Below are 113,489 nucleotides of genomic sequence, written 5' to 3'. Positions count from 1 at the left end.
CTTCGTAGATGGCGGTGCCGTGGATCAGGCAGCGCTGGGAAAAACGTCGATAACGGGCCGCGAGGTCTGGATCGCTGTCCAGCAGGTGCTCCAGGTCCCGGTGCAGGAAACGATAGCTCCACATCGCCGACAGCAGTTCCTGCAGATAGAAACGCTTGTCTTCCACTGTGGCAGCCCGGCCCTGGGGCGGGCGCAGGAAGCTGTCCACCAGGTTTTCGTATTCACTGAACAGCACGGCGATGATCGCCTGCTTGTTGGGGAAGTGGTAGTACAGGTTGCCCGGGGACATGTCCATGTGGGCAGCGATATGGTTGGTGCTGACGCTGCGCTCGCCCTGCTGGTTGAACAGCTCGAGGCTGTTTTGAACGATGCGCTCGCTGGTTTTCATTCGTGGGGCCATGGCTTGGGCTTTACTTCGACGAAGGCATTGATCGGCATCTTACGATCTATCGTCTTCGGGACAAACCCATCGCAGCACCGGATGTCATTTGACTTTTTAGAGCATAAACTCTAAAAACACTCACTCCCATAATAATCAGGGCCTGCCAATGCCTGCCGACATCGCTTATCTGCACGAATCCCAACAGAACCTGGATGAGCTGCGGTCGCTCTTCGAGGCACAGCGTCGGGCCTACGTCGCCCATCCGTTGCCTCCGGCAGCCCAGCGCCGACAGTGGCTCAAGGCGCTGCGTGAGGTATTGAGCGACGAACGACAAGCCTTGATCGAAGCCATCAGCCAGGATTTCAGTCACCGCAGCGCCGATGAAACGCTACTGGCCGAGCTGATGCCGAGCCTGCATGGCATCCACTACGCCAGCCGACACCTGCCGGGATGGATGAAACCGTCAAGGCGCAAGGTAGGCATGGCTTTCCAGCCAGCTTCGGCCAAAGTGGTCTACCAGCCGCTGGGCGTGGTCGGGGTCATCGTGCCTTGGAACTATCCGTTGTTCCTGGCCATCGGACCGTTGGTCGGGGCGTTGTCGGCGGGCAATCGGGTAATGCTCAAGCTCAGCGAATCGACCCCGGCCACCGGATTGCTGCTCAAGCAGCTGCTGGCCCGTATCTTTCCCGAGGACCTGGTTTGCGTCGTGTTGGGCGAGGCCGACGTTGGTGTGGCCTTTTCCAGGTTGCCCTTCGACCACCTGCTGTTCACCGGCGCCACCAGTATCGGCAGGCACGTGATGCGGGCCGCGGCGGAGAACCTGACCCCCGTCACCCTGGAACTCGGCGGAAAATCACCGGCCATCGTGTCCACCGACGTGCCCCTGAAGGACGCCGCCGAGCGTATAGCTTTCGGCAAGATGCTCAACGCCGGGCAAACCTGTGTTGCGCCAGACTACGTACTGGTCCCGCAAAATCGAGTCGGCGGATTCGTCGAAGCGTATCGCGAAGCGGTTCGCGGGTTTTATCCGACACTGGCAGACAACCCGGACTACACCGCAATCATCAACGAACGACAACTGGCGCGGCTCAATGGCTACATCAGCGATGCCACGAGCAAGGGCGGGTTGCTGATCGAGCTGTTCGACCAGGGCCAGGGGCGACGCATGCCCCATAGCCTGTTGCTCAACGTCAGTGACGACATGACGGTCATGCAGGACGAAATCTTCGGCCCGCTGCTGCCTATCGTGCCGTATGAGACGCTTGACCAGGCACTTGCCTACGTCAACCAGCGCCCTCGCCCTTTGGCGCTCTACTATTTCGGCTACAACAAGGCCGAACACAAGCGCGTGCTCGACGAAACCCATTCCGGTGGCGTCTGCCTGAACGACACGCTGTTGCATGTGGCCCAGGATGACCTGCCATTCGGTGGCATCGGCCCCTCGGGAATGGGGCATTACCACGGGCACGAAGGTTTCCTGACGTTCAGCAAGGCCAAGGGCGTGCTGACCAAGCAGCGCTTCAACGCCGCAAAACTGATCTACCCGCCTTATGGCAAGCCGCTTCAGAAACTGATCCAGAAGCTGTTTGTCCGTTGACAGCGCCTTGCCGGATAAAAACAACAATGAACCCAAGCCTGACCGATACACCCGCGCTGTCCCGGCGCGGCCTGCTGAAATTCAGCCTCGGTGCCAGTCTCTTCCTGAGCACCGTCAGCCTGGGCGCGTGTTCACCCGGCCACCCAGGAAACGGCCTGGCGGCGCTGCGCGACAGCGACCTGCCGTTTCTGCGCGCGGTGATTCCGGTCATGCTGGAGGGCGCCGTGAGCGTCGAGGCGCTCCCGGCCGCCACGACCGCCACCCTGCAAAGCCTGGACACCGGCCTGGCTCATCTTTCCCCGGCCACGCTCAGGCTCGCCCGTCAGCTGTTCGACGTGCTTACGCTGGGCATTACCCGAGGGCCGCTGACCGGTGTCTGGGGTGAGTGGGAAAACGCCAGCGCCGATGAAATCCGACACTTTCTCCAGCGGTGGGAAAACAGTTCGCTGGACCTCCTGCGCCAAGGCCATTGTTCGTTGCTGCAAATGGTGATGATGGCGTGGTACAGCCGGGCCGAGGCCTGGGCGAACTGTGGCTATCCGGGCCCTCCCGCTGTCTGAAGCCACTCGCAGGCCGCGCCACGGGGACCTTCATCGCAGTTTCATGACAACAAGAGAGAGCCCGACATGCCCGTACCCGATCCTTTTCGCGAAGGCCTTGCCCGTGGCTGGACCACCTACAACGGTGCCGAACTGACCCAGGACCTGACCCTGGACGCCGACGTGGCAATCATCGGCAGCGGCGCCGGGGGCGCCACCACCGCGGAAATCCTCAGCGCCGCGGGCTACAAGGTCCTGTTGATCGAGGAAGGCCCGCTCAAGACCAGTAACGACTTCAAGCTGCTCGAAGACCAGGCCTACACCAGCCTGTACCAGGAAGGCCTCGGACGGATGAGCAAGGACGGCGCCATCACCATCCTCCAAGGCCGGGCGGTGGGCGGCACGACACTGATCAACTGGACTTCCTGCTTCCGCACACCGGACCAGACGCTGGAACACTGGGCCTCGGAGCACGACGTCAAGGGGCATGGTCCCGCCGACATGGCCCCATGGTTCGAACGCATGGAGCAGCGCCTGGGCGTGGCGCCGTGGCTGATGCCGCCCAATGCCAACAACGACGTGATTCGCAAGGGCTGTGAACGGCTGGGGTACAGCTGGCACGTGATCCCGCGCAATGTGCGTGGCTGCTGGAACCTGGGTTATTGCGGCATGGGCTGCCCCACCAACGCCAAGCAGTCGATGCTGGTGACCAGCATTCCGGCCGCCCTGGACCAGGGTGGCGCGCTGCTTTACCTGGCGCGGGCCGAACGCCTGACCCTGCGCAACGATACGGTCATCGATCTGCAATGCGTGGCGATGGATGAGCGGTGCGTGGCTCCGACCGGACGGCGCATCACGGTCAAGGCGCGACACTACGTACTGGCCGGCGGCGCGATCAACAGCCCGGCCTTGCTGCTGCGCTCCGATGCGCCGGACCCCCACGAGCGCCTGGGCAAGCGTACCTTCCTGCACCTGGTGAATATGTCGGCCGGCCAGTTCGATGAGGTCATCAACCCGTTCTACGGAGCACCGCAATCGATTTACTCGGATCACTTCCAATGGCAGGACGGCGTCATTGGCAAAATGTCCTACAAACTCGAAGTCCCACCCCTGCACCCCGCCCTTGCCGCCACGTTGCTGGGCGGCTACGGCCCGGAGAATGCCCGGCACATGGCCCAACTGCCCTACACCCACGCGATGCTGGCGTTGCTACGGGACGGTTTTCACCCGGACAGCCCCGGCGGCAGCGTGGAATTGCGCGGCGACGGCACGCCAGTACTCGACTATCCGGTATCCGCCTACACCTGGGATGGCTTGCGCCGGGCTTTCCACAGCATGGCCGAGATTCAGTTCGCCGGCGGCGCCCGGGCGGTCATGCCGATGCACGGCGATGCCCGCTATGTGAAGACCCTGGCCGAAGCCCGGACGCTGATCGACGGCCTGGACCTTGCCCTGTTCCGTACGCGCCTGGGCAGCGCCCATGTCATGGGCGGCTGCGCCATGGGGGAGGACCCGAAAACCGCCGTCACCGACAGCCTCGGTCGTCATCACCAACTGAGCAACCTGTCGGTCCACGATGGCTCCCTGTTTCCCACCAGTATCGGTGCCAACCCACAATTGTCGGTGTACGGGCTGACGGCGAAACTGGCGAATTCCCTGGCCGAACGCCTGAAAAACCCATGAAGATCCGGATTATTCGCGACGTCTATAGTGCTGTCTTATCCTACAGGCGACTTGGCCGACCGAGTCGGCTGCGATACCATCCGACTCCCCAACGGACTCCCGCCAGGACGACGCGATGAACCGAGTGTTGTACCCAGGTACCTTCGACCCGATTACCAAGGGCCATGGCGATCTGGTCGAACGCGCCTCGCGCCTGTTCGACCATGTGATCATTGCCGTCGCCGCCAGCCCGAAGAAAAACCCGCTGTTCTCCCTGGAGCAACGCGTGGAGCTGGCCCGCGAGGTGACCCGGCATCTGCCCAACGTGGAAGTGGTCGGTTTCTCGACGCTGCTGGCGCAATTTGCCAAGGAAAAGAATGCCAACGTGTTCCTGCGTGGCCTGCGGGCCGTCTCGGATTTCGAATACGAATTCCAGCTGGCCAACATGAACCGTCAGCTGGCACCTGACGTGGAAAGTCTTTTCCTGACACCCTCGGAGCGCTACTCCTTCATTTCATCGACCCTGGTGCGGGAAATCGCAGCCCTGGGCGGCGATATCAGCAAGTTCGTCCACCCGGTCGTGGCCGATGCGCTGACCGAGCGCTTCAAGAAGTAAGCCCCTGGCTGCGACTCGCCTCGCAGCCTCGCCTTGGGTGACAGTGCAGTCCATCGCGGCCGCGTGCACTGAGCTCGTCAATGCGGCACAATTGCGCACATCCGTTTTCAGATGCCCGGGCCCAGCGCCCCGGCAGGAGCTTGCATGTCCCTGATCATCACCGACGATTGCATCAACTGCGACGTCTGCGAACCCGAATGCCCGAATGAGGCCATCTCCCAAGGCGAAGAGATCTACGTCATCGATCCGAACCTGTGCACCCAATGCGTCGGCCATTACGACGAGCCCCAGTGCCAGCAGGTCTGCCCGGTGGATTGCATCCCGCTGGACGAAGCCCATCCGGAAACCGAAGAACAGTTGATGGCCAAGTACCGCAGGATCACCGGCAAGGCTTGAGCTGGAGGCTCGTAGCATCCGTGCCCGAGCAGGCTCACGCCCACAGGGCGCCAGCCGCGCCTGGCGACAAGGCCATCAGCCACGGCGCGGCAACCCGGTCGCGCCTCAGTCCTGACTCTCGAACCCCTCCCCGACACAGCCCAGGCAGCGCACGAACGTGGCTTTCGCCGGGTCTACCACCAATGCCTTTCCTGCATCGCCAACCCCACCGCCCAGCGCGGTAAAGGGCAACGACACCACGAATGCCCCGGCGCCGATCACTGTGGCGGCGAGCAACAGCGGGCGAGCGATCAGCAAGTCGCCGATCATGGCGTAGGCGGGCGGGTTCTGGATGGTGTAGCGCGGATCACCGCTGCCGGTGTTCGCCAGGGCAGGCAAACCGACACTCAGCAGCAACGCAAGAACGACGGGGCGAAGCAGATTCATGGGGGCGGTCCTTCGGCTAGCCAATATGACTACTGACTATAGACCCTGGGGACGGATCATCTCTGACAGCGCGGGCACCAGACACTCGCACGCTGCCCCAGGCGGATTTCCCTCAGCCCGGTTCCACAGACCTTGCACAGCTCCCCACCCCGGCCGTACACGAACAGTTCCTGCTGGAAATAGCCGGGCTGGCCATCGCCACCGATGAAGTCACGCAGCGTGGTACCGCCGCGTTCGATGGCATGGGCGAGGATGCGTTTGATCTCGATCGCCAGTTTCAGATAACGCGCCCGGGAGATGCCCCCGGCCTCTCGACGCGGGTCGATCCCGGCGGCGAACAGCGCTTCGGTCGCATAGATATTGCCCACGCCCACCACCACGGCGTTGTCCATGATGAACGGCTTGACTGCCATGGAGCGCCCACGGGAGAGCTGGAACAGGCGCTCACCGTCGAAGAGATCGGTCAACGGTTCCGGCCCGAGGCGAATCAGCAGTTCATGGTTGAGCGGGTCGAGGCTCCACAGCATCGCGCCGAAACGCCGAGGATCGGTGTAGCGCAAGGCCAGGCCGGACTCCAGTTCGATATCCACATGCTCGTGCCTGGCGGCAGGCATGCCCACTTCCACCAGACGCAGATTGCCGGACATGCCCAGATGGCTGATCAACGTGCCCACCTCGGCATTGATCAGCAGGTACTTGGCGCGCCGCTCCACCTGCACGATCCGCTGGCCCGAGAGCCGCACATCCAGATCTTCCGGAATCGGCCAGCGCAGGCGACGATCGCGCACGATCACGCGGCTGACCCGCTGCCCTTCCAGGTGCGGGGCAATTCCGCGGCGGGTGGTTTCGACTTCGGGCAGTTCTGGCATGGATTTCTCGAATGGACGATGGTACGGCGCTATCGGGCCTCAGCGGGTGGCAAGATCGCGGATTTCCTGCTTCTGGGTCTGGAAATCGTATTCCGACAGGCCGATGTAATCGAGCACCAGATCACCGACACAGGCCCATTCGTGGTCCTCGGCCTGGTTACCCAGTACCCGATAGGAAGCGCAGATGTGCTCGGCCATTTTCAGGATCGCCAGCAGGTTCTTCAACTGACTGTTGTTGCGCGAGGATTCATCGCTGAAGATCGCCAGGGCGTTGTGGTGGTTGGCAATGGCCTGGCTGACATGGTCCGGCAGGCGCCAGGACTTGGACGTGTAGTAACCGACCACCGCGTGATTGGTATTGAACAGGCGGTTTTCAGTGTCCACCACCCGGCATTCGGCACTGGCGCTGGCATACGCCTGCTCCAGCACACTCATGTAGTTGGGGAACTGCTTGAGCATCAGCGGCACGCCGCAATCATGGAACAGGCCCAGGGCATAGGCCTCGTCGCCATTCTCCAGGCCGACACGCTTGGCCAGGGTCAGGCAGGTCATCGCCACGTCCTGGGCCGTATCCCAGAATCGGTTGAGGGTGACGATGGTATCGTCGTGCAGTTCGCCCTTGATCGACTGCGCATTGATCAGGTTGATGATCGAGCGGCTGCCCAGCAGGTTCACGGCGCGCTGGATCGAGGTGATCTTGTTGCGCAGGCCGTAATACGGCGAATTGACGATTTTCAGCAAGGCTCCCGACAGGCCGGGGTCCTGGGAGATCAGTTTGGCGATGGTCTCCAGATCCGGGTCAGGCATGTACTGCTCCATCTGCAGATCCACCATGATCTGCGGTTGGGGCGGGACGCTGATGCCTTGCAGGGATTGTTGGATCTGTTCGGCGGAAAGCTCTTTGGACATGGCTGCACACACTCTGGGACAGGCGAGGATTCTACCCCTTCAGGACGGGCTCGACACACCGCCGGGGTCGATCGACGAAACTTTCATTCAGATATAGGCCTAGGTCGGCAGCCAACCCATTCAGCTTGAGGAGTTTTTTACACCACGGCTCGCGGGCCCCGTCCATTATCCGGGCAAGGCGCGCCCACCAGGCGCCCCGCGTTTCATCGCCCACCTGGCCCGCCGCTCGCTCCGACACGGTATACTCCCGCTCTTTTTTCCGGAGCGACGTCATGTCCCTGCCCAGCCTGCGCCTCAAAGCCAATGCCGACCGCCGCCTGCGCGCCGGTCATCTGTGGGTCTACAGTAACGAAATCGACGTGGCCGCCACCCCGCTGCACGGTTTCAAGGCCGGCGACCAGGCAATCCTCGAAGCCGCCGGTGGCAAGCCGCTGGGCGTGGTCGCGCTGAGCCCGAACAACCTCATCTGCGCCCGGCTGCTGTCCCGCGACGCGAAGCTGCCGCTGGACAAATCCCTGCTGGTACACCGTCTGAACGTGGCGCTGTCGCTGCGTGAACGACTGTTCGACAAACCGTTCTATCGCCTGGTCTATGGCGATTCCGACCTGTTGCCAGGCCTGGTGGTCGACCGCTTCGGCGACATCCTGGTGGTGCAGATCGCATCTGCCACCATGGAAGCCCATAAGGACGATGTGATCGCCGCCCTGACCCAGGTGCTCAAGCCCAGCGGCATCCTGTTCAAGAACGATTCCGCCGCCCGCGATGCCGAAGGGCTGGAACGCTATGTCGAAACCGTGTTCGGCCTGGTGCCGGAATGGGTCGCCCTGGAAGAGAACGGCGTGAAGTTCGAAGCGCCGGTCATGGAAGGCCAGAAGACCGGCTGGTTCTACGATCACCGCATGAACCGTGCACGCCTGGCACCCTATGCCAAAGGCAAGCGCGTGCTCGACCTGTTCAGCTACATTGGCGGCTGGGGCGTGCAAGCCGCGGCATTCGGCGCCAGCGAAGTGTTTTGCGTGGACGCTTCGAGCTTTGCCCTCGACGGTGTCGAACGCAACGCAGCGTTGAATGGCTTCGCTGAAAAGCTGACCTGCATCGAAGGCGACGTGTTCGAAGCCCTCAAGGAGCTCAAGGCCAGCGAAGAACGTTTCGACGTGATCGTCGCCGACCCTCCGGCGTTCATCAAACGCAAGAAAGACCTGAAGAACGGCGAAGGCGCCTATCGTCGCCTCAACGAACAGGCCATGCGCCTGCTGACCAAGGACGGCATCCTGGTCAGTGCCTCGTGCTCGATGCACCTGCCCGAAGATGACCTGCAGAACATCCTGTTGACCAGTGCCCGTCATCTGGATCGCAACATCCAGTTGCTTGAACGCGGCGGCCAGGGACCCGACCACCCGGTGCATCCGGCCATTGCCGAAACCCGCTACATCAAGAGCATCATCTGCCGGCTGCTGCCTAACAGCTGAGTTCCCCCGGCGCGGTCGGCGCTTCGGCCCGCATTGGTTAAATAAAAATCGCAGCCTTGGGCTGCGATTTTTATTTGCATGTCTGAAAAGTTACCTCATACCGAAGTTAATAACGACACAGTTAAATTCTGTATGAACTCTCCCACATTATTACTGGAGCTTTCCTACTCAATCTCCGCTTGCCAAGCATTCATTAAAAACTATGATTGAACAGTCACTTCAAAAGTGACCTGCACTAGAAAACACAACTTGTTCAAACACACTTATTCAAAACAAAGGAGCTGTATCATGAAAGCAATCAATCTGGAAGCTGACAAAATCGCAAACCTGGCCGGCCTGGTTGTTCCAAAAGCCGCCACCAAGTAAGTAAGAAGTAACCAGGGCCGGGGAATGCCGGCACCCCGGCCCTGCCCTGGCTCGTCACACCAGCGGAACCCACCCTCATGCATATAAATCCGTGCCTGTTCATACTTGCCCGCCCGCCGCATCAGGTCGTTTGGAACTACGAGCGCCATACCCAGTTCGAACTGGAACTTCGCTACTCGACACGATTGGCGCAACTTATACAAGACCCATCCACGTTTGATATCAATTATCCCATTGACGCCGACCTGCTGGACGCAGAAATCCTTATCAAGGAAGCAAGAACCCCCATCAAATGGGAATGGGATGAGCTATCCAGAATATTTCATATCGGCACCAAGAACATTCCGTGCGCCGATATCCCCCAAGATGTAAATGAGTGGGCAGCTTTGTATCTGCAACACTGCAACGAGGTGCTCGCTTCACCCATGCCCTCAGCCAGGATCAGCAACCCTCAAGCCGACCGGATCGCCCTGGCCCGCCCCCTGCTCACCGACTTGCAGGACGCTTCGCTGATCCAAACCCTGGTCGGCCGCAGCACGTCCCGTTCATTTCGCGACCAGCCCATCTCGATCGAGCAGGTCAGCACACTGCTTTACCTGTCCCTGGGCTACCTGAACGAACGCCGGGACATCCATGGGGCAGCCGACCCCGAATCACTGGGCGCAAGACGCAGCAGCCCGTCAGGCGGCGGCCTGAATGCCTGCGAAGGTTATCTTTACGTACGCGACGTGACAGGCCTCGCGCCAGGCCTCTACGCCTATCTTCCGGACGAACATGCCCTGAGCCTGACCGCCTCCCTGCCGGAGGCTCCCCTGGGTCGGCTGCTGTGCGGCCAGCATTTCATCAACCCTTTGCCGTTCGGGCTGTTCATCACCTCACGCTTCGACAAGCTCTGGTGGAAATACGCACACTCCCGCGCCTACCGCATGGCATTCGTCGAAACGGGCCACGTTTCCCAGACATTCCTGATGGTCGCCACGGCGCTCGGCCTCGATACCTGGTTGACCGGCGCGTTGAGCGATCGTGAGGTCGAACGGTTGCTGGGGCTTGAGGACTCCTGTGAGCAACCGCTGTTTTTTGTCGGCTGCGGCCATGGCGACGGGCAGGTGCATTGCAAAGAGCTGACAGCCCTGATCGAACGCCAGGACGCTGTGTCATGACCAACATTTCCTTTGGGCAGTCGCCCCGCTACACCCTTGGCGATTGGGACAACAAGGCCGCAGTGCGTACCCGCAGGGACCACTATCGATTGCCCGACGACCTGGAGCAGCAGCTTTCCAGCCGGGACTGGTTTCCACCGGCCTTCATCCCCTATGTCGAACATCCGCTGGTCCGCCAGGCAGGCCGCGCCGTTGCCCAGCGCCTGGCTGCCAACCACCTCCTGTATTTCCTCGACTACACCACGATGCTCGAACACCGGGTCGTCAATCGCTCGGTAGAAACCATCATCCATGGCGAACTGGCCGTACCGATCCCCCGAAGAATGAAAACCGCGGCCCTGCAGCTCTACACCGATGAGGGCTACCACGCGCTTTTTTCCAACGAAGTGGCCGAGCAGATCGCGAACCTCTATGGCATCGACGACCGCCAGCCGCCCAGGCGCATCAACCGTTTGCTGAGCACGATCGACGCCGCTTCGCCGATGGATCGCCCCCTGGCCTGGCTGCTGCTGGGGTTCGTTTCCGAAACCATCATTGCCCGGGAACTGCTCGCCATCACCCGCAACACCCTGGTCTGCACGGTGTACCGGATGCTCAGGAACCACCTCGAGGACGAGGCACGGCACAGTCGCTACTTCAGCGAGGTGTTCCAGTACCTGTGGTCCGTCCTCGATTCCACGCAGCGCGACCTCGCCGCCGGGATGCTGCTGCATATCATCGGGCTCTATTTCGAGCCCGATGACTCCTGGCTGCTGCGCAGCCTCGCCAGTGTCGGCTTCGATAACCAAAGCTCGCGCCAGATCGTTTCCGGCCTACTGCTGCCAGGCGCCCACGCCCGGCGTGTCCGTTGCGGTGCGGTGTCGACATTCGCGGCCATGAGCGACGCGGGCTTCTTCGACAACGGCCATTACCGGCAGCTGTTCAGCCAGGCGGGGTTTATCGATGGTTGACGCCAGGTCCCCACGCCACACCCGCAAGCCAGCCACTGTGGCTCTATTGCTCACACTGACCCTGCTGGGCGTGTTTCCCATCGATGTGGTACTGCCCTCGTTCCCTGCGCTGTCGGAGCACTTCCAGCGTTCGTCCTCGGACATCGCCCTGTCCGTCAGCCTGTTCGCGGTGGGCATCGCCCTCTCGCAACTGCTGGTGGGTCCTCTCTCCGACGCCCTGGGCCGAAAGGCCCTGTTGCTGGTTGGCATCACGGTCGCGGCCATTGGCGCAACCGGGTGCGTCATCGCTGACGACTACGGGCTCTTTCTGTTTTCCCGAGTCGTCCAGGCATTGGGGTGCGGTTGTTTCGTCCTCTCCCAGGCCTTGATCCAGGATCTCTTTACCGGGCAGGAACAGCAACGATTGCGCATATTCCTGGTGACCTGCGGCGGTGTCTTCATTTCCGTATCCCCGCTGGCTGGCACCGGGTTGCAAGCCTGGATGGGCTGGCAGGGCAGCTTCCTGGTGTTCATCGCCCTGGCAATAGCGGTATTTACAGGCGCTTGCCTTTTGCTGCCGTCTTCTGCGGCAACCTCCCATCCGCAGCGCCTGAGCTTTATCAGCGCCTATCGAAAGGTCTGCGGCGACTTCAGCTTCATGGCCTATTGGCTGACTTCTGCGTTGGCCTTTTCCTGCCACTTTTCCTTCATCGTCATCTCGCCACTGGTCTTCATCGACCAATTGGGGCTGTCACCCGAGGCGTTTTCACTGGCCCTGCTGGGCTACGGGCTGGCCTATATCGGCGGCGGAGCGCTGGCGACGGTATTGAGCAACCGAATCGACTCCCAGACGCAAATCTTCACTGGCCTGGGCCTGATCCTGACGGCAGGGGTGATGATGCTCGGGCTCTCCAGCCACCTGGGCCTGTCGATCACCACCCTCTTGCTGCCCATGATCGTCTGCACTGCCGGAACCACCATTGCCCGGGCGGCGGCCCACACCCGGGCGATGAACCGGTTTCCCGAGCAGGCAGGTACGTCGGCCTCGGCCGGCAGCGTGTTGATCTTCGTCGTCGGCGGACTGACCAGTGCCGTGATCAGCCTCACCCCGCTGGGCCTGCAAACCACCCTGGCCCTGTGCCTGGTACTGCTCAGCCTCCTGGGGCTGGCACTCAATGGGCTGATCCGGCATCGCCACAGGGGGTTGCTGACCGGTTGAATGCCGCCAGTCGTCATCCCGGGCGCCACATTGGCGTCCAATCGGCGCTTTGCGTCATTTCATCCTGACGCCAGCGGTGTAGAATCGGGGCATTCATCGCCATTCATCCCCGGCGGGTTTATGAGCTCAAGCTGAGGCAAGCAGTGATCCTGCAAAGTCATCGGCCGCTTCCGGACACACAGCCACTCCCGAGTGTTCCAGACGTCAACAGAAGCTCACTTCCCATTGATACCTGATTAGTACTGATTAGCCGCCCGGAGTGCTCCATGCCCGAATACCGCTCGAAAACATCCACCCATGGCCGCAACATGGCCGGCGCCCGCGCTCTGTGGCGCGCCACGGGGATGAAGGATGACGACTTCAAGAAGCCGATCATCGCCATTGCCAACTCCTTCACCCAGTTCGTCCCCGGTCACGTTCACCTCAAGGACCTGGGCCAACTGGTCGCCCGCGAAATCGAACGCGCCGGTGGCGTCGCCAAGGAATTCAATACCATCGCGGTGGATGACGGCATCGCCATGGGCCACGACGGCATGCTCTATTCGCTGCCGAGCCGCGAGATCATCGCCGACTCCGTCGAATACATGGTCAATGCTCACTGCGCCGACGCCATCGTGTGCATTTCCAACTGTGACAAGATCACCCCCGGCATGCTCATGGCTGCGCTGCGCCTGAATATCCCGGTCATCTTCGTGTCCGGCGGTCCGATGGAAGCCGGCAAGACCAAACTGGCCAGCCACGGCCTGGACCTGGTTGACGCCATGGTGATCGCCGCCGACTCCAGCGCCTCTGACGAGAAGGTCGCCGAGTACGAGCGCAGCGCCTGTCCCACCTGCGGTTCGTGCTCCGGCATGTTCACCGCCAACTCCATGAACTGCCTGACCGAGGCCCTGGGCCTGGCCTTGCCGGGCAACGGCTCGACCCTTGCCACCCACAGCGATCGCGAACAGCTGTTCCTGCAGGCGGGTCGCACCATCGTCGAGCTGTGCAAGCGTTACTACTCCGACAACGACGAATCGGTATTGCCTCGCAACATCGCCAACTTCAAGGCGTTCGAGAACGCCATGACCCTGGACATCGCCATGGGCGGTTCCACCAACACCATCCTGCACCTGCTGGCCGCCGCCCAGGAAGCCGAGGTCGATTTCGACCTGCGCGACATCGATCGCCTGTCCCGCAACGTGCCGCAACTGTGCAAGGTCGCGCCGAACATCCAGAAGTACCACATGGAAGACGTGCACCGTGCCGGCGGGATCATCAGCATCCTGGGCTCCCTGGCCCGTGGCGGCCTGTTGCACACCGACCTGCCGACCGTGCACAGCAAGACCATGGCCGAAGCCATCGCCAAATGGGACATCACCCAGACCGACGACGAAGCCGTGCACCATTTCTTCAAGGCCGGCCCGGCAGGCATTCCGACCCAGACGGCATTCAGCCAGTCGACCCGTTGGGAAACCCTGGACGACGACCGCGAAAACGGGTGCATCCGCAGCGTCGAGCACGCTTACTCCAAGGAAGGTGGCCTGGCGGTACTCTATGGCAACATCGCCCTGGACGGCTGCGTGGTGAAAACCGCTGGCGTCGACGAGTCGATCCATGTCTTCGAAGGCAACGCGAAGATCTTCGAGAGCCAGGACAGCGCCGTGCGCGGGATCCTCGCTGACGAGGTGAAGGCCGGCGACATCGTGATCATTCGCTACGAAGGTCCGAAAGGCGGTCCGGGCATGCAGGAAATGCTCTACCCCACCTCCTACCTGAAATCCAAAGGTCTGGGCAAGGCCTGTGCCCTGCTGACCGATGGCCGTTTTTCCGGCGGCACTTCGGGCCTATCCATCGGCCACGCCTCGCCGGAAGCCGCCGCAGGCGGTGCCATTGGCCTGGTACGGGACGGCGACAAGATCCTGATCGATATTCCGAACCGCTCGATCAACCTGTTGATCAGCGACGAAGAACTGGCCGAACGCCGCGTCGAGCAGGACAAGAAAGGCTGGAAACCGGTGGAGCTGCGTCCCCGCAAGGTGACCACTGCGCTCAAGGCCTATGCCCTGCTCGCCACCAGCGCCGACAAGGGCGCGGTGCGCAACAAGGCGATGCTCGACGGGCTGTAAGCATCCCTCGTGCAACAAGAATGCCCCGCCAGGTGCGGGGCATTTTTTTGTCTGGTATTGCGTGATAAAACGGTTATCAACTGTGGGAGCGAACCCGCTCGCTCCCACAGTCGCGTGGCGGTTTACCTGGCCTTACTGGATATCTTCCGGCTTGACGATCACCCAGTTCTTGTCCGCCGTGACCGGCAGGCCTTCCTTGGCCTGGGCGGCAGCGTGCTTGGCCATCATGCCGTTTATCTGGGTCATGTACTTGTCCTTGCGATTGACCCACAGGTGAATCCCCCCCTTGGCCACGTCCACGTCATGGAACAGCATGTAGCCGTCGCTGCTGGGGGTATCACCGGCTACCAGCACCGGCTTCTTCCATTCGTCGATGTACGTCAGGATTGCCGCGTGCTTGCCGGCCATCCAGGTCGCTGGGGTCCACAGATAGGGCGTGTACTCCAGGCCGAGGTTGGCCTTTTCGTCATACTTGCCGGCGGTGATCTGCTTGCGCGCGGTGGTCAATTCGCCGGTCTTGCGGTCCTTGAGCAAGGTGGTCACGCCGATGACGTTCTGCGGCTTGAGGTTGTAGCCGTATTTGGGATCGGAGGCGACCATGCGCACCAGCTCTTCCGACGCCGCGGTCATGACATAGACCTCGATGCCGTTTTCCATCAGCTTCTGGTAGAGCTCGGTCTGGCCGGTGAAGATCTTTGGCGGGTTGACGTTGTAGTTGACCACCTTGTCGCCGTCGTAATACGTCGTCGGGACGGGCTTGCCGGAGGCCATGAGCTCGTCGACGTAGCCCTTGAGTTCCTTGAGGGTGAAGCCGGAAAACACCTGGGCGACCCACGGATAGCAAACCATGTCGTCCACTTCGCACAGGCGGTAGTAGTAACTGAACAGGCTTTCCTTGTGATCGGCCGTGTCCTTGAATGGCATCAGCTTCAGGGAGGGATCCAGGGTTTCCCGGGTGATGAGGCCCTTGTTTTCCATGAACGGCAACAACGACTCTTCAAGGTCATAGCGGTAACTGGTGTTGTCCATGTCGAACACCGCGTAATTACCCTTGTTGGCGTTGGCCGCGATCATCGCGTCCAGTGCCTTGGCCTGTTCCGCCGGCCAGTGTTTGAGTTCGGTGGCGAGTACCTGGCCGGCGAGACCAAGACCCAAGGCGACAGCGAGAAAACGAGGTGCGAGCTTCATCGGCATTTCTCCTGGTTCAAAGAGCTCGACGCTAACAAATGCCGATGACAACCCTCGTCTCCCCGCGACCGCTTGCATCTTGATAACGCCAGCGGCATACCTGCAAACGCCACGTCCTTATTCCATAAACGACATACCACATGCTTTTTTAGTATTAATTCTTTAGTTATCAGGCTGTTAGGCTCCTCGGTTCACAGTCTGGCCCAGGCTCTGTTCGAGAAGTCTTGAGACGAAGATCAGGCAAGGCGAAAACAGCCGAGCAAGCGCAGTGCATTGGAATACATGAGCATCGCGAGGCAGTTTTCAACGCCGCATGGATGAGTATCAAGGCCTTCGTACAGAGCGTAGGCGACTGCACAAGTCTTATCGGAGTCTCCTGATGAATCTTCCACTGATCCTCAATCTGCTGGTGTTTCTCGCCTTGCTGTTCGGCCTTGCGCAAACCCGCCACGGCAGCTGGAGCCTGGCCAGGAAAGTGCTGCTGGCCCTGGCGCTGGGCGTCGCGTTCGGTGTCGCCCTGCATACCGTCTACGGCGCCGGCAACCCGGTGCTCAAAGCGTCCATCGCCTGGTTCGACCTGGTGGGCAATGGCTATGTACAGTTGTTGCAGATGATCGTGATCCCGCTGGTCTTCGCCTCGATCCTGAGCGCCGTGGCCCGCCTGCATGACGCCTCGTCCCTGGGCAAGATCAGCTTCCTGGCCATCGGCACGCTGCTGTTCACCACCGCCATCGCCGCCCTGATCGGCATCGGCCTGACCAACCTGTTCGGCCTCACCGCCGAAGGCCTGGTGGCCGGCACCCAGGAGCTGGCGCGACTGCAGGTGATCCAGAGCGACTACGCCGGCAAGGTCGCCGACCTGAACATTCCGCAACTGTTGCTCTCTTTCGTCCCACAGAATCCTTTCGCCGACCTGGCCCGGGCCAAGCCGACCTCGATCATCAGCGTGGTGATTTTCGCGGCGTTCCTGGGCATCGCGGCGCTGCAATTGTTCAAGGATGACGCGGACAAGGGCCAGAAGGTGATCAACGCCATCGACACCCTGCAAAGCTGGGTGACGCGCCTGGTACGCCTGGTGATGAAGCTGACCCCTTACGGTGTGCTGGCCTTGATGACCAAGGTCGTGGCCGGTTCCAACCTGCAGGACATCATCAAGCTTGGCAGTTTCGTGGTGGTGTCTTACCTGGGGCTGGGCCTGATGTTCGTGGTACATGGCCTGCTGGTGTCCGCCGCCGGGATCAACCCGTTGCGCTTTTTCCGCAAGATCTGGCCGGTGCTGACCTTCGCCTTCACCAGCCGCTCCAGCGCCGCGACCATTCCCTTGAGTATCGAGGTCCAGACCAGCCGTCTCGGCATTCCGCGCGCCATTGCCAGCTTCAGCGCCTCGTTCGGCGCCACCATCGGACAGAACGGCTGCGCCGGCCTCTATCCGGCCATGTTGGCGGTGATGGTCGCTCCAACCGTGGGTATCGATCCGTTGGACCCGGTCTGGATCGCAACCTTGGTGGCGGTCGTCACCCTGAGCTCGGCCGGAGTCGCCGGCGTGGGTGGCGGCGCGACGTTCGCCGCATTGATCGTGCTACCGGCCATGGGCCTGCCGGTCTCGTTGGTGGCGTTGCTGATTTCCGTCGAACCGCTGATCGACATGGGGCGCACGGCATTGAACGTCAGCGGTTCGATCACCGCCGGAGCACTCACCAGCCAGGTGATGCAGCAGACCGACAAGGCAGTGCTGGGTGCCGAGGAGCATGGGGAGTTGGTGCAGGCTTGATTGGCGGCGCCTGGTAGATCGCCTTCGCGAATGAGTCCGCTTGCACAGCTGACCGAGCTGTATCAGCGCAAACCGGTCGACTGCGGCAGCGGGCTCGCTCGCGAAGCTTTTTGCCTTAGAGCTTTTCCCATACCTCGAAGCTGTAGGCCGGCTTGTCCCCTTGCGCCGGGTTCGGCTGGTTGGAGACCAACCGCCACTGGCTTGAATCGAACTCCGGAAACCAGGCGTCTCCCTCCGGGCTCAACGCCACGCGGGTCAGGTACAGGCGATCGGCCTGCGCCAGGGCCTGGGTGTACAGTTGCGCACCGCCGATCAGCATCAGTTCGTCGGCGCCCTGCTCCAGGGCCCACGCCTCGGCCCGCGCCACCGCAGCTTCAAGCGAGGAGAAAACTTGCGCCCCCTCCAGCTCCAGGCCCGGCTGGCGGCTGACCACGATGTTCAGCCGTCCCGGCAGCGGTCGACCGAGGGAATCCCAGGTCTTGCGGCCCATGATGATCGGCTTGCCCAAGGTGGTGGCCTTGAAGTATTTGAAGTCCCCTGGCAAGTGCCAGGGCATGCTGTTGTCGATGCCGATCACACGGTTTTCACCGAGGGCTGCGATCAGGCTTAAAGGAAGAGTTTTTTTCATGTAGGCGAGGATACCAGAGGCTCGACGTACCCCGACAGGCGCCACAGCAGTTATGCTCATCCCTCATTTACGACGGAAGTGCCCGTGTCTGAGCCCCTGACTGAACTGCAGAAAATCTGGTTGACCGAGACGGTACGCCTGCGTGAGGAGCACGCCGGCCCGCTCGAAGACCAGGAAGCCAATCGCCTGGCCCGTGCGGCGGGTGGCGATCTATCGACCCGTATCCACCACCGCGCCCACCGCCTGGCCGCACGCGACGGCCTCACCGAAGCCTTGCGCCATTGGCTGCAAGGCGCCCGCCTGGCCCTGATCGTGCTGGCGACAGTCGCCGTCATCAGCGGCGCGGGCCTGGGTTTTGCCGCCCTTGGCGATGGCCGCATGCCCGTCAATGTGTTCTGGGCCCTGGGCAGCCTGCTGGGACTGAATTTGATCCTGCTCGTCGGCTGGGCCCTGGGCTTGCTGTTCGCCGGGGAACAAGGCGCCGCGCTGGGACGCCTGTGGCTGTGGCTCAGTGAAAAACTCGCCCGCGACGCCAAGGCCGCCCAACTGGCGCCGGCCCTGCTGCTGTTGCTGCAACGCCAGCGGCTCAACCGCTGGGCCCTCGGTGTCCTGGTCAACGGCTTGTGGCTGCTGGCGATGGTCAGCGCGCTGGTTGTCGTCTTGATGCTCATGGCGACCCGACGCTATGGCTTCGTATGGGAAACCACCCTGCTTGGCGCCGAAACCTTCGTCGTCCTGACCCAGGCCCTTGGCGCCCTGCCTGCCATGGTGGGGTTCGATGTACCGGCCGAAGCGATGATACGCGCCAGCGGCGATGGCGCCCTGAACCTCGAAAGCGCTCGCCAGGCCTGGGCCGCCTGGCTGGTGGGCGTGACCCTGGTCTATGGCGTGATGCCGCGCCTGTGCCTGGCGCTGCTGTGCCTGTGGCGCTGGCGGCGTGGCCGCAGCACGCTGCGCCTGGACCTGAACCTGCCGGGCTATGCCCAACTGCGCGAACGACTCATGCCCAGCAGCGAACGCCTGGGGGTCAATGATGCCGCCCCCGCGCAGTTGCATCGCATCGAGGGGACGTCCGGCGCCCCGGAAAGCGATGGCGCCTTGCTGGTGGCAATCGAACTGGACGACCGCCCATGGCCACCGAAGCTGCCGGACACGGTGAAGAACGCCGGTATCCTCGACAGCCGTGAATCGCGGCACAAGCTCCTCGAACAACTGTCGCGCTTTCCCCCGGCACGCCTGGCGATTGCCTGCGACCCACGGCGCTCGCCGGATCGTGGCAGCCTGGCCTTGATCGCCGAACTGGCCCGCAGCGCCAGCGCCACCCGCGTCTGGCTGATGCAGGCACCACCCGGTGAAGCGCTGGATGCCCAGCGCCTGGGCGATTGGCGCGATGCGCTGCGACAACTGCAATTGCCGTTCGCCGACTGCATCCCCCTCAACTGGCTGGAGACCGGCCATGACTGAGCCTATGAAGCCATTGAAGCTGGCCGTGGTCGGCCACACCAATGTCGGCAAGACGTCCCTGCTGCGTACCCTGACCCGGGACGTCGGCTTCGGCGAGGTGTCCCACCGTCCCAGCACGACCCGGCACGTCGAAGGTGCGCGCCTGTCGGTGGACGGCGAAGCCCTCCTGGAACTGTACGACACACCGGGCCTGGAGGATGCCATCGCCCTGCTCGATTACCTCGAACGACTGGAGCGCCCCGGCGAGCGCCTGGACGGACCGGCGCGGCTGGCGCGCTTCCTGGACGCCAGCGAGGCGCGCCAGCGGTTCGAACAGGAGGCCAAAGTACTGCGGCAGCTGCTCGCCAGCGATGCCGGGCTCTACGTGATCGATGCCCGGGAGCCGGTGCTGACCAAGTATCGCGATGAACTGGCGGTCCTCGCCAGTTGCGGCAAGCCCCTGCTGCCGGTACTGAACTTCGTCAGCAGTGCCCAGCATCGCGAACCCGACTGGCGCGAAGCACTGGCGCGGCTGGGGCTGCATGCCCTGGTACGCTTCGACAGCGTCGCCCCGCCCGAGGACGGCGAGCGCCGCCTGTACGAGAGTCTTGCCCTGTTGCTGGAAAGTGCTCGTGGTCAGTTGGAACGCTTGATCGCCGACCAGCAGGCTCAACGCCTGGCCCGCCAGCGGAGCGCCGCGCGCTTGATCGCCGAGTTGCTGATCGATTGCGCGGCGTGCCGGCGCAGCGTGGCCAGCGACGCCGAGCTGGAACACCAGGCCATCAGCGAATTGCGCAACGCGGTGCGTCAACGTGAACAGCGCTGTGTCGAAGCCCTGCTCGCACTCTACGCCTTCCGCCCGCAGGATGCCGCCGCCGGCGACCTGCCGCTGCTCGACGGGCGCTGGGGCGATGATCTGTTCAACCCCGAAACCCTCAAGCAATTGGGCGTACGGGTCGGAGGCGGGATCGCCGCGGGGGCGGCGGCCGGTGCCGGTGTGGATTTGCTGGTGGGCGGCCTGACCCTGGGCGCCGCCGCCCTGGCCGGGGCCATCGCCGGAGGCGCCCTGCAAACCGCCCGCAGCTACGGCAACCGATTGATGGGCAAGCTCAAGGGTCAGCGGGAACTGACGGTGGACGACAACGTGCTACGCCTGTTGGCCCTGCGCCAGAGGCAACTGCTGCTGGCCCTCAACCAACGCGGCCATGCGGCGCTGGACAGCATCCGCATCGACACGCCCCAGGACAAAGGCTGGCGCGAAGGCAAGCTGCCCGAAGCCCTGGCCAAGGCTCGTGCCTATCCGCACTGGTCATCCCTCAATCCACGACCCCGGCTGAGCCAGGCCGAACGCCAGGAACAGATCGAACAACTGGCCGAGGAGCTCTAGGCTCTGTCTGAAAAGCCTTGATATTCGTTCATGCTGCGTTGGAAACCGGCTCGTGCGCGAGCCCGATCGGAATGTTCATTACTTCAAGTGGAGGGCGACCCCAGCCGTTCCTCGTCGGTTTCGCCTCGCCTGGCCTTCGTCCCTAGACTCGCAGAGCCCAGGTATCCGCTCACCACCAAAAGCAGCGCTGTGGTCAGTCGTCGACCAATGCCTCGAGCGCCAAGGCCGCTTCAGGCAATTGCAGCTCACTGAAAACCTGCACCCCATGGCGCTTGAGCAAGGCCGCCGTCACGCCTTCACCCGTGACCTTCACACCGCTGAACGTCCCGTCATAGGTCAGCCGGTTACCACACGATGGGCTGTTGGCCTTGAGCACGGCGATGCGGATGCCATGTTCCCGCACCCGCTCCAGCGCCTGGTACGCACCAGACAGGAATTGCACACTCACGTCTTCACCTTCCGTGGTGATCACCACTGCCTGCCCGTCGAGAACCTGCTCTCCCTGGCCGCCGGGAATCTCCGCCGCCGCCCGGGGCGTCGGCAAGCCGCCGGCGACTTCCGGACACAGCGGCACGACACGGCCTTCATCCAGCCACTGCTGGAGCTGATCGAACGGCCCGCTGGCGCCGCCGTCATAGCGCACGCGGTGTCCGAGCAGGCAACGGCTGACGAGGATCCTGTGCATGTCAGAAAAGCTCGTTGCCGCGGCGTCGGAACCAGCCGGTCAAGGACAGGCGATCCCGGGTGGCCGGCAGGACTTCATGGGGAACGTTCCCCGACAGGAACACCACCAGGCAACCACCGGCGGGCACTACGTCATGTTCGACGCCGTCATCCAGGTACATGCGCAACTGCCCCCCCTGGTCTGGCAGCCAGGCGTCATTGAGATAGAGCACCGCCGACACCGTGCGCCGATCATCGTCGCGGAATCGGTCGACGTGCTTGAGGTAGAACGCACCGGGTGGGTACAGGGCGAAATGGCTTTCGAAGTCTTCAAGCCCCAGGAACAAGCCACGGTTCAGGGCCTCGCGCAGGCTGTCCATCCATTCCAGGTAACGATCGCAGGCCTCGGCCTGGCCGGGCTCGATCCATTGGATGCGATCCCCCCGGATACCTTCCTGGATCTGCGAAGACGGCCCGCGCCCGACCGCGGCTGGTGCCAGTTCGCCTTCGATGGCGCGCTGCCGGCATTCCGCCGCCAGGGCACGGGTCAGCGCGTCCGGCAGGAAGACGTTCTGCTGCGACCAGCCACGCTCGGCCAGGTCGTCGACGATACGTAACAGCGAGGGGTGATCAAAAGGTATCTGCATGGCGCGCATAGTATGCCTGCCCACGTAAAACCGACAGCGCCACGCAGCGGGTTTGCGGGGCGGTTTGCAGATGGCACCGCCGTACGAACTTGATACGAATTCTCGACAAGTTCCCGCACCCCACGGAGAATAGTCGGCTGCTGACAGGAGTCCCTATGCGCCGTTTGCTTTTCTCACTGTTGATGTTCTGCGTTTTGCCCGCCTGGGCAGACAGCTACGACCAGTTGTACAAGGTCGCCGGCTGGCCGGAACAGCGGGCGCATTTCAACGATGCCTTGAATGCCGCGCAGCAGCGCTATCAAAGCAGCTTGCCGCCAGCGGTGTTCCAGGCGCTGGTCAACAACAGCAATCAACGCTTCGCTCCCCAGGCCATGGACCAGCGGGCCGAAGCGCAACTGCGCAAGCATCTCAACGACCCCGTCCCGGCCCTGGACTTCTTCCAGTCACCCCTGGGCCGCAAGGTGGTGGCCGCCGAGCTGCTGGCCACCCGTCGCGACCAGTTGGCAAAGAACGCCAAGGGCCTGCCCAAGATGCAGGCCAGCGACAACCGCCTGCTGATCATCGGCCACCTGGCCCAGGCCCTGCCCGCCCGTGAGGCCGGTGCCGAAGTCAGCCTGGCGATCGCCGGCGTGGCGGCCGACAGCCTGAGCTCGATGATTCCCGGCCTGCTGGGCGCCGGCCAGGCCCAGGGCATGCTGAACGGCCAGCGCCAGCGGCTCATGGAACAGATCGGCGCGGACCTGAACAACACGCTGTTGTATGTCTACCGTGACCTGTCGGATACCGAACTGGAAGAATTCGCCACCTTCGCCGAGTCGGCCGAGGGCCAGGCCTATTACCAGGCGGCTTTGGCGGCGGTCCGGGCAGGCTTGGCCGTAGGGCAGAATCTCGGGCAATAGCTTCGCGATGCGTTGACTGGCGCTATCGCCTGGTCACCGCCGATTCCGGCTCATCCGCTTGTTCAGGAACCCGAACATCTCCTGCCGCAACGCCAGGGACTCGTTCGCCAGGTGATGGCGTCCCTCGGGCAACATCATCACCTGCGGTCGATCGAACTTGCTGCACAGCACCTGCAGGTTATGTTTCCAATCCACCGTCATGTCCGCCTGGCCCTGCACGATCAGAGGCCGGCGCGGGCTGTTCGGCGCCGCCTCGATGCGTTTGATCCATTGTGCCAACGCTCCGACCCATGCGGTCGGCAGGCGTAACGGCTGCAAGGGGTCGGCTTGCAGGAAGGGCAGGAAATCAGGATCGGTGGAATTTTCGCTGAAGCGTCGGGCGATGCCGGTCACGAAAGGCTTGAGCAAGTAGTAGCTCAGGCGCGACCACCCCCAGGCCCGCGGCCGCACCAGGGGCGACAGCAGGATCACCTGGCCCTGGGCCGGACTGTCCGCGCCCTGGTTGAGCACATGATCCACCACGATGGCACCGCCGGTGCTCTGTCCGCACAGGTGCCAGGGTTGCGGCAGGCCCAGGGTCGCGGCCTCGGCCAGCAGCCCTTGCAGCGTAGCCTGGTATTCGGCGAAATCGCCGATGCTGGCGCGCTCTCCGCTGGACAGTCCGTGGCCCGGCAGGTCACAGGCAATCACCGCGAATCCCTGCGCCAGCGCCCATTCGATCAAGTGCCGGTACAGCCCCATGTGATCGTAGTAACCATGGAACACGAACAAGGTCGCCACGGCTTTCTCCGGCCACCAGACCTGCCCGACCAACTCATACCCATCGATCCGGAAACGCCCCAGCCCTTTGCGCACCTCGCGCTGGGGAAAGTCCAGCCCATAGAAACGCTGGTAGGCCCGGGCCTGTTCCGACAGTGGCTGCCACTGGGCCATGGATTGCAGGCTGGCACGCAGGTTATCGGGGTCGAAAGTGGCAGGCATTGATATTCCCAGGCGAAAGCGAAAACGGACTTTATGGTCTGCGATATTCATCTGTCGCGGCAGGCGTGGCAAGCTACGCGGCTCCAGAGGATCGACTCCATGCGCCCGTCCCACCGCACGACCTTGCTTGCCAGCCTGCTTGCCCTCGGGTGCGCCGCCGTATTGTGGTTCGCCTACGACTGGTTCCAGGGCCGTTACCTGCGGGCTTTCAGCCAACACACCGCGGTGTTTTCCGGCGACCCCTTGCGCTTGCCCGCCGACCTTGCCGGTCCTGGCCCGATCCGCCTGGTGCACTTCTGGGATCCGGCTTGCCCCTGCAACGTCGGCAACCAGCAACACCTCGCCGAACTGATCGATAGATATGCATCGCAAGGCGTCGAGTTCTACGCGGTACAAAAAACCGCGACCCAAGGCCAACTGCCGGCCACGCTGGGCAGCCTCAAACCCCTTGCGGCCTTGCCGGGCTCGGGCCGGATTCCCGCCAGCCCGGCGGTGGCGATCTGGGACCGCAACGGTGCGCTGGCCTATTTCGGCCCCTACAGCGAAGGCCTGACCTGCAATTCGAGCAACAGCTTCATCGAACCGATCCTCGAGGCATTGAGCGTCGGCCGGGCGGTCAACGCGACCCATACCCTGGCAGTGGGCTGTTATTGCCCATGGGGCCAGGAGGCATCGGCCACCAGTCGGTAAATCCCTCCGAGGGACGATGCGCAGGCACGCGGCGCCATGTTAAACAGGGAATGAACAGCGCGGTCATGGAACCGCTGTCAACGGCATAAGGAAGCACCATGAAACGCAGTCTCATCGCACTCCTGTCACTGGTGGTCACCGCCATCATCGTTGCCGGTGGCTACCTCTACAGCAAGCAACCGACCCGCCAGGGCATGGTGCAGTTGCAGGGGCTGCAAGGCTCGGTCACCGTACGCTACGACGAACGCGGCGTACCACACATTCGTGCCGGCAACGAAACCGATCTCTACCGCGCCCTCGGTTATGTCCATGCCCAGGACCGGCTGTTCCAGATGGAAATCATGCGCCGCCTCGCCCGGGGTGAACTCGCCGAGGTACTGGGACCGAAATTGCTCGACACCGATAAACTGATGCGCAGCCTGCGCATCCGCGAGCGCGCCGCCACTTACGTGACGGAACAGGATCCGCAATCCCCCGCCTGGGTCGCCATGCAGGCCTACCTGGACGGGATCAACCACTACCAGGACACCCATACCCGACCGGTGGAGTTCGATGTGCTGGGCATCCCCAAGCGCCCTTTCACCGCCGAAGACACCGTGAGCATCACCGGCTACATGGCCTACAGCTTTGCCGCCGCCTTTCGCACCGAACCCTTGCTGACCTACGTGCGCGACCAGCTCGGTGCCCGGTACCTGGACATTTTCGACCTCGACTGGCAGCCCAAGGGCGCCCTGGAGGAACGTCGCCAGCCCGGCCTGCCCCTGGCCGACGGTGACTGGAAAGACCTCAACGCCCTGGCGCGCCTGACCGAGCAGGCCATGGCCGAGAACGGCCTGCCGCAGTTCGAAGGCAGCAACGCCTGGGCGGTCTCGGGCAGCCGTACCCAAAGCGGCAAGCCTTTGCTGGCGGGCGATCCGCACATCCGCTTTTCGGCACCGTCGGTATGGTACGAAGCGCACCTTTCGGCACCGGGCTTCGAACTCTACGGGCATTACCAGGCCCTGATGCCGTTCGCCACGCTGGGCATGAACCAGGATTTCGGCTGGAGCGTGACCATGTTCCAGAACGATGACCTGGACCTGGTCGCCGAGAAGACCAACCCGGACAACCCGGAACAGGTCTGGTACCGCGACGGATGGGTGGACATGACCCGCAGCGAACAGCAGATCGCGGTCAAGGGCCAGGCCCCGGTGACGCTGGTGTTGCGCCAGTCGCCCCATGGCCCGATCGTCAACGACGCCCTTGGCGCCAATGCCGGCAAGACGCCGATTGCCATGTGGTGGGGGTTCCTGGAAAGCCGCAACCCCATCCTCGAGGCGTTCTACCGGCTCAACCGCGCCGATACATTGGCCAAGGCACGAGACGCATCGTCCAGGATTCATGCCCCCGGGCTGAATATCGTCTGGGCCAGCGCCCAGGGAGACATCGGCTGGTGGGCCGCGGCACAGTTGCCCAAGAGGCCGGCGGGCGCGAAACCTGGCTTCATGCTCGATGGCAGCAGCCCGGAGGCGGAGAAGGACGGTTTCTACCCGTTCAGTGACAACCCGCAAGAAGAAAATCCTGCCCGAGGCTATATCGTCTCGGCGAATTTCCAGCCGGTATCCCCCAGCGGCATCGAGATCCCGGGCTACTACAACCTCGCCGACCGCGGCCAGCAGCTCAACCTGCAGCTGGGCGACAAACAGGCCAAGTGGGACATCGAAACCACCCGTAAGCTGCAACTGGGCACGACGACCGCCTATGGCCCGCGCCTGCTGGCACCCTTGCTGCCAGTGCTGCGAGACGTGATCAGCGACCCGCAGGAACGCAAATGGGTGGAGCAGCTGGCCCAATGGCAAGGCGATTACCCGCTGGACTCCATCAGCGCCACGCTGTTCAACCAGTTCCTGTTCAACCTGGCCGACGCCGCGCTGCACGACGAGCTGGGAGACAGTTTCTTCGAAACCGCGCTCTCGACCCGGGTCATTGACGCCGCACTGCCTCGCCTGGCCGCGACAAAGGATTCGCCATGGTGGGACGACCGCACCACCCTGGGTACGGAGACCCGTGCCGACGTGGTGAAAATAGCCTGGGGCAAGAGCCTGGCGCACCTGAAGGCCACCCTGGGCGACGATGCCACGCAGTGGCGCTGGGGCAAGGCCCATACCCTGACCCACGGGCATCCGCTGGGCCTGCAAAAGCCCCTGGACCGGATCTTCAACATCGGCCCGTTCGCCGCCCCCGGCACCCATGAAGTGCCCAACAATCTCTCGGCCAAGATAGGCCCGGCTCCCTGGCCTGTGACCTACGGACCTTCCACGCGACGCATCATCGATTTCGCCGACCCGGCCCACAGCGTCACCATCAACCCCGTCGGCCAGAGTGGCGTGCCGTTCGACAAGTATTACGCGGACCAGGCCGAGGCCTACATCGAGGGGCTGTATCACCAGGCGCACCTGGCCGAAGAAGAAGTGCTGGCCAATACCCGGGACACCCTCAAGCTGCTACCGGCCGGCACGGCACGCTGAACGGGCGAGGCGTCGTCTTTTTTCGGTGCCAGCGGGCCCGATCGTGATTATTGGTCAAGACTACACAAGGTTTTCCCGCCCCCATGGAGTCAATGCAATGTTCAACAACTGGTCCGAACTGCTGCCCACCATCAAGAGTGCCTTCGGTGCCCTGGGCAAGAGCAACCCGAAAATGGTCAAGGCCTACATGGCCCTGGATGAGGCCTCGGCCGAAAACAATGTGCTCGATGCCAAGACCCGGGAGCTGATTTCCATCGCGGTGGCGATCACGACTCGCTGCGACGGCTGCATCGGCGTGCACACCGACGCCGCCATCAAGGCCGGCGCCACCCGCGAGGAAATTGCCGCCACCCTGGCAACTGCGGTATCGCTGAATGCCGGCGCGGCCTACATTTACTCTCTGCGGGCGCTGGAGGCCCATGACGCGCTGAAGAAATGAGCGGCGATAACTGACACCTTCGCTCGCGAGCAAGCTCGCCCCCACAATGGGATCTGCGCTCGGCTGCGGACTTGTAGGCGATCCCAGAAAACATGGGAGCGAGCTTGCTCGCGATAGCGGACTGACATTCAACCTTTTCGTCGACTGTCACACCACTTTCGCGAGCAAGCCCGCTCCCACGGTGACGCGGCGTCCGGTTAGACCGGTGCGGCCTCGGGCCGGCGTACCTGCGGCTGTTTCCAGGAGTCGGCGGCGCTTTCCTCGATGGCTTGCTGGATGGCCCGCCGGCGGTTTTCCTCGGCCCGGCGGCTGAAGTACCAGACCAGGAACGTCACCAGCGACACCGCCAGCAGGATCAGGCTCGCCACGGCGTTGATCTCCGGCTTCACACCCAGGCGCACCGCCGAGAACACCTCCATGGGCAAGGTCGTGGAACCTGGACCCGACACGAAGCTCGCCAGCACCAGGTCATCCAGGGACAGCGCGAACGACATCATGCCCCCCGCCGCCAGCGATGGCGCGATCATCGGGATGGTGATCAGGATGAACACCTTCCATGGCCGCGCGCCAAGGTCCATGGCAGCCTCCTCGATGGAAAGATCCAGCTCACGCAAGCGCGAGGAGACCACCACCGCCACATAGGCCGCACAGAAGGTCGTGTGGGCGATCCAGATCGTGACGATGCCACGCTCCTGGGGCCAGCCGATCATCTGGGCCATGGCCACGAACAGCAGTAGCAAGGACAGGCCGGTGATCACTTCCGGCATCACCAGCGGCGCGGTGACCAGGCCACCGAACAGCGTACGCCCCTTGAACCGGGTGATGCGGGTCAACACGAAGGCGGCCAGCGTGCCCAGGGCCACCGCGGCGACCGCCGTATAGCAGGCGATTTCCAGGGAGCGCAGCACCGACCCCATCAACTGGGTGTTGTCCAGCAGGCCGACATACCATTTGATCGACCAGCCGCCCCACACCGTCACCAGCTTCGAGGCGTTGAACGAGAAGATCACCAGGATCACCATCGGTGCGTAGATGAACAGCAATCCCAGCACCAGCATCAGGCTCGAAAAACGAAAGCGCTTCATTCCTTGCCCTCCATTTCCTTGGCCTGACTGCGGTTGAACAGGATGATGGGCACGATCAGGATCGCCAGCATCACCACCGCCAGGGCGGATGCCACCGGCCAGTCACGGTTGTTGAAGAATTCCTGCCACAGCACTTTGCCGATCATCAGGGTCTCGGGGCCGCCCAGCAGTTCCGGGATCACGAATTCCCCCACCACCGGGATGAACACCAGCATGCAGCCGGCGATGATGCCGTTCTTGGACAGCGGCACGGTGATCTTCCAGAAGCTGTTGAAGGTACTCGATCCCAGGTCGGAGGCGGCCTCCAGCAGGCTGGGGTCATGTTTGACCAGGTTGGCGTACAACGGCAGGATCATGAACGGCAGGTACGAATAGACGACACCGATGTACACCGCCAGGTTGGTGTTGAGGATCTGCAAGGGTTCGCTGATCAAGCCCATGCTCATCAGGAAGCCGTTGAGCAGGCCGTTGTTGCTGAGGATGCCCATCCACGCGTAGACGCGGATCAGGATCGCGGTCCAGGTCGGCATCATGATCAGCAGCACCAGCACCGTCTGCGTCTCTTTGCGGGCGTTGGCAATGCCATAGGCCATCGGATAACCGATCAGCAGGCACAGGACCGTACTGATCAGGGCCATCTTCAGCGAGCCCAGGTACGCGGCGATATACAGCTCGTCCTCGCTGAGCATCGCGTAGTTGGCCAGGTTGAGCAGTATCTGCAGCTTCTGGTCGACGTAGCTGTAGATCTCGGTGTAAGGCGGAATCGCCACGTCGGCTTCAGCGAAACTGATCTTCAGGACGATGAAGAACGGCAGCATGAAGAACAGGAACAGCCAGATGAAGGGCACCCCGATGACCAGTTGCCGGCCACCGGGCGTTATTCGGGCGAGTCGACGCTTGAGTTTGCGCATGTTCATGAGCGAAGCACCACGCCGCTGTCATCCTCCCACCAGACGAACACCTGGTCGCCCCAGGTCGGCCGCTGGCCACGGCGCTCGGCGTTCGCCACGAAGGACTGCACCAGCTTGCCGCTCGGCAACTCGACGTAGAACACCGAATGGCCACCCAGGTAGGCGATGTCATGGACCTTGCCGCTGGACCAGTTGTGCTCGCAGGTCGGCTGTTCGGCGGTCACCAGCAGCTTTTCCGGGCGGATGGCGTAGGTCACGGACTTGTCCTGAACCGAGGTGCTGATGCCGTGGCCCACGTAGATGTTGCGGTCCAGATCCTTGCAGGTCAGCACCGCATGTCCCTCGGCGTCGTCCACCACTTCGGTCTCGAAGATGTTGACGTTGCCGATGAACTCGCAGACCAGCCGGCTGGTCGGGGTCTCGTAGATGTCGATCGGGCTGCCGATCTGGGCGATCCAGCCCAGGTGCATGATCGCGATCCGTTCGGCCATGGTCATGGCCTCTTCCTGGTCGTGGGTCACCATGACGCAGGTCACGCCGACCCGCTCGATGATCTCCACGAGCTCGAGCTGCATCTGCGAACGCAGCTTCTTGTCCAGGGCCCCCATCGGTTCGTCGAGCAACAGCAGCTTGGGCCGCTTGGCCAGGGAACGGGCCAGGGCCACGCGTTGGCGCTGGCCACCGGAAAGCTGGTGGGGCTTGCGCTTGGCGTACTGGCTCATCTGCACCAGCTTGAGCATTTCCGCCACGCGGGCTTCGATCTCCGCCTTGGGAATCCTGTCCTGCTGCAGGCCGAACGCAATATTCTGCGCCACGGTCATGTGGGGAAACAGCGCATAGGACTGGAACATCATGTTGATCGGCCGCTCGTAGGGCGGCATGTCGGTGATATCCACACCATCGAGGAAAATACGCCCTTCCGTGGGCCGCTCGAATCCTGCGAGCATGCGCAGCAAGGTGGATTTGCCCGATCCCGAGCCGCCGAGCAAGGCGAAGATCTCGCCTTTCTTGATTTCCAGGGACACATCGTCCACGGCAATCGTCTCGTCGAACTTCTTCGTGACCCGGTCGATCTTGACCAGCACCTGCTTGGGTGTCTGGTCGCCCTCGAGGGCTTTCTTATAGGCGCCGGAGGCAACTGCCATTTACGAAACTCCCACAGAATTTGCAGTTCGCCCCTCACGGGCGAACCTTTAAGTTAGAGCGTTTGACGCTATTTACCCGACTTGACCTTGGTCCAGCTGCGGGTCATGAGTCGTTGGATCTTGGGCGGCAACTCGGAGTTGACGTAGAGCTTGTCGACGACTGCCTGCGGTGGGTAGACCGCCTCGTCGGTACGCACTTGCTGGTCCATCAGTTCGCCAGCCTTGGGGTTGGGGTTGGCATAACCGACGTAATCGCTGACCTTGGCGATCACCTCGGGCTGGAGCAGGAAATTGATGAATGCATGGGCCTGCTTGACATTGGTGGCGTCACGCGGGATCGCCAGCATATCGAACCAGAGGTTGCCGCCTTCCTTGGGGATCACATAGGCGATTTCGACGCCCTTGCCGGCTTCGCTGGCACGTTCGCGAGCCTGGAAAATGTCCCCGGAGAAACCGGCTGCCACGCAGATCTCGCCGTTGGCCAGATCGGAGATGTACTTGGAGGAATTGAAGTAGGTCACGTAGGGCCGGATCTTGAGGAGCTGGGCCTCGGCCTTCTTGTAGTCTTCCGGGTTTTCGCTGTTGGGGTCCAGGCCCAGGTAGTTCAGCATCGCCGGAATCATCTCGTCACCGGAGTCGAGGAACGAGACGCCACAACTGGACAGTTTCTTGATGTTCTCCGGCTCGAACAGCACGGCCCAGGAATCGATCTTCTCGACGCCCAGCACAGCCTTGATCTTCTCGACGTTGTAGCCGATGCCGTTGGTGCCCCACAGGTAGGGGACGGCGTACTGGTTGCCCGGGTCGTTGCGCTCCAGGCGCTTGAGCAGCGACGGGTCGAGGTTGGCGTAGTTGGGCAGTTGTGCCTTGTCGAGCTTCTGGAACGCCCCGGCCTTGATCTGCTTGCCCAGGAAGTGGTTGGACGGCACGACCACGTCATAGCCGGTACGGCCGGCAAGCAACTTGCCTTCCAGGGTTTCGTTGGAATCGAACACGTCGTACACCGGCTTGATCCCGGTGGTTTTTTCGAAATCCGCCAGGGTGGATTCGCCGATGTAGTCCGACCAGTTATAAATATGCACGGTGGAAGCCGCCTGGACACTGACCGCGAGTGTCAGGCCGGCACCGACCAGCAAGGCGTTGCGTAACAAAGAAAAGACTGGCACGTGGAGGTCCTCTAAATAGTTGGGCCCAAGTTGCCCCCCGTTACCGGCCGCGATAGGCCCTGCAACAAAACCGGCGCGCAACTTACCCTCGATAAACCGATCCAGCAAAACTTTTAGTTATTTAATTGCTCCTGTTGCCGGGCGTCGCGAGGACGGCGACAACAGGAGGGTGCCTCAGGCCGGCTTATTTACCGGATTTGATCTTGGTCCAGCTGCGGGTCAGGATCCGCTGGGTGGCTGGCGGCAAGTCGCTGATCGCATACAGATGGGCTTTCACTTCATCCGACGGATAGATGTTCGGATCACCGGAGATTTCCTTGTCCACCAACGGCGTCGCGGCCTTGTTGCCGTTCGGGAAACGGACGTTGTCGGTGATCTCGGCCATGATTTCCGGCTTCATCAGGAAGTCCATGTACTTGTAGGCGGCCTCGACGTTTTCGGCGTCCTTGGGAATGGCGACCATGTCGTAGAACGAACCGGCGCCTTCCTTGGGAATGCTGTAGGCCACCTTGACCTTGCCACCCGCTTCGGCGGCACGGGACTTGGACTGCTCGATATCGCCCGAGTAACCCACGGCCACGCAGATGTTGCCGTTGGCCAGGTCGGAGATGTACTTGGACGAGTGGAAGTAACCGATCGAAGGACGAATCTTGAGGAACAGCGCCTCGGCTTCAGCCAGTTGTTTCTTGTCCTGGGTGTCGGTCGGGTAGCCCAGGTAGTGCAAGGCCACCGGGATCATCTCGGTCGGCGAATCGAGGAAGCTCACCCCGCAACTCTTGAGCTTGGCGATATTTTCCGGCTTGAGCAGGACATCCCAGGAATCGATCTTGTCGATACCCAGTGCCGCCTTGACCTTCTCGGGGTTGTAGCCGATGCCGATGGTGCCCCACATGTAAGGGAAAGCGTACTGGTTGCCCTTGTCGCTGGCATCACCCACCGCCTTGAGCAGGTCGGTGTCGAGATTCTTCCAGTTCGGCAACTTGGACTTGTCCAGCGGCTGATAGACGCCCGCCTTGATCTGCTTGGCCAGGAAGTTGTTCGACGGCACCACGATGTCATAGCCGGACTTGCCGGCCAGCAGCTTGGCTTCCAGGGTTTCATTGCTGTCGAATACGTCGTAGACCACCTTGATCCCCGACTCTTTCTCGAACTTGGCGATCGTGTCCGGGGCGATGTAGTCGGACCAGTTATAGACGTGCAGCACTTTGTCGTCCGCCTGGACGGCACCCGCCATCGCGCCCATCAGAGACATGGCGAGGAGGGTCTTGCCAGCTATCTTCATACCTAATGCCTTCATGGATGATGCTCCAGTTATTCTTTTAAGCCACAGTTCAGTAGCCGGCTCGCGGGCAACTTGAACAGGCGGTAGTCTGGCAAGTTACAGGGCAGGCTTTCAACACAAACCCAGCCTTTTCAAACCGGGGGAGGCCCTTCAAGGCGCCTCCCTCAGAGCCTAGCACTTAGGCCCTGTACGATAAGTGCTTGCGCAACGACCATGCTGCGTTGAAAACAGGCTCGCAATGCTCAATGACGACCCGTCAACTGCGCTTGCTCGCGTGTTTTCGCCTTGCCTGATCGCCGCTCGGCGCCTTTTCGTACAAACCCTAGCCTTGCAACACACCGAGGGTCAGGTCCAGGCAGTGTCGTGCCTTGGTCACCAATTCATCGATCTCGGCCTTGCTGATCACCAGTGGCGGCGCAATGATCATGGTGTCTCCCACCGCGCGCATGATCAGGCCGTTATCGAAGCAGAACTGCCGGCAGATCATGCCCGCACCCTTGCCTTCATAACGCTGGCGCGTGGCCTTGTCCCGGACCAGTTCGATCGCCCCCAGCAAACCGACGCCACGCACTTCACCCACCAGCGGATGATCGTTCAGTTCCCGCAAGCGCTTCTGCAAATAAGGTGCCGTTTCGTCGTGGACACGCTCGACGATCTTCTCTTCGCGCAGGATGCGGATGTTTTCCAGGGCCACTGCCGCAGCCACCGGGTGACCGGAATAGGTGAACCCGTGGTTGAAGTCGCCGCCCTCGTTGAGCACCGCGACCACGTCGTCGCGTACGATCAGGCCGCCCATGGGGATGTATCCGGAGGTCAGACCCTTGGCGATGGTCATCATGTGGGGTTTCAACCCGTAATGATCGGTACCGAACCACTCACCGGTGCGGCCGAAGCCACAGATCACTTCGTCGGCCACGAACAGGATGTCGTACTTGGCGAGGATTTCCTTCATGCGCGGCCAGTAGGTGTCCGGCGGCACGATCACCCCGCCCGCGCCCTGGATCGGCTCGGCAATGAATGCACCGACATTGTCGACGCCAATCTCCAGGATCTTCTCTTCCAGCTGGTTGGCTGCCCATACACCGAACTCTTCGGGGCTCATGTCGCCGCCTTCGCCGAACCAGTATGGCTGGGCGATATGGGTGATGCCCGGGATCGGCAGGTCGCCCTGCTCATGCATATAGGTCATGCCACCCAGGCTCGCGCCGGCCACGGTCGAGCCGTGATAGCCGTTCTTGCGACTGATGATGACCTTCTTGTTCGGCTGGCCCTTGATCGCCCAGTAGTGGCGGACCATGCGCAACATGGTGTCGTTGCCTTCCGAGCCGGAACCGGTGAAGAACACATGGCTCATGCCGGGCGGGGCGACGTCGGCGATGGCCTTGGACAGTTCCAGCGCCGGTGGATGGGCCGTCTGGAAAAACAGGTTGTAGTACGGCAACTCACGCATCTGCTGGCTGGCGGCTTCGGCCAGCTCATCACGGCCGTAGCCGACCGCCACGCACCAGAGGCCGGCCATGCCGTCGAGGATCTTGTTGCCTTCGCTGTCCCAAAGGTAGACGCCCTTGGCACGGGTGATGATGCGCGGCCCTTTCTGCTTGAGCTGCTTGAAGTCGCTGAATGGCGCCAGGTGGTGCTCGCTGCTCAAGGCTTGCCATTGGAGGGTCTGCGGATTGTTGCGGGTCATGCGAATTCTCCTTGTATCGGTTGGGGCGAAGCGGCCTGGACCGCCCCGCCCGGCGCATCAGACGGCAAAGAGCAGGAATTCCCGCTCCCACGAACTGATGACGCGCTTGAAGTTTTCATGCTCGGCCCGCTTGACCGCGACGTAGCCTGTGATGAATTTCTTACCCAGGTACTTCTCGATGGTGGTGCTGTTTTCCATGCGCTCGAGGGCGTCCTCGATGGTCAGCGGCAGGCGCAGGTTGCGGCGCTCATAACCACGGCCCACCACCGGTGCGCTCGGCTTGAGGCCTTCGACCATGCCGATGAAGCCACACAGCAGGCTGGCGGCGATGGCCAGGTACGGGTTGGCGTCGGCACCCGGCAGGCGGTTTTCCACCCGACGGTTCTGCGGCCCGGCATCCGGCACCCGCAGGCCGACGGTACGGTTCTCCTCGCCCCATTCGACGTTCACTGGCGCCGATGTATCCGGCAGGAAGCGGCGGAACGAGTTGACGTTGGGCGCGAACAGCGGCAACAGCTCGGGGATCAGCTTTTGCAGCCCGCCGATGTGGTGCAGGAACAGCTCGCTCATCGTCCCGTCTTCATTGGAGAAGACGTTCTTGCCGGTTTCCTTGTCGATGATGCTCTGGTGCAGGTGCATCGCACTGCCCGGTTCGCCGGTCATGGGCTTGGCCATGAAGGTCGCGGCCACATCGTGCTTGAGCGCGGCTTCACGCATGGTGCGCTTGAACACCAGGATCTGGTCGGCCAGGGACAAGGCATCGCCATGACGGAAATTGATTTCCATCTGCGCCGTGCCGTCCTCATGGATCAGGGTGTCGAGGTCCAGCTCCTGCAACTCGCACCAGTCGTAGACATCTTCGAACAGTGGGTCGAATTCGTTGGCCGCTTCAATGGAGAAAGACTGGCGACCGGTTTCCGGGCGGCCTGAGCGACCGATGGGCGGCTGCAACGGGAAGTCCGGATCGTCGCTGCGCTTGGTCAGGTAGAACTCCATTTCCGGTGCGACGATGGGCTGCCATCCCTTGTCGGCGTAGAGCTTGAGCACCTTTTTCAGCACGTTGCGCGGCGACAGCTCGATGGGGTTGCCCTGCTTGTCATAGGCGTCGTGGATCACCTGGGCGGTGGGCTCGATGGCCCAGGGCACCAGGAATACAGCGTTTTCGTCCGGACGGCACACCATGTCGATGTCGGCCGGATCCAGCAGTTCGTAATAGATGTCGTCTTCGACATAGTCGCCCGTAACGGTCTGGAGCAGAACGCTCTCGGGCAGGCGCATGCCTTTTTCGGCAATGAACTTGTTGGTCGGCGAAATCTTGCCCCGGGTGATACCGGTCAGGTCGCCAATCATGCATTCGACTTCTGTGATCTTATGGTCTTTCAACCAATCGGTGAGCTGGTCGAGGTTGTTACTCATAAATGCCTCTAGGCGTGATTTTCCTGGCTGCCAAGGCTAGCCAGGGGTTGTTTGACGCATCGGCGTCGCGTTGTGTTGCCCCTGCCCGACAAATGCCCGGGAAAAGGTTCTACATTGAAAGGAGAGCTGCTAAAGAGAGTTTCGTCCAGAGCGTCCAGAATATTGGACGAAGATGACGGCTGACGCACCAGGGATGAAGTCGACATGGGCAGGCGCTCGGTGGCCGTCGTCATGGCCTGGGGACACGCCTCGCCACTGATGCGACGAGCATGCCAACCGATCTGCTGGGACAGGTGGTGACGCCGTTGGTACGGCAGGCGAGACATGAAGCACCCCGGTATTATTGCTGTTATGGGTTTGAATCGAGCTTAGCCTTGTTCATTTTTTTACACAACACCCCCGTAAAAAATACAACACGGCCCGCTCAAGCCTGCGGGCGCCAAGCCCCTTGAAGGGGAAAAAACGCCCCAAACTGCTCCAAAAAAGCCCCTCAAGTGCTTTTTTAGGGCAAAAAAGGCCCTGCTTGACTTCGGCATGCCGTTCGGGTTGACTGGGTTTCAAAGAGATCAATGATTGATATTTTTAACAACAAAGGTGTTGCATCATGTCGGTACCCCCGCGTGCCGTTCAGCTTAACGAAGCGAACGCGTTCCTTAAGGAACATCCTGAGGTTCTGTACGTTGACCTTCTGATTGCGGATATGAATGGTGTGGTGCGCGGCAAGCGCATCGAACGCACCAGCCTCCACAAGGTTTACGAGAAAGGCATCAACCTGCCGGCCTCCCTGTTTGCCCTGGATATCAATGGTTCGACGGTGGAAAGCACCGGCCTGGGCCTGGACATCGGCGATGCCGACCGCATCTGCTATCCAATCCCTGGCACCCTCTCCAACGAACCCTGGCAGAAGCGCCCTACCGCGCAGCTGCTGATGACCATGCACGAGCTCGAAGGCGAGCCTTTCTTCGCCGACCCTCGCGAAGTCCTGCGCCAGGTCGTGACCAAGTTCGATGAACTGGGCCTGACCATCTGCGCAGCGTTCGAGCTGGAGTTCTACCTGATCGACCAGGAGAACGTGAATGGCCGTCCACAGCCGCCCCGCTCGCCCATTTCCGGCAAACGCCCGCATTCGACCCAGGTCTACCTGATCGACGACCTCGACGAATACGTCGACTGCCTCCAGGACATCCTGGAAGGTGCCAAGGAGCAAGGCATCCCCGCCGACGCCATCGTCAAGGAAAGTGCCCCGGCGCAGTTCGAAGTGAACCTGCACCACGTGGCCGACCCGATGAAGGCCTGCGACTACGCCGTCCTGCTCAAGCGCCTGATCAAGAACATCGCCTACGACCATGAAATGGACACCACCTTCATGGCCAAGCCCTATCCGGGCCAGGCAGGCAACGGCCTGCATGTTCACATCTCGATCCTGGACAAAGATGGCAAGAATATCTTTGCCAGCGAGGATCCCGAGCAGAACGCCGCGCTGCGTCACGCGATCGGCGGTGTGCTCGAGACCCTGCCCGCGCAGATGGCTTTCCTCTGCCCCAACGTCAACTCCTATCGTCGTTTCGGCGCACAGTTCTACGTGCCGAACTCGCCGACCTGGGGCCTGGACAACCGCACCGTGGCCCTGCGCGTCCCCACCGGTTCGGCCGATGCCGTGCGCCTGGAACACCGCGTCGCCGGCGCCGATGCCAACCCGTACCTGCTGATGGCCTCCGTGCTGGCGGGAGTGCACCACGGCCTGGTCAACAAGATCGAGCCCGGTGCGCCGGTGGAAGGCAACAGTTACGAGCAGAACGAACAGAGCCTGCCGAACAACCTGCGCGATGCCCTGCGGGAACTGGACGACAGCGAAGTCATGGCCAAGTACATCGACCCGAAGTACATCGATATCTTCGTGGCCTGCAAGGAGAGTGAGCTGGAAGAGTTCGAACATTCCATCTCCGACCTCGAGTACAACTGGTACCTGCATACCGTCTAAGCGATTGCTGCAACGAACAACGCCGCAGGCCTTCGAGGCTGCGGCGTTTTTTTATGCCTATCGCGAGCAGGCTCGCTCCCACAGGATATTTGAACGCCCCCCCATTCTTGAGCCCGACGAAGATCCATGTGGGAGCGGGCCTGCTCGCGATGACGGCCTGGCAGACAATACAAATCCCTGCTCGTACAATGCCCGGCAGCCCCGCAGGAGAGTCCCATGACGCGCATTGCCACCCCTCGCAAACCCCGCGCACGCAGCCAGGCCCGGATCGATTCGATCCTCGATGCCGCCCGCACGCTGCTGGCGGCCGAAGGCGTGGCCAGCCTTTCGATCTACAGCGTCGCCGAGCGCGCGGGCATTCCGCCCTCCTCCGTGTATCACTTCTTTGCCAGCGTTCCGGCCCTGCTCGAAGCATTGACCGCGGACGTCCATGCCGCCTTCCGCGCCTGCCTGCTAGCGCCGATCGATCACGGTTCGCTGAATCATTGGCGCGAATTGTCACGACTGGTGGAGCAGCGCATGTTGACGATCTATGGCCAGGATGCCGCCGCTCGCCAATTGATCCTGGCCCAGCACGGGCTGACCGAAGTCACCCAGGCCGACCGCCAGCACGACCTGGAACTGAGCGACCTGATGCACAAACTCTTCGCCCGCCACTTCGAACTGCCGGCGCTGCCTGGTGATGTCGACGTATTCGCCCTCGCCATGGAACTGGGCGACCGTGTCTATGCCCGCTCGGTGCAGTTGCACGGCCAGATCACCCCTCGCATGGCCGAGGAAGGCATGCGGGTGTTCGATGCGTACCTGGGATTGTACCTGCCACCCTATTTGCCCAAGCGTGAAGTCGCCTGATGTGCCGATCAGCTCTTCATGCGATGGGCCCCTATGGCGGCGGCCAACGCCAACTCGACACTTCTCAAAAGGCTTGCGGAGTGCTCGCCGAGCTCAGCTCCCCAGTTGATCACTTCATCCATGGCATCGGTCGCCTGCTCAAGCGTCAAGCCAAAGTGTGCGCAGTGACTCAGCACGTCCAATAACTGAAAAGCCCCGAAGGGCTCTCGCCGTCCGGGGCTGCGGGCAAGGCATCGCTCACAACTTGGCGATAGACACCTCGGTGGATTTGACGAAGGCGATCACTTCGCTGCCGATGGCCAGCTCCAACTCCCTCACCGAGCGCGTAGTGATCACCGACGTGACGATGCCGGAAGCGGTCTGTACGTCGATTTCCGACAGTACGTCGCCCTCCACGATTTCCTTGATGACGCCTTTGAACTGGTTACGTACGTTGATGGCTTTGATAGTCATAGTGTCGATTCCTTCTGGATGAGGCTATTGAGCCCAACGCAATTGCGTGGGCAAGGGTGAAACAGGTTCGGGTTCCGGCGGTTGGCCGGGCAAGGACAGCACACGATTGAGCACCTGGGCTTCCAGGGCTGCCAGACGATGGGAGCCGCGAGCCCGTGGTCGTGGCAGGTCGACGGGCAGGTCGAGGCCAATTCGACCGTCTTCTATCAGGATCACCCGGTCGGCGACGGCCACGGCTTCGCTGACGTCATGGGTAACCAGCAACACGGTGAAACCATGTTGCTGCCACAGACGCTCGATCAGTTGTTGCATCTCGATGCGGGTCAGGGCATCGAGCGCTCCCAGGGGTTCGTCGAGCAGTAACAGGCGCGGTTGATGAATCAGCGCCCGGGCCAAGGCCACCCGTTGTTTCTGCCCGCCGGACAGCGCCGCCGGCCACTCCTGCGCCCGGTCGGCCAGGCCGACGGCTTCCAAGGCCTGTAGCGCCTGGGCTCGCCAGTGGCCTTTCAAGCCCAGGCCGACGTTGTCGATGACTCTTTTCCAGGGCAGCAATCGCGCCTCCTGGAACATCAGGCGCGTGTCCTGTTGCGCCGCGCTCAACGGCGCCGAACCGGCCAGCAACTGACCGTCCGAAGGCTGATCGAGGCCGGCCAGCAGGCGCAGCAAGGTGCTTTTTCCGCAACCGCTGCGCCCCACTACCGCCACGAACTGCCCGGCCGGGATGTGCAGGTCGAGGTCTTGCAGTACCTGTCGCGAACCGAAGGTCTTCTGCAATTGGCGCACGACCAGAGGAATGCCGCGCAACAGGCGTGGAGGTTGTTGAGCGCTCATGCGGCACCTGCGCTGCGTGCCTGATAGGCCGGATGCCAGCGCAACCAGACCCGTTCAAGCCCACAAGCCGCCAGGTCGGCCAGCTTGCCGAGCACGGCGTACAAAAGGATCGCCAGCACCACCACATCGGTTTGCAGGAACTCCCGGGCATTCATGGCCAGGTAACCGATGCCGGCGTTGGCGGAAATGGTTTCCGCCACGATCAGTGTCAGCCACATGAAGCCCAGCGCGAAGCGCACGCCCACCAGGATAGAGGGCAATGCACCCGGCAGGATCACCTGGCGAAACAGGCTGAACCCGGACACCCCGTAGCTGCGGGACATCTCCACCAACGCCGGATCGACGTTGCGGATCCCGTGGTAAGTATTGAGGTAGATCGGAAATAGCGTGCCCAGCGCCACCAGGAAAATCTTCGCCGACTCATCGATGCCGAACCACAGGATCACCAGGGGAATCAACGCCAGGTGGGGCACGTTTCGCAGCATCTGCACCGAGCTGTCCAGCAGGCGCTCGCCCCATTTCGACAGGCCGGTGATGAAACCCAGGGCCAGGCCGATGCCGCCACCGATCAGGAAACCCAGCGCCGCTCGCCAGCCACTGATTGCCAGGTGAGTCCAGATTTCGCCGCTGCGCACCAACTGCGCTCCGGCTTCGATCACTGCCACCGGGGCCGGCAGGATCCGCGTGGATAACCAGCCCGCCGATACCGACAGCTGCCACACCACCAGCAACAACAGCGGCACCGCCCACGGCGCCAGGTTGTGGATAAGTTTCTTCATGGCCGCCTCAACTCTGGGAAGCGGCTTTAGGCAGGATATCGTTGGCGACCATCTCACCGAACGGGCTTACGTACCCCTGGCTCTGCGGCAACGGCGCATGCTCCACATCCAGATGAGGGAAAAGCAACTCCGCCACGCGGTAGGACTCTTCCAGATGCGGGTAGCCGGAGAAGATAAAGGTGTCGATCCCCAACTCGGCGTATTCCTTGACCCGCGCAGCGACGGTCGGGCCATCGCCCACCAGTGCCGTCCCGGCTCCGCCCCGAACCAGGCCGACACCGGCCCATAGATTCGGGCTGACCTCCAATTTGTCGCGCCGTCCACCGTGCAGCGCAGCCATGCGTTGCTGGCCCACCGAATCGAAGCGCGCCAGGGAGGCCTGGGCACGGGCGATGGTGTCGTCGTCCAGATGGGAGATCAATCGGTCGGCCGCCTGCCAGGCTTCGGCATTGGTTTCTCGCACGATCACATGCAGGCGAATGCCGAAGCGCACCGTGCGCCCGAGCCTGGCCGCCTTGACCCGGACCTGTTCGATCTTTTCCGCCACGGCCGCTGGCGGCTCGCCCCACGTCAGCACCATGTCCACCTGCTCGGCGGCCAGGTCCTGGGCGGCTTCCGAGGAGCCGCCGAAATACAGCGGCGGGCGTGGTTGCTGGATCGGCGGATAAAGCAGCTTGGCACCCTTCACGCTGATGTGCTCGCCGTCGTAGTCCACCGTCTCGCCTTCCAGCACGCGGCGCCAGATACGGGTGAACTCCACCGACGCCTGGTAGCGTGCCTCGTGGTCCAGGAACAGGCCGTCGCCGGCCAGTTCGTCCGGGTCGCCACCGGTTACCAGGTTGAACAGCGCCCTCCCCCCAGACAAGCGATCCAGGGTCGCGGCCTGACGCGCCGCCACCGTCGGGGAAATGATCCCTGGGCGCAGCGCCACGAGGAATTTCAGGCGCTGGGTCACGGGAATCAGCGAAGCGGCCACCAACCAGGAATCTTCGCAGGAGCGCCCGGTGGGGATCAGCACCCCACCGAACCCCAGCCGATCCGCCGCCTGGGCAATCTGCTGCAGGTAACCGTGATCGACGGCGCGAGCGCCTTCGGCGGTGCCAAGGTAATGGCCGTCGCCGTGGGTAGGCAGGAACCAGAAAATATTGAGGCTCATGGAGTGGTCTCCCTGGGGGTCGAATTTACTGCGCGTTCGCAACGGCCGCCGGTGGCGTCCAGATCACGTCCTTGATGCTCAGCGGCTTGGGTATCAACTTGAGCTGATAGAAGCTGTCGGCGATCTTCTGTTGCGCCGCGATCACTTGCGGTGTGAGGAACAGCGCTCCGTAGCCCTGGCGCTTCACCGACGTCAGGGTGATGTCGGCGGGCAGGCCAAGCAGTGGCGATACCTGTCGTGTCACGTCCTCAGGATTGGCCCTGGACCATTCGCCCACGGCGCGCACTTCTTCCACCAGGGTCGTGATGACCTGGGGATGCTTTTGCGCGTAGGGTCGGGTGGCGAGATAGAACTGGTGATTGTCGACGATGCCCTTGCCGTCACGCAGGGTCCGGGCCTGCAACTGTTGTTCGGCGGCGGCCTGGTAAGGGTCCCAGATCACCCAGGCATCGACACTGCCACGTTCGAACGCCGCGCGGGCGTCAGCCGGGGGCAGGAACACGGTCTGGATGTCGGAATACTTGAGGCCAGCGTCCTCCAGCGCGCGCACCAGCAGGTAATGCACGTTGGAGCCCTTGTTCAGGGCGACCTTCTTGCCCTTGAGGTCCTGCACCGACTGGATGGGCGAGCCCTTGGGCACCAGGATCGCCTCGCTGCCGGGCGCTGGCGGTTCATAGGCGACATAGAGCAGATCGGCACCCGCCGCCTGGGCGAACACCGGTGGGGTTTCCCCCGTGACACCGAAATCGATGGAGCCGACGTTCAGGCCTTCGAGCAACTGCGGGCCACCGGGAAACTCGGTCCACTGCACGTCCACGCCTTGGGCGGCGAGACGTTTTTCCAGCGAGCCCTTGGCCTTGAGCAGCACCAGCGTGCCGTACTTCTGATAACCGATCCGCAGGGTCTCGGCTTGGGCCTGGGTGATGGCGCCGAAGGACACAGCCGCAGCAAACAGAGCGACCAGCCCGCGACGCAAAATGACAGAGCGCATGGCGCCTCTCCTTTTTTGCTATGGGGTTTTGGCTGCACCTGCTTGGCCGTTGGCGGCTGAGTAAGGTGAAGTGAATCAGGGTGTATCGGGTTCAAATGCTCCAGCGAGCACTCAACAAACGTTCGTTCAACAGGCCTGGATCCAGCGGCTTGGGTCGACGAGCCATGGCGCTGAGAAACTGCTCGAGCGCTTCGTCCAGGCGCTGCTGCAAGGCGGGCGTCAGCTGGGCCTGGGCAGAGCCTTCGCCGTAGGCGATCTGACTGTCTTCGGCAAAGATGCCCTGGAGCATTTCCTGGGCCTTGAGCGCCGAAAGCACGGGCTTGAGGGCGTAGTCCACGGCCAACATGTGGGCAATGCTGCCGCCCGTGGCCATGGGCAATACCACCTTGTGGCTCAAGGCACGTTCGGGGAGCAAGTCCAGCACGGTTTTCAACGCGCCGGAAAAGGAAGCCTTGTACACCGGCGTGGCAATCAACAAACCGTCGGCGTTTTCGATTCGCTGGAGCAGGTCGACCACCTTGGGACTGTCGAAACGGGCATGGAGCAGGTCTTCGGCGGGAAAATCACGCACCTGATAGCTCGCCACTTCCACACCTTGCTGCTGCAACCAGCGCTGCGACCGCTCCAGCAATACCCCGGAACGGGAACGCTGACTGGGACTGCCACCGAGTGAGACGACAAACATGCCAACATCCTTAAACGTCCTGTGCGATTCGCGATGGGCGATCTCGCGTTTAGGCCCCCACCATAACAGCGGATTTTTATATCTTTAAATCATATTTATTCATTTGGTTATTCGATCAAGAAATATAAAATTGTTTTTTCCAGGCCATAAAAAAAAGGCCGTCGGAACGGCCAAAACCCTTGGTACACAAGCCTTGATCATTCCCACGCGCTGCGCGCAAGCGCCTCAACGGACGCTCCGCGTTCGGCTGCCGGACTGTCCTTGGCTGCCACGCGGAGCGTGGGAACGATCGTTGAATGGCTACCTGTTGGGCTGCGGTGTCATGCGCAGGTAAGGCTTCACCGCGCGATAGCCCTTGGGGAAGCGGTGCTTGAGCTCCTCCTCGTCCTTGAGCGACGGCACGATCACCACTTCATCGCCGTCCTGCCAGTTGGCCGGGGTAGCGACCTTGTAGTTATCGGTCAGTTGCAAGGAATCGATCACCCGCAGGATCTCGTTGAAATTGCGCCCGGTGCTGGCCGGGTAGGTGATGGTCAGGCGGATCTTCTTGTTCGGGTCGATCACGAACAGCGAACGCACGGTCAAGGTATCGCTGGCATTGGGATGGATAAGGTCGTACAGGTCGGAGACCTTGCGGTCGGCATCGGCCAGGATGGGAAAATCGACGATGGCGTTCTGAGTTTCGTTGATGTCCTCGATCCATTTGTGATGCGAGTCCACCGGGTCTACCGACAGGGCGATGGCCTTGACGCCGCGCTTGGCGAATTCATCCTTGAGCTTGGCGGTCAAACCCAGTTCGGTGGTGCACACGGGGGTGAAATCCGCCGGGTGAGAAAACAGCACACCCCAGCTAGTGCCAAGCCATTCGTGGAAGCGAATCCTGCCGGCGCTGGAATCCTGTTCGAAATCGGGGGCGATGTCGCCGAGTCTGAGGCTCATGGTGCGGCTCCTGATGGTTTTTTGTGAGCCCAACTGTGCACCGCTTTTCACTGCTTTAAAAAGAATGAATACCCATTTGGTTAGATCCTTAGTGAATATAAAAAACTGTTCACTGGTGCCGTGGCGCATAGCGGGCCAAGATCGTTCCCGAGGTTCGAGAAGGCCTCGAGTTGCTGAAAAGAGGAGAAGGTTTCGGGAAAGGCTACAGGGGTGGGCCTGACCCGAAAACGTAAAAGCCCCGCCGGGCATGTTGCCGGGCGGGGCTTTTTTTGCGCTACGTCTTACATGAAGTTGTAAGTGTAGTTGAAGATCAGACGGGTCTGGTCCTGACTGTCGCCTGCACCGCTGCTGCGGTAGGTACCCTGGCGCAGGGTAGTGCCGAAGCCTTTCAACGCGCCTTGCTGGATTACGTAATCCACACGCATGTCGCGTTCCCACTCGGAGTAGTCGCTTCCACCCGTGGCGGATTTGACATCGTCACCACGCAGATAGGCGACCGAGGCTTTCAGGCCTGGAACGCCCAAGGAAGCGAAGTCGTAGGAGTACTGACCGAAGGTAGTATTTTCACCGGCACGGACAAACCCGTTGATCATGCTGTCGGTGAACAGGTAGAAGCTCGCACCACCAGCCCCTTCAGGACGACCGTTGCCATCGACCACGTTGCCCTGGTTCAGGTAGACGAAGCCACCGTCATCACCGACTTGCTGGTGACCCAACAGGAACGCGCTGCCGCCGAGGGTGTAAGTGAACATGGCGCTCCAGGTCTTGTTATCGACCTCGCCCGGCGTCTTGGCATAGCCACCGTTGTTGTTGAAGCGGTAGCCAGCATCGCCGTTACGGCCGTCGGAGCTGCTGTCGAAATAACGCAGGTCAGTCTTGAACGATTGGCCTTCGCTGATCGGGAATACGTGTACGGCGCCCAGGAAGTGCTGCTTGTAATAGTCTTGCAGGTTGGCGTAGTAGTACTGCAGGGTCAGGTCTTTGGTGACCTTCCAGTCGGCGCCGGCAAAACGGAACTGGTTGCTGTCCTCGGTACCGCCCGCCACTGCCAGACCGGTGCTGTTGCTCGATGCACGGCCAGTGGCATGTTCCAGCTGACCTGCGTTGAAGGTCACATTGTCGATTTCCTTGGAGGTGATGGTGCCACCTTCGAAGGTCTGTGGCAGCAAACGGCTGTCGTTGGCCACCAGGATCGGCAGGTTAGGCTGCAGGGCACCACCCAGGTGAGCCTCGGTCTTGGAGAAGAGCGCCTTCACGTTACCCGACAGACGGCTCCACTCGTGGACCGCCGAACCATCGGTGTCGCTTGGCATATAGGAGCCAGCGTTACGCCCCCGTCCCCCATCGAGACGAATCCCCACCAGCGCCTGAGCATCGATACCGAAACCGACGACACCTTGCGTGAAACCAGACTTGTAGTCGAACTTGAGGCCAGTCCCTGTTTCGCGCAGGTCCTCGCTGCCCGTTTCATGGTTATCGTTATTGAAGTACAGAGTACGAGAACTGACGGACGCCTTGCTGTCCTCGATAAAACCGGCGGCGCCTGCCTGCTGCGCCAATACCCCAACGGCCACAGCCAGGGCCAAGGTGGACTTCTTCATGTATCGCTCCTCTCGTTTTCTAATTCTTGTGTGTCTTTGGTCCCGGGTCGCACGCCCGGAATCCGCGGATGCGCGATTAGCGCCAGACCGTGACCGGCAAGTCAACCGCAACCCTTTCGGACTACGACCATGGTCTAACCCCGCGACACCGGCCCGAAGAATAATGGATTCTCTATAAATCCAAAAAGAATTGTTTCATTAGTTTTCAGCTCGTTTCGACATATGATTGCCATCAAAGCGTCATCATGCCGATGGCATGGCGTATCGGCGACGTTTGGGATAACTGAATAGTGCTTCGTCGGGCTTTTGCGAGGTCAGCCGAATCCAGGCACAGGGATTGAACCTGTGAGCTTCGAATGGCTTGGGTTCGCAGGACAGATGTTCGCGCATGCCACGATCTTGAGGCTTTCCAGACTAGACGCTCATTGTCTGAAATCAAGAAGAACGCGGCAGCGCGACGATTGGCAGCAACGGCCTACAGGGCTTTTTCGAAGATCTTCGAATTGCGTTGATAGTTGTACAACGATGCCCGTGCCGCCGGCAGGCGTTCCACGCTGCTGGGCTCGAAGCCACGCTCGCGGAACCAGTGGGCAGTCCGGGTCGTCAGTACGAACAGCGTCTTGAGCCCTTGGGCGCGAGCGCGGGCTTCGATCCGCTCCAGCAGTTCGTCGCCGCGCCCGCCATGGCGGTATTCCGGGTTCACCGCCAGGCAGGCCAGTTCCCCGGCATCCGAGTCGGCGATCTGGTAGAGCGCCGCGCAGGCGATGATCATGCCTTCGCGCTCGACCACGCTGAACTGCTCGATTTCGCGTTCCAGCACCTCACGAGAGCGACGCACCAGGATCCCCTGTTCTTCCAACGGGCTGATCAATTCCAGCAGGCCGCCGACGTCTTCGATGGCCGCTTCACGCACCACTTCGAATTGTTCCTGGGCCACCAGCGTGCCGCTGCCGTCGCGGGTGAACAGTTCGGCCAGCAGCGCACCGTCCTCGGCGTAACTGACGATATGACTGCGCGCCACACCGCCACGGCAGGCCTGGGCCGCCGCATCCAGCAGCTCGGCCTGGTAGTCGCTCCCCAGGCGTTGCATATGGGCCGGGACCTGTTGCGGACGCAACTCGCGCACCAGTTTGCCGTCCTCGCCGATCAAGCCTTGCTCGGAGCCGAACAGCAGCAACTTGTCGGCGGCCAGGTCGATGGCCGCGCGAGTGGCGACATCTTCGCAGGCGAGGTTGAAGATCTCCCCGGTGGGGGAATAGCCCAACGGCGACAGCAACACGATGGAGCGCTCGTCCAGCAAGCGGTTGATGCCCTTGCGGTCGACCCGACGCACTTCTCCGGTGTGGTGGTAATCGACCCCCTCCAGCACGCCGATGGGCCGTGCGGTGACCAGGTTGCCGCTGGCGACACGCAGCCGCGAACCCTGCATGGGCGACGAAGCCATGTCCATGGACAGGCGCGCCTCGATGGCGATGCGCAACTGGCCGACCGCATCGATCACGCACTCGAGAGTCGCGGCATCGGTGATACGCATGCCGCGGTGGTAATGGGGGGTCAGGCCGCGGGCGGCGAGGCGAGTCTCGATCTGCGGGCGCGAGCCATGCACCAGTACCAGGCGCACGCCGAGGCTGTGCAGCAGCACCAGGTCATGGACGATGTTGCCGAAGTTGGGGTGTTCCACACCGTCGCCGGGCAGCATGACGATGAAGGTGCAATCGCGGTGGGCATTGATGTACGGCGAAGCGTGGCGAAGCCAATTGACGTATTCGGGCATGAACCTGGACCTGTAACAAATAACAGCCAAAAAAGGACGAAACAGAACGCACAGCAGGCTGGTGGTTATCGTCGGAACAGGCTTGGCGACACGCGCGCTCTCCTCATGAATACGGGCCCGGACAGGGGCAATTTAACCGGCCGCGGCAGGTGACAGGCAGTAATGCCCGATCAACTGTCGCAACACGTGTACGGTAGGTTGCAGGCGTGACATTTCAAGGTATTCGCCGGGTTGATGGGCACAGGCGATATCGCCGGGGCCCAGGACCAGGGTTTCGCAACCGAGGCGCTGAAGATAAGGCGCTTCGGTGCCGAACGCCACTGCTTCGGCACGATGGCCGGTGAGCCGTTCTGCCACCCGCACCAGTTCCGCATCCTCGGCCTGCTCGAAAGGGGGGACCTCGGGAAACAGCGGGGCGTAGTCGATCCTGACCTTGTGCCGTTCGGCGATGGGGTCGAGCTTCTGCCGGATAGCCGCCCTCAGGCTCTGTGGGTCCATGCCCGGCAAGGGTCGCAGGTCGAACTCCATGGAGCACTGGCCACAGATCCGGTTGGGGTTGTCGCCACCATGGATGCAGCCGAAATTCAGGGTCGGCTGTGGCACCGTGAATTGCGGGTTACGAAACTCTCGTTGCCATCGCAGGCGCAGGCCACGCAGTTCCCCCATGGCGTCGTGCATGGCTTCGAGGGCGCTGTGGCCCAGGCTCGGGTCGGAGGAATGGCCGCTGCGGCCAAGAATATCGATGCGCTCCATCATCACCCCTTTGTGCAGGCGAATCGGCTTGAGGCCGGTCGGCTCACCAATCACCGCTGCCCGCCCCAGTGGGCGACCGGCTTCGGCCAGGGCCCGGGCGCCGGCCATGGAGCTTTCTTCGTCGCATGTGGCGAGAATCAGCAACGGCTGCTTGAACGGCTGGTCCAGCAGCGGCTTGACCGCTTCGATCACCAGGGCGAAAAAGCCCTTCATGTCGCAACTGCCCAGCCCGACCCAACGGCCATCGACTTCGGTGAGCCTGAGCGGGTCGGTCTGCCACAACGCTTCGTCGAACGGTACCGTGTCGCTATGCCCGGCCAATACCAGCCCACCGGGGCCACTGCCGAAACTTGCCAGCAGGTTGAACTTGCCGGGGCTCACTTGCTGGATGTCGCAGCTGAAGCCCAGGTCGCCGAGCCAATCCGCCAGCAGTTCGATCACCGCAGCGTTGGACTGGTCCAGCCCGGGCTGGGTACAGCTGACCGAGGGGGCGGCGATCAGGGCAGCGAACTGATCTTTCATGGACGGCAAAGGCATCGCTGGCTCCGGGCATGCAAATTGACGTTCATCATAGAACCATCCGGCGCCAGGAAGAAACCGTCGCGGCACGTAGGACCAATGACTCCTGTACACTGCACGACCTTGGCAGCCATACCTTCCCGGCTGCGCACCCGATTCCTGGATTTTCCGGCCATGCAGAAAGAAACCGAAATCAAACTCCGCGTCAGCCGCGAGACCCTGGCAGCCCTGCGCGAGCATCCGCTGCTGAAAAAACGCAACAAGAGCGGCTGGGAACGCCGCGAACTGATGAATCAGTATTTCGACACCCCCGAGCGCGACCTGGCGCGAGCCAAGGTGGCCCTGCGCCTGCGTCGCGACGGCGAAGAGGTAATCCAGACCCTCAAGACCCGTGGCCAGAGCGTCGCCGGTCTGTCCGAGCGCAACGAGTACGATTGGCACCTGCCCAAGGCCAAGCTCGATCTGAAGAAACTCGATGGCGAATGCTGGCCCGAGGCCCTGGCCGAACTGGACAAGAAGACCCTCAAGGCCATCTTCACCACCGATTTCGTACGTGAACGCGCCGAAATCGCCTGGGGTCGCGGCAAAGGCAAGGTGGTCATCGAAGCCGCGCTGGACCTGGGCCATGTCGTGGTCGGCAAGCAGAAGGAAGAAATCTGCGAACTGGAGCTGGAACTGCGTGAAGGCGAACCCGCCGCGCTGCTGGAACTGGCCGCCGAACTGGCCGAAACCCTGCCCCTGATGCCGTGCGACATCAGCAAGGCCGAGCGCGGCTATCGCCTGCATGATGCGAACAGCTACGCCCTGAGCCTGCCGGCGCCACAACTGACCGCCGAAATGCCCCTGGACGACGCCTTCGCCGCGCTGGGCTGGCATTTGCTGGGCAGCAGCCAGCGTCTGGCCGAGCAGTACCGCTTCAATGGTCACTGGCGCCTGCTGCAGGACTGGGTGGAAAACCTCGCCGAACTGCGTGCCTTGCTCAGCAGCCTCGGCCAGGCCGCGCCACGCCAGTCGACCCATGACCTGCGCGTCGCCCTGGATGCCTTGCTCGAAGACTGGCGCCCGTTGGTCCAGGCAGGCCTGGACGACGAAGACGTGCGCAAGGCAGCGCCAGAGCAGTTCCTCGAGGAACTCCAGGATCCACGCTGGGGCCTGTTCTCCCTCAAGGCCTCGCGCTGGCTGCTGGCCCGCAGCTGGGCCGCCGAGCGCAACACCCGTGGCAACCGCCAGGGGGCGGCGCAACTGAGCAGTTGGCTGCCACGCCTGTTGGGTGAGGAGTCGACGTCGCTGCAACTGCAACGCTACCAGCAGCAGCCGGAAGACCTGGCCGAGCAATTGCCGCGCATCGAGCGCATCCAGGTCTGGCTGCACCACGCCCGCCAGGTACTGGACATTCCGGAAATGGACCGTCTCTATGGCGAGTTGAACAAACTGGCGCAACTGGCCAACGAACCGATCACCGATCAAGCCCTCGATGCGCGCAAGCAGCAGGCCATCGCGGTCTACCAGAACCGGGCCTGGAAAACGCTGTTGCGGCTATAACCTGGGTAACTGCGGCGCCTTTCACATCGCCATCGCGAGCAAGCTCGCCTCCACGGCCGATCTTCGCCGATTTGCGTTCGCCGAAGATCCCTGTGGGAACCAACTTGCTCGCAACGGGGCCAGCCCATCCTCCAGGGAAATCAGCGCACCACCGGCAAACTCGTCGTGGACTTGATTTCCGAAAGCGCCACGATGGAGTTCACTTCCTGGATCCCCGGCACCAGCGACAGCTTTTCGAAAAAGAATCGCTCGTAAGCTTCTATGTCCGCCGTGACAATGCGCAGCAGGAAGTCCACCGAGCCCATCAGTACGTAGCACTCCAGCACCTCGGGGAAGCCGCGAATCGCCTCGGTGAACTCGGTAAAATTTGAACGACCGTGGGCGTTGAGCTTTATCTCGGCGAAGATCTGCGTATTCAGGCCGATTTTCTTGCGATCGAGCAATGTCACCTGCCCCCGAATGATCCCCTCTTCCTTCATCCGCTGAATCCGGCGCCAGCATGGCGACTGGGACAAGCCCACCTGCTCGGCGATCTGCGCGCTGGACAGCGAAGCATCCTCCTGCAGCAGTGCCAGTATCCTGCGATCATAGGCATCCAGCTCGCCGTGCATGAATCCACCTTAAAATCCAATATATGAGACTTGAATCATTCGTTTAATGGCTGAAGTCACCCATATTAGATAAGAAATACCCCGCCACGCATGTAAATATTTCTCCCGCCTTTCTGGAGATAGAACATGCCTTCTTTCGACGCCGTCATCGCCGCGCCATCTCGTACCGACGCCTGGCACCACGCCAATGCCCATTGCCGCGCGTGGTACCGGTTGCTGGCCGAAGCCGAGGCCGATGTGTTGTGTCGCGCCCTGAACCTGTTCGCACTGCAAGGCCTGACACCGCAACAGGTCCATGTCGAATGCGAGGATGATCTGCTGAGCATGGAGGTCTTGATGGATGGACTGAGCTGGCACCGTGCCCAGGTCATCGCGGAAAAATTGCGCAACCTGATCAGCGTGTGCTCGGTGGACCTGCAAAACATCGACGAAACATGGGTCGAACCGGTCCAGGCCAGCGGCTGAAGAACGCCGGAGCAGGAAATTGAAACGCATTGGTCGAATAGTGGCCCAACGGTGCATGGGGTCGGGACTATCCTTTTGCAGACCGGGAAGGCGCCGAAGCGTCTACATCGCGGCTTTGCTGAATTTGTCCAATAGGAAACCCGCATGTCCACCAAACACGCCACTCAGGACCGCTGGCTGGACCTCAACGATCTGCTGCGCCAACTGGTCGCCCAGGGCTTCATCAGCCAGGACTCGGCCGAGACCGCGCTCAACGCCCGGCGGCGCCACGGTGCCAATGCCCAGTTGCATCCGCTGGAGTTCATCGCCAACCAGCACCTGGACGACCTGAGCCGCCCAGGCAAGCGACTCGACCTGGAAAGCCTGACCCTGTGGCTGTCCCAGCAGGCCGGCCAACCCTACCTGCGCATCGACCCGCTGAAGATCAACGTCGCGGCCGTCACGCCCCTGATGTCCTACGCCTTCGCCCAGCGCCACAAGATCCTGGCGGTGGCGGTCGATCGCGACGCGGTCACCGTCGCCAGCGCCCAGCCGTACGTCAGGAGCTGGGAATCGGACCTGACCCACGTCCTCAAGCTGCCGATCAAGCGAGTGGTGGCCAACCCCGTGGATATCCAGCGCCTGAGCGTGGAGTTCTACCGCCTCGCCAAATCGGTCAGCGGTGCCAGCACGACCGACCAGCAACCGAGCAACCTGAGCAACTTCGAGCAACTGCTCAACCTTGGCGCCAGCGACCAGGAGCCGGACGCCAACGACGCGCACATCGTCAATATCGTCGACTGGCTGTTCCAGTACGCCTTCCAGCAACGTGCCAGCGATATCCACATCGAACCACGTCGCGAACAGGGGACGGTGCGGTTTCGCATCGACGGGGTGCTGCACACCGTCTACCAGTTCCCGCCGCAGGTGACGATGGCGATCATCAGTCGCCTCAAGAACCTGGGGCGAATGAACGTCGCGGAAAAGCGCAAGCCTCAGGACGGCCGGGTCAAGACCAAGACCCCGGACGGCGGCGAGGTGGAATTGCGCCTGTCGACACTGCCCACGGCCTTCGGCGAAAAGATGGTCATGCGGATCTTCGACCCGGAAGTGCTGCTCAAGGACTTCGACCAGCTCGGCTTTTCCGCCGATGACCTGCGGCGCTGGCAGGACATGACCCGCCAGCCCAACGGCATCGTCCTGGTGACCGGCCCCACCGGGTCCGGCAAGACCACCACCCTCTACACCACCCTCAAGAAGCTGGCGACACCTGAGGTGAATCTCTGCACCATCGAGGATCCGATCGAAATGGTCGAGGCCTCCTTCAACCAGATGCAGGTGCAGCACAACATCGACCTGAGCTTCGCCGCCGGAGTCCGGGCGCTGATGCGCCAGGACCCGGACATCATCATGATCGGCGAGATCCGCGACCTGGAAACCGCCGAGATGGCGATCCAGGCCGCGCTCACCGGACACCTCGTGCTCTCGACGTTGCACACCAACGACGCCCCCAGCGCCATCAGCCGCCTGCTGGAACTCGGCGTGCCCCATTACCTCATCAAGGCCACGGTACTGGGGGTCATGGCCCAGCGCCTGGTGCGCACGTTGTGTCCCCATTGCAAGGCCCCCCTGGCCCTGGACGAGGACGACTGGCAAACCCTGACGCGCCCCTGGCAAGCCCCGCTGCCCAGCAACGCCCAGCAGGCCGTCGGCTGCCTGGAGTGTCGCGACACCGGCTATCGCGGGCGCGCCGGGGTGTATGAAATTCTTCAATTGAGCGACAGCATCAAGGGGCTCATCCACGCCGACACCGACCTGCTGGCGGTGCGTCGCCAGGCCTTCAAAGAAGGTATGCGCAGCTTGCGACTGTCCGGCGCCCAGAAGGTCGCCGCCGGGCTGACGACCGTGGAGGAAGTGCTCCGGGTGACGCCGCAAAGCGAACAGAAATGAGTTCGGCGATACCTGACCAGGCAGTCACGGAACTGAATCGAGGCGCAGGTAATCCAAAGTCATAGTTAACCCTGTGGAGTCACCTATCATGCGTCTCAAACTTGCTGTCGCGACCCTGGCCTTGCTGTCTCTTCCTGTTGGCTCGGCGATGGCCGACACGTTTTGGCGTAACGTCATTTCATCCGGTGCGACCACCGGTTCCACCTACCTGACGTTCAAGGACAACAAGCTGATCGTCGCCGCCCAGGACGACGCCGGCAGCTTCGTCGCCAGTGACGGCAACATCCGCGGCCCATACCTGGAAGCGGCCATGCAGAAAGTCCGTGCCGACAACCCTGGCCTGCAGGCCAGCGACATGGAACTGGCCAACGCGATCCTGGCGAAAAACGCCATCGCCCAGGACTGATTCAACGCCAAAAAAAAGCCGCTCGATCGAGCGGCTTTTTTTTGGGCTGAGAAAAGTCGATGTCAACATCGACCATCCTGTGGGCGCGGTTATTCGCCGATAGCGGCTTTGTAACCCGCCGCATCCAGTAATTTGCCCAGGTCGGCATCTGCATCGGAAGGCTTGATCTTGAAGATCCACGATTCGTAGGGCGTATTGTTCAGCGCTTCCGGCTCGTCACCCAGGGCTTCGTTGACTGCAACGACTTCACCCGACACGGGCGAATAGATGTCCGAAGCTGCCTTCACCGATTCCACCACCCCTGCCGCATCACCGGCCGCCAATTCTTTGCCAAGCTCCGGCAGCTCGATGAACACGACATCACCCAGTGCCTCCTGAGCGTGATCGGAAATACCCACGGTGACGCTACCGTCAGCCTCCAGGCGCGCCCACTCGTGACTTTCGGCAAAACGCAGTTCGGCAGGGATGTCGCTCATATTCTGTGTCCTCTAGAGAAGTGTCAGCGGCCAATGGCCAGCAAAAGGTTAGATCAGGGTTTTGCCATGGCGGACGAAGGTCGGCTTGACCACCCGTACCGGGTACCACTTACCGCGAATTTCCACCTCGGCACGGTCGGCGGTGGCCATCGGAACGCGTGCCAGGGCGATTGACTTGCTAAGCGTAGGAGAAAAACTACCACTGGTGATCTCCCCTTCGCCAACATCGGCGATGCGTACCACCTGATGGGCACGCAGGACGCCGCGTTCCTCCAGCACCAGGCCGACCAGTTTATGCTGCACGCCTGCGGCCAGCTCGGCTTCCAGCGCCGCGCGCCCGATGAACTGACGGCTCGCCGGCTCCCAGGCAATGCTCCAGGCCATGTTCGAGGCCAGCGGGGAAATGTCCTGGTGAATGTCCTGACCGTAGAGGTTCATGCCGGCCTCCAGGCGCAGGGTGTCCCGGGCGCCGAGGCCTATGGGAGAAATACCGGCGCCCACCAGGTCGTTGAAGAAACTTGGCGCTTCGTGGGCAGGCAGGACAATTTCCAGGCCATCCTCACCGGTGTAGCCGGTGCGGGCGATGAACCAGTCACCGTCGGCGCGCCCTTCGAAAGGCTTGAGCTGCTGGATCAACTGGCCACGTGATTGAGTGACCAGCTCGGCAATCTTGTGCCGGGCCTGGGGCCCCTGGATCGCCAGCATCGCCAGCTCGGGACGTTCGCGCAATTGCACGTCATATCCGCCGAGCTGCGCCTGCATCCAGGCCAGGTCCTGGTCGCGGGTCGAGGCATTGAAGACCAGACGGTAACTGTCCTCGATCCGATAGATGATCATGTCGTCGACGATGCCGCCGCGTTCGTTGAGCATGGCGCTGTAGAGGGCACGCCCCGTTTGCTGCAAGCGGTCCACGTCGTTGGCGAGCAGGCGTTGCAGCCAGGCCTTGGCCTGGGGACCGTCGACATCGATCACGGTCATGTGGGATACGTCGAACACCCCGCAGTCGCGACGCACCTGATGGTGCTCCTCGACTTGCGAACCGTAATGCAAGGGCATATCCCAACCGCCAAAATCGACCATCTTCGCGCCAAGGGCGAGATGAAGGTCATACAGAGGCGTACGCTGTCCCATGGGTTTCTCCTTCCGGGCTTGGCGAAGATGCGGACGGGCACTGCACAGCGCGAACGCCGAAGAGTATTTTCAGCCGCTCTCAGTTACCCGGTCTGACAGACAGACCGCACCGAATGCCGCGCATTGTAGCCGCATGACAGTAGACTGGCACCTGCGACCGCTAGGCTCTGTTTGAAAAGTCTTGAGACTAAGGTCAGGCAGGGCGAAAACCGGCGAGGAACGGCCGGGGTCGCGCTCGACTTTACTGGAGTAAATGAGCATTGCGATCGGACTCGCGCACGAGCCGGCGTTTTCAACGCAGCATGAACGAGTATCAAGGCTTTTCAGACAGGGCCTAGCGTGCCGAACGACGTATCAATCCGATGACCGGCAACAGCCCCACCAGCACCAGGGTCAACGCCGGCAAAGCGGCCCGCGCCCACTCCCCCTCGCTGGTCATCTCGAAGATCCGCACCGCCAGCGTGTCCCAGCCGAACGGGCGCATCAGCAGGGTCGCGGGCATTTCCTTGAGGACATCCACGAACACCAGCAACGCCGCACTCAAGGTGCCGGGCAGCAGCAAGGGCAGATACACTTTGAAAAACAGTCTTGGGCCACTGACCCCAAGACTGCGTGCAGCTTCGGGCAGTGAAGGACGGATTCGTCCCAGGCTGCTTTCCAGCGGGCCGTATGCCACCGCCAGGAAGCGCACCAGGTACGCCAGCAACAGGGCCGACAGGCTGCCCAGCAACAACGGCTGGCCCGCACCGCCAAGCAGGGTCGACAACGGTATGACCAGCTCCCGATCCAGGTAGCTGAACGCAAGCATGATCGACACTGCCAGTACCGAACCCGGCAAGGCGTACCCCAGGTTCGCCAGGCCCACGCCGGCCCGGATCGTACGGGTTGGCGCCAGGCGGCGGGCGAAAGCCAGCAGCAGCGCCACACACACGGTGACCAGTGCCGCCAGGCTACCCAGGTAAAGTGTGTGGAGGATCAACCCGGCATAGCGCTCATCCAGGTCGAAGCGCCCCCGCTGCCAGAACCACACCACCAGTTGCAGTACTGGAATGATGAAAGCACAGGCGAACACCAGCAGGCACCAGCCACTGGCCGCCACGGCCTTGACTCCCCGCAGGTGGTACAGAGCCTTGACCCTGGGCCGCTCGTTGCTGGCCCGCTGGGCACCCCGGGCGCGACGTTCGCCGTAAAGCACCAGCATCACCGCCAGCAACAGCAGGCTGGCTAATTGCGCCGCACTGGAGAGGCTGAAGAAGCCGTACCAGGTCTTGTAGATGGCGGTGGTGAACGTGTCGAAGTTGAACACCGACACCGCGCCGAAATCCGCCAGTGTCTCCATCAACGCCAGTGCCACGCCGGCTCCGATGGCTGGCCGGGCCATCGGCAGCGCCACTCTCCAGAAGGCCTGCCAGGGCGATTGGCCCAGCACCCGGGCCGCCTCCATCAAGCCCTTGCCCTGGGCCAGGAACGCGCTTCGCGCCAGCAGATATACATAGGGATAGAACACCAGCACCAGCACCAGGATCACCCCGCCGGTGGAGCGCACCCGAGGCAGGCGCAGGCCACTGCCGAACCCTTCGCGCAGCAAGGTCTGCACCGGGCCGGCAAAATCCAGCAGGCCGACGAAAACAAAGGCCAACACATAGGCAGGGATCGCGAATGGCAACATCAACGCCCAGTCGAGCCAACGTCGGCCGGGAAATTCGCAGAGGCTGGTGAGCCAGGCAAGGCTGACCCCCAGCAAGGTGACACCCACCCCCACACCGATGATCAACGTCAACGTGTTGCCCAGCAGACGTGGCATCTGGGTGTCCCAGAGATGGGACCAGATCTGCCAGTCAATGCTCTGCCAGGAAAGCAGCAGGACACTCAGGGGCAGCAGGACCAACGCGGCGATGACGAAGACCAGGGGGTACCAGCGGCGTTGGACAGGGTGGGTCAAGGGGGATTCTCGTTCAAATGACTGTGCCCACGTTTTGCGTGGGCACTTATTCTATGACGCAGCCATTCAGCCGCACAGGACATGTGGTGATGAGGGGGCGCCTTCGGTTGGCTTTCCAGGCATGCGTCGCGATGTGCCTCTCCAAGCGGCGCTCGTATCCGGATCGCTTCGCCCCGCAGGAATCGACTCCCTCGTCACAGAGCCTGGCCGGTGATCAGTTCCAGCCAGCGCGGTCCATCATGCGAATGGCTTCGGCCTGACGCTTGCCCGCCACTTCCACCGGCAGGGTGTCTGCCTTGAACGGGCCCCAGGCAGCCACTTCCTTGGACGGCTGCACGTTCGGGTTGGCCGGGAATTCCTGGTTGATGTCGGCAAAGATGCTCTGGGCTTCGGGCGTGGTCATCCACTCCACCAGCTTCTTCGCCGCCTCCGGATGCGGCGCGTACTTGGTCAGGCCGATACCCGAGAGGTTGATGTGCACCCCACGGTCTGCCTGGTTGGGCCAGAACAGTTTCACCTTCAAGTCCGGTTTCTGCTGGTGCAGGCGACCGAAGTAGTAGGTGTTGACGATGCCGACATCGCACTGCCCGGCATTGATGGCCTCCAGCAACGCGGTATCGTCGGAGAACACATCCGTGGACAGGTTGCGGACCCAGCCCTTGAGGATCTGCTCGGTTTTTTCGGCACCGTGGGTTTCGATCAGGGTGGCGGTCAGGGACTGGTTGTAGACCTTCTTCGAGGTGCGCAGGCACAGGCGGCCTTCCCACTCATCGCCTGCCAGGGCTTCATACGTAGTCAGCTCGCCGGGTTTGACCCGCTCGGTGGAATAGGCAATGGTCCGCGCCCGCAGGCTCAAGCCTGTCCAGGCATGGGAAGACGCGCGGTACTGGGGCGGGATGTTGGCATCGATCACGGGGGAGGTGAACGGCTGGAGGATGCCCATCTGCTCGGCCTGCCAGAGGTTGCCGGCATCGACGGTCAGCAGCAGGTCGGCAGTGGCGTTTTCGCCTTCGGCCTTGATGCGTTGCATCAACGGCGCTTCCTTGTCGGTGATGAACTTCACCGGGACGCCGGTCTTCTTGGTGTACGCATCGAAGACCGGCTTGATCAGTTCATCGATACGCGAGGAGTAGACCACCACCTCATCGGCGGCCTGGACGGCCGTGGTGCCGAGCAGGGTCAGGGCGAGGGCGGACAGCAGGCGCTTGGATGCCAACATGGTAGCGGTCTCTCGATTATGAACGAGCGCAAATGATAAGGACTCACATTTGGCGTCACAATCGAACCTTGGGCCAAGACGTTTCCAAATGTTGCACGTCGGGGCAACAGCGTTCAGGCCTTGGCCAGGTCCGGCAAGTCCCCGGTCAATCCCAGCGCCTCGCGTACGAACAACGCCTTGGCCTCGGGCAACCGGTCCACCAGCCGCAGCCCGGTGTTGCGCAACCAGCGCACCGGCAACGGATCGGCCTGGAACAACCGTTCGAAACCTTCCATCGCCGCCATCAACGCCAGGTTATGGGGCATGCGCCGACGTTCGTAGCGACTCAGCACCTTGACGTCCGCCAGCCGCTCGCCCCGCCCGCTCGCCTGGAGCAACACTTCGGCCAGCACCGCCGCATCGAGGAACCCCAGGTTGACCCCTTGGCCCGCCAGGGGGTGAATGGTGTGGGCCGCATCGCCGATCAGCGCCAGGCCTTCGGCCACGTAGCGCTTGGCGTGCCGTTGACGCAACGGTACGCACAGGCGTGGGTCGGCCTCGATGACCTGGCCGAGCTGGCCTTCGAAGGCCCGCTCCAGCTCGCCGCAGAAAGTGCCGTCATCGAGGGCCATCAAACGCTGCGCTTCGCCGGGCGTGGTGGACCAGACGATCGAGCACCAGTCGTGTCGACCATCGCGCTCCAGGGGCAGGAACGCCAATGGCCCGTTATCGGTGAACCGCTGCCATGCCGTCATCCGATGCGGCCGGGCGCTGCGCACGCTGGTGACGATGGCGTGATGCAGATAATCCCACTCGCGCGTGGCTACCCCCGTCAGCCGGCGCACCGCGGAGTTCGCGCCGTCGGCGGCGATCACCAGGGGGGCCCGCAGGGTACGGCCATCGGCCAGGGTCAGCAGCCATTCGTCACCGGAGCGGCGCATCTGCTCCAGCCGTGCGTTGGCCAGCAGGCCCAGGTCGCAGTCGTGCAGCCGGTCCAGCAACGCATCCTGCACCACACGGTTTTCCACGATGTGCCCCAGTACGTCGGCATGCAGGCTGGCAGCCGAGAAATGGATCTGTCCGGTACCGCTACCGTCCCAGACGTGCATATCGGTATACGGGCTGGCACGCCGTGCGGCGATCCCCCCCCAGACGCCCAGACGCTCCAGGATCCGCTGGCTGGCCGCCGACAAGGCACTGACCCGGGGTTCGAACGGGGCCTGGGAGTCGAAGGGTTTGACACTCATCGGGCTGCCATCGACCAGCAACACTTGCAGGCCACTGCCTTGCAAGGCCAGCGCCAGGGCGCTGCCGACCATACCGGCGCCGACAATCAGCAGATCTGCACGCAATTCCATGCTTCAAGCCTGTGCTGCGGGCGACATCAGCCGCCCTTGGAAAGATTGATCGGGCCTGGTGCCCATGGCATCGCTCATACATCGCTCCAGACATCGGGCCGCGTTCCCAGGCCCATGGCCTGGCGGGCGAACCAGCGCTTGGCCCCAGGCAAGAGGTCGAGGCCCAGCAGGCCCAGGTTACGCCCCAGGGAAACCAGCGGCAGGCTGCTGCTGAACAGGCGAGTCACCTGGTCGGAGAACCCGACCGTCAGGTTCTGATCCAGCCGCTGGCGTTCGCGATAGGCTTGCAACACGGCGAAGTCCCCTGGCGGGGTGTCACTGTCGAGCAAGGCGTCCGCCAAGGCCTGGGCATCGCGCAAGGACAGGTTGAACCCCTGCCCGGCGATCGGATGCAGGCTATGGGCAGCATTGCCCAGGATCGCCAGGTGCGGGCGCACCTGCTCTTCGGCCTCCACCAGCGCCAACGGATACAGATGGCGCGCGCCTACCTGCTTGAGGATGCCCAGTCGATACCCGAACACGCCCTGCAGTTCCTCCAGGAAACTGCGCTCGTCGAGGGCCGCCAGACGTTGCGCGTCCATACCCTGGCGGGTCCAGACCAGTGCGCAGCGGTTCTCCGGCAACGGCAGCAGGGCCATCGGCCCCTCGTCGGTGAAACGTTCGAAGGCCATGCCGTTATGGGCTTCGCCAGGGGTGATATTGGCAATCAACGCGCTCTGGTCATAAGGACGGTGCCGCACGCCTACGCCCAACTGCTCCCGCAGATTGGAACGGCCGCCGTCTGCCAACACCGCCAGGTCGCATTCCAGGGTGGTTTCATCATCCAGGGTCAGGCGGTAGCCGCCTGCCAGGGGCTCCATCCGAATGACCTGCGCCGGGCACCGCCAGCTCACTACGTCCCTGTCCAGGCCCTGCCACAGGCACTGGCCGAGCCAGGCGTTTTCCACCACGTAGCCCAGGGCGGGCACGCCCTCTTCCATGGCCGACAGCCGCGCCGTGGAAAACCGCCCGCGATCGGACACGTGGATCTGCTTGATGGGTTCGGCGCGACGGGAAACCTCCTGCCAGAGACCGAGGCGCTGGTAGATCTGCCGGGAACCGAACGACAGCGCCGAGGAGCGGGCATCGTAGCTCGGCTGCCAGGCGTCGCCGGGGGCGAAAGGCTCGATCAGGGTGATCGTCCAGCCCCGGGCCTTGGCACCGGCCTGCAGGGCCAGGGCCAGGCTCGCGCCGACCAGGCCTCCGCCGATGATTGCCAGATTGACCCGGCTCATGCCGCTTGCGTCCGCGCGGCGGCCATCAGGGCCTCGATTTCGGCTACTGTCTTCGGTACATCCCTGGTCAGGATTTCACAGCCGTTCTTGGTCACTACCACGTCGTCCTCGATGCGCACGCCAATGCCGCGCCATTTTTTCGCTACGCTGCGGTTGCCGGGCGCGATGTAGATGCCCGGCTCCACGGTCAATGTCATGCCGACTTCCAGCACCCGCCACTCGCCACCGACCCGGTATTCACCCACGTCGTGCACGTCCATGCCCAGCCAATGGCCGGCACGGTGCATATAGAACGTGCGATAGGCTTCGCTGGCGATCAACTCGTCCACGTCCCCCTCCAGCAACCCCAGGCGCACCAGCCCTTCGGTAATGACCCGCACGGTCGCTTCATGGGCCTGGTTCCAGTGCTTGTCTGGCGCGATCTCGGCGAACGCGGCTTCCTGGGCGGCCAGCACCAGCTCGTAGATCGCCTTCTGCTCGGGCGAGAACCGGCCGTTGACCGGCCACGTCCGCGTGATGTCACTGGCGTAGCAGTCGATTTCACAACCGGCGTCGATCAACACCAGGTCGCCATCCTTGAGCAGCGCATCGTTCTGCTGGTAGTGCAGGATGCAACCATTGCGACCCGCCGCGACGATCGAGCCATAGGCCGTCATCTTCGCCCCGCCCTTGCGGAACTCATAATCCAGTTCGGCTTCCAGGCTGTATTCGTACAGCCCCGGACGCGCTGCCTGCATCGCCCGCACATGCGCACGGGCGGAAATCCGGGCTGCCTCGCGCATGACCTTTACTTCCGCCGCCGATTTATACAGGCGCATGTCATGCAGCAGATGATCCAGGGCAACGAATTCGTTCGGCGGCTGGGCGCCGAGGTTGGCCTTGGAGCGAATCACGTTGATCCACTCCATCAGGTGCCGGTCGAATTCGGGATTGCTGCCCATGGCCGAATAGACCCGGTCGCGGCCTTCTATCAGCCCCGGCAGGATGTCGTCGATGTCGGTGATGGGAAACGCGTCGTCGGCGCCGTAGTCACGGATCGCGCCCTCCTGGCCGGCTCGCAGGCCATCCCACAACTCACGCTCGGCGTTGCGCTCGCGGCAGAACAGGATGTATTCGCCATGGACCCGGCCCGGCATCAGCACGATCACCGCCTGAGGCTCGGGGAACCCGCTGAGGTACTGGAAATCGCTGTCCTGGCGATAGACATGCTCGACGTCGCGATTGCGGATCGCCACGGCGGCCGCGGGCAGGATGGCGATGCTGTTGGGTTCCATCTGCGCCATCAGGGCCTTGCGGCGACGGCTGTATTCCGATTTCGGGATATGGATCATGGGCAGACGGCTTTCCCTTTCCAGCAATCAGTGCAAGGACGGCTTGGCGGCCGGCTCGGCGGTTTTCCGGGTCTCGGTGAACAGCAACAGGGGCGCGACCCGCAGGTATTCCATCACTTCCATGTAATCGCTTTCGCCGTCATCGGACTCTTCCAGGGCATCCTGGACTTGGGAAATCGCCGCCAGGTCCTGCAGCACTTCGTTCGCCTCGGCGCTCAGCGCATAGGCGCGGCGAGTCAGGCCGAAGCCGGCAAGGAAACCCTGGCACCACTGGCCCAGCGCGGCAGCGCGTTCGGCCAGCGGCGCATCGTCGGTGGGCAGCAGCAGGACGACAGTCATGTCATCGCTGGTCAACTCACCCTTGACCATCTCCTGCAGGCCGATGAGAGCATTGCGGACGTTGTCCGCCGGCTCGCCTTCCAGCAGCTCGGCGGCGTCGGCCAGCCAACCCTCGGCGTCGAAGCCGGCACCGGCGCAGCTGCGGCCGAGCAACAGGCCATGCAGTTCGGCAGGCGATACGGGGTGGCCGCTGGTGCTCAGCAGGGTGGCGAAAGCTTGATACGGGGAATTCTGAATGGGCATGGGCAGCTAGGCGCCAGACGGCGCTATGTCTAGAATGGAGGCCTTGTATCCTACATCGACAGACTCGCCAAGACCATTAAAGGCTGTGCGACCCACATCCCCCATCAGACAGTGGATCACAATGGAAGACACCGACCTGCAAGCGCTGATGGCCAGACTCGAGCTGCTAATTGACCGGGTCGAGCAACTTAAGCGTCAAAACGGACTCCTATTAGCTCAGGAAAAGACCTGGCGCGAGGAACGCGCGCACCTCATTGAAAAAAACGAAATCGCCCGGCGTAAGGTCGAATCGATGATTTCGCGCCTCAAGGCCCTGGAGCAAGACTCATGAGTTCAAGCAATAGCGTTACCGTGCAGATCCTCGACAAAGAGTATTCGATCATCTGCCCCCAGGAAGAGCGCAACAACCTGGTGAGCGCCGCCCGCTACCTGGACGGCAAGATGCGCGAGATCCGCAGCAGCGGCAAAGTCATCGGTGCCGACCGCATCGCCGTGATGGCCGCCTTGAACATCACCCACGACCTCTTGCATCGCCAGGATACGCCCGAGGTACAGATCAGCGGCTCGACCCGCGAACAGGTCCGCGACCTGCTCGAACGGGTGGATCTGGTACTGGCCACCGATCCGGACGTCAGCAAGGGCTGATTCGCGAGACAGCCTGAGGTATACTCGCCTCACTCCCTGGGGTGCTTGCCAGTTGGTGATGTCCCTGAGCCGATACGCACAACCACGGGGGTTGCACGTTGGGGCCGGTGTGCATGTCCGCTTGACGGAAAGCCTTAACGCCTCCTGCAACTTCCACCTTGAACTCTCGGGTTCAAGGGCTAAGCCGACAGCGGTTCATCCGGGGAGCCTGAATCTTCAGACAATGCCAGTCATCAAGACTGGCATTGTTGTGTCTGGCATCGGCATTTCTGGTGGCATCGTTTACGGTTACGCTGTGCGTCCATGAACCATTCCAAGCACCGACCATGACCGAACCCGCGCTACTGCCTCGTCCACAACTGCGACGCCTGCTGCGCCAGGCCCGCCGCGCCCTGACACCGGCCCAGCAACGCGAAGCCGCCCGCGGCCTCTATCGGCAACTGGCCCAGCACCCCTTGTTTCGCCGTGCCAGGCATATCGCCCTGTACCTGCCCAACGACGGCGAGATCGACCCGCGCCTGCTGCTGCGCGCCGCCCAGCGTCGAGGCAAGGCCACCTACCTGCCGGTGCTTAGCCCGTGGCCTCGCACCAAGATGGTTTTTCAACGCATCCGCCCCGGCGAGAAACTGCGCCCCAACCGTTTTCGCATCCTTGAACCCCATGTCAGCATCGCCCGGCAACGCAAGGTCTGGGCATTGGACCTGGTGCTGTTGCCACTGGTGGGATTCGACGATGTGGGAGGCCGGCTGGGCATGGGGGGTGGATTCTACGACCGAAGCCTGGCCTATCTGGCGCGGCGCAAGCAATGGCGAAAGCCGACGTTGCTGGGCCTGGCTCATGAATGTCAGAAGGTCGAAAGGCTGGCGCAGGCGAGTTGGGACGTACCGCTGCAAGGAACGGTCAGTGACAGGCGCTGGTATATCGCGCAATAGACGCCGCATTGGACAGCGGCGTCCGAAAGGCAGGTTCAGCGTTTAAGCGACGGCGCGGGCTGGGTGATATCCATCGGCGCTTCGGTCTTGCTGGCCCAAAGACTCTGGGCGTAACCCGTGGTCACGACACCCAGGCCGAACAGAATGACCAGAATCCACAACAAATCCGGTTTGCGTTTCATCGATTGCCCCCCTCAAGGCATATCACACACGATGACAGCAGCGGTTTTCTTATTGGCCGTGCAGCAGCGTCAAGCTTGGAAGGCCGGCATTTTGCGGCAACCTGAACCGACACGCAAACACTGGCGTCAACCGACTGTCGGTTTGTCATAAAATCGTAGAACTTTTTTCAAACCCTGTCTCCAGGAGTAGAAACCATGGCCCATTGGCTGATGAAATCCGAGCCCGACGAACTGTCCATCCGAGGCCTGGAGCAGCTCGGCCAGGCACGCTGGGATGGCGTGCGCAATTACCAGGCACGCAACTTCCTGCGGGCCATGGCCCAGGGCGACACCTTTTTCTTTTACCACTCCAGCTGCCCCGAACCCGGAATCGCCGGTATCGGAAAAATCGTCAAGGCCGCCTATCCCGACCCTACGGCCCTGGAACCCGATAGCCCTTACTTCGACCCGAAGGCCGGTCCGGACAAGAACCCCTGGAGCGCGCTGGACGTGGGCCATGTCGAGACATTCCCCCGCGTTCTGAAGCTGGACTTGCTCAAGCAGCAGAGCGCCCTGGCCGAGATGCCACTGGTGCACAAAGGCTCGCGCCTGTCGGTCATGCCGGTGACGCCCGAGCAGTGGGCAGCGATCATAGCGCTGCGCTGACAGGCCATGAGTTGATGGATATCAAGCTCGACCCAGGGTTGTGCAGCTAGACTGCAGCGCTACAGCCGCAGGATGCCGGACATGTCGACGCCCCCTCACCTCTCTCGCTTTTTTGTCGTCGCCCTGATGGCAGTGTTGCTGGCCGCCGGTGGATTCGGCTATTGGAAATCCCGGCAGGATCGCCTGCCGGAGGGTCTGAGCGTGGGCAACGGTCGCCTCGAGGCCACCGAAGTCCAGATCGCCAGCAAAACCCCGGGCCGGCTGGCGCAAGTCCATGTCGATGAAGGCGACCATGTGGTCAAGGGCCAGTTGCTGGCGCGCATGGACACCCGGACCCTCGAGGCCCAGCGCAACCAGGCCGAGGCCGAAGTGACGCGGGCCCGGGAGAACCTGGCGGCCACCGAGGCCAACGTGCAACTGCGACACAGCGAGCAACTGCTCGCCCACCAGGAGCTCAAGCGAACCCAGGAACTGTTCAAGCGCGGCTACGCCAGCGAACAGACCATCGACCAGCAGCAAGCCCGCTTCGATACCGCCAACGCCGCCGTCAACGCGGCCCGGGCCCAGGTATCGGCGGCCGTCGCCGCCATCGGTGCGAGCCTGGCCCAGGTCGCCCAACTGACCAGCGAAATAGACGACAGCAGCCTGCGCGCGCCCATCGACGGCGTGATCCAGCTGCGCCTGGCCGAACCCGGCGAAGTGTTGGGCGCAGGCGGACGGGTGCTGCTGATGATCGATCCGAACGACCAGTACATGAACCTTTATCTGCCGGCGTCGGTGGCCGGCAAGCTGACCGTGGGGGACGAGGCGCGGCTGTTGCTCGACGCCCTGCCCGAGCGACCGCTGCCGGCGACGGTCAGCTTCGTGGCGGCCAAATCCCAATTCACTCCCAAGGAAGTCGAAACCCGCGACGAACGCCAGAAACTGGTATTCCGCGTCAAGATACGCCTGACCCGGCCCGGCGAAGCTCCCCAGGCCAAGCCCGGCATGCCCGGCGCCGGCTACGTGCGCACGGCCCCCGTCGATTGGCCGGCCAACCTGCAATGAACGCCAGCGGCGGCGAGCTGGCACTGCACGCTTCTGGCCTCGAGCACCGCTACGGCCCGCATGTCGCCCTGAGCGACATCGCCTTCAGCCTGCCCGCCGGCACCCGTTGCGGCCTGATCGGCCCGGACGGGGCAGGCAAGTCGAGCCTGCTGGGGCTGATTGCCGGCGTGAAGAAGCTCCAGCAGGGTCGGTTGGAGGTACTGGGCGCCTCGATCGAGGATCGGCGCCATCGCAACACCCTCTATCGTCGCATCGCCTTCATGCCTCAAGGGCTGGGAGGCAATCTTTACCCGGACTTGTCGATACGCGAGAACGTCCGGTTCTTCGGCACGCTGTTCGGGTTATCCCGGGGCGAGTGCGAACAGCGCATGGGCAAACTGCTGCTGGCGACCGATCTGCAGGGCTTTGCCGACCGCCCGGCGGGCAAGCTGTCCGGCGGCATGAAACAGAAACTGGGCCTGTGTTGCGCGCTGATCCACGAACCGGACCTGCTGATTCTCGACGAACCCACCACTGGCGTGGATCCGCTGTCCCGGCGCCGCTTCTGGGAACTGGTAGAGGATGTACGCCGACAACGGCCGCAACTGACCCTGCTGGTCGCCACGGCCTATATGGAAGAGGCCGAGCAGTTCGAGCACTGCCTGATGCTCGACAACGGTCGCTTGCTGGCCGAGGGATTGAGCAAGGAATTGGCGGCGGTCACACCCACCGGCAAGCTCGACTCGGCGTTTACCCATTTCCAGGGCGACAGCAGTCGCGACACCGAGCCGTTGGCGATTCCGCCCAGGAACAGCGACACCGCCGACATCGCCATCGAGGCCCACGACCTGACCTTGCGCTTCGGCGACTTCACGGCAGTCGACAAGGTCAGCTTCGCGATTGGACGCGGGGAGATCTTCGGCTTCCTGGGCTCCAACGGTTGCGGCAAGACCACCACCATGAAAGTGCTGACCGGGCTCATGCCCGCCAGCGAAGGCAGCGCCCGGCTGCTGGGCAACCCGGTCGATGCCAGGGACCTCGCCACCCGCAAACGGGTAGGTTTCATGTCTCAGAGCTTTTCACTGTATGGCGAATTGAGCGTGCGCCAGAATCTGGCCCTGCACGCCAGGCTGTTCGACCTGCCCAAGGCCGAAAGTGGCAGCCGCATCGAAGAACTGATCGAGCGCTTCAAGCTGCGGGACCACGCCGACCAGCCTTCCGGCGCCCTGCCCCTGGGCCTGCGCCAACGCTTGTCACTGGCGGTGGCGGTGCTGCACCGTCCGGAAGTCCTGATCCTGGACGAACCGACATCAGGCGTCGACCCGGCGGCGCGGGACGATTTCTGGCGATTGCTGATCGAGCTGTCTCGCGAACAAGGCGTGACGATTTTCCTCTCCACGCACTTCATGAACGAAGCCCAGCGTTGCGACCGCATTTCGCTGATGCACGCCGGCAAGGTGTTGGCCTGCGATACGCCGCAAGCCCTGCAGGCACAGTTCAACGGCCAGACCTTGGAGGCCGCGTTCGTCACTTGTCTGGAGCAGGCCCAGGGTCAGACCCAGTCAGGCACTCCCCCGGTAACCCTCGACAGCAGCGAGGCCCCGCGGGACCGGCATGGCCTGAGCCTCGGTCGGCTGCTGGCCGTCGCCAGCCGGGAGGGCAAGGAACTGCTGCGGGACAAGGTCCGCATGGCATTCGCCTTGCTCGGGGCGCTGTTCATGATGGTGATCTTCGGCTACGGCATTTCCCTGGATGTGGAAAAACTCGCATTCGCCGTGTTCGACCAGGATCAGAGCCCGCAGAGCCGCGCCTACCTGGAAGCTTTTCGCAGCTCACGCTACTTCGAGGAGCAACCGGCCATCCGGGACGCCGCTGAGCTGCATCGACGCCTGCAACGCTCGGAAATCAAGCTGGCCCTGGAGATCCCGCCCGGCTTCGGACGTGACCTGTATGCCGGCCGGCAGCCCACCGTCGGCGCCTGGCTGGACGGAGGCATGCCGTTTCGCGCCGAAACCAGCCGTAACTACGTCCAGGCCGTGCATCAAGCCAATCTCGAGCAGTTGGCCGAACAGAGCAGCCCGGCGCTGAACCCACAGGCCGGGGCGAAGCTGCAGACCCGGTTTCGCTACAACCAGGACGTGGTCAGCGTGAATGCCATTGGCCCAGGGGTCATGGCGCTGATCCTGGCCTTCATCCCGGCCATGTTGACAGCGCTGGGCATCGTCCGGGAAAAGGAGCTCGGTTCGATTACCAACTTCTACGCCACACCACTGACCCGCCTGGAGTTCCTCCTGGGCAAACAGGCGCCCTATCTGGTTGTCAGCCTGATCAACCTGGCCTTGCTGACGGCGATGAATCGCTGGTTGTTCGGCGTGCCGTTCAAGGGCAGTGGCCTGGCACTGGCATTGGGCGGCCTGCTCTACGTGCTGGCGACTACCAGCATGGGGTTGCTGATCTCGGCATTCACCCGCACCCAGATCGCGGCGATCCTCGGCACCATGATCATCACCAGCCTGCCGACCATCCAGTTCTCCGGGCTGATCGTGCCGCGCTCGTCCCTGGAAGGCTCCGCGGCGCTGATGGGCCAGTTGTTTCCCGCTGGCTACTTCCTGGACATTGCTGTCGGCACCTTCACCAAGGCCCTGGACCTGCGCCAGCTGTGGCCGCAATGCCTGGCCTTGTGCGGCTTCTTCCTGGGATTCACCGGGCTGAGCCTGCTCATGCTGAAGAAGCAGGAGGCCTGATGCATACGCTTTCACACATCTGGCGCCTCGGACTCAAGGAATTGACCAGCCTGAGATATGACTCGGTCCTGCTGCTGTTCCTGGTCTACGCCTTCACCGTGGCCATCTACATGCCGGCCGCAGGTTCAGTCATCGGCGTTCACAACGCCAGCGTGGCGGTGGTGGATGAGGACCAGAGCCACCTCTCCCGCCAACTGGCCCAGGCGCTGCAGCCACCAGAGTTCCAGACACCGGTGGCGCTACCCTATGGGGAGCTGGACAAGGTCATGGACAGTGGCCGCTACACGTTTGTCATCGACGTGCCCGCCAATTTCCAGACCGACCTGCTGGCCGGCCGCGAGCCGGCGCTGCAACTGAACGTCGATGCCACGGCCATGAGCCAGGCCTTCATGGGGGCCGGCTACATCGGGCGGATTTTCCAGCAGGAATTGATGAGCTACAGCGGCCAGGCGCAAGCGGCTGAGCGAACGCCCGTGAAACTGGCCACCCGGTCACTGTTCAACCCCAACCTGGAAGGCGGCTGGTTCCTGGCCGTGATCCAGATCGTCAATAACATCACGATCCTGGCCATCATCCTGACGGGCACTGCGCTGCTGCGCGAACGCGAGCACGGAACCCTCGATCACCTGCTGGTGCTGCCATTGACGGCGCTGGAGATCATGCTGGCGAAAATCTGCAGCAATATGCTGGTGGTGGTCCTGTGTACGTGGATCTCACTGGAAGTCGTCGTCAAGTTCGCGCTGGGGGTGCCCCTCGCCGGCTCCCTGCCACTCTTCCTGGCAGTGACTGCCCTCTACCTGTTCGCCAGCACCGCGCTGGGTATTTTTCTGGCCACCCTGGCTCGCTCCACGCCACAGTTCGGGCTGCTGTCGATTCCCGTCATTATTCCGATGCTGCTGCTGTCCGGCGGCAGTACGCCGCTGGACAGCATGCCGCAATGGCTGCAGTGGGTGATGCAGGGCTCGCCGTCCACCCATTTCGTCAGCCTGGGGGCGGCGATCCTGTTCCGTGACGCTGGCGTCGATGTGGTGTGGCCGGACCTGCTGGCGCTGGCGGCCATCGGGCTGCTGTTCTTCGCGATCGCGCTGGGGCGGTTCCGCAAGAGCCTGGCCTCTTGATGCGGCCTTGAGCCACGCGCGCGATTCTCGGCGCGTGCCTCGAGGCTGCGATGCAGCGACCTACTGGATGATCAGGTTGTTGAAGAGCAGGTCATCCACCATCGGCTTGCCTGTCTCGTCGTTCATGACCTGCTGGGTCTGCTTCAACGCTTCCTGACGCAACTTTTCCTTGGCTTCAAGGTTGTTCATCGTCTCGCTGGTCTGCTGGGCGAACAGCGCAACCAGCTGGTTACGGATCAGCGGCTCGTTGGCCTTCACCGCCGCCGCCGCGGCATCGCCCGTGACGCGCAGGGCCACGTCGGCCTTGTAGACCTTGAGCTTCGCCGTACCGTCCAGGCCATAGTTGCCCACGAAAGGCGGGCTAAGGGTGATGTAACTGACCTTCGGCGCCTCGCCTTCCTTGGCCTCCTTGGCCTCTTCGGCCGTCGCCATCACAGGCAGCGACAGGGCCAGCATCAACATGATCCACGCTTTCACATTCGACTCCTCATCCGGTTTGCGGCCCAGCATACCGCCCCGCCGCTCAAGCACAAGCTTATGGCCGGCTATCAGGGCAGGGCATGCTCGTTGACCCATTGACTCTCACACCTACACTTATCGGCCAACACTCCCAAAGGAATAGCCCTGATGAAAGCCGTGCTGTGCAAAGAATTCGGCCCCGCCGAATCGCTGGTGCTGGAAGAAGTCGCCAGCCCTGTCGCGAAAAAGAACGAAGTGTTGCTGGATGTGCATGCCGCCGGGGTGAATTTCCCTGACACGCTGATCATCGAGGGCAAGTATCAGTTCAAGCCTCCCTTCCCTTTCTCCCCCGGCGGCGAAGCGGCGGGAGTCATCCGTGAAGTGGGCGAAAAGGTCAGCCACTTGAAAGTCGGCGACCGGGTCATGGCGCTGACCGGCTGGGGCAGCTTTGCCGAACAGGTCGCGGTGCCGGGCTATAACGTCCTGCCCATTCCATCGTCCATGGACTTCAACACCGCCGCGGCATTCAGCATGACCTACGGCACCTCGATGCACGCCCTCAAGCAGCGAGCCAACCTGCAACCCGGCGAAACCCTGCTGGTGCTGGGCGCCTCCGGCGGTGTCGGCCTGGCCGCGGTGGAGATCGGCAAGGCCATGGGCGCCCGGGTGATTGCCGCCGCCAGCAGCGCGGAAAAACTCGCTGTGCCCAAGGCCGCGGGCGCCGACGAATTGATCGACTACAGCGAAACGAGCCTGAAGGATGAAATCAAGCGCCTCACCGACGGCCAGGGCGCCGATGTGATCTACGACCCGGTGGGTGGGGACCTGTTCGACCAGGCCATTCGCGCCATCGCCTGGAATGGCCGACTGCTGGTGGTGGGGTTCGCCAGCGGTCGCATCCCCGAGTTGCCGGTGAACCTGGCGTTGCTCAAGGGCGCCGCCGTGGTAGGGGTGTTCTGGGGCTCCTTCGCCCAGCGCCAGCCCCAGGACAACGCCGCCAACTTCCAGCAGCTGTTCGGCTGGTTCGCCGAAGGCAAGCTCAAGCCGCTGGTTTCCCAGGTGTACCCCCTGAGCCAGGCCGCCCAGGCCATCAATGACCTGGGCCAGCGAAAGGCCGTTGGCAAGGTGGTCGTGCAAGTGCGTTGAATGCACCAGGGCGGTCCTGGCCGGATTTGCGCAGGCCGCCCTGGACGAGCTTTTTCCCCTCCCCCCTTCCTCAAGCAGCTTTGCGGCGTGATATCGGATCACGCCTAAACGGTCTGCGCCGACATCTCCTACAACGCCATCTGTTTATATCTGAGCGACATGTTCATTTAAGAACATTCGTTGCGGGAAGTTTTTGCTATTTAAGCGATGAGAAGCAATGCTATTTTCGGTAACGAAACTGTAACATTCGCATCCGCAGTCATAACAAGAATCTGGAGCCCTTGAATGTTTGCTTTCTTTCGTCCCGCCACTCATCAGGCACCTCTGCCTGAAGAAAAAATAGACAGCACCTACCGACGCCTTCGCTGGCAGATCTTCGCTGGCATCTTCATTGGCTACGCCGGCTACTACCTGCTGCGCAAGAACTTTTCCCTGGCCATGCCGTACCTGATCGACGAAGGTTATACCCGCGGGCAGCTGGGCGTGGCCATGTCGGCCATCGCCATTGCCTATGGATTATCCAAGTTCCTCATGGGCCTGGTGTCCGACCGTTCCAACCCACGCTACTTCCTGCCATTCGGCCTGCTGGTCTCTGCGGGGGTGATGTTTATTTTCGGTTTCGCACCTTGGGCGACGTCCAGCGTGACCATGATGTTCATCCTGCTGTTCATCAACGGCTGGGCCCAGGGCATGGGGTGGCCGCCCAGTGGCCGGACCATGGTGCACTGGTGGTCCCAGAAGGAACGCGGTGGCGTGGTGTCGGTGTGGAACGTTGCGCATAACGTCGGCGGCGGTCTGATCGGTCCACTGTTCCTGCTGGGAATGGGCTGGTTCAATGACTGGCACGCTGCGTTCTATGTCCCGGCGGCCGTAGCGCTGATGGTTGCGCTGTTCGCCTTCGCGACCATGCGCGACACCCCGCAATCGGTGGGCCTGCCGCCCATCGAGAAATACAAGGACGATTACCCGGAAGGTTACGACGCCAGCCACGAGAACGAATTCAGCACCAAGGAAATCTTCGTCAAGTACGTGCTGCGCAACAAGATGCTGTGGTACATCGCCTTGGCCAACGTGTTCGTCTACCTGCTGCGCTACGGTGTGCTGGACTGGGCGCCCACCTACCTCAAGGAAGCCAAGGGTTTCACGGTGGACAAGAGCTCCTGGGCGTATTTCTTCTACGAGTGGGCAGGTATTCCGGGCACGCTGCTGTGCGGCTGGATGTCGGACAAGATCTTCCGTGGCAACCGTGGCCTGACAGGCATGGTGTTCATGGCGCTGGTGACCGTGGCGACGCTGGTGTACTGGCTGAACCCGGCGGGCAACCCGACCGTCGACATGATCGCCCTGGTATCCATTGGCTTCCTGATCTATGGCCCGGTCATGCTGATCGGCCTGCAGGCGCTGGAGCTGGCACCAAAGAAAGCCGCTGGCACCGCTGCCGGCTTCACCGGTCTGTTTGGCTACTTGGGCGGCTCGGTCGCGGCCAGTGCCGCCATGGGCTATACCGTGGACCATTTCGGCTGGAACGGCGGTTTTGTCCTGCTGGTGGGCGCCTGCCTGCTGGCAATGGCCTTCCTCGCGCCCACCCTGGGGCACAAGCAAGTCGCCAGTCAGAGCCGAGAAGTGACGGCCTGATCGCGCACTGACCCGCAGCGCTTGAGCCGCGCCTCCAGATTCCGGTCTGGCATGGCGTGGCTACGCAGGGCCTGGATGGTCTGCTCGACGTAATCGCGGGTCGTGCCATAACGCCCACACGCACTTTCGAACACCTGGTTCAGCACATGGTCCGGCACGTTGCCGGCATAGCTGGGCAGGTGTCGCTCCAGTACGAATCCCAGCGCCTGCACCCGGTTGCCATTTTCGAGGCGGCAACTGAGCCAGTGGGGCCGATACGACGGGAAGGGCATCTCGCGCTGCCATAAGGCAAACAGCGAGTCCTCGAGGTTCTCTTGCGGCAACCGATAAGCGAAACCGCTGCACGAACCGCCGCGGTCCAGCCCGAACACCAGCCCCGGCAACTCCGGCGTGCCACGGTGTTCATGGGACCATAGATACAGGCCGCGATGATAACCATGGACTCGCCCGCGCACCCGCTCCACCGCTGTGCACTCCGGCCGCCAGATCAACGAACCGTAGGCGAACAACCAGACCGGGCCACCTTGGTGCAGGCGCATGGTCGATTGCATCGAAGCGAGCAATTGCTCGCCAGTCAGCTGTGGCCCCAGGTCGAGCCGCGGTGGGTACGGGACACAGGGGATGGCGGATTCGATAGCGGTCATGGCCGGTAGCGGTTGGCTCCTCGCGGGTTGGAAGTGGACCGTCGCGCGTCAGGGGGCTGACGTCTGAGCGAAGCGACGCAAATTGAATGCCATGAATGATGGGGCGATGGCATATACCTTAACGGCATCTGGCTCATGAGCTAAATATCGAATGGGCATATGTGCAGATATATATCTTTGGAGAGGGGCTGCCGGGCTAGGCAGCAGCTCCTGAAAGCAGTCAACCCGGTAGGCCGGCTTAATGCGGGGGTCTTGTAAGGGGGGCTGCTGCGCAGCCCAACGGGGATAAATCCCTTCGCAACAGGATCAATCCCCTCACCACAAAAGCAGATCCTGGGTCTGGATCAATGCGTGCTACTCAAGCCCGCGGCGCATAGGCGAACACATCGGCGCGCATTTGGTGGGCGTCCATTCCGGCTTCGACCAGTGCATCGAGAGTGGCGTAGATCATGGCCGGCGAACCGCTGGCGTAGACATGCACACCGCAGAGATCGTCAATGTCCTGGCACACCGCTTCGTGGAGCATCCCACAGCGTCCTTCCCAGCCACACACGTCGCTGACGACTTTGTGCAGGAACAGATTCGCAAGCTTCTTCCACTCGTCCCAATGCTCGATTTCGTAGAAATCCTCCGGACGGCGCACGCCCCAGTACAGATGGACCGGGTGGTTGAAACCTGCTGCGCGGCAATGCTCGATCAGGCTGTGCATCTGCGCCATGCCGGTCCCGGCGGCAATCAGCACCAGCGGACCCTCCGGCAATTCGGACAAGTGAGTGTCGCCAAACGGCATTTCGACGCGCACGCTGGGGTTGCGACGCAACTGCTCAAGCAGCATTCGCGCACTGTTTTCACGCACCAGCACGTGCAGTTGCAGGTCTCGTCCGGAATGCGGCGCCGAAGCCAGGGAGAAAGCCGACTTCTCACCGTTCTCCCGTTCGATCATCAGGTATTGCCCGGCGTGATAACGCGGCGGCTTGCCCGCTGGCGCACGCAGGTTGACCCGCCAGACATCGCCGCCCACCTCGACGCACTCGACCACCTGGCAGGCCAGGTTGCGCACCGGCAACTCCCCCGGCGCCAGCACCCCATCCCATAGCACCACGCAATCTTCCAGGGGCTCGGCGATGCAGGTGAAAATCTCACCGTGATCGCGCACTTCGCCAGCCTGCTGGACGCGGCCTTCCACCAGCAGCGCACCACAGACATGGCAATTGCCGTTGCGGCAGCTTTGCGGGCATTCATAGCCCAGGCGCCGCGCACCATCGAGAATCCGCTCGGCGGGCTGTATCTCAAGTATCGCGCCGGAAGGCTGCAGGGTTACACGCATCAATCTATTCCTAACTGATTCCAGATGGCATCGATCCGTTGGGTAACGGCTTCATCCTTGACGATAACCCGGCCCCACTCACGAGTGGTTTCACCGGGCCATTTATGCGTGGCATCGAGCCCCATCTTCGACCCCAGGCCGGACACTGGCGAGGCGAAGTCGAGGTAGTCGATGGGCGTGTTGTCGATCATCACCGTATCGCGCTTGGGATCCATGCGCGTGGTGATGGCCCAGATCACGTCGCTCCAGTCCCGTGCATTGATATCGTCGTCAGTGACGATAACGAACTTGGTGTACATGAACTGTCGTAGAAACGACCATACCCCCAGCATCACCCGCTTGGCATGCCCTGGATACGACTTCTTCATGGTCACCACGGCCATCCGATACGAGCAACCTTCCGGCGGCAGGTAGAAATCGGTGATTTCCGGAAACTGCTTCTGCAGGATCGGCACGAACACTTCGTTCAGCGCCACGCCGAGGATCGCCGGCTCATCCGGTGGACGTCCCGTGTAGGTGCTGTGGTAGATCGGTTTGGTCCGGTGAGTGATGCGCTCGACGGTGAACACCGGGAAGCTGTCGACTTCGTTGTAATAGCCGGTGTGATCGCCATATGGTCCTTCGTCCGCCATTTCACCGGGGTGGATCACGCCTTCGAGGATGATCTCGGCGGTGGCCGGGACTTGCAGGTCGTTGCCGCGGCATTTCACCAGTTCGGTACGATTGCCCCGCAGCAGGCCGGCGAAGGCATATTCGGAGAGGCTGTCCGGCACGGGCGTGACAGCACCGAGGATGGTCGCCGGGTCCGCCCCCAGGGCCACCGAGACCGGGAATGGCTGGCCGGGGTGTTTCTCGCACCACTCGCGATAGTCCAGCGCACCGCCGCGGTGGCTCAGCCAGCGCATGATGACCTTGTTGCGACCAATCACCTGCTGGCGGTAGATGCCCAGGTTCTGGCGCTCCTTGTTCGGCCCCTTGGTAACCGTCAGGCCCCAGGTGATCAAGGGTCCCACGTCGCCCGGCCAACAGGTCTGCACCGGCAGCATGGCCAGGTCGACATCGTCGCCCTCGATCATAACTTCCTGGCAGATCGCGTCCTTGACGACTTTCGGTGCCATGGAAATGATCTTGCGGAAGATCGGCAGCTTGGACCAGGCATCCTTCAGCCCCTTCGGCGGCTCGGGCTCCTTGAGAAACGCCAGCAGCTTGCCGATTTCCCGCAACTCGCTGACGGCCTCGGCCCCCATGCCCAGGGCCACTCGCTCCGGTGTGCCGAACAGGTTGCCCAGGACCGGGATGTCAAAGCCCGTCGGGTTTTCGAACAACAGCGCCGGGCCTTTGGCTCGCAGGGTGCGGTCGCAGACCTCGGTCATTTCGAGCACGGGAGACACCGGCACCTGGATGCGCTTGAGTTCACCGCGCTGTTCCAGACCGCTGATAAAGTCGCGCAGATCGCGATACTGCATGCAAAAGCCTCATGGTGGCCGTGGCGTTCGGGGGCCCGAGTTTAACGCCGCCCGTTCGGAATAGTGAATGCACAGATAGCAAAAAGCCGGGTTTCCCCGGCTTCTACTGCCTGTCCTGCCCGATTTACTTGCGTTTCATCGACAGGAAGAACTCATCGTTGGTCTTGGTGGTTTTCAGCTTGTCCACCAGGAACTCGATCGCTGCCACTTCATCCATCGGATGCAGCAGCTTGCGCAGGATCCACATGCGCTGCAGCTCGTCGTCGGCCGTCAGCAACTCTTCGCGGCGGGTGCCGGAACGGTTGATGTTGATGGCCGGGAAGACACGCTTCTCGGCGATACGACGGTCCAGGGGCAGCTCCATGTTGCCGGTACCCTTGAACTCCTCGTAGATCACTTCGTCCATCTTCGAGCCGGTTTCAACCAGCGCGGTGGCGATGATGGTCAGCGAGCCGCCTTCCTCGATGTTCCGTGCGGCACCGAAGAAGCGCTTGGGCTTTTCCAGGGCGTGGGCATCGACACCACCGGTCAGCACCTTGCCGGAGCTCGGGATCACGGTGTTGTAGGCACGGGCCAGGCGGGTGATGGAGTCCAGCAGGATCACCACGTCCTTCTTGTGTTCGACCAGGCGCTTGGCCTTCTCGATCACCATTTCGGCTACCTGCACGTGGCGGGTCGGCGGCTCGTCGAAGGTCGAGGCGACCACTTCGCCGCGCACGGTGCGCTGCATCTCGGTCACTTCTTCAGGACGCTCGTCGATCAGCAGCACGATCAGATGAACTTCAGGATTGTTACGGGCGATGTTGGCCGCGATGTTCTGCAGCATGATCGTCTTGCCCGCTTTCGGCGGCGCCACGATCAGGCCACGCTGGCCCTTGCCGATAGGGGCGCACAGGTCGATGACACGACCGGTGAGGTCTTCGGTGGAGCCGTTGCCGGCCTCCATCTTCATGCGCACCGTCGGGAACAGCGGGGTCAGGTTTTCGAACAGGATCTTGTTCTTCGCGTTTTCCGGACGATCGAAGTTGATCGTGTCGACCTTGAGCAGTGCGAAGTAACGCTCGCCTTCCTTGGGAGGGCGAATCTTGCCAACGATGGTGTCGCCGGTGCGCAAGTTGAAGCGACGGATCTGGCTCGGCGAGACGTAGATATCGTCCGGGCCGGCAAGGTAGGAAGCGTCCGCGGAACGGAGAAAGCCGAAGCCGTCCTGGAGAATCTCCAGCACGCCATCACCGGAGATTTCCTCGCCGCTCTTCGCGTGCTTCTTGAGCAGGGAGAAAATCACGTCCTGCTTGCGCGAACGGGCCATATTTTCTATGCCCATCTGTTCGGCCAATTCGAGCAGTTCGGTAATCGGCTTTTGCTTGAGTTCAGTCAGATTCATATAGGAATGACGTAATCATTTATGGAGGGGAAATTAAGCTTTTGGCTTAATGAGGCCGCGCCGCGGAGAAGGCGACAGGATCGCGTACTTATTCGAAAGGAGAGCGTCGGCGACGGCTTGCAGGGGGCACTGGAGAAACCAGTGCGGGGCCGAATGTAACACCTGGATTTACGAGCGTCTAGCCCCGGGGAACGAAAAAGCCCCGCGATTGGCGGGGCTTTTACAACGGCATTCAGCGCTTAGAGGTTGGCGTCGATGAAAGCCGCCAATTGCGACTTCGACAGTGCGCCGACCTTGGTGGCCTCGACGTTGCCGTTCTTGAACAGCATCAGGGTCGGGATACCACGCACGCCGTGCTTGGCCGGAGTTTCCTGGTTTTCATCGATGTTCAGCTTGGCAACGGTCAGCTTGTCCTTGTAGGTCTCGGCAATTTCGTCCAGGACCGGCGCGATCATCTTGCACGGACCGCACCACTCAGCCCAATAGTCGACCAGCACTGCGCCTTCGGCCTTGAGTACATCAGCTTCGAAGCTAGCGTCGCTAACGTGTTTGATCAGATCGCTGCTCATGGAAATCTCCGGGGTCATCAGCAAAAAAACGTGGCCCATCATAACGGCCCTTCCCGGGTTCAGGAAGCCGCAGTTGATTGAGTCTCGCTATGACGAGGCATGCAACCGTGTATCGCCCGGCTCACGAAGCGGCGGGTGCCACAAAGGCGATTCCAGTGCGCAGCGCAGCGTTACGTACATGTTCCTGCATGGCTTTTTGCGCGGGGCCCGATGCACGGCGGGCCAGGGCGCGCAGGATCTTGCGATGCTCCTGCCAGGTTTCCATCGCCCGCTCGGCCCGGATGAACGGTAGCTTCTGGCTCTCCAGGAAGATCTCGGCGCTGGCGGTAAGGATGCTCAGCATCGCCTGGTTGCCGCTGGCCAGCAGGATTCGTCGATGGAACTCGAAATCCAGCCGCGCCGCCGCGTCGAAATGCCCGGACTTCAATTCGCGGCGCATGGCCTCCACATTGTCCTCCAGCACATCGAGCTCGCCAGGGGTCAGCGTCACCGCCGCTATCCCGGCCGCGAAGCCTTCCAGTGCATAACGCAACTGGAAGATATCCATGGGCGAAGCCTGGGCCGCGAACGGCCAGCCCGGCGTCGACTCGTTGCGCGAAACCTCCACCAGCGATTGCACGAACACCCCTTTGCCCGGTTGCACGCTGATCATGCCCAGGGCGCTCAGTGATGAAAGTGCCTCGCGCAGCGACGCCCGGCTCACTCCCAGCTGCATGGCCAGGTCGCGCTGCGACGGCAGCGCATCGCCCGGCCCGATGCCCTGTTCGGCAATCAGTTTGCGGATGGCTTGCAACGCCACTTCAGGAACGGCGCGAGAGATGGAATTCATGTTTTTTTTCGACGAACCGGGCCAAGGAGCGGCTAGTTGTAAAACTATTCGTCGTGCCCGGCAAGTCGTGCCCCGCCGGGGTTCGGCGGCCAACACCAACGCTCGATAACGGTGCAAAACCCGGCGCAACTGTTCAGACCAGTAAGACCGCGCGCCGCCTGTAAAACCGTGGCTTTGGCACCTCATGAATCGCTTTGGCACGGCCCGTGCTCTGTTGAAACCCAGAAATCACCTCATCGATTCCGGAGACTCGCCATGATCCAGCGTTGCAGCGCCCTGCTCACTGCCCTGTTTGCCAGCCTGATGCTCTGTCAGCTGCCCGCCCACGCTGATGGCCTGGAAGACGTGGTCAAGCGCGGCACCCTCAAAGTCGCGGTTCCCCAGGACTTTCCGCCATTCGGCTCGGTAGGTCCGGACATGAAGCCCCGCGGCCTGGACATCGATACGGCGCAACTGCTGGCCGACCAGCTCAAGGTCAAGCTCGAACTGACGCCGGTCAACAGCACCAACCGCATTCCTTTCCTGACCACCGGCAAGGTCGACCTGGTGATCTCCAGCCTGGGCAAGAACCCGGAACGGGAAAAGGTCATCGACTTCTCCAGCGCCTACGCGCCGTTCTACCTGGCTGTGTTCGGCCCGCCCGAAGCCGCCATCAATGGCCTGGAAGACCTCAAGGGCAAGACCGTCAGCGTCACCCGTGGCGCCATCGAAGACATCGAGCTGTCCAAGGTCGCGCCTGAAGGCACCACCATCAAACGCTTCGAAGACAACAATTCCACCATCGCCGCCTACCTGGCCGGCCAGGTGGACCTGATCGCCAGCGGCAACGTGGTGATGGTCGCCATCAGCGAACGCAATCCCAAGCGTGTCCCGGCGCTGAAAGTGAAACTCAAGGATTCGCCGGTATATGTCGGCGTGAACAAGAACGAACCCGCGCTGCTGGCCAAGGTGAACCAGATCCTGGCCACCGCCAAGACCGACGGCAGCCTGGAGAAGAATTCCCAGACCTGGCTCAAACAGCCGCTGCCGGCCGATCTCTGATCGTCGCTTGAGAGGCTGAGCATGGCTTATCAGTTCGATTTTCTGCCGGTGGTGCAAAACACCGAGCTGCTGCTGCGCGGTGCGCTATTCACCCTGGAACTGACGGCCATCGGCACGCTGCTCGGGGTTGGCCTGGGCATCGTCGGGGCCGTGGTGCGGGCCTGGAACATTCGTCCATTCTCGGCGTTCTTCGGTGTGTACGTGGAATTGATCCGCAACACGCCGTTCCTGGTGCAGTTGTTTTTCATCTTCTTCGGCTTGCCGTCCCTGGGCCTGCAGATTTCCGAATGGCAGGCGGCAGTACTGGCGATGGTGATCAACCTCGGCGCCTACTCCACCGAGATCATCCGCGCCGGTATCCAGGCCATTCCGCGGGGCCAGCTGGAAGCGGCCGCAGCCCTGGCGATGAGCCGCTTCGAAGCCTTCCGCCACGTGGTGCTGCTGCCAGCATTGGGCAAGGTCTGGCCGGCCCTGAGCAGCCAGATCATCATCGTGATGCTCGGCTCGGCGGTCTGTTCGCAGATCGCCACCGAAGAGTTGAGCTTTGCCGCCAACTTCATTCAGTCGCGCAACTTCCGCGCGTTCGAAACCTATGCACTGACTACGCTCATCTACTTGTGCATGGCGCTGTTGATCCGCCAGTTCCTCAACTGGGTGGGCCGCCGCTGCCTGTACAAAAGCAGCACCGGGAGCCGCCCATGAGCGATTTCACTTTCTGGGACGTGGTGCGCAACCTGCTCACCGGCCTGCAATGGACCCTGGCGCTGTCGCTGGTGGCGTTTATCGGCGGCGGCGTGATCGGCTTGCTGGTGATGGTGCTGCGCATCTCCAAAAACGCCCTGCCCCTCAACATCGCCCGCATCTACATCGAGTTGTTCCAGGGCACCCCGCTGCTGATGCAGCTGTTCCTGGTGTTCTTCGGCGTAGCCCTGGCCGGGGTGGAGATTTCTCCCTGGATGGCCGCGGCCATTGCCCTGACGCTGTTCACCAGTGCTTATCTGGCAGAGATCTGGCGCGGCTGTGTCGAGGCCATCCCCAACGGTCAATGGGAAGCGTCCTCGAGCCTGGCACTGAACCGGCTGGAGCAGTTGCGCTACGTGATCCTGCCCCAGGCCCTGCGCATCGCCGTGGCGCCGACCGTGGGTTTCTCGGTGCAAGTGATCAAGGGCACGGCGGTCACCTCGATCATTGGCTTCACCGAACTGACCAAGACCGGCGGCATGCTCGCCAACGCCACGTTCGAGCCCTTCATGGTGTATGGCCTGGTGGCTCTCGGATACTTCCTGCTCTGCTACCCCTTGTCCCTCAGCGCGCGCTACCTGGAAAGGAGACTGCATGCCTCTGCTTAGAATTACCGCCCTGCATAAATACTACGGCGATCATCACGTGCTCAAAGGCATCGACCTGAGCGTCGAGGAAGGCCAGGTGGTGGCGATCATCGGCCGCAGTGGCTCGGGCAAATCCACCTTGCTGCGCACCCTCAATGGCCTGGAATCGATCAACGACGGCGTCATCGAAGTGGACGGCGAGTACCTGGACTCGGCCCGTGCCGACCTGCGCAGCCTGCGCCAGAAAGTCGGGATGGTGTTCCAGCAGTTCAACCTTTTTCCGCACCTGACCGTTGGCGAAAACGTGATGCTCGCCCCACAGGTGGTACAGAAAGTCTCCAAGGCCAAGGCCACCGAACTGGCTCGGCAGATGCTGGATCGGGTCGGGCTCGCCGAGAAATTCGACGCCTTCCCTGAGCGCCTCTCCGGCGGCCAGCAGCAACGGGTCGCGATCGCCCGCGCCCTGGCGATGTCTCCCAAGGTGTTGCTGTGCGACGAGATCACCTCGGCCCTGGACCCGGAACTGGTCAACGAAGTGCTCAGCGTGGTCCGGCAACTGGCCAAGGAAGGCATGACCCTGATCATGGTCACCCACGAAATGCGTTTCGCCCGCGAGGTGGGGGACAAGCTGGTGTTCATGCATCAGGGCAAGGTGCACGAGGTGGGAGATCCCAAGGTGCTGTTCGCCAATCCGCAGACACCGGAGCTGGCCAATTTCATCGGGACGGCCGAGCCTGTGGCCTGAGATTTGCGCTGCCGGCTCTGGCCTCATCGCGAGCAGGCTAGCTCCCACAGGTTCGCGGTTGCCGGCTATTGCGCAGGCGAGACAAAACAGGTGTGGGAGCGAGCCGGCTCGCGATGGACCGCGAAGCGGTCGCCTTTGCGTTGGCGTAAGCGAGCGATCGTGGCAGGATGGCAAGGTTATCGACCGAGACCTTTTGACCATGCCGCCATCCCAAGCCAAGAATCTGTCCCTGATCGCCGCCATAGACCTGGGCTCCAACAGCTTCCACATGGTCGTCGCCAAGGCCCAGAACGGGGAAATCCGCATTCTTGAGCGGCTCGGCGAGAAGGTCCAGCTGGCCGCCGGCATCGACGAAGAACGCAAGCTGAGCGAAGAATCCATCCAGCGCGGGCTCGATTGCCTCAAGCGGTTTGCCCAACTGATCAACGGCATGCCCTTGGGCGCGGTGCGGATCGTGGGCACCAACGCCCTGCGCGAGGCGCGCAATCGCGGCGAGTTCATCCGCCGTGCCGAAGAGATCCTCGGCCATCCGGTGGAAGTCATTTCCGGGCGTGAAGAAGCCCGCCTGATCTACCTCGGCGTGTCCCATACCCTGGCCGACACCCCTGGCAAGCGACTGGTGGCGGACATTGGCGGCGGCAGTACCGAATTCATCATCGGCCAACGCTTCGAGCCGCTGCTGCGCGAAAGCCTGCAGATGGGGTGCGTCAGCTACACCCAGCGTTATTTCCGTGACGGCAAGATCACCCCGGCCCGCTACGCCCAGGCCTACACGGCGGCGCGCCTGGAAATCATGAGCATCGAACACGCCCTGCACCGCCTGACCTGGGACGAAGCCATCGGCTCCTCGGGCACCATCCGCGCCATCGGCCTGGCGCTCAAGGCCGGCGGCCATGGCAACGGTGAAGTGAACGCCGAGGGCCTGGCCTGGCTCAAGCGCAGGCTGTTCAAGCTGGGCGAGTCGGACAAGATCGACTTCGAGGGCATCAAGCCCGACCGCCGAGCGATCTTCCCGGCAGGCCTGGCGATTCTCGAAGCGATCTTCGATGCCCTCGAATTGCAGCGCATGGACCACTGTGAAGGTGCCCTGCGCGAAGGCGTGCTCTATGACCTGCTGGGCCGCCACCATCACGAGGACGTCCGCGAGCGCACCCTGGGCTCGCTCATGGAGCGTTACCACGTCGATCAGGAACAGGCCGTGCGGGTCGAGCGCAAGGCACTGCACGCCTTCGACCAGGTGGCCGACGACTGGAACCTGGGCGATGGCATCTGGCGCGAGCTGCTCAGCTGGGCCGCCAAGGTCCACGAAGTGGGGCTGGACATCGCGCATTACCATTACCACAAGCACGGCGCCTACCTGATCGAGCATTCCGACCTGTCGGGCTTCTCCCGGGAAGACCAGCAGATGCTCGCCCTGCTGGTGCGCGGCCATCGGCGAAATATCCCCAAGGACAAGTTCGCCGAATTCGGCGACGACGGCATCAAGCTGATTCGCCTGTGCGTGCTGTTGCGTTTCGCGATCCTGTTCCACCACATCCGCGGCACCCAGGAAATGCCCCAGGTCGCCCTGCGCGCCGATGGCGATCAACTGGATGTGATGTTCCCCGACGGCTGGCTGGAAGAAAACCAACTGACCCAGGCCGACTTCGCCCAGGAAGCCGAGTGGCTGACCCGGGTCGGGATCGTGCTGAACATTCACTGAGCCCCGCCACAACACAGATCCATTGTGGCGAGGGGATTTAGCGAAACGTCGCACCGCCCCGCCGGGCCGCGAAGCGGCCCCAGAGAGTTGGAAGGTAATCAACCTGACACAACGGGCTGGCAGGTTTCAGGGCTGCTTCGCAGCCCAGCGGGGTGGGGCGACGTTTCGCTGAATCCTTCGCCACAGATACCCTTTAACCATCAGAACCGCATCACCCCAACCTTAACGAACCGCCAGCACCGGGCTGCTCAAGCGCTCCAGCAATGTCGCCTGGGCGCTGCGCGGGTTCTGGTTGCCGGTCGGCGTGTTGCGGATGTACCGGCCATCCGATTGCAGGATCCAGCTGTGGGTATTGTCGGTGAGATAGCTTTCCAGCTCTTTCTTCACTCGCAGGATCAGTTTCTTGCCTTCCACCGGGAAGCAGGTCTCGACGCGCTTGTCGAGGTTGCGCTCCATCCAGTCGGCGCTGGACAGGAACATCTGTTCCTCGCCGCCGTTGAGGAAGTAGAACACCCGCGTGTGTTCCAGGAAGCGGCCGATGATCGAACGCACATGGATGTTATGGGAAACCCCCGGAATACCCGGTCGCAGGCAGCACATGCCACGCACCACCAGGTCGATGCGCACGCCTGACTGGCTGGCCTTGTACAGCGCACGGATGATTTTCGGATCGGTCAGCGAGTTGAACTTGGCGATGATATGCGCCGGCTTGCCGTCCAGGGCGAACTGGGTCTCCCGGGCGATCATGTCGAGCATGCCCTTCTTCAGGGTGAACGGCGCATGCAGCAGCTTCTTCATGCGCAGGGTCTTGCCCATGCCGATCAACTGGCTGAACAGCTTGCCCACGTCTTCGCACAAGGCATCGTCGGAGGTCAGCAGGCTGTAGTCGGTATACAGGCGGGCGTTGGCCGCGTGGTAGTTGCCGGTACCCAGGTGGGCGTAACGCACGATCTCACCGGCCTCACGGCGCAGGATAAGCATCATCTTGGCGTGGGTCTTGAAACCCACCACGCCGTAGATCACCACCGCACCGGCCGCTTGCAGACGGCTGGCCAGCTGCAGGTTGGACTCTTCATCGAAACGCGCCCGCAATTCGATCACCGCCGTGACTTCCTTGCCGTTGCGCGCCGCATCCACCAGGGCATCGACGATTTCCGAGTTGGCACCGCTGCGGTACAGAGTCTGGCGCACCGCCAGGACGTGAGGGTCCTTGGCGGCCTGGCGCAGCAGGTCGACCACGGGTGTAAACGACTCGAACGGGTGCAGCAGCAGGATGTCCTGCTTGCTGATCACGCTGAAAATGTTCTCGCTGTTTTGCAACAGCTTCGGAATCTGCGGTGTGAAGGGCGAGTACTGCAGCTCCGGATGACTGTCCAGGCCGGTAATGCTGAACAGCCGGGTCAGGTTGACCGGGCCATTGACCTGATACAGCTCGGTCTCGTGCAGGTTGAACTGTTTGAGCAGGTAGTCGGACAGGTGCTTGGGGCAGGTGTCGGCCACTTCCAGGCGGACGGCATCGCCATAGCGGCGGGAGAACAACTCGCCACGCAGGGCGCGCGCCAGGTCTTCGACGTCCTCGGTGTCCACCGACAGGTCCGCGTTACGCGTCAGGCGGAACTGGTAGCAGCCCTTGACCTTCATGCCCTGGAACAGGTCATCGGCGTGAGCATGGATCATCGAGGACAGGAATACATAATTGTCGCCGGGACCACCGACATCTTCCGGCACGCGGATGATGCGCGGCAGCAGGCGCGGCGCGGGAATGATCGCCAGGCCGGAATCGCGACCGAAGGCGTCGATGCCCTCCAGCTCGACGATGAAGTTCAGGCTCTTGTTGACCAGCAACGGGAACGGGTGCGTCGGGTCGAGGCCGATCGGCGTGATGATCGGGGCGATCTCATCGCGGAAATAACGGCGCACCCAGGTCTTGAGTTTGGTGGTCCAGTAGCGACGACGAATGAAGCGGACCTGATGCTTTTCAAGCTCCGGCAACAGGATGTCGTTGAGGATCGCGTACTGGCGGTCGACATGACCGTGGACCAGCTCGCTGATGCGCGCCAGGGCCTGATGCGGTTGCAGGCCGTCAGCGCCGGCCTGCTCGCGGGCGAAAGTGATCTGCTTCTTCAGGCCGGCCACGCGGATTTCGAAGAACTCGTCCAGGTTGCTGGAGAAGATCAGCAGGAATTTCAGCCGCTCCAGCAAGGGATAGGACTCGTCCAGCGCCTGTTCCAGCACGCGGATGTTGAACTGCAGTTGCGACAGCTCACGATGGATGTACAGGCTGCTGTCATCCAGGTTGGGGATCGCAATCGCCGGGGCCGGGGTCGGAGCCGGCTCGGCGGCGACCGCAGGAACGGGGTCCAGCTCCGGCGGCGTTTCGGCGACCTGCTCGACCACGGGTTGAGCGTCTTTTACGGCAACTTCAGTGAGTCCTTCGGTATTCATCGCAAGTTCCTGGGAGGCTATTTCTGCTCTCGTAGCAATTGGGCGGCGCGCACGGCGAAGTAAGTCAGGATGCCATCAGCCCCTGCGCGCTTGAAAGCGGTCAATGATTCGAGGATCACCCCTTCACTCAGCCAGCCGTTCTGGATGGCGGCCATGTGCATGGCGTATTCGCCGCTGACCTGGTAGACAAAGGTCGGGACTTTGAATTCGTCTTTCACCCGGCAAAGAATGTCGAGGTAAGGCATGCCTGGCTTGACCATGACCATGTCGGCCCCTTCCGACAGGTCGGCGGCCACTTCGTGCAGGGCTTCCTGGCTGTTGGCCGGGTCCATCTGGTAGGAGGCCTTGTTCGCCTTGCCCAGGTTCAGGGCCGAGCCGACCGCATCGCGGAACGGGCCGTAATAGGCGCTGGCGTACTTGGCCGAATAGGCCATGATGCGCACGTTGACGTGACCGGCCACCTCGAGGGCTTCGCGGATCGCCTGGATGCGACCGTCCATCATGTCAGACGGCGCCACCACCTGGGCACCCGCCTCGGCGTGGGACAGCGCCTGCCTGACCAGCGCATCGACGGTGATATCGTTCTGCACGTAACCGTCTTCATCGAGGATGCCGTCCTGCCCGTGGGTGGTGAACGGGTCCAGCGCCACGTCGGTGATCACCCCCAGTTCAGGGAAACGCTCGCGCAAGGCACGGGTCGCGCGCTGGGCGATACCCTCCGGGTTCCAGGCTTCGGCGGCATCCAGGGACTTGAGCCCCGGTGGCGTCACCGGAAACAACGCCAGCGCTGGAATGCCCAGCTCCACCCAGTTGGCGGCCTCTTCCAGCAGCAGGTCGATGGTCAGGCGTTCCACGCCGGGCATCGATGCCACTTCCTCACGGCGGTTCTCCCCATCCAGTACGAACACCGGCAGGATCAGGTCGTTGGTGGTCAGAACGTTTTCACGCACCAACCGACGAGAGAATTCATCACGGCGATTGCGACGCAGGCGGGTGGCAGGGAACAGACGGTTGGCGGGGGTAAAGCTCACGGCAGACTCCTGAGCCCGCGCAGACGGGCGAGCGTGACAGTTATAAGCGGTCATTATGACGAACACATTACAGAAGTGTTGCATTTGAACCACAGGGCTGCTGCGGCGGCTTTACGGGCAGGCCGGTCGCCGTCTCCCGTCATGGCGGACCATGACCGGGCGCAGCACCTTGCCTGGCAACCGGATCCAATCGCCTCAGCAGGAACATTGCGACCCAGGAGCAGCACTTGCGCAACTGTGACCTGTCGTCGCAGTTATTGTCGTTGTAGGAATTGTTCACGTCGAGACACATTTCGATACTTTCCTGAATGTGTCTGAAGGGTTAGGCTGCGCGTTCATTTCGCCAGCACCCAGACAATGCTCCAACAATTTCTCAATGACTTCGGCTACCTGGCCCTGTTCATCGGCACGTTCTTCGAAGGTGAAACCATCCTGGTGCTCGCAGGCTTCCTGGCGTTCCGTGGCTACATGGACATCAACCTGGTGGTCGTCGTGGCGTTCTGCGGCAGCTACGCGGGCGACCAGCTATGGTACTTCCTGGGTCGCAAGCATGGTCGCAAGCTATTGGCGCGCAAGCCCCGCTGGCAATTGATGGGTGATCGTGCCCTGGAGCACATTCGTCGGCATCCGGACATCTGGGTCCTGAGCTTCCGCTTCGTCTACGGGCTGCGTACGGTCATGCCGGTGGCCATCGGCCTCTCGGGCTATCCGCCGGGCCGCTACCTCTTGCTCAACGGCATTGGCGCAGCCATCTGGGCCACGGCGCTGGCCGCCGCCGCTTATCACTTCGGCGCGGTCCTCGAAGGCATGCTGGGCAGCATCAAGAAATATGAACTGTGGGTACTTGGCGCACTGCTGGTGCTGGGCCTGTGCCTGTGGTTGCGACGCCGTATCAAGAATGCACGCCTGGCTCGCAAGACCCTCGAAGCCGAGCGGCTGGAGCAAGCCAGGCCAGGCGAACCTACGACGCCCAACGAGTGAGGCGATGGCGGCAGCAGTAAAGGCCGATGCAGCTGAGCAGGCTGTAGCAGAGCAAGCCGACCCAAGCCACCGGGCTGGCTGGCCATAATCCGACCAAGGGCGCCAGCCACACCAGGGGCAGGTTCGAAGCCAGGCGCAACAGTTCCAGCCGCCGCGCCCACGGCCGATCCTCCAGGGCCACGCCCAACACGAAGATCCCGAACGCAACCGTCCCCCAGCCCAGCACCAGGGCGGCGACCGGCAGGCTGTTCTCCAGGTTCATCAGATAACTGCCCAGCGCTATGTAGACACAGAACTGCAGCGCCACATACCACTGCTGGCGCCTGTCCAGCGGTACGTCGAACTTGCGGAAACGGCTCAGGTCCGGCTTGTTCAGCGGGTACCTGGCCGCGACGTCCGCCGGCCTCCAGCCTGTGGGCATGAACCAGATGCGCAGCTTGTCCCACCCATGCTCTGCCCGCCGGGCATCCGTCCACAATTGTGCGTAGAACTGCAGGTTGGCCCACAGCGGATTCCAGCTCGCCAGCGGCGTGGTCACGCCAAAGATCACCGGCTCGTTATCGTCTTCTTCCTGGAAGGTGCCGAACAGACGGTCCCAAATAATGAACACCCCTCCGTAGTTGCGATCCATATAGAGAAGGTTCTGCGCATGGTGGGCACGATGATTGGACGGCGTAACGAAGCACCACTCCAGCCAGCCGAGCTTGGGAATGTGCTGGGTATGAACCCAGAACTGATACAGCAGATTCAACGCCGCGACGCTGACGAACACCACCAGCGGCACGCCCAGCACCGCCAGCGGCAAGTAGAAAATCCAACTCAACGCAAAGCCCGTGCTGGTCTGGCGCAAGGCGGTGGAGAGGTTGTAGTCCTCGCTCTGGTGATGCACAGAATGAGCGGCCCAGAGGATATTGCGTTCATGCCCCATGCGGTGCAGCCAGTAGTAGCAGAAATCGTAGAACACGAAGGCCAGCACCCAGACCCAGGTCTGGTCGGCAGGCAACCGCACAATGGCCAGGTGCTCCAGGGCGAAGGCATAGGTCACCAATCCCACGCCCTTGGTCAGCAGACCGGTAGTGGTGGACAGCACGCCGGTGCTCAGGCTGTTGATCGCGTCGGCGACCCGGTAGTGGCTCACGCCACGCCAACGGTCGGCCAGCAGCTCGACGGCTATCAGGACGAAGAAGAACGGCACGGCATACAGAATGAAATTCATGACGCGACCCGGGCACGCGAGGCAAGGAGATAGTCGGCAGATTAGGTGTAGCCGCCCGAGAACCCTATGGCAACGAGTGACAAATTAGTGGACATTTAACGCCATGAATCTGGAGAAAAGCCCATGAGCAAAAAAGTTGCAGTGATCCTTTCCGGCTGTGGCGTGTACGACGGCGCCGAGATCCACGAAAGCGTGATCACCTTGCTGCGCCTTGATCAGCGCGGCGCGCAAGTGCAGTGCTTCGCCCCCAATATCGCCCAGTTGCATGTGATCAATCACCTGACCGGCGAGGAAATGCCCGAAAGCCGCAACGTGCTGGTGGAGTCGGCCCGGATCGCCCGGGGCAACGTGAAGGACCTGCGCGAAGCCAAGGTCGAGGACTTCGATGCCCTGATTATTCCCGGGGGCTTCGGCTCGGCGAAAAACCTGTCCAACTTTGCCGTCGAAGGGGCCGGTTGCACGGTGCAACCGCAAGTCCTGGAGCTGACCGAAGCCTTCGCCGAGGCCGGCAAGCCGGTAGGACTGATCTGCATTTCCCCGGCGCTGGCCGCGAAGATCTACGGCCCCGGCGTAACCTGCACCATCGGCACGGATGTCGACACAGCGGCGGCGGTGACCAAGATGGGGGGCTCCCACGAAGACTGCGCCGTCACCGACATCGTCGAAGACACTGCGCGCAAACTGGTGAGTACCCCGGCCTACATGCTGGCGCAGAACATCAGCGAAGCGGCCTCAGGCATCAATAAACTGGTGGACCGTGTGCTGGAACTGACCCACGAGAACGACATCTGAAACCGCCGCGGGGGCGAGCCGACTCGCTCCCGCAGCGAACCGAACGGGCAGTCCGTCAGGACGCCTGAACCCGCCGCTTCTCCGCCACCCAACTGCGTCCATACAACACGACAATCGCCACGATCGCGATCACCTGGGCCGCCAACGAATAGGCATCGGCGTGAATGCCCAGCCAGTCGAAGTCAAAGAACGCCACCGGACGAGTTCCGAAGATGCCGGCCTCCTGCAGGGCCTTCACGCCATGGCCGGCGAACACCACCGACAAGGCGCACAGCAACGCCGCGTTGATGCTGAAGAACAGCGCCAGCGGCAAGCGCGCCGAACCGCGCAGGATCACCCAGGCCAGCCCCACCAGTAGTACCAGAGCCGTCGCGCCACCCGCCAGCACGGCGTCATGCCCGGCAGGGCCAGCCTGCAGCCACAGGGTCTCGTAGAACAGGATCACTTCGAACAGCTCGCGATAAACCGAGAAAAACGCCAGGATGGCAAAGCCGAAACGGCCACCACCGCCGACCAGGCTGCTCTTGATGTAGTCCTGCCAGGCCGCGGCGTGACGCCGGTCGTGCATCCACACACCCAGCCACAGCACCATCACGCTGGCGAACAGGGCCGTTGCGCCCTCGAGCAGCTCACGCTGGGCGCCGCTGACGTCGATCACATAGGCAGCCAGGCCCCAGGTCGCCAGGCCGGCCAGCAGCGCCAGCCCCCAACCGACGTTGACGCTGCGAACCGCCGATTGCTGGCCGGTATTGCGCAGGAACGCCAGGATCGCCGCCAGCACCAGGATCGCTTCCAACCCCTCGCGCAACAGGATCAGCAGGCCGGAAATGTAGCTCAGCGACCAGCTCAGGCCATCGCCGCCCAGCAAGCCCGCGGATTCCTCCAGCTTGGCCTTCGCCGCCGCCAGGCGCTGCTCGGCCTGCTCCACCGGCAGGCCGTCCTGCAAGGACTGACGGTAGGCCATCAAGGCTTTTTCCGTATCCTTGCGCACGTTTGCATCCACGTTATCCAGCGAGCTCTCCACCAGCTCGAAACCTTCCAGATAGGCGGCTACCGACAGGTCGTAGGCCTGGTCATGCTCACCGGCACGGTACGCCGCGATGCTTTTATCCAGGGTGGCGGCAGTGTAATCGAGCAATTGCGCCGGGCCGCGCTGGACCTGGGGCGGCTGGGCACGCTGGGCTCGGAAGGTGGCCGCAGCGGCCAGGCCTTGCGTCGCCAGGACTTCGGCCGGCGTCTGGCGAGCCAGGTCGGCGAGATTGAAGGTCTGCTCGCCCTTCGCGGCGGCCGGATCGGCACTGAAGCTGGCGATGTAGGTCGCCAGGTCCCAGCGCTGACGGTCGTCGAGCTGGTCGGCGAATGCCGGCATGTCGGTGCCTTCGACGCCCAGGCCGAGGGTGCTGTAGATGGCATAGAGGCTCAGGTTGTCCAGTCGTTTGCTGTCGCGCAGGTTGGCGGGCGGCGGCTCCAGGCCGACACCGGCAGGGCCATCGCCAGCGCCGCTGTCGCCATGGCAAACCGAGCAGTTCTGAGCGTACAGCGGTGCCCCGCGAGCAGGGTCCGGGGTGATGACCGGGGCTTGGCTGACCTCATAGGCCACCGCCAGCCGGGCCCCCATCTGGCGGGCCATTCGGGCCACCTCGGTGCCATCCTGGCGTTGGCTGATCGCGTTACGCAGGGCGCCGATGCCCTGTGTCAGCTCGGCCTTTTCCGGCTTGGCCGGCAGCGCAACGACCAGCCCCTCCAGCACCTGGATGAATTCCAGTTGTTCACGGTATTCGGACTCGTCGATGACCTTCCCCGCCTCCACCGTCGCCGGGTAATCCGCACCGATGTAATCCAGCAGATGCAGCGCCTGTGGGGCGCCTTCAAGGGTATCGGCCAGCAAATGGGGGCTACACAGGGCCAGCAACGGTAGCGCAAGCCAGCCCAGAAAACGAAGCGGGGCAATCATCAACAATTCTCAGTTGGAAATAAGAAGTAACACATTGTTCACGTCCATAGCCTTCGACTCAAGCGCCGAGATGCTCCGCAGGTGCTTTTTCATCGGATCTTCATGCTTTGGAAGTGATGTCACAAAAATGGCATTTAGGAATTGAAAAGCCATTACATAGCCAACCGCCATGTTTATAATCCCGCCGCCTTCTCGATGTCCGAGGCAAAAAAAAGCTCCTCCGAATGCGAGGAACCGACAGCGTTCCGACGCATGTCCGTGGATCGCCCCAGCCCGACCCGCACACCTGGCTGATACCTCAGGGAAGAATGTTCATGGCCTCCCGTGCCGTTTTCTCGGTCGCTCTCGGTGCGATCACCTTGCTGTCCGGCTGTTCGGTTTTCCGTAATTACGACAGCGAACTGGCCCAGACCAACCAACAGCTCGCCTCCGGCAACGTCGATGCGGCCCTGACCCTGCTGGAAAAGAACAACAGCAAGGACAAGGACCTGCTGTACTACTTCGAAAAAGGGGAGCTGCTGCGGGCCAAGGGCGATCTGTCCGGCAGCCAGACGGCCTGGACCAGCGCGGACCAGCAGGTCGGCCAGTGGGAAGACGCGGTCAAGCTGGACACCGCCAGGTATGCCGCCCAGTTCGGCAGCTTCCTGGTCAACGACAAGGTCCGGCGCTATGAGGGTTATGACTACGAAAAGGTCATGCTGACCACGCAGATGGCCCTGAACCTGCTCGCCGTGAACGACTTCGATGGCGCCCGGACCCAGATCAAGAAAACCCATGAACGCGAAGCGGTGATCGCCGACCTGCGGGACAAGCAGTACCTCAAGCGCGAAGAAGAGGCCGAGCAGCAAGGGGTCAGGACCGAGTACAAGGACCTGCAGGGCTATCCGGTGGCCAGCCTCGACGCGCCGGAAGTGGTCGGCCTCAAGAACAGTTATCAGAGCGCATTCAGCCATTATCTGGCCGGTTTCGTCTATGAGGCCCTGGGCGAGAAAAACCTGGCCGCACCGGGTTATCGCAAGGCCGCCGAGCTGCGTCCCAATACCCCGCTGCTGGAACAGGCACTGCTCAACCTCGACAAGCCTGCCGCAAAGAACGATGACAGCGACGTCCTGATCGTGGTGCAGAGCGGCCTGGCGCCGTCCCGTGATTCGATCCGCATCCCCCTGCCCCTGCCCATCAGCGGCAATGTCGTCATCACGCCATTGTCGTTCCCGGTGATCAAGCCCGACACCTCCACCGCCACCTTCGCCCAGATCGGCGTCGATGGCCGCCAGTTGGACCTGACCCAGCTCAACAGCACCACCGCCATGTCCCGCCGCGCCCTGCGCGATGACATGCCGGGCATCATCCTGCGCACCACCGTGCGCGCCATCACCCGTGGCGTAGCGCAGAAACAGATCAACGAAACCAACCCACTGGCCGGCCTGGCCGTAGGCCTCACCTCGGCCGTGCTCGAAGGCGCAGACACCCGGACCTGGCGCACCCTGCCGGACTACACCCAAGTGGTACGCCTGCGCCTCAAGAAAGGCGAGCACGAAGTCACCCTGCCCAACGCCACAGGCGGCTCGGTGGTCAAGGTGATGGTCGACCAGCGTTACCAGGTGGTCAGCCTGCGGGCCGTGGGCAATCAGGTCTTCGCCGGTGGCCTGGCCGCCCGGGTGATCCCGAGCGCCAACCCGACCGCCATCGCCAGCCTCAAGCAACCTTAAGAACGGAGTCTTGCTCACATGCGTTTAAAACTGATCGCCGTCGGCGCCCTGGCCTTGCTGGCCGGTTGCGCCACCCCGCCGCCACCGGAACCGGGCAGCGCTGCCAGCAAGGTCGTGGCCATGGGCAAAACCAAGAACATCGTGGTGGGCGCCATGCGCGTGGCACGGGAAAACGGCTACATGACCGTCAATGTGCAACTGAGCAATACCAGCTACAACAACAAGACTATGTACTACCGCTTCGCCTGGCTGGGACCTGAGGGTTTCCCTATCGCCGAGGAAGAAACCTGGAAAAGCCTGACGCTCTATGGCGAACAGACCAGCTTCCTGCCGGCCATCGCTCCGACACCAAAGGCCGTGGATTTCCGGTTGGAAATCAATACCCCTTAAAGACGCTCCCACAAAAAACGCCCGAGTGACGCGTTATCCCTTTTTCAGCTTTCGAGAGCCCTACATGTTCGTACGCATTTCATCCCTCGCCCTCGCCGCCCTGCTGGTCAGCGGTTGCGCCAATAACTCCCCGGTGCTGGGCAACAAGAACATCACCTACGGTGACACCAAGGCCGTGGAAACCGTGACCAACGAGTTCGGCTCCACCGACCTGCAGATGATCGCCGAGTCCATGACCCGCTCCCTGGCCCAGTCCGGAGTCCTGCAGGGTCGCCCTGTGGTCCAGGTCTATGACGTGAAGAACAAGACCAGCGAGTACATCGACACCCGCGAAATCACCACCAGCATCAAGACCCAGCTGATGAAGACCGGCGCGGCGCGTTTCGCCAGCGACAACAACGCCATGGACAGCCAGGTCGACCAGCTCAAGCTGCAGAACCAGAGCGGCCTGTACAAGAAGAGCACCGTGGCCAAGACCGGCAACATGATCGCCGCCAAGTACCGTCTCGAAGGTTCCATCAGCTCCATCGTCAAGCGCAGCAGCGACTACAAGGACGTCTTCTACAAATTCAGCCTGCAACTGATCGACGTCGAAAGCGGTCTGGCCGAGTGGATGGACGAGAAAGAAATCCGCAAGACCACGGAGCGCTAAGCCATGCGCACATGGATAGGCATCATGGCCCTGGCCTGTGCGTTCGGCGCGCAGGCGGCCCCGAAAGTCGCCGTCACCGACCTGGCGTACCAGGAGCGGGTGGAGGAATACATCCACACGGTGTCGGCCCAGAGCAACTTCCAGGCGGGCGCCTACAGCGCCAGCGCATCGTCGAGCTACGACGAGATGGAAGCCACCAGCAGCTACATCGAGCAGGGCGAACTGCGCAAATTCACCGGCGACATCAAGGGTGAGATCCTGCGCAGCGGGATGTTCCAGCTGGTGCAGGGCACGCCCTACACCGCGTCGTCCAAGGGCGATGTCTATGACGTGATCAAGCGCATCAAGGCCGGCCATTTCAAGGGCGCCGACTACGTGCTCTTCGGCACCGTGTCGGACATCGACTTCACCCGCGACGTCAACGAACTGGCCAACACCGACAGCTACTCGGCGGTGCTCGCCCTGACCCTGGTGGCCGACTTCAGCCTGATCAACACCAGGACCTTCGAGATCACCTCGGCGTTCACCGCCATGGGTGAAGGCCAGGACACCAAGCTGTTGAACCACCGGGACGTGCGCATCAGCCTGAATCGCCCACGGGTCGTGCGCGAGGTGTCCAAGGCGCTGGGCGAAGATGTGGCGCGGCAGATGAGCGAACAGCTCGGTGGCCCGAGCTACCAGCAACCCGGCGAGCCGGTGCAGCGCAATAACCTGCCCCGGGATAGCGCGCCGGTGATCCTGCGCTGAAGGTTCAGCGATCCCCTGTGGCGAGGGTATTTATCCCCTCGCCACAGGTTTCGTTCGCTTTACACCGCAGCCTTGCGAATCGTCGCCAGCAAGCCCGCCGCGCCGATGAACAACCCGGCAAAGGTCCGGTTCATCCGCCGTTGCTGCTTGGGCGTACGCAACAGGCGCAAGACCTTCGACGCCAGCCCGGTGTAGCCGGCCATGACGACAAGGTCGACACAGATCATGGTCACGCCCAGGATCAGGTACTGCTTGACCAGGGGTGCGTGGGGGTCGATGAACTGCGGCAGTACCGCCAGCATGAACACCAGGGCCTTGGGGTTGCTGATGTTGACCAGCAAACCGCGGAACACCAGCGCCATGGGTTTGCCGATAGGCCGTACGGCCGCATCGTCACTGATATCGCCAGGAATGGCGCGCCACTGCTTGACGCCCAGGTAAACCAGGTACGCGACGCCAAACCATTTGATGGCATAGAACGCCGTGGCCGACGCGGTGAGGATCGCGCCGACACCCGCGGCGACGATCACGATCTGCAGCGCCAGGCCCAGTTGCAGGCCCAGGGCATTCCAGTAACCGCGCCAGAAACCATATTGCAGGCCGCTGGACATCGATGCGATGGCACCGGCGCCCGGCGACAGGCTGATCACCCAGCAAGCGGCGAAAAACGCCAGCCATGTTTCCAGCAGCATTGCACACCTCGGCCAAGATTCGTCGAAACGAATAAGCTAATGCTCCGCCGCGCGCTTGACCACCGTTATTTTTCAAGACCGGCGCCCCGCCAGGGGTGGGTCACTCGATCAGGCCACCCACCGGAAACGCCTCGCTACCGCGCCAGCGACGGACCGAGCGCTGGAAGAACAGGCTGTTCGGCACCTGGATCATGGAACTGCTGGTGCCGAGCTCCTCGGGCTCGATCAGAGTGGTGTAAAGCAGGTTGATCGCCACCACCCGGCCCTTGATACCGGGCTTGTCGGTGGCTTCCACCAGTTCGACCACATCCCCCAGGCGAAACGGACCGACGGTGTAGATCAAGACGGCGCACAGCAGGTTGGACAGCACGCTCCAGATGGCGAAGAACGCCACTGCCGCCACGGCGACAAACCCCGACAACGCTGTCCACAGCACCGTGGCGGAGACACCCAGGCGTTCGAGCACCACGAGCATCGCGCTGCCCATGATCAACCAGCGCAGCACGCCGCGCAGGATGATCACCAGTTGCGGCGGAATGGGGTAGCGCTCGCCAAGGCCGGTGAGGGCTCGCGCCACGAAACGCTGTGCGATGTAGCCGGCCAGCAGGATCAGCAGCACCTGTACACCGAGCCAGATCGGCTCGATCCACATCACGGGGATGGGCACGGTCAACGCTTCCATCAGGACAGTGCCTCCAGCTCCGCCTGCAGGGTTTCCAGCAACTCCAGGGCTTGCATCCACGCCTCCTCAAGTTCCGCTTCACGAATCTTCAACCGGGCCTGTTCGGCCAACAGATCGCGCAACTCATCCTTGCGCGCCGCTTCGTAGAGACCACTGTCGCCCAGGCTGGTTTCGATCTTCTGCAGTTTTTCGTGCACCTTGCCCAGCTCGGCCTCCAGCTTATCGGCCTCGCGCTTATGGGGCGCCAACTGTTGACGCAGCGCCGCCGCGGCCTGGCGCTGAGCTTTCTTGTCAGTCTTGTCCGGGTTCACCGGCGTGGTGCTGACCGGCGCGTTGCGCTGGCGGTATTCCACCAGCCAGCGCGCGTAGTCTTCCAGGTCGCCGTCGAACTCCTCGACCTTGCCGTCGGCCACCAGGAAGAAATTGTCCGTGGTGCTCTTGAGCAGATGCCGATCGTGGGACACCACCAGCACAGCCCCGCTGAATTCCTGCAACGCCATGGTCAGGGCCAGGCGCATCTCCAGGTCCAGGTGGTTGGTCGGTTCGTCGAGCAACAGCAGGTTCGGCCGTCCCCAGGCGATCAAGGCCAATGCCAGGCGGGCCTTTTCGCCACCGGAGAAATTGAGTACCGGTTCGTCGATGCGAGCACCGCGGAAGTCGAAGCCGCCGAGGAAGTCGCGCAACGTCTGCTCGCGCTCGGTCGGCGCCAGACGCTGCAAATGCAGCAACGGGCTGGCCTTGGCGTCGAGGGAATCCAACTGATGCTGGGCGAAGTAGCCCACCACGGTGTTCTCGCCACGGGTCAGGCGTCCGGCCAGGGGCTCGAGCTCACCGGAGAGGTTCTTGATCAGGGTCGATTTACCGGCACCGTTGGGGCCCAGCAGGCCGATGCGCGCACCGGGGGTCAACTGCAGCCTGACCTTCTCCAGCACGGTCTTGTCGCCGTAACCCAGTCGAGCATCCGACAGGTCGATCAGTGGGCTGGAAATCTTGGTCGACTCGCGAAAGACGAAGTCGAACGGCGAATCGACGTGGGCCGCGGACAGCTCTTCCATCCGCTCCAGTGCCTTGATCCGGCTCTGGGCCTGCCGGGCCTTGGTGGCCTGTGCCTTGAAGCGTGCGATGTAGCTTTCCATGTGCGCACGTTGCGCCTGTTGTTTCTCGTAGGCCTGCTGTTGCTGGGCCAGGCGCTCGGCACGGGCGCGCTCGAAAGCGGTGTAGCCGCCGCGATACAGCACAAGCTTGCGCTGGTCGACATGGGCCACGTGATCCACCACGGCATCGAGGAAATCACGGTCGTGGGAAATCAGCAGCAGCGTGCCCGGATAACTCTTGAGCCAGTCTTCGAGCCAGATGATGGCGTCGAGGTCCAGGTGGTTGGTCGGCTCATCGAGCAGCAAAAGATCCGAGGGGCACATCAAGGCCTGGGCCAGGTTCAGGCGCATCCGCCAGCCACCGGAGAAATCGCCGACCTGGCGGTCCATCTGTTCATTGGTGAAGCCCAGGCCTGCCAGCAATTTACGCGCACGGGCGTCGGCGGTATAGCCGTCGGCGGTGTCGAGCTCCGAATGCAGGCGAGCCAGCGCGGCACCGTCGTGAGCCGCTTCGGCGGCTGCCAGATCCCGCTGGACCTGACGAAGGCGCACGTCGCCGTCGAGCACATAGTCCACCGCCAGGCGTTCGAGGGTGTCGACCTCCTGGCGCATATGGGCGATACGCCAGTCGGCGGGCAGCGAGCAATCACCGGAGTCCGGATGCAACTCACCGCGCAGCAGGGCGAACAGGCTGGATTTGCCGGCACCGTTGGCGCCGATAAGGCCGGCTTTGTGGCCGGCGTGCAGGGTCAGCTCGGCGTCTTCTAGCAGACGTTGCGGGCCACGCTGTAAAGTCAGGTTCTGAAGTCGGATCATAATGGCGGCGGAGTCTACCAGCTTCGCTCGCAACTGGCGCGAGTAGCACGATGTCCCCTGACCTGTGGAGTTTTTCCCTCGACCTGTACGCCAGGCCCGGCGTAGAGCAGGCTTGCCTGACGCTGCAAGACAGCGGCGCCAATGTCTGCCTGCTGCTTTGCGGCCTGTGGCTGGCAGAACGCGGCGTGACCTGCGATGAACGAAGGCTGGAGCAGCTTCGGCAATTGACCGAAACCTGGGACATGGAGGTCGTCCAGCCGTTACGCACCCTTCGCACCCAATGGAAAGTCCGCGCGCTTGATGACACTGCGCTCGATGAATTGCGCGAGCAGGTCAAGCAGCTGGAACTCGAGGCCGAGCGAAAGTTGCTGGAGCGATTGCAAGTCGCGACCGGGGAATGGCCTGGAGGGCCCCCCTTAGATTCAGCGCTGTGGCTGCAAGAAATAGTGGCGAGTATCGCCCAACCGAACCGCGACGCGCTGCATCAGCTGCGCGTCGCGGCATCCGGCCGTTAGGAGGCGCTGGTTGGGGTGCTGGTGCCCGACGTCGTGGTGACGCTCGGGTTCAGCGCCGGAGCCGGCGTGCTGGCGGTTGGTGCGGGTGTCGAGGATGGAGCTGGAGCGGCTGTCGCTGGCTTGGCTGCGGTAGGCGTCGCCGGTTTGGCGGCGGCTGGCTTTTTCACAGCCGGTTTCGCCGCAGGCTTGGCTGCGGGCTTGGCTGCGGGCTTGGCAGCAGGCTTGGCTGCGGCCGGCTTGGCAGCAGCAGGCTTGGCGACGGTCTTGGGCGCGGCCGGCTTGGCAGCAGCAGGTTTGGCTGCGGTCTTGGCAGGCGCCTTGGCAGCGGCCGGCTTGGCCGAAGCAGGTTTTGCAGCTGCTGTTTTGGTTGCCGCTGGCTTGGCTGCCGTTTTCGCGGCGACTGGTTTCGCAGCGACTTTTGCAGCAGGCTTGGCCGCGGCGGTTTTCGATGTTGCAGGTTTGGCGACAGGCTTGGCAGCGGACGGTTTGGCTGCTGCAGGTTTGGCAGCAGGCGCTTTCGCGACCGGCTTGGCGGCAGCCTTGACGGCTGGTTTCTTCGCTGCGGGCTTGGCTGCGCTGGCAGCGACCGGCTTGGTCGCCGCAGGCTTGGCAGCCGGTTTGCTCGCCGCTTTGGCAGGCGCCTTCACGGCAGGTTTGGCTGCCACTCTGGCCGGTGTTTTTGCTGCGGCAGGTTTAGCGGCAGGCTTCTTGGCCGATACAGCGACAGGCTTGGCGGCGCGAAGCGTCAGCGCTTTGCCGGCGGCTTCCTGTACACGACCAACGCCTTGAGCCAGCTTCAGGCTTTCCTGGGCATCGCGTTTGAGTTGCAGGATGTAGGCGCGGGTTTCGGACTGACGATCCTTCAAGGCATCGAGCAGGCTCTCGAGTTCTTTCACTGCGTCTTTCGCCTTGGCTTGAGCCTTGGCCTTGCCGGCGGTTGCCGCCTCTTGCAACTTGGTGCGTGACTTGTGCAGTTTTTCCTGAGCCTTGCCGCGTTGTTTTTCCAGTTTGGCGAGCAGTTTTTCAGCATCAGCCAGGGCTTGGGAGCAGGCATTTTCCAAATGCTCGAGCAGGCTGCCCGACAGTTGTTGGAGCAAGTGCAACGGAGTGTTTACTGGCTTCTTGGGGGCCGACATGGTTTACCTCCTGACTGACGTGAGTGCGGCTCATACTAGACCTCTGCTGCAACCGCCGCTAGGGCATGTTGACAGTACACGGGACGTTGCGTTGCAAGGGACGAAAAATCTTCTGTGTCATTGCCAGAGCCACCCATGTCCATCGATACCAGCGCTGGCATAATTCCTCGATTCGAGGCCGGAGAAAGTACACATGTGGCGTCACCTGTTTTTATGTCTGTGCATGGTTTGCTCCATGGTCCAGGCCACCGAGAAAGCCGGCACGAACGATGACCGCGACCTGGCCTACAGCCTGGGCGCGAGCCTGGGAGAACGATTGCGCCAGGACGTACCGGACCTGCAGATCCAGGCGCTGGTGGAAGGTTTGAAACAGGCCTACCAGGGCAAGCCCCTGGCCCTCAGTGACGAGCGTATCGAACAGCTTCTGGCCGAACACCAGGCGCGACTGACCGCGCAGTCGACGACACCGCAGGTCGAAGTAGCGCTGAAGACGGAACAGAAATTTCTCGCTGAAGAAAGGAGCCGCCCTGGCGTGCAGCAGTTGGCGGACGGCATCCTGCTGACCGAACTCAAGCCAGGCCATGGCACGAAAGCCGGCCCCCACGGCAGGGTCCAGGTGTTGTATACGGGTCGACTGCCTGACGGCACCGTCTTCGACTCCAACCGCCAGGCGCAATGGTTCAGCCTCGACAGCGTGATCGATGGCTGGCGCAGCGCGTTGCCGCAGATGCCGGTGGGCGCGAAGTGGCGATTGGTGATTCCTTCGACACAGGCCTACGGCGCCGAAGGTGCCGGGGATGTGATCCCCCCCTTCACGCCGCTGGTGTTCGAGATCGAACTGCTGGGCGCAACGACCTGAAGCCCGGCAATAAAAAACGGTGCGCAATGCGCACCGTTTTTTATTGCCTCAAATCCTTCAAGCCTGGACCGCGGCCTCTTCCTTGTGGGCGTTGTGCAGCACTTCGATCAGGCAGTCCTCCAGCTCGAAACGCTCATGCAACAAGCCACCCAGTTCCTTGAATTTTTCCGCCACGCACTTGCCTTCATCACAGAGGTCGTTGAAGGCCAGCAGCTTTTCGGTGATGACATCGATACGTGGATAGATCTGTTCGGCGAGTTCCAGGCCACGCTTGTCGTTGAAGGCCTTGGCTTCGCTCGTCAATTGCTCGTAGATCTCGAAATGACCGGCAGAGACGTAGTCGACCAGCACACCGCAGAACTCCTGCAACGGCTTGCGGCTCTCTCCCAGCGCTTCAGGCTTGTCGCCGAGAGCATCATAGGCCCGAACCAGTTCGTGACGCTCCTGCAACCAGCGGTCGATCAGCAGGTGCACTCCACCCCAGCGTTCCTGAGCATTCTGACAACTTTCGAGCATGGCGATTTCTTCCCTTGTGAGTCATGCCCCTCGCAGCCTGCATACGCCTGATGATTCATGGCAAGCCGGACACAACTTGATCGAGCGGCATAATTCCAATGATACGTGCGGGCCAGATTATGCCCGCACGACAGCTGCTTCAAGGTACGCAGGAGATAAAGTTCATACAAGTGTTTAATCCACAGCACGGACCAACTGCGACGTCTTGCCGCCCAGTGGTCGGATCAGCGCGTTCCAGACAAGGCGAAGCAGCAGGTAGGTCATGGCGATGGACACGGCGAGAAAAAACAGCAGGCTCCATTCGGGAACGCTCAAGTCGAACAACGTCCAGGTGACGCTCGCGCAATCGACCGCGCCATCGATGACGCGATGCACAGCGCTCCACCATGAGCCCGCTCCCTCCATGCGGGTGAAGCAATCGGGCAACGGCTCGACCGAATGACTTTGTACCAGGACCTGGCGCCAGGCCAATGTCATCGCTCCCGACACCAGGATCAGCCCCACGCCCCCGTAGACGATGCTGCCCTTGTGGCCCGGGCCGTGCACACAGGCCGCCAGGCAGTTCCCCAGGAACAGCAGCAGGCACAACCGCTGCAGGACACACAGGCTGCACGGTGTCAGGCCGACCGCATATTCCAGGTAGCTGGCGATGCCCAGGGCCAGGGCCGCAGCGATGGAAGCCATGAAAAACAAGAAGCGTGAGCAGGCCAAAGACATGGCGGTTCCGTAACAGAAGAGACAGGTAGTTACGGTAGAGGAAAGCCCTCGGGCCTTTCAAGGCGGCCCCGCGCAGACACTTCACCAGGAGTGTAGGGAATTCCCGACAGACACTCAAGGATTCAGCGCGATCCCCTGTAGGACTTTCCCCAGGACATCATCCGAGCCTTGAACCGGACCATTATCGGCGGTCGAATCATTGGCGATGCCAAGACGAACCGCCGACACTGTTGAGCGCAGCATCAGCCAGGCAAGGCCTGGGACGCCGGAAGCGGCGCGGCGAGCAGACGCTCGTCCAGCAAGCCCAGGCCTTCCTGGAACAGCTGGTTGCTGCGCTCGGCATCCCCCAGTTGCGCCAGCAGGCGCGCTAGTTCGGCACAGGCTTCCGGGTTGCGCTGGATCCGCAGGCTGCTTTCGAGGTAATCCCTTGCCTTGCCCCACAAGCTGTTCTGCAGACACAGGCGTCCCAATGTCAGCAGCAGGCTGGAGTCAGCCGGATGATCCTTGAGCCAGCCTTCGGCCGCCTGCAATTGCCGGATCGGATCGTTCCCACGGACCAGCCCGTACAGGCGTGCCAGGTGGCTGTCGTAGTGACGCTTGAGCGCCGTGCGCAACACCTCCTCGGCCTCGCCCTGGGCACCCAGTTGGCGCAGTTGTTCGGCATAGGCCAATACCAGCGCCGACTCCTGGCGCTGTGCGGCGGTCAGTTGCTGCCAGGCACGGTTGAGCGATTGCAGGCCGACGCTACCGTCTTCGTCACGGTGGGCCGCCAGGGACAGGTTTTCCCCCCAGGCCCGACGCTCCAGCTCCGCCAATTCCGCCGGCGGCAGGACCTTGTCCTTGCGCAGTTCCGGCAACAGGCGAACCACCGCCGACCAATCCCCGCGCTGTTGATGCAGGCGCTGCAACTGGCGCAGGGTCTGGGCGTTATGAGGATGGCGATCGTGCATGGCTTGCAGGGTGACCAAGGCTCCGTCGGTATCGCCCCGGTCCATCTGCAACTGGGCGTGAGTCAATGCAATGGCCAGCTCCGCCTGGGGCTGTCGCTCCAGGGCCCGCTCCAGCAGGCTGTCGCTCTGCTCGTAAAGACCTTGTTCATTGGCCGCGCGAGCCGCGCCGAGGTAGTAGAGCAAGGGTTGACGCTCGGCTTCGGCGGCACGATGCAGATGCCGCTGGGCGCTGGCCCAGCGACCTTCGGCCAGATCCAGTTGGCCATGCTCGATCGCCACTTGCACGCGACGACTGCGATTGCGCCGCGACCAGGGATTGACCACCCCGCCGGACGTGGTCACCAATCCGAGCAAGGCCCTCAGGCCCCACCAGAGCAGCCAGAGCAACACCACCAATGCCAGGGTGACCCACAGGCCAGCCTCGTACCGGAAGTTCTTGTACGCCACCAGCACGTAACCCGAATGCTCGCTGATCGCGACGCCCAGCAAGGCGGCGACAGCGATGACCACGAACAGAATCACGTAGAGACGTTTCATGGCGTGGCCCCCTGCTCGCCAGGCTTGGCCAGCGGCTTGACCGACTCTTCGGCGTTCAGGTTGCGACGCTCCAGGTAAGCCTGGACGCTGCTCAGGGCACTCGTCAGGTCCGGTGTGACCACCGTGACCGGTTGCCGGGCCAGCTCAACCACGCGCTCGAGCATGATCCTGCTTTGCGGGTTGTCCTGGTTGAAGTTGTTCTTGAGTACATCGCGGGCCTCGGTCAGCGCCTGGGTGTAGACCGGTGCCTGGCCATTGAGGGCGGCCCACTGCGCCTGTTCCAGGGCGAGGCTCAAGGCCAGGCGCACCTGCATCAGGCTCTGCCCCGCCAGGAGCGGACGGACGTTCTCGTCGGCATTGAAATCGATGCGGATATAGCGCGAGATCTGATCCCACCACTGGGCCCAGCGGCTGGCGCCATCGCCATCGGCGGTCAGGCCCAGCAGCGACTCCCCGCGATCCTTGTATTCAGGTGCCAGTTCCGAGAGTTGCAGCACCTGGTCACGCAGGGCGCCCAGTTGCAGGAACAGCCCGGTCCGGTCCGGCTGTTCGGTGCTGCGCAACGCCGCGAGGGTCTTGGCCAATTGTTCCCGGGCAGCGAACGAGCCCGGGTCATTCTGCTCGCGCAGGATGTCGTCGGCGCCCTGGACCAGCGCCTGGGCACTGGTGATGTCCTGCAAGGCGGAAAGACGCAGGCTGGCCAGGCGCAGCAGGTGCTCGGCCTCGGCCAGACGCCAATCCTTGCGGCTGGCGCCCAGTACCGTCTCCAGGCGCTGGTTCAGATGCTGCTGGTCACTTTGCAACTGGGCGACCAGGCGCCGCCGCTCCTCCAGCTCCTCGGCGGCGGGCAACTGGGCGAGGCGATCAGTGAGGCGCTGCTCGTTGAGCTTGAGATTCTGCGCCTGGTCATTCAGCGCCTGGACCTGGGCGGCCTGCTGTTGGTTGTTGGCCTGCAGGTGCCGCACCTGCCAGACGCCCCAGCCACCCACGGCCACGCCAGCGGCCCCCAGCAGCAACGCAACAATGGCCAACCCGTTGCCGCGACGCGGCGCCGCTGGGGCCGGGGTTTCAACCGGCGCATCGATCGCAGGCCGGTCTTGATCTTCTTTTGGCAAGGCTGTTTCGCTCACGTGTCCATCCTTTGCATTAGAAAACGGCACGGCTTGTTCCCGTAACGCCGCCAGCAAAGCCGCGGCATTGGCGCCACGGCAATCCACAACTGTTCGGGCCCCGGCGGCACGCGCCATCTCGGCAACCCTTGGGCTTGGAACAAACAATGGCAGCCGCGCCAGGGCGGGCCACGCTGAGCCGGCCAGTCGGTGCAGATGCTCGAAACTCTGCCCACTGCTGACCATCAGCGCGTTCAGGCGTTCCGCTTGCACCTTCGCCGGCAATTCACCTTCGCGGTACCGTGGCAGGGTGCGCCGGTACAACTCCAGATAGTCGACACTAGCACCTTGCTCACGCAAACGCTCAGCCAGCAAACCGCGTCCACCCTCGCCACGCACGATCAACACTCGTGGCTCGGGCCCGGTGAGAGCCTGACGCAAGGCGGGAAGTTCAAGCAAGGCTTCGCTGTCGTCGCCATTGTCCGGGTAGAACACGCACAGGCCGGCATCGGCAAGGATCTGCCCGGTGGCGGCGCCCACGCTGAACCACGGCAGCGCCGGTGGTTCGGGCCAGTGCTGACGCAATTGCTCCACGCACAAGCGGGCTGCGGGCTTGCTGATCACGATCACGGCACAGTACTGGTCCAGGCGCTGGAGAATCGCCCGTGCGGAATCGACGATGGGAAGCGGCTCGATATCCAGCAGCGGCAGGCTGCTGGTGAATATACCGGCATCGGCCAGTACGGCCGCCAGGGCCGACGACTCATCCGCCGGCCGGGTCAACAGCAGCCGCCAGCCCGTCACGCGTGGCCGGCCTCGCCGTAGACTTTCCTGAGGATGTCGTCGGCGCCCTGGCTCAGCAGGTCTTCGGCCACACGCACGCCCAGGGCTTCGGCGTCGGCGCGCGGCGCGCGGCCTTCGGCGCCCAGCAGTTGGCTGCCATTCGGATCGCCCACCAGGCCGCGCAGCCAGACCTGCTCGCCTTCGAGCACGGCATAACAGGCGATGGGAACCTGGCAGCCACCATTGAGGTGTTTGTTGAGGGCACGCTCGGCGAATACCCGGGTGGCGGTGTCGTCGTGGTGCAGAGGCGCGAGCAAGGCATGGATTTCGCTGTCGGCGCTGCGACACTCGATGCCCACCGCGCCTTGTCCGCCGGCGGGCAGACTGTCGTCGACGCTGATGGCCGAGGTGATGCGGTCTTCGAAGCCAAGGCGGATCAGGCCGGCGGCGGCCAGGATGATCGCGTCGTACTCACCGGCATCGAGCTTGGCCAAGCGCGTATTGACATTGCCGCGCAGGAAGCGGATCTGCAGGTCCGGACGACGGCTCAGCAACTGCGCCTGGCGACGCAGGCTGGAGGTGCCGACCACGCTCCCGGCAGGCAAGGCATCAAGGCTGGCGAAGGTGTTGGAGACAAACGCATCCCGCGGATCTTCGCGCTCGCAGATGCAGAACAGACCCAGGCCTTGCGGGAAATCCATGGGCACGTCTTTCATCGAATGCACGGCGATGTCGGCTTCGTTGTCCAAAAGCGCGGTTTCCAGTTCCTTGACGAACAGGCCTTTGCCGCCGATTTTCGACAGCGGCGAATCCAGCAGCTTGTCACCGCGGCTGACCATGGGCACCAGGGTCACGATCAGGCCGGGATGGGCCGCTTCCAGGCGGGCTTTGACGTATTCGGCCTGCCAGAGGGCCAGGGCGCTTTTACGGGTGGCGATGCGGATCTCGCGAGGGGACATGGATCAATCCGTACTTAAAAGATACGGCGAATAATAACAGCTCAGCCAAATACGCTTTGACTTGAATCACGACCCCGGGGCCTCCCTGCCCGTCAATATCCTGGAAAGGGAGCGCATGGACGCTCCGCAGTGGCGGTTAAAGCTGTTGCATCATCTTGCGCACGCCAGCCACGTGCCGCCGGCTGACGATCAGGGCATCGCCATTGAGGCCCTTGAGGAACAGTTGGAAATGCCCCAGTGGGGTCCGTTGCAGACGCTCGATACGCTCGCGTGCCACGAGGGCGTTGCGGTGGATGCGTACGAACCGCTCGCCGAACTCGTCTTCGAGGGCCTTGAGTGGCTCGTCCAGCAGGACTTCGCCGCTCTCATGGCGCAAGGTCACGTATTTATGGTCGGCAATGAAATAGACCACCTGATTGAGCGGAATCAGTTCGATACCCTTGCGGGTACGCGCGCTGATGTGACTGCGCGGACCGCTGCCGCTTTCGGCTGCAGGGCGGGTCAATGCCGCCAGTTGCGCCCGGTTGGGCCGCTCGGCCTTGCGCAAGGCGTCGAGCAACGCCTCGGAGGCCACTGGCTTGACCAGGTAGCCCACGGCACCGGCCTGCAACACATCGGGGGGAAAGTCGTCCCGTGTGGTGCAGAACACCACCGCGGGCGGCGACTCTCGCTCGCACAGCTTCGCCGCGACCTGCAAGCCATCCAGGCCAGGCATGCGGATGTCGAGCAGCACGATATCCGGCTTGTGGCTGTCGATAAGGGCCAACGCCTCTTCGCCATTGGTGGCGCTCGGCTCCAGGACACTGTAACCCTCGAGCTCGCCAACCATTCGGCTCAGGCGCTCGCGGGCCAGGGGTTCGTCATCAACGATCAGGACATTCATATTGCGCTGGATTCCTGCGTGAGTCTCGCACAAGGATAGCGTAGACAGGGGAAGTGACATCCGTCACCGCGATCCACGCTAAGACTCGTTCGAGGGCCAAAAAGTGCCGCGAGGCGGTTGCCTATCTTTACCAGCGCTTGCCGACCGATGCTCGGGGCCCGTTGTCGCACGGCGTCGCCGTAAGGGTTATCAAGACTCGATCCGATCAATATGAGCACCTCCGCGTCTGGGTTCGTCCGATGCACCATGGATTAAAAATCCGACGTCCTATCGTCCACTGTAGACGGTTGCCGGGATGATATTGCTCAATCGGAAAATATCGTTGTGCAAACCCTCCGTCGAAAGCCGGGGCCGCCACCGAAAAAACCTGCCGGGCAGTGCCAGCGCCAGCCCCGGTAACCCTGCTATCATCCGCCGCAGCCTTTACCGCTACTTTTTCCACAGCCGATCACGAGCGAATTCATGAGCACTGACAAGACCAATCAGTCCTGGGGCGGCCGCTTCAGTGAACCCGTCGACGCCTTCGTCGCCCGCTTCACCGCCTCCGTCAACTTCGACCAGCGCCTGTATCGCCACGACATCATGGGCTCGATCGCCCACGCCACCATGCTGGCCAAGGTCGGCGTACTGACCGATGCCGAGCGCGACAGCATCATCGATGGCCTGAAGACCATCCAGGGCGAGATCGAGGCCGGCCAGTTCGACTGGCGCGTCGATCTCGAAGACGTGCACATGAACATCGAGGCACGCCTGACCGACCGCATCGGCGTGACCGGCAAGAAGCTGCACACCGGCCGCAGCCGCAACGACCAGGTTGCCACCGACATTCGCCTGTGGCTGCGCGATGAAATCGACCTGATCCTGGGCGAAATCACGCGCCTGCAAAAAGGCCTGCTGGAACAGGCCGAGCGCGAGGCCGAGAGCATCATGCCGGGCTTCACGCACCTGCAAACCGCTCAACCTGTAACGTTTGGGCATCACATGCTGGCCTGGTTCGAAATGCTCAGCCGCGACTACGAGCGCCTGGTGGACTGCCGCAAGCGCACCAACCGCATGCCCCTGGGCAGCGCCGCGCTGGCCGGCACCACCTACCCGATCGATCGTGAATACACCGCGCAGTTGCTGGGCTTCGACGCCGTGGGCGGCAACTCGCTGGATAACGTCTCGGACCGCGATTTCGCCATCGAATTCTGTTCCGCAGCCAGCATCGCGATGATGCACCTGTCCCGGTTCTCCGAAGAGCTGGTGCTGTGGACCAGCGCGCAATTCCAGTTCATCGACCTGCCCGATCGCTTCTGCACCGGCAGCTCGATCATGCCGCAAAAGAAAAACCCCGACGTGCCGGAACTGGTACGGGGCAAGAGCGGCCGGGTATTCGGCGCACTGATGGGCCTGTTGACCCTGATGAAGGGTCAGCCGCTGGCCTACAACAAGGACAACCAGGAAGACAAGGAGCCGCTGTTCGACGCCGCCGACACCTTGCGCGACTCGCTGCGGGCCTTCGCCGACATGATCCCGGCCATCAAGCCCAAGCACGCAGTGATGCGCGAAGCAGCCTTGCGCGGCTTCTCCACCGCCACCGACCTGGCCGACTACCTGGTGCGCCGTGGCCTGCCGTTCCGTGATTGCCATGAGATTGTCGGCCATGCCGTGAAATACGGCGTGGACACCGGCAAGGACCTGGCGGAAATGAGCCTGGATGAACTGCGCCAGTTCAGCGACCAGATCGAGCAGGACGTGTTTGCCGTGCTGACCCTCGAAGGCTCGGTCAATGCCCGTGACCACATCGGCGGCACCGCGCCGGCCCAGGTCAAGGCAGCGGTTGTGCGGGGCCAGGCGTTGCTCGCCAGCCGCTGAAAGCCATAAGCATCGCGAGCTCGCTCCCACGACGGATCTTTGGTGAACACCCCTAGTGAACATCCAGAGATTCAAACGCGGGAGCGAGCCTGCTCGTGATAGCCGGCTTCAACTCACCGAAAAGCTCACTTCTTGGCGGCGATCATCGCTAAAAACGTCGGCATCGCTGCTTCCTTGTCTGCCGCAATCCTTTGTACGTTCGGGTTCTGCTCCAGATGCTCCATCAGCGCCTTGGCTGCCGGCACGTCGGCCAACAGATCGATATCGAACAGCTTCCTGCCCACCTGTAACGCCAGCGAGACACTGTAGAGAAAGTACAGATCGGCAAGGCTCATGCTGTCACCCGCCACATAGGGTGCGAACTTGCCGTGGCGGCCGAGCGTGGCGAACCCCAGCAGCAGTTCGGTCCTGGTCTTTTCCTTGATGGCGTCGGGCAACGTTATGCCGAAAAATGCCTCGGCGTAACACGCCCGCCCCGGCAGCTCGATGTACAACTCGATTTCCCTGCACAGGGCCAGCACCTGGGCACGGGCGTACGGGTCTTCGGGCAGCAGGGGCTTGCCTGGCTGGGTTTGCTCGATGTACTCGAGGATCACGCTGGTTTCATTGATGAAGCCCTGGTCGGTCTTCAGTACAGGAACTTTGCCCCGGGGGCTGATGGCCAGGGTTTCGGGAGCCTGGTTGCCATAGAACGGCACCTCTGCGAAGGGCAGGCCCTTCTCCAGCAGCGCCAGCTTCACCATGTTGTAGTAGTTACTGACAGAGAAACCATAAAGCTCAAGCATTGCAAGCCTCCAGGCCGTGCGGGGTTGGCAGCCTTGCGTTATAGACGGTCGGGGCACTTCCCGCCAGGCCCATCAGCCTGGCGAATAGGGGTAGACTGGCGGCCTTTCTCAAAGGAGCCTGCCATGAGCGAGCCAACCGACATCGACAACGACGAAGAAGAGTTCGTCGAAACGACCCTGATCGAAGCCATCGAAAACCAGATCGAAAGCGACAACCCGCCCGCCGCCAAGGCAACCTTCAACAAACTGACCCTGGTCGGGTACGAACGGGAGGAAATCCTGAACCTCATGGCCCATGTGCTGGCCCATGAGATCGACGCCATGCTCGAACAGGATCGTCCGTTCGATGCCCAGTGGTACGAAACCGCGTTGCGTGCCCTGCCCGAGCTGCCACCGGAAAAGCAATGAGCCCCAGGCGCACGGCTCTTGTGCCTGGCAGAACAGCGGTGTTGCGTCACTCGAAACCAAAAAGCACGACACTGGTACTGGACAGTTCGCCAGAGTGCGCTCAACTTAAGGGCGCTGTCGTCCAAATTCCTAGAAAGTCTGGAGTCCTTATGTCGCTTACCCCTGAGCTGGTTGCCGAACTGGAAATCCTTGCACTCTTCAACCTGGACAGTTCCCAGGAAGGCCTGAAAATCCATCAGACCGCTGCCCCTTCTGCCATCGCCGCCGCCAAACGCCTTTACGAAAAAGACCTGATCACCCAGTCCGACGGCGGTTACCTGACCAGCCTGGGCCGGGATGCCGCCGAGCACGTGCAAGGCCTGTTGACCATTCTCAACGTCGTATCGCAAGCCGCCTGACCTTCCTGTCGCCCACGGAAATCCCTGCGCCGGGGTTTCCGCAGGCGCACTGCGCCCCCTGTAGAAATTCCGGCGTCAAAAATCATATTTCAGCTTAAGAATTCCACGCCCCGGACGCTAAACTGCCATCACCTTCGATCTCCCACGTTCGACGCCGCGAGCGGTTTG

At 62.3% G+C, this 113,489-nt stretch carries 106 protein-coding genes, 1 other RNA gene and 1 pseudogene (1 of these 108 cut by a window edge); 49 read left to right on the top strand and 59 right to left on the bottom strand.

The annotated features are described in order from the left end of the window. A protein-coding gene (locus BT179_RS05995) for a TetR/AcrR family transcriptional regulator (protein WP_072390284.1) crosses the window boundary here: on the bottom strand, positions 1-400 show its 5' portion. Its footprint begins 272 nt before the window's first position; only the first 400 of its 672 coding nucleotides appear in the window; its start codon is at positions 398-400; its stop codon lies beyond the left edge, outside the window. A 148-nt stretch (positions 401-548) separates the two neighbouring features. On the opposite strand from BT179_RS05995, the gene BT179_RS05990 reads away from it, so the two are divergent. The 5 genes from BT179_RS05990 to BT179_RS05970 all read left to right on the top strand — a co-directional run bounded on the left by BT179_RS05990 (position 549) and on the right by BT179_RS05970 (position 5,192). Continuing rightward, positions 549-1,979 carry a coniferyl aldehyde dehydrogenase gene (locus BT179_RS05990; RefSeq protein WP_072430903.1) on the top strand — a complete coding sequence of 477 codons (1,431 nt, stop codon included), beginning with the start codon at positions 549-551 and terminating at the stop codon, positions 1,977-1,979. 26 nt (positions 1,980-2,005) lie between these two features. Then, positions 2,006-2,539 carry a twin-arginine translocation pathway signal protein gene (locus BT179_RS05985; RefSeq protein WP_072430904.1) on the top strand — a complete coding sequence of 178 codons (534 nt, stop codon included), beginning with the start codon at positions 2,006-2,008 and terminating at the stop codon, positions 2,537-2,539. Positions 2,540-2,605: 66 nt separating this feature from the next. Continuing rightward, on the top strand, positions 2,606-4,201 hold the full coding sequence (locus BT179_RS05980; RefSeq protein ID WP_072430905.1) for a GMC family oxidoreductase: 1,596 nt from the start codon (positions 2,606-2,608) through the stop codon (positions 4,199-4,201). Positions 4,202-4,316: 115 nt separating this feature from the next. Continuing rightward, on the top strand, positions 4,317-4,796 hold the full coding sequence (coaD, locus tag BT179_RS05975; RefSeq protein WP_072390296.1) for a pantetheine-phosphate adenylyltransferase: 480 nt from the start codon (positions 4,317-4,319) through the stop codon (positions 4,794-4,796). A gap of 144 nt (positions 4,797-4,940) precedes the next feature. Beyond that, positions 4,941-5,192 carry a YfhL family 4Fe-4S dicluster ferredoxin gene (locus BT179_RS05970; RefSeq protein WP_009683359.1) on the top strand — a complete coding sequence of 84 codons (252 nt, stop codon included), beginning with the start codon at positions 4,941-4,943 and terminating at the stop codon, positions 5,190-5,192. Between the two features lie 105 nt (positions 5,193-5,297). Here BT179_RS05970 and BT179_RS05965 read toward each other — a convergent pair whose 3' ends face one another. Genes BT179_RS05965 through BT179_RS05955 form a run of 3 tightly spaced genes read right to left on the bottom strand, consistent with a single transcriptional unit; the run spans position 5,298 to position 7,396 of the window. Further along, entirely contained in the window at positions 5,298-5,618 is a 321-nt protein-coding gene (locus BT179_RS05965; protein ID WP_072390300.1) for a multidrug transporter, read from the bottom strand. 56 nt (positions 5,619-5,674) lie between these two features. After that, the gene (gene mutM, locus BT179_RS05960) at positions 5,675-6,487 is read right to left on the bottom strand and encodes a bifunctional DNA-formamidopyrimidine glycosylase/DNA-(apurinic or apyrimidinic site) lyase (RefSeq protein ID WP_072390303.1); all 813 of its coding nucleotides are present in this window, start codon (positions 6,485-6,487) and stop codon (positions 5,675-5,677) included. 39 nt (positions 6,488-6,526) lie between these two features. Then, entirely contained in the window at positions 6,527-7,396 is an 870-nt protein-coding gene (locus tag BT179_RS05955) for an HDOD domain-containing protein (RefSeq protein WP_072390306.1), read from the bottom strand. Between the two features lie 272 nt (positions 7,397-7,668). On the opposite strand from BT179_RS05955, the gene BT179_RS05945 reads away from it, so the two are divergent. From BT179_RS05945 to ilvD, 5 genes are all read left to right on the top strand, one after another. Then, the gene (locus tag BT179_RS05945) at positions 7,669-8,865 is read left to right on the top strand and encodes a class I SAM-dependent rRNA methyltransferase (RefSeq protein ID WP_072430907.1); all 1,197 of its coding nucleotides are present in this window, start codon (positions 7,669-7,671) and stop codon (positions 8,863-8,865) included. Positions 8,866-9,308: 443 nt separating this feature from the next. Continuing rightward, positions 9,309-10,391 carry a SagB family peptide dehydrogenase gene (locus tag BT179_RS05940; RefSeq protein WP_072430908.1) on the top strand — a complete coding sequence of 361 codons (1,083 nt, stop codon included), beginning with the start codon at positions 9,309-9,311 and terminating at the stop codon, positions 10,389-10,391. Continuing rightward, positions 10,388-11,341 (top strand): diiron oxygenase, encoded by a 954-nt coding sequence (locus BT179_RS05935; protein WP_072390319.1) that lies wholly within the window; start codon positions 10,388-10,390, stop codon positions 11,339-11,341. Before BT179_RS05940 ends, BT179_RS05935 begins: the two co-directional genes overlap by 4 nt. Then, positions 11,334-12,539, top strand: a complete 1,206-nt coding sequence (locus tag BT179_RS05930) for an MFS transporter (protein WP_072390322.1) — start codon at positions 11,334-11,336, stop codon at positions 12,537-12,539. The genes BT179_RS05935 and BT179_RS05930 overlap by 8 nt, the downstream gene beginning before the upstream one ends. Positions 12,540-12,805: 266 nt before the next feature. Further along, on the top strand, positions 12,806-14,647 hold the full coding sequence (gene ilvD / locus BT179_RS05925) for a dihydroxy-acid dehydratase (RefSeq protein ID WP_072390325.1): 1,842 nt from the start codon (positions 12,806-12,808) through the stop codon (positions 14,645-14,647). A gap of 132 nt (positions 14,648-14,779) precedes the next feature. Here the strand turns inward: ilvD and BT179_RS05920 are convergent, their stop codons facing one another. After that, positions 14,780-15,835, bottom strand: a complete 1,056-nt coding sequence (locus BT179_RS05920; protein ID WP_072390328.1) for an HAD family hydrolase — start codon at positions 15,833-15,835, stop codon at positions 14,780-14,782. Between the two features lie 379 nt (positions 15,836-16,214). On the opposite strand from BT179_RS05920, the gene BT179_RS05915 reads away from it, so the two are divergent. Next, positions 16,215-17,606, top strand: coding sequence for an L-cystine transporter (locus BT179_RS05915; RefSeq protein WP_072430909.1), 1,392 nt, complete (start codon positions 16,215-16,217; stop codon positions 17,604-17,606). A 115-nt stretch (positions 17,607-17,721) separates the two neighbouring features. Here BT179_RS05915 and BT179_RS05910 read toward each other — a convergent pair whose 3' ends face one another. Further along, on the bottom strand, positions 17,722-18,234 hold the full coding sequence (locus tag BT179_RS05910; RefSeq protein ID WP_072390334.1) for a dihydrofolate reductase: 513 nt from the start codon (positions 18,232-18,234) through the stop codon (positions 17,722-17,724). A 96-nt stretch (positions 18,235-18,330) separates the two neighbouring features. Here BT179_RS05910 and BT179_RS05905 point away from each other — a divergent pair, with 96 nt between their 5' ends. Together BT179_RS05905 and BT179_RS05900 are read left to right on the top strand one after the other, a co-directional pair. Beyond that, positions 18,331-19,698: a DUF2868 domain-containing protein gene (locus tag BT179_RS05905; protein ID WP_072430982.1), complete on the top strand. Its 1,368-nt coding sequence runs from the start codon at positions 18,331-18,333 to the stop codon at positions 19,696-19,698. Beyond that, entirely contained in the window at positions 19,691-21,064 is a 1,374-nt protein-coding gene (locus BT179_RS05900) for a DUF3482 domain-containing protein (RefSeq protein WP_072430910.1), read from the top strand. Before BT179_RS05905 ends, BT179_RS05900 begins: the two co-directional genes overlap by 8 nt. 193 nt (positions 21,065-21,257) lie before the next feature. Here BT179_RS05900 and BT179_RS05895 read toward each other — a convergent pair whose 3' ends face one another. Both BT179_RS05895 and BT179_RS05890 read right to left on the bottom strand, forming a co-directional pair. Further along, positions 21,258-21,749 carry a 2-thiouracil desulfurase family protein gene (locus tag BT179_RS05895; protein WP_072430911.1) on the bottom strand — a complete coding sequence of 164 codons (492 nt, stop codon included), beginning with the start codon at positions 21,747-21,749 and terminating at the stop codon, positions 21,258-21,260. A 1-nt stretch (position 21,750) separates the two neighbouring features. Continuing rightward, positions 21,751-22,383 carry a 2OG-Fe(II) oxygenase gene (locus tag BT179_RS05890; protein ID WP_072390344.1) on the bottom strand — a complete coding sequence of 211 codons (633 nt, stop codon included), beginning with the start codon at positions 22,381-22,383 and terminating at the stop codon, positions 21,751-21,753. 146 nt (positions 22,384-22,529) lie between these two features. Here BT179_RS05890 and BT179_RS05885 point away from each other — a divergent pair, with 146 nt between their 5' ends. Continuing rightward, positions 22,530-23,273, top strand: a complete 744-nt coding sequence (locus tag BT179_RS05885) for a DUF2059 domain-containing protein (RefSeq protein ID WP_072390346.1) — start codon at positions 22,530-22,532, stop codon at positions 23,271-23,273. Between the two features lie 33 nt (positions 23,274-23,306). Here the strand turns inward: BT179_RS05885 and BT179_RS05880 are convergent, their stop codons facing one another. Beyond that, positions 23,307-24,254: a phospholipase BipL gene (locus BT179_RS05880; RefSeq protein ID WP_072390348.1), complete on the bottom strand. Its 948-nt coding sequence runs from the start codon at positions 24,252-24,254 to the stop codon at positions 23,307-23,309. 99 nt (positions 24,255-24,353) lie between these two features. Here BT179_RS05880 and BT179_RS05875 point away from each other — a divergent pair, with 99 nt between their 5' ends. The 3 genes from BT179_RS05875 (at position 24,354) to BT179_RS05865 (ending at position 27,890) form a co-directional block, all read left to right on the top strand. Then, positions 24,354-24,944, top strand: a complete 591-nt coding sequence (locus tag BT179_RS05875; RefSeq protein WP_072390351.1) for a DUF6436 domain-containing protein — start codon at positions 24,354-24,356, stop codon at positions 24,942-24,944. A gap of 98 nt (positions 24,945-25,042) precedes the next feature. Then, positions 25,043-27,451, top strand: coding sequence for a penicillin acylase family protein (locus BT179_RS05870; protein ID WP_072430912.1), 2,409 nt, complete (start codon positions 25,043-25,045; stop codon positions 27,449-27,451). A gap of 97 nt (positions 27,452-27,548) precedes the next feature. Next, positions 27,549-27,890, top strand: coding sequence for a carboxymuconolactone decarboxylase family protein (locus tag BT179_RS05865; RefSeq protein WP_072430913.1), 342 nt, complete (start codon positions 27,549-27,551; stop codon positions 27,888-27,890). A 197-nt stretch (positions 27,891-28,087) separates the two neighbouring features. Here the strand turns inward: BT179_RS05865 and BT179_RS05860 are convergent, their stop codons facing one another. The 7 genes from BT179_RS05860 to BT179_RS05830 all read right to left on the bottom strand — a co-directional run bounded on the left by BT179_RS05860 (position 28,088) and on the right by BT179_RS05830 (position 36,582). Then, positions 28,088-28,975, bottom strand: a complete 888-nt coding sequence (locus BT179_RS05860; RefSeq protein WP_072390360.1) for an ABC transporter permease subunit — start codon at positions 28,973-28,975, stop codon at positions 28,088-28,090. Beyond that, positions 28,972-29,892, bottom strand: coding sequence for an ABC transporter permease subunit (locus BT179_RS05855; RefSeq protein WP_072390364.1), 921 nt, complete (start codon positions 29,890-29,892; stop codon positions 28,972-28,974). Before BT179_RS05855 ends, BT179_RS05860 begins: the two co-directional genes overlap by 4 nt. Beyond that, positions 29,889-31,031, bottom strand: a complete 1,143-nt coding sequence (locus BT179_RS05850) for an ABC transporter ATP-binding protein (RefSeq protein ID WP_072390367.1) — start codon at positions 31,029-31,031, stop codon at positions 29,889-29,891. The genes BT179_RS05855 and BT179_RS05850 overlap by 4 nt, the downstream gene beginning before the upstream one ends. 68 nt (positions 31,032-31,099) lie before the next feature. Further along, positions 31,100-32,197 carry a polyamine ABC transporter substrate-binding protein gene (locus BT179_RS05845; protein ID WP_072390370.1) on the bottom strand — a complete coding sequence of 366 codons (1,098 nt, stop codon included), beginning with the start codon at positions 32,195-32,197 and terminating at the stop codon, positions 31,100-31,102. A gap of 184 nt (positions 32,198-32,381) precedes the next feature. Then, a complete protein-coding gene (locus BT179_RS05840; RefSeq protein WP_072390373.1) occupies positions 32,382-33,479 on the bottom strand; it encodes a polyamine ABC transporter substrate-binding protein in 1,098 nt (365 codons plus the stop codon). A 322-nt stretch (positions 33,480-33,801) separates the two neighbouring features. Further along, positions 33,802-35,166, bottom strand: a complete 1,365-nt coding sequence (locus tag BT179_RS05835; protein ID WP_072430914.1) for an aspartate aminotransferase family protein — start codon at positions 35,164-35,166, stop codon at positions 33,802-33,804. Positions 35,167-35,223: 57 nt separating this feature from the next. Beyond that, complete coding sequence (locus tag BT179_RS05830; RefSeq protein ID WP_072390379.1) at positions 35,224-36,582, bottom strand: glutamine synthetase family protein; 1,359 nt, start codon at positions 36,580-36,582, stop codon at positions 35,224-35,226. A gap of 604 nt (positions 36,583-37,186) precedes the next feature. Here BT179_RS05830 and BT179_RS05825 point away from each other — a divergent pair. Both BT179_RS05825 and BT179_RS05820 read left to right on the top strand, forming a co-directional pair. Then, positions 37,187-38,563: a glutamine synthetase family protein gene (locus BT179_RS05825; RefSeq protein ID WP_072390381.1), complete on the top strand. Its 1,377-nt coding sequence runs from the start codon at positions 37,187-37,189 to the stop codon at positions 38,561-38,563. A gap of 216 nt (positions 38,564-38,779) precedes the next feature. Continuing rightward, on the top strand, positions 38,780-39,415 hold the full coding sequence (locus BT179_RS05820) for a TetR/AcrR family transcriptional regulator (protein WP_072390384.1): 636 nt from the start codon (positions 38,780-38,782) through the stop codon (positions 39,413-39,415). A 237-nt stretch (positions 39,416-39,652) separates the two neighbouring features. Here BT179_RS05820 and BT179_RS05815 read toward each other — a convergent pair whose 3' ends face one another. From BT179_RS05815 to argE, 10 genes are all read right to left on the bottom strand, one after another. After that, positions 39,653-39,868 (bottom strand): TOBE domain-containing protein, encoded by a 216-nt coding sequence (locus BT179_RS05815; protein ID WP_072390386.1) that lies wholly within the window; start codon positions 39,866-39,868, stop codon positions 39,653-39,655. 24 nt (positions 39,869-39,892) lie between these two features. Beyond that, positions 39,893-40,699 carry an aliphatic sulfonates ABC transporter ATP-binding protein gene (gene ssuB, locus BT179_RS05810; RefSeq protein ID WP_072390388.1) on the bottom strand — a complete coding sequence of 269 codons (807 nt, stop codon included), beginning with the start codon at positions 40,697-40,699 and terminating at the stop codon, positions 39,893-39,895. Next, positions 40,696-41,478: an aliphatic sulfonate ABC transporter permease SsuC gene (gene ssuC / locus BT179_RS05805; RefSeq protein WP_072430915.1), complete on the bottom strand. Its 783-nt coding sequence runs from the start codon at positions 41,476-41,478 to the stop codon at positions 40,696-40,698. Before ssuC ends, ssuB begins: the two co-directional genes overlap by 4 nt. A gap of 7 nt (positions 41,479-41,485) precedes the next feature. After that, a complete protein-coding gene (ssuD, locus tag BT179_RS05800; protein ID WP_072430916.1) occupies positions 41,486-42,634 on the bottom strand; it encodes an FMNH2-dependent alkanesulfonate monooxygenase in 1,149 nt (382 codons plus the stop codon). Between the two features lie 25 nt (positions 42,635-42,659). Then, complete coding sequence (locus BT179_RS05795; protein ID WP_072390396.1) at positions 42,660-43,625, bottom strand: sulfonate ABC transporter substrate-binding protein; 966 nt, start codon at positions 43,623-43,625, stop codon at positions 42,660-42,662. Positions 43,626-43,716: 91 nt separating this feature from the next. Next, positions 43,717-44,310 (bottom strand): NADPH-dependent FMN reductase, encoded by a 594-nt coding sequence (gene ssuE / locus BT179_RS05790; RefSeq protein WP_072390398.1) that lies wholly within the window; start codon positions 44,308-44,310, stop codon positions 43,717-43,719. Between the two features lie 300 nt (positions 44,311-44,610). After that, positions 44,611-45,249 (bottom strand): peroxiredoxin, encoded by a 639-nt coding sequence (locus BT179_RS05785; protein WP_072430917.1) that lies wholly within the window; start codon positions 45,247-45,249, stop codon positions 44,611-44,613. A gap of 281 nt (positions 45,250-45,530) precedes the next feature. Then, positions 45,531-46,850: an OprD family porin gene (locus tag BT179_RS05780; RefSeq protein ID WP_072390404.1), complete on the bottom strand. Its 1,320-nt coding sequence runs from the start codon at positions 46,848-46,850 to the stop codon at positions 45,531-45,533. A 475-nt stretch (positions 46,851-47,325) separates the two neighbouring features. Beyond that, on the bottom strand, positions 47,326-48,624 hold the full coding sequence (gene argA / locus BT179_RS05775) for an amino-acid N-acetyltransferase (RefSeq protein ID WP_072430918.1): 1,299 nt from the start codon (positions 48,622-48,624) through the stop codon (positions 47,326-47,328). Positions 48,625-48,756: 132 nt separating this feature from the next. Continuing rightward, on the bottom strand, positions 48,757-49,914 hold the full coding sequence (argE, locus tag BT179_RS05770; protein WP_072430919.1) for an acetylornithine deacetylase: 1,158 nt from the start codon (positions 49,912-49,914) through the stop codon (positions 48,757-48,759). Between the two features lie 156 nt (positions 49,915-50,070). Here argE and BT179_RS05765 point away from each other — a divergent pair, with 156 nt between their 5' ends. After that, positions 50,071-51,438: a CYTH domain-containing protein gene (locus tag BT179_RS05765; protein ID WP_072390413.1), complete on the top strand. Its 1,368-nt coding sequence runs from the start codon at positions 50,071-50,073 to the stop codon at positions 51,436-51,438. A gap of 140 nt (positions 51,439-51,578) precedes the next feature. On the opposite strand, the gene BT179_RS05760 is transcribed toward BT179_RS05765, so the two are convergent. Continuing rightward, positions 51,579-52,049 carry an Lrp/AsnC family transcriptional regulator gene (locus BT179_RS05760; protein ID WP_072430920.1) on the bottom strand — a complete coding sequence of 157 codons (471 nt, stop codon included), beginning with the start codon at positions 52,047-52,049 and terminating at the stop codon, positions 51,579-51,581. Between the two features lie 126 nt (positions 52,050-52,175). Between BT179_RS05760 and BT179_RS05755 the strand changes: the two genes are divergently transcribed. From BT179_RS05755 to BT179_RS05745, 3 genes are all read left to right on the top strand, one after another. Beyond that, a complete protein-coding gene (locus BT179_RS05755; protein WP_072430921.1) occupies positions 52,176-52,514 on the top strand; it encodes a hypothetical protein in 339 nt (112 codons plus the stop codon). 144 nt (positions 52,515-52,658) lie between these two features. After that, complete coding sequence (locus tag BT179_RS05750) at positions 52,659-54,443, top strand: type IV pilus assembly ATPase TfpB (protein ID WP_072390422.1); 1,785 nt, start codon at positions 52,659-52,661, stop codon at positions 54,441-54,443. An 85-nt stretch (positions 54,444-54,528) separates the two neighbouring features. Continuing rightward, positions 54,529-54,849 carry a DUF2388 domain-containing protein gene (locus tag BT179_RS05745; protein WP_172834654.1) on the top strand — a complete coding sequence of 107 codons (321 nt, stop codon included), beginning with the start codon at positions 54,529-54,531 and terminating at the stop codon, positions 54,847-54,849. 89 nt (positions 54,850-54,938) lie between these two features. On the opposite strand, the gene gcvH is transcribed toward BT179_RS05745, so the two are convergent. The 8 genes from gcvH to BT179_RS05705 form a co-directional block, all read right to left on the bottom strand. Continuing rightward, positions 54,939-55,325 (bottom strand): glycine cleavage system protein GcvH, encoded by a 387-nt coding sequence (gcvH, locus tag BT179_RS05740; RefSeq protein ID WP_072390428.1) that lies wholly within the window; start codon positions 55,323-55,325, stop codon positions 54,939-54,941. Between the two features lie 48 nt (positions 55,326-55,373). Then, positions 55,374-56,456: a glycine cleavage system aminomethyltransferase GcvT gene (gene gcvT / locus BT179_RS05735; RefSeq protein ID WP_072390433.1), complete on the bottom strand. Its 1,083-nt coding sequence runs from the start codon at positions 56,454-56,456 to the stop codon at positions 55,374-55,376. Between the two features lie 334 nt (positions 56,457-56,790). Continuing rightward, positions 56,791-58,398, bottom strand: a complete 1,608-nt coding sequence (locus tag BT179_RS05730; protein WP_072430922.1) for an ABC transporter permease — start codon at positions 58,396-58,398, stop codon at positions 56,791-56,793. Positions 58,399-58,612: 214 nt separating this feature from the next. Continuing rightward, positions 58,613-59,617: an extracellular solute-binding protein gene (locus BT179_RS05725; RefSeq protein WP_072430923.1), complete on the bottom strand. Its 1,005-nt coding sequence runs from the start codon at positions 59,615-59,617 to the stop codon at positions 58,613-58,615. A 113-nt stretch (positions 59,618-59,730) separates the two neighbouring features. Then, a complete protein-coding gene (locus BT179_RS05720; protein ID WP_172834653.1) occupies positions 59,731-60,948 on the bottom strand; it encodes a 2-octaprenyl-3-methyl-6-methoxy-1,4-benzoquinol hydroxylase in 1,218 nt (405 codons plus the stop codon). Positions 60,949-61,028: 80 nt separating this feature from the next. Next, positions 61,029-62,228, bottom strand: a complete 1,200-nt coding sequence (ubiH, locus tag BT179_RS05715) for a 2-octaprenyl-6-methoxyphenyl hydroxylase (protein WP_072390445.1) — start codon at positions 62,226-62,228, stop codon at positions 61,029-61,031. Next, positions 62,225-63,559, bottom strand: a complete 1,335-nt coding sequence (gene pepP / locus BT179_RS05710; RefSeq protein WP_072390448.1) for a Xaa-Pro aminopeptidase — start codon at positions 63,557-63,559, stop codon at positions 62,225-62,227. The genes ubiH and pepP overlap by 4 nt, the downstream gene beginning before the upstream one ends. 27 nt (positions 63,560-63,586) lie before the next feature. Then, positions 63,587-64,141 carry a YecA/YgfB family protein gene (locus tag BT179_RS05705; protein ID WP_072390451.1) on the bottom strand — a complete coding sequence of 185 codons (555 nt, stop codon included), beginning with the start codon at positions 64,139-64,141 and terminating at the stop codon, positions 63,587-63,589. Positions 64,142-64,262: 121 nt separating this feature from the next. On the opposite strand from BT179_RS05705, the gene BT179_RS05700 reads away from it, so the two are divergent. The 4 genes from BT179_RS05700 (at position 64,263) to BT179_RS05685 (ending at position 65,718) form a co-directional block, all read left to right on the top strand. Beyond that, the gene (locus BT179_RS05700) at positions 64,263-64,472 is read left to right on the top strand and encodes a TIGR02449 family protein (protein ID WP_017845111.1); all 210 of its coding nucleotides are present in this window, start codon (positions 64,263-64,265) and stop codon (positions 64,470-64,472) included. Then, complete coding sequence (locus BT179_RS05695; protein WP_072390454.1) at positions 64,469-64,786, top strand: cell division protein ZapA; 318 nt, start codon at positions 64,469-64,471, stop codon at positions 64,784-64,786. Before BT179_RS05700 ends, BT179_RS05695 begins: the two co-directional genes overlap by 4 nt. Positions 64,787-64,816: 30 nt before the next feature. Next, positions 64,817-64,996, top strand: a non-coding RNA gene (gene ssrS, locus BT179_RS05690) — 6S RNA. A 116-nt stretch (positions 64,997-65,112) separates the two neighbouring features. Then, positions 65,113-65,718 (top strand): 5-formyltetrahydrofolate cyclo-ligase, encoded by a 606-nt coding sequence (locus BT179_RS05685; protein ID WP_072390457.1) that lies wholly within the window; start codon positions 65,113-65,115, stop codon positions 65,716-65,718. 35 nt (positions 65,719-65,753) lie between these two features. On the opposite strand, the gene BT179_RS26710 is transcribed toward BT179_RS05685, so the two are convergent. Beyond that, positions 65,754-65,900, bottom strand: coding sequence for a hypothetical protein (locus tag BT179_RS26710; protein WP_092179885.1), 147 nt, complete (start codon positions 65,898-65,900; stop codon positions 65,754-65,756). 195 nt (positions 65,901-66,095) lie between these two features. On the opposite strand from BT179_RS26710, the gene BT179_RS05680 reads away from it, so the two are divergent. The 4 genes from BT179_RS05680 to BT179_RS05665 all read left to right on the top strand — a co-directional run bounded on the left by BT179_RS05680 (position 66,096) and on the right by BT179_RS05665 (position 71,433). Beyond that, entirely contained in the window at positions 66,096-66,545 is a 450-nt protein-coding gene (locus BT179_RS05680) for an EVE domain-containing protein (protein ID WP_072390460.1), read from the top strand. Positions 66,546-66,626: 81 nt separating this feature from the next. Beyond that, positions 66,627-67,592 carry an HlyD family secretion protein gene (locus BT179_RS05675; RefSeq protein WP_072430925.1) on the top strand — a complete coding sequence of 322 codons (966 nt, stop codon included), beginning with the start codon at positions 66,627-66,629 and terminating at the stop codon, positions 67,590-67,592. Next, positions 67,589-70,315 carry a ribosome-associated ATPase/putative transporter RbbA gene (gene rbbA, locus BT179_RS05670; protein WP_072430926.1) on the top strand — a complete coding sequence of 909 codons (2,727 nt, stop codon included), beginning with the start codon at positions 67,589-67,591 and terminating at the stop codon, positions 70,313-70,315. Before BT179_RS05675 ends, rbbA begins: the two co-directional genes overlap by 4 nt. Next, positions 70,315-71,433, top strand: a complete 1,119-nt coding sequence (locus BT179_RS05665) for an ABC transporter permease (protein WP_072390469.1) — start codon at positions 70,315-70,317, stop codon at positions 71,431-71,433. Before rbbA ends, BT179_RS05665 begins: the two co-directional genes overlap by 1 nt. A 60-nt stretch (positions 71,434-71,493) precedes the next feature. On the opposite strand, the gene BT179_RS05660 is transcribed toward BT179_RS05665, so the two are convergent. Next, a complete protein-coding gene (locus BT179_RS05660; protein WP_072390879.1) occupies positions 71,494-71,910 on the bottom strand; it encodes a flagellar basal body-associated protein FliL in 417 nt (138 codons plus the stop codon). A gap of 150 nt (positions 71,911-72,060) precedes the next feature. On the opposite strand from BT179_RS05660, the gene BT179_RS05655 reads away from it, so the two are divergent. Both BT179_RS05655 and glpT read left to right on the top strand, forming a co-directional pair. Further along, positions 72,061-73,038, top strand: coding sequence for an NADPH:quinone oxidoreductase family protein (locus BT179_RS05655; RefSeq protein ID WP_072430927.1), 978 nt, complete (start codon positions 72,061-72,063; stop codon positions 73,036-73,038). A gap of 285 nt (positions 73,039-73,323) precedes the next feature. Next, on the top strand, positions 73,324-74,673 hold the full coding sequence (gene glpT, locus BT179_RS05650; RefSeq protein WP_072390475.1) for a glycerol-3-phosphate transporter: 1,350 nt from the start codon (positions 73,324-73,326) through the stop codon (positions 74,671-74,673). Here glpT and BT179_RS05645 read toward each other — a convergent pair. The 6 genes from BT179_RS05645 to BT179_RS05620 all read right to left on the bottom strand — a co-directional run bounded on the left by BT179_RS05645 (position 74,649) and on the right by BT179_RS05620 (position 80,892). Further along, positions 74,649-75,317 (bottom strand): gamma-glutamylcyclotransferase, encoded by a 669-nt coding sequence (locus BT179_RS05645; protein WP_072430928.1) that lies wholly within the window; start codon positions 75,315-75,317, stop codon positions 74,649-74,651. The two genes, glpT and BT179_RS05645, sit on opposite strands and share 25 nt — an antisense overlap. Before the next feature lie 358 nt (positions 75,318-75,675). Continuing rightward, a complete protein-coding gene (locus BT179_RS05640) occupies positions 75,676-76,644 on the bottom strand; it encodes a CDP-6-deoxy-delta-3,4-glucoseen reductase (protein ID WP_072390479.1) in 969 nt (322 codons plus the stop codon). Beyond that, entirely contained in the window at positions 76,644-78,110 is a 1,467-nt protein-coding gene (gene ubiD, locus BT179_RS05635; protein WP_072430929.1) for a 4-hydroxy-3-polyprenylbenzoate decarboxylase, read from the bottom strand. The genes BT179_RS05640 and ubiD overlap by 1 nt, the downstream gene beginning before the upstream one ends. Positions 78,111-78,234: 124 nt before the next feature. Next, the gene (rho, locus tag BT179_RS05630) at positions 78,235-79,494 is read right to left on the bottom strand and encodes a transcription termination factor Rho (protein ID WP_003206716.1); all 1,260 of its coding nucleotides are present in this window, start codon (positions 79,492-79,494) and stop codon (positions 78,235-78,237) included. A gap of 239 nt (positions 79,495-79,733) precedes the next feature. Continuing rightward, complete coding sequence (trxA, locus tag BT179_RS05625; RefSeq protein WP_072390882.1) at positions 79,734-80,063, bottom strand: thioredoxin TrxA; 330 nt, start codon at positions 80,061-80,063, stop codon at positions 79,734-79,736. A gap of 121 nt (positions 80,064-80,184) precedes the next feature. Further along, complete coding sequence (locus BT179_RS05620; RefSeq protein ID WP_072390485.1) at positions 80,185-80,892, bottom strand: FadR/GntR family transcriptional regulator; 708 nt, start codon at positions 80,890-80,892, stop codon at positions 80,185-80,187. Between the two features lie 255 nt (positions 80,893-81,147). On the opposite strand from BT179_RS05620, the gene BT179_RS05615 reads away from it, so the two are divergent. The 5 genes from BT179_RS05615 (at position 81,148) to ppx (ending at position 85,708) form a co-directional block, all read left to right on the top strand. Next, entirely contained in the window at positions 81,148-81,933 is a 786-nt protein-coding gene (locus BT179_RS05615; protein ID WP_072430930.1) for a transporter substrate-binding domain-containing protein, read from the top strand. Between the two features lie 21 nt (positions 81,934-81,954). Next, positions 81,955-82,635: an amino acid ABC transporter permease gene (locus BT179_RS05610; RefSeq protein WP_072430931.1), complete on the top strand. Its 681-nt coding sequence runs from the start codon at positions 81,955-81,957 to the stop codon at positions 82,633-82,635. Next, positions 82,632-83,282: an amino acid ABC transporter permease gene (locus tag BT179_RS05605; RefSeq protein WP_072390494.1), complete on the top strand. Its 651-nt coding sequence runs from the start codon at positions 82,632-82,634 to the stop codon at positions 83,280-83,282. The genes BT179_RS05610 and BT179_RS05605 overlap by 4 nt, the downstream gene beginning before the upstream one ends. Then, a complete protein-coding gene (locus tag BT179_RS05600; RefSeq protein WP_072430932.1) occupies positions 83,269-84,006 on the top strand; it encodes an amino acid ABC transporter ATP-binding protein in 738 nt (245 codons plus the stop codon). Before BT179_RS05605 ends, BT179_RS05600 begins: the two co-directional genes overlap by 14 nt. A gap of 199 nt (positions 84,007-84,205) precedes the next feature. After that, positions 84,206-85,708, top strand: coding sequence for an exopolyphosphatase (gene ppx, locus BT179_RS05595; protein ID WP_072390500.1), 1,503 nt, complete (start codon positions 84,206-84,208; stop codon positions 85,706-85,708). Positions 85,709-85,930: 222 nt separating this feature from the next. On the opposite strand, the gene ppk1 is transcribed toward ppx, so the two are convergent. Continuing rightward, positions 85,931-88,153, bottom strand: a complete 2,223-nt coding sequence (ppk1, locus tag BT179_RS05590; RefSeq protein ID WP_072390503.1) for a polyphosphate kinase 1 — start codon at positions 88,151-88,153, stop codon at positions 85,931-85,933. 17 nt (positions 88,154-88,170) lie between these two features. Continuing rightward, entirely contained in the window at positions 88,171-89,184 is a 1,014-nt protein-coding gene (gene hemB / locus BT179_RS05585; RefSeq protein ID WP_072390506.1) for a porphobilinogen synthase, read from the bottom strand. A gap of 357 nt (positions 89,185-89,541) precedes the next feature. Here hemB and BT179_RS05580 point away from each other — a divergent pair, with 357 nt between their 5' ends. Next, the gene (locus BT179_RS05580; protein WP_072390509.1) at positions 89,542-90,165 is read left to right on the top strand and encodes a DedA family protein; all 624 of its coding nucleotides are present in this window, start codon (positions 89,542-89,544) and stop codon (positions 90,163-90,165) included. On the opposite strand, the gene BT179_RS05575 is transcribed toward BT179_RS05580, so the two are convergent. Further along, entirely contained in the window at positions 90,146-91,381 is a 1,236-nt protein-coding gene (locus BT179_RS05575) for a sterol desaturase family protein (protein ID WP_072390511.1), read from the bottom strand. The genes BT179_RS05580 and BT179_RS05575 overlap by 20 nt on opposite strands. 123 nt (positions 91,382-91,504) lie before the next feature. On the opposite strand from BT179_RS05575, the gene elbB reads away from it, so the two are divergent. Next, positions 91,505-92,173, top strand: coding sequence for an isoprenoid biosynthesis glyoxalase ElbB (gene elbB, locus BT179_RS05570; RefSeq protein WP_072430933.1), 669 nt, complete (start codon positions 91,505-91,507; stop codon positions 92,171-92,173). Positions 92,174-92,228: 55 nt separating this feature from the next. On the opposite strand, the gene BT179_RS05565 is transcribed toward elbB, so the two are convergent. After that, positions 92,229-94,127, bottom strand: a complete 1,899-nt coding sequence (locus BT179_RS05565) for a cytochrome c/FTR1 family iron permease (protein WP_072430934.1) — start codon at positions 94,125-94,127, stop codon at positions 92,229-92,231. 314 nt (positions 94,128-94,441) lie between these two features. On the opposite strand from BT179_RS05565, the gene BT179_RS05560 reads away from it, so the two are divergent. The 4 genes from BT179_RS05560 to BT179_RS05545 all read left to right on the top strand — a co-directional run bounded on the left by BT179_RS05560 (position 94,442) and on the right by BT179_RS05545 (position 97,625). After that, positions 94,442-95,836 carry a COG3014 family protein gene (locus tag BT179_RS05560; protein ID WP_072390520.1) on the top strand — a complete coding sequence of 465 codons (1,395 nt, stop codon included), beginning with the start codon at positions 94,442-94,444 and terminating at the stop codon, positions 95,834-95,836. Positions 95,837-95,854: 18 nt separating this feature from the next. Continuing rightward, the gene (locus BT179_RS05555; RefSeq protein ID WP_003206754.1) at positions 95,855-96,226 is read left to right on the top strand and encodes a YcfL family putative periplasmic lipoprotein; all 372 of its coding nucleotides are present in this window, start codon (positions 95,855-95,857) and stop codon (positions 96,224-96,226) included. Positions 96,227-96,290: 64 nt separating this feature from the next. Beyond that, positions 96,291-96,878 carry a penicillin-binding protein activator LpoB gene (gene lpoB, locus BT179_RS05550; RefSeq protein ID WP_072430935.1) on the top strand — a complete coding sequence of 196 codons (588 nt, stop codon included), beginning with the start codon at positions 96,291-96,293 and terminating at the stop codon, positions 96,876-96,878. A gap of 3 nt (positions 96,879-96,881) precedes the next feature. Beyond that, complete coding sequence (locus BT179_RS05545; protein ID WP_053148498.1) at positions 96,882-97,625, top strand: hypothetical protein; 744 nt, start codon at positions 96,882-96,884, stop codon at positions 97,623-97,625. A gap of 59 nt (positions 97,626-97,684) precedes the next feature. On the opposite strand, the gene rhtB is transcribed toward BT179_RS05545, so the two are convergent. From rhtB to BT179_RS05530, 3 genes are all read right to left on the bottom strand, one after another. After that, entirely contained in the window at positions 97,685-98,317 is a 633-nt protein-coding gene (gene rhtB, locus BT179_RS05540; RefSeq protein ID WP_072390528.1) for a homoserine/homoserine lactone efflux protein, read from the bottom strand. A 100-nt stretch (positions 98,318-98,417) separates the two neighbouring features. After that, the gene (locus BT179_RS05535; RefSeq protein WP_072430936.1) at positions 98,418-98,999 is read right to left on the bottom strand and encodes a mechanosensitive ion channel family protein; all 582 of its coding nucleotides are present in this window, start codon (positions 98,997-98,999) and stop codon (positions 98,418-98,420) included. Further along, positions 98,999-100,909 (bottom strand): ATP-binding cassette domain-containing protein, encoded by a 1,911-nt coding sequence (locus BT179_RS05530; protein ID WP_072390534.1) that lies wholly within the window; start codon positions 100,907-100,909, stop codon positions 98,999-99,001. The genes BT179_RS05535 and BT179_RS05530 overlap by 1 nt, the downstream gene beginning before the upstream one ends. 50 nt (positions 100,910-100,959) lie before the next feature. Between BT179_RS05530 and BT179_RS05525 the strand changes: the two genes are divergently transcribed. Next, the gene (locus BT179_RS05525) at positions 100,960-101,424 is read left to right on the top strand and encodes a TIGR02444 family protein (RefSeq protein WP_072430937.1); all 465 of its coding nucleotides are present in this window, start codon (positions 100,960-100,962) and stop codon (positions 101,422-101,424) included. Here BT179_RS05525 and BT179_RS05520 read toward each other — a convergent pair. Continuing rightward, entirely contained in the window at positions 101,421-102,560 is a 1,140-nt protein-coding gene (locus BT179_RS05520) for an AlgP family protein (RefSeq protein ID WP_072430938.1), read from the bottom strand. The two genes, BT179_RS05525 and BT179_RS05520, sit on opposite strands and share 4 nt — an antisense overlap. A 193-nt stretch (positions 102,561-102,753) precedes the next feature. Between BT179_RS05520 and BT179_RS05510 the strand changes: the two genes are divergently transcribed. Next, on the top strand, positions 102,754-103,419 hold the full coding sequence (locus BT179_RS05510) for an FKBP-type peptidyl-prolyl cis-trans isomerase (RefSeq protein ID WP_072430939.1): 666 nt from the start codon (positions 102,754-102,756) through the stop codon (positions 103,417-103,419). 57 nt (positions 103,420-103,476) lie between these two features. Here BT179_RS05510 and BT179_RS05505 read toward each other — a convergent pair whose 3' ends face one another. From BT179_RS05505 to BT179_RS05475, 7 genes and pseudogenes are all read right to left on the bottom strand, one after another. Next, positions 103,477-103,935, bottom strand: a complete 459-nt coding sequence (locus BT179_RS05505) for an Rsd/AlgQ family anti-sigma factor (RefSeq protein WP_072390546.1) — start codon at positions 103,933-103,935, stop codon at positions 103,477-103,479. A gap of 174 nt (positions 103,936-104,109) precedes the next feature. Then, positions 104,110-104,652 carry a disulfide bond formation protein B gene (locus BT179_RS05495; protein WP_072390552.1) on the bottom strand — a complete coding sequence of 181 codons (543 nt, stop codon included), beginning with the start codon at positions 104,650-104,652 and terminating at the stop codon, positions 104,110-104,112. Between the two features lie 242 nt (positions 104,653-104,894). After that, positions 104,895-106,139, bottom strand: coding sequence for a heme biosynthesis HemY N-terminal domain-containing protein (locus BT179_RS05490; RefSeq protein WP_072390555.1), 1,245 nt, complete (start codon positions 106,137-106,139; stop codon positions 104,895-104,897). Beyond that, entirely contained in the window at positions 106,136-107,269 is a 1,134-nt protein-coding gene (locus tag BT179_RS26950) for a uroporphyrinogen-III C-methyltransferase (RefSeq protein ID WP_256343717.1), read from the bottom strand. The genes BT179_RS05490 and BT179_RS26950 overlap by 4 nt, the downstream gene beginning before the upstream one ends. 36 nt (positions 107,270-107,305) lie before the next feature. Further along, positions 107,306-108,052 (bottom strand): annotated as a pseudogene (locus BT179_RS26945) (uroporphyrinogen-III synthase); the annotation flags it as partial. Continuing rightward, positions 108,049-108,990, bottom strand: coding sequence for a hydroxymethylbilane synthase (hemC, locus tag BT179_RS05480; RefSeq protein ID WP_072430942.1), 942 nt, complete (start codon positions 108,988-108,990; stop codon positions 108,049-108,051). The pseudogene BT179_RS26945 and the gene hemC, both read right to left, overlap by 4 nt. 136 nt (positions 108,991-109,126) lie before the next feature. Next, positions 109,127-109,873 carry a LytR/AlgR family response regulator transcription factor gene (locus tag BT179_RS05475; protein WP_072390564.1) on the bottom strand — a complete coding sequence of 249 codons (747 nt, stop codon included), beginning with the start codon at positions 109,871-109,873 and terminating at the stop codon, positions 109,127-109,129. Between the two features lie 462 nt (positions 109,874-110,335). On the opposite strand from BT179_RS05475, the gene argH reads away from it, so the two are divergent. After that, positions 110,336-111,730: an argininosuccinate lyase gene (gene argH / locus BT179_RS05465; protein ID WP_072390570.1), complete on the top strand. Its 1,395-nt coding sequence runs from the start codon at positions 110,336-110,338 to the stop codon at positions 111,728-111,730. A gap of 125 nt (positions 111,731-111,855) precedes the next feature. On the opposite strand, the gene BT179_RS05460 is transcribed toward argH, so the two are convergent. Next, positions 111,856-112,515, bottom strand: coding sequence for a glutathione S-transferase family protein (locus tag BT179_RS05460; protein ID WP_072430943.1), 660 nt, complete (start codon positions 112,513-112,515; stop codon positions 111,856-111,858). Between the two features lie 123 nt (positions 112,516-112,638). On the opposite strand from BT179_RS05460, the gene BT179_RS05455 reads away from it, so the two are divergent. Both BT179_RS05455 and BT179_RS05450 read left to right on the top strand, forming a co-directional pair. Beyond that, positions 112,639-112,923 carry a hypothetical protein gene (locus BT179_RS05455; protein WP_072390577.1) on the top strand — a complete coding sequence of 95 codons (285 nt, stop codon included), beginning with the start codon at positions 112,639-112,641 and terminating at the stop codon, positions 112,921-112,923. A gap of 149 nt (positions 112,924-113,072) precedes the next feature. Beyond that, positions 113,073-113,321, top strand: a complete 249-nt coding sequence (locus BT179_RS05450) for a TIGR02647 family protein (protein ID WP_072390580.1) — start codon at positions 113,073-113,075, stop codon at positions 113,319-113,321. Positions 113,322-113,489 lie beyond the last annotated feature (168 nt).

This window comes from Pseudomonas sp. NFACC43 (assembly GCF_900119645.1).
Classification (GTDB): domain Bacteria; phylum Pseudomonadota; class Gammaproteobacteria; order Pseudomonadales; family Pseudomonadaceae; genus Aquipseudomonas.
Note: the sequence above shows the minus strand (reverse complement) of the source record. Positions and strands in the feature narration are given on the sequence as shown.

Excerpts from the sequence above, each read along its gene's own strand:
- BT179_RS05990 (WP_072430903.1), top strand. The coding sequence starts at position 549 with ATGCCTGCCGACATCGCTTATCTGCACGAATCCCAACAGAACCTGGAT.
- BT179_RS05985 (WP_072430904.1), top strand. The coding sequence starts at position 2,006 with ATGAACCCAAGCCTGACCGATACACCCGCGCTGTCCCGGCGCGGCCTG.
- BT179_RS05980 (WP_072430905.1), top strand. The coding sequence starts at position 2,606 with ATGCCCGTACCCGATCCTTTTCGCGAAGGCCTTGCCCGTGGCTGGACC.
- coaD (WP_072390296.1), top strand. The coding sequence starts at position 4,317 with ATGAACCGAGTGTTGTACCCAGGTACCTTCGACCCGATTACCAAGGGC.
- BT179_RS05970 (WP_009683359.1), top strand. The coding sequence starts at position 4,941 with ATGTCCCTGATCATCACCGACGATTGCATCAACTGCGACGTCTGCGAA.
- BT179_RS05965 (WP_072390300.1), bottom strand. The coding sequence starts at position 5,618 with ATGAATCTGCTTCGCCCCGTCGTTCTTGCGTTGCTGCTGAGTGTCGGT.
- mutM (WP_072390303.1), bottom strand. The coding sequence starts at position 6,487 with ATGCCAGAACTGCCCGAAGTCGAAACCACCCGCCGCGGAATTGCCCCG.
- BT179_RS05955 (WP_072390306.1), bottom strand. The coding sequence starts at position 7,396 with ATGTCCAAAGAGCTTTCCGCCGAACAGATCCAACAATCCCTGCAAGGC.
- BT179_RS05945 (WP_072430907.1), top strand. The coding sequence starts at position 7,669 with ATGTCCCTGCCCAGCCTGCGCCTCAAAGCCAATGCCGACCGCCGCCTG.
- BT179_RS05940 (WP_072430908.1), top strand. The coding sequence starts at position 9,309 with ATGCATATAAATCCGTGCCTGTTCATACTTGCCCGCCCGCCGCATCAG.
- BT179_RS05935 (WP_072390319.1), top strand. The coding sequence starts at position 10,388 with ATGACCAACATTTCCTTTGGGCAGTCGCCCCGCTACACCCTTGGCGAT.
- BT179_RS05930 (WP_072390322.1), top strand. The coding sequence starts at position 11,334 with ATGGTTGACGCCAGGTCCCCACGCCACACCCGCAAGCCAGCCACTGTG.
- ilvD (WP_072390325.1), top strand. The coding sequence starts at position 12,806 with ATGCCCGAATACCGCTCGAAAACATCCACCCATGGCCGCAACATGGCC.
- BT179_RS05920 (WP_072390328.1), bottom strand. The coding sequence starts at position 15,835 with ATGAAGCTCGCACCTCGTTTTCTCGCTGTCGCCTTGGGTCTTGGTCTC.
- BT179_RS05915 (WP_072430909.1), top strand. The coding sequence starts at position 16,215 with ATGAATCTTCCACTGATCCTCAATCTGCTGGTGTTTCTCGCCTTGCTG.
- BT179_RS05910 (WP_072390334.1), bottom strand. The coding sequence starts at position 18,234 with ATGAAAAAAACTCTTCCTTTAAGCCTGATCGCAGCCCTCGGTGAAAAC.
- BT179_RS05900 (WP_072430910.1), top strand. The coding sequence starts at position 19,691 with ATGACTGAGCCTATGAAGCCATTGAAGCTGGCCGTGGTCGGCCACACC.
- BT179_RS05895 (WP_072430911.1), bottom strand. The coding sequence starts at position 21,749 with ATGCACAGGATCCTCGTCAGCCGTTGCCTGCTCGGACACCGCGTGCGC.
- BT179_RS05890 (WP_072390344.1), bottom strand. The coding sequence starts at position 22,383 with ATGCGCGCCATGCAGATACCTTTTGATCACCCCTCGCTGTTACGTATC.
- BT179_RS05885 (WP_072390346.1), top strand. The coding sequence starts at position 22,530 with ATGCGCCGTTTGCTTTTCTCACTGTTGATGTTCTGCGTTTTGCCCGCC.
- BT179_RS05880 (WP_072390348.1), bottom strand. The coding sequence starts at position 24,254 with ATGCCTGCCACTTTCGACCCCGATAACCTGCGTGCCAGCCTGCAATCC.
- BT179_RS05875 (WP_072390351.1), top strand. The coding sequence starts at position 24,354 with ATGCGCCCGTCCCACCGCACGACCTTGCTTGCCAGCCTGCTTGCCCTC.
- BT179_RS05870 (WP_072430912.1), top strand. The coding sequence starts at position 25,043 with ATGAAACGCAGTCTCATCGCACTCCTGTCACTGGTGGTCACCGCCATC.
- BT179_RS05865 (WP_072430913.1), top strand. The coding sequence starts at position 27,549 with ATGTTCAACAACTGGTCCGAACTGCTGCCCACCATCAAGAGTGCCTTC.
- BT179_RS05860 (WP_072390360.1), bottom strand. The coding sequence starts at position 28,975 with ATGAAGCGCTTTCGTTTTTCGAGCCTGATGCTGGTGCTGGGATTGCTG.
- BT179_RS05855 (WP_072390364.1), bottom strand. The coding sequence starts at position 29,892 with ATGAACATGCGCAAACTCAAGCGTCGACTCGCCCGAATAACGCCCGGT.
- BT179_RS05850 (WP_072390367.1), bottom strand. The coding sequence starts at position 31,031 with ATGGCAGTTGCCTCCGGCGCCTATAAGAAAGCCCTCGAGGGCGACCAG.
- BT179_RS05840 (WP_072390373.1), bottom strand. The coding sequence starts at position 33,479 with ATGAAGATAGCTGGCAAGACCCTCCTCGCCATGTCTCTGATGGGCGCG.
- BT179_RS05835 (WP_072430914.1), bottom strand. The coding sequence starts at position 35,166 with ATGACCCGCAACAATCCGCAGACCCTCCAATGGCAAGCCTTGAGCAGC.
- BT179_RS05830 (WP_072390379.1), bottom strand. The coding sequence starts at position 36,582 with ATGAGTAACAACCTCGACCAGCTCACCGATTGGTTGAAAGACCATAAG.
- BT179_RS05825 (WP_072390381.1), top strand. The coding sequence starts at position 37,187 with ATGTCGGTACCCCCGCGTGCCGTTCAGCTTAACGAAGCGAACGCGTTC.
- BT179_RS05820 (WP_072390384.1), top strand. The coding sequence starts at position 38,780 with ATGACGCGCATTGCCACCCCTCGCAAACCCCGCGCACGCAGCCAGGCC.
- BT179_RS05815 (WP_072390386.1), bottom strand. The coding sequence starts at position 39,868 with ATGACTATCAAAGCCATCAACGTACGTAACCAGTTCAAAGGCGTCATC.
- ssuB (WP_072390388.1), bottom strand. The coding sequence starts at position 40,699 with ATGAGCGCTCAACAACCTCCACGCCTGTTGCGCGGCATTCCTCTGGTC.
- ssuC (WP_072430915.1), bottom strand. The coding sequence starts at position 41,478 with ATGAAGAAACTTATCCACAACCTGGCGCCGTGGGCGGTGCCGCTGTTG.
- ssuD (WP_072430916.1), bottom strand. The coding sequence starts at position 42,634 with ATGAGCCTCAATATTTTCTGGTTCCTGCCTACCCACGGCGACGGCCAT.
- BT179_RS05795 (WP_072390396.1), bottom strand. The coding sequence starts at position 43,625 with ATGCGCTCTGTCATTTTGCGTCGCGGGCTGGTCGCTCTGTTTGCTGCG.
- ssuE (WP_072390398.1), bottom strand. The coding sequence starts at position 44,310 with ATGTTTGTCGTCTCACTCGGTGGCAGTCCCAGTCAGCGTTCCCGTTCC.
- BT179_RS05785 (WP_072430917.1), bottom strand. The coding sequence starts at position 45,249 with ATGAGCCTCAGACTCGGCGACATCGCCCCCGATTTCGAACAGGATTCC.
- BT179_RS05780 (WP_072390404.1), bottom strand. The coding sequence starts at position 46,850 with ATGAAGAAGTCCACCTTGGCCCTGGCTGTGGCCGTTGGGGTATTGGCG.
- argA (WP_072430918.1), bottom strand. The coding sequence starts at position 48,624 with ATGCCCGAATACGTCAATTGGCTTCGCCACGCTTCGCCGTACATCAAT.
- argE (WP_072430919.1), bottom strand. The coding sequence starts at position 49,914 with ATGCCTTTGCCGTCCATGAAAGATCAGTTCGCTGCCCTGATCGCCGCC.
- BT179_RS05765 (WP_072390413.1), top strand. The coding sequence starts at position 50,071 with ATGCAGAAAGAAACCGAAATCAAACTCCGCGTCAGCCGCGAGACCCTG.
- BT179_RS05760 (WP_072430920.1), bottom strand. The coding sequence starts at position 52,049 with ATGCACGGCGAGCTGGATGCCTATGATCGCAGGATACTGGCACTGCTG.
- BT179_RS05755 (WP_072430921.1), top strand. The coding sequence starts at position 52,176 with ATGCCTTCTTTCGACGCCGTCATCGCCGCGCCATCTCGTACCGACGCC.
- BT179_RS05750 (WP_072390422.1), top strand. The coding sequence starts at position 52,659 with ATGTCCACCAAACACGCCACTCAGGACCGCTGGCTGGACCTCAACGAT.
- gcvH (WP_072390428.1), bottom strand. The coding sequence starts at position 55,325 with ATGAGCGACATCCCTGCCGAACTGCGTTTTGCCGAAAGTCACGAGTGG.
- gcvT (WP_072390433.1), bottom strand. The coding sequence starts at position 56,456 with ATGGGACAGCGTACGCCTCTGTATGACCTTCATCTCGCCCTTGGCGCG.
- BT179_RS05725 (WP_072430923.1), bottom strand. The coding sequence starts at position 59,617 with ATGTTGGCATCCAAGCGCCTGCTGTCCGCCCTCGCCCTGACCCTGCTC.
- ubiH (WP_072390445.1), bottom strand. The coding sequence starts at position 62,228 with ATGAGCCGGGTCAATCTGGCAATCATCGGCGGAGGCCTGGTCGGCGCG.
- pepP (WP_072390448.1), bottom strand. The coding sequence starts at position 63,559 with ATGATCCATATCCCGAAATCGGAATACAGCCGTCGCCGCAAGGCCCTG.
- BT179_RS05705 (WP_072390451.1), bottom strand. The coding sequence starts at position 64,141 with ATGCCCATTCAGAATTCCCCGTATCAAGCTTTCGCCACCCTGCTGAGC.
- BT179_RS05700 (WP_017845111.1), top strand. The coding sequence starts at position 64,263 with ATGGAAGACACCGACCTGCAAGCGCTGATGGCCAGACTCGAGCTGCTA.
- BT179_RS05695 (WP_072390454.1), top strand. The coding sequence starts at position 64,469 with ATGAGTTCAAGCAATAGCGTTACCGTGCAGATCCTCGACAAAGAGTAT.
- BT179_RS05685 (WP_072390457.1), top strand. The coding sequence starts at position 65,113 with ATGACCGAACCCGCGCTACTGCCTCGTCCACAACTGCGACGCCTGCTG.
- BT179_RS26710 (WP_092179885.1), bottom strand. The coding sequence starts at position 65,900 with ATGAAACGCAAACCGGATTTGTTGTGGATTCTGGTCATTCTGTTCGGC.
- BT179_RS05680 (WP_072390460.1), top strand. The coding sequence starts at position 66,096 with ATGGCCCATTGGCTGATGAAATCCGAGCCCGACGAACTGTCCATCCGA.
- BT179_RS05675 (WP_072430925.1), top strand. The coding sequence starts at position 66,627 with ATGTCGACGCCCCCTCACCTCTCTCGCTTTTTTGTCGTCGCCCTGATG.
- rbbA (WP_072430926.1), top strand. The coding sequence starts at position 67,589 with ATGAACGCCAGCGGCGGCGAGCTGGCACTGCACGCTTCTGGCCTCGAG.
- BT179_RS05665 (WP_072390469.1), top strand. The coding sequence starts at position 70,315 with ATGCATACGCTTTCACACATCTGGCGCCTCGGACTCAAGGAATTGACC.
- BT179_RS05655 (WP_072430927.1), top strand. The coding sequence starts at position 72,061 with ATGAAAGCCGTGCTGTGCAAAGAATTCGGCCCCGCCGAATCGCTGGTG.
- glpT (WP_072390475.1), top strand. The coding sequence starts at position 73,324 with ATGTTTGCTTTCTTTCGTCCCGCCACTCATCAGGCACCTCTGCCTGAA.
- BT179_RS05645 (WP_072430928.1), bottom strand. The coding sequence starts at position 75,317 with ATGACCGCTATCGAATCCGCCATCCCCTGTGTCCCGTACCCACCGCGG.
- BT179_RS05640 (WP_072390479.1), bottom strand. The coding sequence starts at position 76,644 with ATGCGTGTAACCCTGCAGCCTTCCGGCGCGATACTTGAGATACAGCCC.
- ubiD (WP_072430929.1), bottom strand. The coding sequence starts at position 78,110 with ATGCAGTATCGCGATCTGCGCGACTTTATCAGCGGTCTGGAACAGCGC.
- rho (WP_003206716.1), bottom strand. The coding sequence starts at position 79,494 with ATGAATCTGACTGAACTCAAGCAAAAGCCGATTACCGAACTGCTCGAA.
- trxA (WP_072390882.1), bottom strand. The coding sequence starts at position 80,063 with ATGAGCAGCGATCTGATCAAACACGTTAGCGACGCTAGCTTCGAAGCT.
- BT179_RS05620 (WP_072390485.1), bottom strand. The coding sequence starts at position 80,892 with ATGAATTCCATCTCTCGCGCCGTTCCTGAAGTGGCGTTGCAAGCCATC.
- BT179_RS05615 (WP_072430930.1), top strand. The coding sequence starts at position 81,148 with ATGATCCAGCGTTGCAGCGCCCTGCTCACTGCCCTGTTTGCCAGCCTG.
- BT179_RS05610 (WP_072430931.1), top strand. The coding sequence starts at position 81,955 with ATGGCTTATCAGTTCGATTTTCTGCCGGTGGTGCAAAACACCGAGCTG.
- BT179_RS05605 (WP_072390494.1), top strand. The coding sequence starts at position 82,632 with ATGAGCGATTTCACTTTCTGGGACGTGGTGCGCAACCTGCTCACCGGC.
- BT179_RS05600 (WP_072430932.1), top strand. The coding sequence starts at position 83,269 with ATGCCTCTGCTTAGAATTACCGCCCTGCATAAATACTACGGCGATCAT.
- ppx (WP_072390500.1), top strand. The coding sequence starts at position 84,206 with ATGCCGCCATCCCAAGCCAAGAATCTGTCCCTGATCGCCGCCATAGAC.
- ppk1 (WP_072390503.1), bottom strand. The coding sequence starts at position 88,153 with ATGAATACCGAAGGACTCACTGAAGTTGCCGTAAAAGACGCTCAACCC.
- BT179_RS05580 (WP_072390509.1), top strand. The coding sequence starts at position 89,542 with ATGCTCCAACAATTTCTCAATGACTTCGGCTACCTGGCCCTGTTCATC.
- BT179_RS05575 (WP_072390511.1), bottom strand. The coding sequence starts at position 91,381 with ATGAATTTCATTCTGTATGCCGTGCCGTTCTTCTTCGTCCTGATAGCC.
- elbB (WP_072430933.1), top strand. The coding sequence starts at position 91,505 with ATGAGCAAAAAAGTTGCAGTGATCCTTTCCGGCTGTGGCGTGTACGAC.
- BT179_RS05565 (WP_072430934.1), bottom strand. The coding sequence starts at position 94,127 with ATGATTGCCCCGCTTCGTTTTCTGGGCTGGCTTGCGCTACCGTTGCTG.
- BT179_RS05560 (WP_072390520.1), top strand. The coding sequence starts at position 94,442 with ATGGCCTCCCGTGCCGTTTTCTCGGTCGCTCTCGGTGCGATCACCTTG.
- BT179_RS05555 (WP_003206754.1), top strand. The coding sequence starts at position 95,855 with ATGCGTTTAAAACTGATCGCCGTCGGCGCCCTGGCCTTGCTGGCCGGT.
- lpoB (WP_072430935.1), top strand. The coding sequence starts at position 96,291 with ATGTTCGTACGCATTTCATCCCTCGCCCTCGCCGCCCTGCTGGTCAGC.
- BT179_RS05545 (WP_053148498.1), top strand. The coding sequence starts at position 96,882 with ATGCGCACATGGATAGGCATCATGGCCCTGGCCTGTGCGTTCGGCGCG.
- rhtB (WP_072390528.1), bottom strand. The coding sequence starts at position 98,317 with ATGCTGCTGGAAACATGGCTGGCGTTTTTCGCCGCTTGCTGGGTGATC.
- BT179_RS05535 (WP_072430936.1), bottom strand. The coding sequence starts at position 98,999 with ATGGAAGCGTTGACCGTGCCCATCCCCGTGATGTGGATCGAGCCGATC.
- BT179_RS05530 (WP_072390534.1), bottom strand. The coding sequence starts at position 100,909 with ATGATCCGACTTCAGAACCTGACTTTACAGCGTGGCCCGCAACGTCTG.
- BT179_RS05525 (WP_072430937.1), top strand. The coding sequence starts at position 100,960 with ATGTCCCCTGACCTGTGGAGTTTTTCCCTCGACCTGTACGCCAGGCCC.
- BT179_RS05520 (WP_072430938.1), bottom strand. The coding sequence starts at position 102,560 with ATGTCGGCCCCCAAGAAGCCAGTAAACACTCCGTTGCACTTGCTCCAA.
- BT179_RS05510 (WP_072430939.1), top strand. The coding sequence starts at position 102,754 with ATGTGGCGTCACCTGTTTTTATGTCTGTGCATGGTTTGCTCCATGGTC.
- BT179_RS05505 (WP_072390546.1), bottom strand. The coding sequence starts at position 103,935 with ATGCTCGAAAGTTGTCAGAATGCTCAGGAACGCTGGGGTGGAGTGCAC.
- BT179_RS05495 (WP_072390552.1), bottom strand. The coding sequence starts at position 104,652 with ATGTCTTTGGCCTGCTCACGCTTCTTGTTTTTCATGGCTTCCATCGCT.
- BT179_RS05490 (WP_072390555.1), bottom strand. The coding sequence starts at position 106,139 with ATGAAACGTCTCTACGTGATTCTGTTCGTGGTCATCGCTGTCGCCGCC.
- hemC (WP_072430942.1), bottom strand. The coding sequence starts at position 108,990 with ATGTCCCCTCGCGAGATCCGCATCGCCACCCGTAAAAGCGCCCTGGCC.
- BT179_RS05475 (WP_072390564.1), bottom strand. The coding sequence starts at position 109,873 with ATGAATGTCCTGATCGTTGATGACGAACCCCTGGCCCGCGAGCGCCTG.
- argH (WP_072390570.1), top strand. The coding sequence starts at position 110,336 with ATGAGCACTGACAAGACCAATCAGTCCTGGGGCGGCCGCTTCAGTGAA.
- BT179_RS05460 (WP_072430943.1), bottom strand. The coding sequence starts at position 112,515 with ATGCTTGAGCTTTATGGTTTCTCTGTCAGTAACTACTACAACATGGTG.
- BT179_RS05455 (WP_072390577.1), top strand. The coding sequence starts at position 112,639 with ATGAGCGAGCCAACCGACATCGACAACGACGAAGAAGAGTTCGTCGAA.
- BT179_RS05450 (WP_072390580.1), top strand. The coding sequence starts at position 113,073 with ATGTCGCTTACCCCTGAGCTGGTTGCCGAACTGGAAATCCTTGCACTC.